This is a genomic window from Krasilnikovia sp. M28-CT-15, assembly GCF_047159595.1.
Classification (GTDB): Bacteria; Actinomycetota; Actinomycetes; order Mycobacteriales; family Micromonosporaceae; genus Actinoplanes.
On record NZ_BAAGAK010000001.1, the window covers coordinates 913,488 to 1,027,177 of the forward strand.

Here is a 113,690-nt window from a genome sequence, read left to right on the forward strand (position 1 = left end):
ACGTGACGCCGACGGTAACCCAGCAAACGGCGGAACGCAACCGTAGCGTCCTTGCGCTATATTGCCTCCGTGGCGACCGGGAAACGAGCACCTGCCGGAGCGGCGGTCCTGCGCGGAGACATCACCGTGGCGATCCGCAACGCGGTGATGAAAGAGCTGGCCGAGGTCGGTTACGGCCGCCTCTCCATCGAGGCGGTCGCGCGCCGGGCCGGGGTCGGTAAGACCGCGATCTACCGCCGGTGGAGCAACAAACTCGAGATGGTACTCGAGATCGTCTCGGATGTGGCCGAGCGAGCCGTGCCGCTTCCCGACACCGGCACCTTCGCCGGTGACCTCCGGCTGCTCCTCATGATCGCGAGCAAGGCGCTGCAGCACCGGATGGCCTCCCAGATCATCCCCGACCTGATGGCCGAGGCCGCCCGCAACCCGCAGATCGCCGAGACGCTCCAGCGGGCCCTGCACACCCACCAGCACGCGGTCGGCGACAAGCTGGTCGGCCAGGCGATCGCCCGCGGGGAACTGCCCGCCGACGCCGACCCCGACGTGGCCGTGGACCTGATCCTCGGCCCGCTCTACTGGCGCGTCGCGGTGGCCCGTACCCCGATCGACGACGACTACCTGGAGAAGCTGGCCGTCGCGGTCACCCATGCGCTGCGGGGCGGTCGCTCGGCGGGCTGAGCCGGTCATCCTGGCGGTGTCCTCTCGGGGTGCCGACGTCCCGCAGATCGGTCCACCCGCCGGTCTGCTGAGCCCTTACCCCGGTGGTGCTGCGCGCAACCCGGTGCCGCGGGCGATCCGGTGACGTCGCCAAACCCACCGGAGGTCCGCCCTCAGCGCAGCCGCGTCACGGCCGATCAGTGCGTTGATCAGGCCGCGGTGACGGAGGAGCGTGCATGCGGGGAAAGCAGCTGGTGGCATTGCTCGTGCCGCTCACCCTCGGCGGATGCGGGGTGATCGGACTCACCGCCGCGACGCCCTCGCCCGGCACCACGACCCCCGCGCCGGGTTCCACCGGCAGCTGGATCGTCGTGACCAGCGGCTCGGCGACCCCCAGCGCGGGCGTGACCTATCCCTCCCGCGCGACGACGCTGCCCCCGGTGTCGTTCCCCGCCAGCGCCGGAAGTTCCTGCCCGCCCGCGCCGAACGGCCAGGTCGTCATCCCGGTCACGGTGACACCGGGCGTCCGGTCCCTCACCGTGACCTGGCCCCGCCGCAGCGCCACCGGCTACCGGGTCACCGCGGTGCCGCAGCGGCTCGTCACGGGCGCGCAGCCGGGCTACACCTGGACGAGCGTGCCGGCCACCGGCGCGGGATGCAGCGTCTCCACCAGGATCACCGGGCTCATTTCGGGCGAGCCGTACGTCGTGTGGCTGGACGCGCAGGGCACCGGGGGCCTGACCGACGGCACCCGCAACCCGTACAGCGGCGCCTCCGGAGTGGTCTACCCCAACTGAGCCGTCACGAGGCGACCGTGTTGCGGCCGCTCCACTTGGCCGCGTACAGGCGCTCGTCCGCCGCGCGGAACAGTGCGTCCCCGCCCATCCCCGGCGCCATCGCCGCCACGCCGACGCTGACCGTCAGGCGGCTGCCCGCCAGGATGTCCGCCCGGGCGACCGCGGACCGGATGCGCTCGGCGACCTCGCGGCCCGCGACCGCGTCGCCGCGCAGGAACACCACGAACTCGTCGCCCGCGTAGCGCACCGGCACGTCCTCGGCCCGGCAGTGGGCCCGCAGGATGGCCGCCACCTCGCGCAGCACGTGGTCACCGGCGATGTGCGAGTACGCGTCGTTGACCGCCTTGAAATGATCCAGGTCGATGAGCAGCAGTGCCAGCGGCGGCGCGGTCCGCCCCGCATCTATGCGGTGCAGTACGGAGTCGAAGCGCCGCCGGTTGCCCAGGCCGGTGAGCGGGTCCCGCATGATCTCCCGTTCGGCGCGTCGCCGGGCGGTCTCCAGCTCCTCGCGTTGGCGGGCCTGGCGCAGCATCGCCAGCCGGTGCAGCCGCAGCCGCCACAGCTGCAATACCTGACTCTCGACCGCCTCGAACAGGTCGCGGCCGGACTGGCAGTCGTCGATCTCCCGCGCGGTCTGCGCCATCTCGAACCGGATGATCAGCGGCTCGTCGGGGCGTGCGCCGTACGCGCACAACTCGCGGGCGGCGATGAGTTCGCGGCGGGCCTCGGCCAGCTGACCCTGGGCCCGGAGGCTGACGCCGAGGGCCAGATGGGCGACGCGGGCGTACTGGTGGTTCTCGCCCGCCCGCAACGGCATGATCGACTCGCGCGCCAGCTTCTCCGCCGGGATGACGTCGCCGAGCTTGGCCAGCGCCAGGGCCAGCATCGCCGTCGTGCCCGCGTCACCCGGCGGTCCGGCCTCCTCCAGGTGCTGCCGGGTGATCTCGGCGCTGTGCCGCAGCCGCGCGGCTCCCTCGCCGGTCCGCCCGACGTGCCCCAGCCGCAGCCCCCAGTACAGCAGTGTGCCCGCGTGCACCAGCCGGAACGCCCGCGAGGCGTCGCTGAGCTGCTCGTACGTGGTGGCGGCGGTCTCGTACATCTCCGCGGTGGTGGCGGCCTCGGCGAACGAGCAGAGCGCCGAGCGGCGCCGGTCGCCGTCGAAGGTGCTGCGGTCGAGCAGCACCCCGGCGCGGGCCAGGTGGTGCAGGCCGTCGATGTCCTGGCCGCTCAACACCTTCACGCGGGCGAGGTCGCACAGCGCCTTGGCCTCCCCGAGTGCCGAGCCGGCCCGCTGGTGGTGGCGCAACAGCCGCTCGCCGAGGGCGGTCGCCTCGGCCAGGCGGCCCATCTCCAGGTTGGCGTACATCTTGCCCTGTAGGAGGAACGGCAGCGTACGGGAGTCGCCGGTCGCGGCGGCCAGCACCGCGTACGCGTCGGCCGCGTCGATGGCCTCCCGGCACCGGCCGGTGTTCGCCATCACGTGCACGCGCACGGCCAGCAGGTGCAGCGGCCCGAACGCGGTGACGGGCACCGGCAGCCGATCGACGGCGGTGCTGTCCCTCATGCCACCCAGTATTGACCGCTTGCTGGTCAGGCCGTACTCGTGGACCGTTTCGCCGGAGTTTGCGCGTACCGGGCGAGGCCGTCGACGAGCAGATCGAGTCCGAACAGGAACCGTTCGTCGCCATCGCCGCCGGTCATGTCGCGGGCGTGCCGGTGCAGGTGCGGAAAGTGCTGCGGGGGCAGGCTTTCGTAGTAGCTGGCGAGCTGCTCGACCCAGTGGGCGAAGTACTGCTCGGGGTCCTTGCCGGTGGCCTCGATGCTCGCCTGCCGCAGCGAACTCTCGTACACCTCGGCGACCAGGTACAGGAAGATGCGGTCGACCGCCCAACCGGCGATCTTGGGTGGGATCCCGCCGGCCAGCAGGACCGCCATCGTCGCCTCGGTGATCCGCAGCGCGTTGGGTCCGATGGGGACGGTGGCCAGCGCGGCGCGGGCGAGGTCGCGGTACGCCATCAGCCGGGTGTAGCTCTCCCGCACCATCTGCTTGACCTGCTCGGGCCAGCGGACCGGGTCGGGCTCCGGGACCTCGATGCCGGCGCAGGCCCGGTCGAACATCAGGTCGAGCAGCTCGTCCCTGTTCGCCACGTGGGCGTACAGGCTGGACGGGCCCGTGCCGAACTCGGCCGCCACCCGCCGCATGCTGGCCGCCTCGACCCCTTCGGCCGCGACGATCCGCAGCCCGGCCTCGACGATCTGGTCGCGGGACAGTGGGGGTCGCGCGGCGCGGGGACGGCGGGCGGTCCCGTGGCGCCACGGCGGCGAGGGCAGGTCCGGCTCGGTCATCGCGGCCCATATTAGTTGACGCGAACGGTGTTCGTCTGTAGAACGGTGTTCGTCAACACGAACACTGTTCTTTCCATCGGGGGTAGCAAATGCAGGCGGTACTGGAAGAGGCCAGGACGCCGTACAGATGGCGGTGGGTCGCGCTCTTCGTGATCCTGGCGGTCGAGGTCATGGACCTGCTGGACTCGCTCGTCACGACGATCGCCGGCCCGGTCATCCGCGCGGAGCTGGGCGGCTCACTGAGCCTCATCCAGTGGCTCGGCGCGGCGTACACGCTGGCCATGGCGATCGGCCTGCTGACCGGCGGACGGCTCGGCGACATCTACGGCCGCCGCCGGATGTTCCTGGTCGGTGCGGCCGGCTTCACCGTGGCCTCGCTGCTGTGCGCCATGGCCTGGAGTCCGGGGGTGCTCATCGGCGCGCGGGCGGTGCAAGGGCTGTTCGGGGCGGTGATGCTGCCGCAGGGCCTCGGCATGATCAAGCAGATGTTCTCCGACAAGGAGCAGGCCAAGGCGTTCGGCGCGTTCGGGCCCGTCATGGGACTGTCCGCGGTCGGTGGCCCCATCCTGGCGGGCTGGCTCGTCGACGCCGACTACTTCGGCGCGGGCTGGCGCATGATCTTCTTCATCAACCTGCCGCTCGGGCTGTTCGCGATCGCCGGAGCGCTGCGCTTCCTGCCCGAGTACCGCGCCGAGCGCACCCCGCGGCTCGACGTGGCCGGGGTGCTGCTGGCCGCGGTCGGCGCGTTCCTGGTGCTCTACCCGCTCGTGCAGGGGCGCGAGCTGGACTGGCCCGCATGGGTGTTCGTCATGCTCGCGGCGGGCATCGTCCTGTTCGTGGCGTTCGGCCGCTACGAGGCCGCCCGCGAGCGGCGCGGACGCGATCCGCTGGTGACGCCGAGCCTGTTCCGCAAGCGTGCGTTCACCGGCGGGCTGGCGCTGGGCCTGTTCTTCTTCGCCGTACTGATCGGCACCGGCCTGGTGTTCACGCTCTACCTGCAGGTCGGGCTCGGGTACTCGCCGCTGAAGGCGGGCCTGACCACGCTGCCGCAGGCGCTGGGCACGGTCTTCGGATTCGTGGCCGCGGGCGCCGGGCTCAGCGAGCGGCTCGGCCGCCGGTTGCTGCTGATCGGCACGGTCGTGATGGGGGCGGGCATGATCGGTGTCGGCCTCACCGTCCGGGGGGCGGGCGCGGACATCAGCCCGTACCAGCTGAGCCCGGCCCTGCTGGTGATGGGCGCGGGCATGGGGCTCGCGATGGCGCCGTTCTTCGCCATCGTGCTGGCCGGCGTCGACGACGCCGAGACCGGCTCGGCGTCCGGGGCGCTGACCTCGGTGCAGCAGCTCGGTGGCGCGTTCGGCATCGCCGTACTCGGGACGATCTTCTTCGGGTTGCTGCCCGGCGCGGTGACGCACCACGTCGACACGTCGGCGGGCGACCTGCGCGCCCAGCTCACCGCTGCCGCCGTGCCGCCCGCGGCGCAGCCCGCGATCATCGCGGGGATCCGCGCCTGCCTCGCCGACCGCGTCGCCGAGGACGACCCGGAGGTGCAACCGGCGTCCTGCCGGGCCGCCGCCGCGTCCGGCGCGTCGGCCCCGGGGGGCGCCGAAATCGCCGGGTACGCCGAGCGCGCGGTGCGCGACGGCTTCCGGGACGTGACCGTGCGCACGCTCGGGGTGGCGCTCGGCCTGCTCGTCGCGGCGTTCGCGTTGGCCTTCCTGCTGCCCCGCCGGGCCCGGCCCGAAGCCGCGGGGCACTGACCGGTCCTTCGGTCCCCGGGCGCGGCGCTCCCCCGCCCGGGGGCGGTCGGCCGGGCCCGATGGGCGGGGTCGCGGCGGCCTCGCCAATCGGCTACTTCGGACAGTCAGCGCATTTCTCCCGCCGCCCCGGCCCGTGGCGGATTCCTGGCTCCAGGGCCCGATTCACGCGGGACCCGAAAGAGCCTCGAGCCACTTTGCCTCTTTCGTGGCAGTAGGGAGTTGAGCGCAGAGCGACGATGTGGACACTCGACGTGGTCACATCCGCCTCAGGCATCACCAGATCGGTCCGCAGCCTCAGCCGTTAAGGCGGAAAAGCAGCTCAGCGGGGGCGGACGCGATCGAGGACGTTATATCGTCGGCTCCGCCGCCGAGAACCGGTGCCGGAGGTATCCCCTCGCCCACCGCCTCCGGATCCCCCCGATGAACGAGGACGGACAAGTGTCGATCTCCCGCCGCGGCGTTATCGCCGCCGGCTTAGCCGTGGTCACCGTTGGATCGATGAGCGTCGTCTGGACGCTCAACGCCAGCGCGGCCGAGAGTCCCGACGACGTGACCGCGGTGGCGTCCGCGAGCGCGGAACCGTCCGGTGCCGCCACGGAGCCGTCCAGCGGCGGTGCCGATCCGTCCACCTCCACCGCCGGTTCGGATGCCCCCGGCGCGGACCCGAGCGGGAGCCCGGATCCGTCCGCCGTCGCCGCCGAGGATGTGAGCAGCCCACCGGCCCGGCTCCCGTGGGGCGGCCGCCCGGTCGCCGTCACCCGGGCCGAGCCCGGCGCCAACAGCGCCAAGGTCGCCGCCGAGGGCGCGGACATCGCCGCCGCCGACAAGTCCGGCTCCACCGAGGCCGCGCCGGAGTTCTCCCCCAAGGGCAGCAACTCCCGGTGGGGCTCCATCCGGTCCGCGCGCACCTCGGTCGTCGCGCCGGTCCCGCCGCCGCTGGCCGAGCCGGTGCCCGGTGTGGGCTCGCAGGTCAACTTCCTGTACGGGGTCGGGTCCCAGAACGCCGAGACCGACGGCACGTACGCGAACTTCTCCATCGCCAAGCCGAAGCTGGCCACCGGCGACTACCACACCCTGGCCGAACTCAGCGTGCAGTCCGCCGACGGGGCGCAGATCGCCGAGGTGGGCTGGACCGTGGACCGCACGGTCAACGGCGACAGCGACCCACACCTCTTCGTCTACCACTGGGTGAACCGCAAGGAGACCTGCTACAACGCCTGCGGTTTCGTCCAGTACAGCCAGACCGTCAAGCCGGGCGACACCCTGCCGGATAACGCGAACAAGAAGTTCGGCATCCAGCACTTCAACGACGCCTGGTGGGTGGCGTACGACACGGAGTGGCTGGGGTACTTCCCGGACAGCCTGTGGAACGGGCAGTTCTCCCGTACCGGGCAGGTGCAGTACTTCGGGGAGGTGGCCTCGCCCAGCACTCAGCCGTGCAGCCACATGGGTAACGGCAAGGGCGCGGACAACGCCAGCGCGGCCCGGGTCGGCAGCGTGGCGTACATCAACGGGCCCGACGTCGACCTCAACGTCCGCGCCGTCGGCGGCGTCTACAGCGTGAGCAAGGCCAGTGCCCGGACCTTCCGGTACGGCGGCCCGGGGGCCTGCTGACCGGTCCCCGACGCCACGATGCCCGGCCCCGTCAAGGGCCGGGCATCACTGCATCGGGGGAGTGCACCGAGCGTGGCGAGGGCGGGAAGCGCATGCCGGGCGTCACCGTGTCGGCTACCGGTCGAACCAGATCGCCTGCGAGGGTGTACAACGTGGTGGCCGAGCAGCGCCGACGAGGGGAATCAGCGGCATGAGACGACGGGTCAGTCCCGACGAGGAGCTGATGACCGCGCTCTACACGGAGCACTACGCGGTCCTGCTCAGCTTCATCTCGCGGTACGTGCACGACCGCCACAAGGCCGAGGACCTGGTGCAGGAGACGCTGCTGCGGGCCTGGCGGCACATCGACCACCTGGAAGTGGACAGCACCGGGCGTACCCGCTCATACCTGTTGACCATCGCCCGTAACGTGGTGACCAACGCGTGGCGCGCCGAGCAACGCCGCCCCCGGCTGGTCGCGGACGACACCGCGGTGGAGTCGGTGCCGTCGGCCGACAGCGTCGACCAGCTCGTCGAGGGCTGGCTGGTGGCCGAGGCGCTGGAGCGGCTCTCCGCCGAGCACCAGGCCGTGGTGAAGGCCATGTACTACGAGGGTCAGAGCGTCGCGGACGCGGCGCGCCGGCTGTCCGTGCCGGAGGGCACGGTCAAGTCGCGCGCCTACTACGCGGTCCGCGCCCTGCGCACCGTGTTCGAGGAGATGGGGGTGATCCGATGACCCCGGATGTGTCCGACGAGCACGACCAGCTGCGCCTGCTGCTCGGCGGCTACCTGCTGGGCGGCCTGGACGAGGGCGACACCGACCGGCTCGACGCGCATCTGCACGGCTGCGACCAGTGCCGCGGCGAGCTGGACCGGCTCGCGCCGATTCCCGAGCTGCTGCAACGCCTGCCGGAGGCGGCCCGCGAACCCGAGCGGGGCGGCACCCTGGTCTCCATGTCCGCGCGGCCCAGCCCGGAGCGGGTCGAGGAGCTGCTGTCCCGGATGCGCGCGGAGCGTACCCGGGGCCGCCGGATGGCCCAGGTCCGGTGGCTGGCGGCGGCCGCGGTCGTGCTGATCGCGGCGCTGATCGGCTTCGGTGTGGTCACCGCGGACCGGCGCAATCCGCCCACGGACGCGCTGCCGAGTCCTCAGCTGGTGACCGCCCGGTTCGAGCCGGCGACCGGCAGCGGCCTGACCGGTCAGGCGACCGTCACGCCGAAGGCGTGGGGCGTCGCGATCTCCCTCGACATGTCCCGGCTGGCGGGCAAGGGGCCGTTCGTCTGCCAGGTGCGGGACTCGGCGGGTCATGTCGAGCAGGCCGCCGCCTGGGGGACCACGCCCACCGGCGAGGTCAAGGTGACCGGGGCCAGCTCCGTCCAGCTGGGCGACGTCCGTGCGATCTCGATCGCCGACCGGGACGGCCACGTGCTCGGGACGGCCAGCCTGTCCTGAGCGCGCCCCGGCCGGGGTGGCTCAGGACGGCGGGCGCAGCGCGTCGCGCTGGGCCTGGGGCAGGGAGCAGGCCGCGGTCCCGCCGGGCAGCATGTGCCGGTGCTCCGCGATCCACCGGTACGCGGGCCACGCGGCGAACCGCACCGGCCCGGCCTGCAGCGCGCGGCCGGGCACGGTCCACAGCCGTCCCGCGTCGCGCAGCAGCAGCGCGATGGCGTCCGGCCCGGCGGCGGTCGTCCCGTCCGTGCCGACCCACTGGACCGCCTCCTCGGCCTCGTCCCGGGTGAGGCCGAGCGCTGCCAGGTCGGTGAACTGCCACGGCACGACCGAGGCGCGGGTCGGGATGCGCCGCTGGATGAAGTCGGCGCAGGTGCTGCAGAACGAACAGTCGCCGTCGAAGACGAAGGTGGGCCGGTCTGCGCTCATGCGATCATCTTGGCACTCCGGGACCACGGCGGCGACGTGGGTCAGGTCACCCGGCGTAGCCGGTTCAAATACGTCTGGGCGACCACCACCGCGGCCAGGAAGACGCCGCTGACCACCTGCTGCCAGTTGCTGTTGAGCGTGCCGACCTGGTTGATGAGGTTCTGTACGACCGCCAGCAGCAGCACCCCGGCGACCGTCCCCCCGACCGATCCGGCGCCGCCGGTGAGCAGGGTGCCGCCGATCACCACGGCGGCGATGGCGTCCAGCTCCATGCCGGTGCCCAGCACGGTGACCCCGGAGCCCAGCTTCGCCGTGTTGATCGTGCCGGCGAGCCCGGCCAGCACGGCGGAGAGGACGTACACCGTCACCCGGGTGCGGCGCACCGCAACACCCATCAGGCTGGCCGCGTCCGCGCTGCCGCCGACCGCGAACACCGCGTTGCCGAACCGGGTCCGCGCCAGCACCAGCGTCCCGGCCAGCACGAGCGCGGCGGCCAGCCACACGGGGTAGCCGAGGCCGAGCAGCGAGCCGTTGCCGAAGGCGTGGAACGCGTCGTTGCGCACCAGGTACGTGGTGGAGCCCTCGTCGGTGACCGCCCGCATGAGCCCGCGCGCGCCGAGCAGGGCGGCCAGGGTGACGATGAACGGCGCCATCCGCGCGTACGCGACGAGCGCGCCGTTGACCACCCCGATCGCGCCGCACAGCAGCAGCGGGACGGCGAACGCGGCGGGTAGTCCCCACTGGGACGCGTACGCGGCCACCACACCGCCGAGGACGTACAGCGAGCCGACGGAGAGGTCGATGCCGCCAGTGATGATCACGAATGTCATGCCGAGCGCGATGAGCATCGGTGGTGCCGCGGTGACCAGGATGGTGGCGGCGTTGGCGTAGGTGCGGAACTCCGGGAAGGCCAGCGCCCCGGCGAGCACGACCACCGCGAGGACGGCCGCGGCGCCCTGCCGCTGGATGAGGCCGGCGATCCGGTCGGTGCGGTCGGCCCGGCGCGGATCCGCGGCGCCGGACGTCGTGGGGACCGGCGGGTGCGACACGACGCCCTGGGTCACCTGGTCTTCCTCCCTCTGTCCACCGTGGGCCGTTCCGGAGCCGCCGGTGCCGGGTCGCCGGGCGGCCGGTGCGGGCCCCGGCCGGTCACCGGTTCCTGCTTTCCCGGGCCACCGCGACGGCCACGAGGATGATGGCGGCCTGCACCATCTCGGCGGTCGAGGCTGGCAGGTTGTGTTTGATCATGGTTGCCACGACGAGCTGCATGAGCACCGCGCCGGCCACCGTGCCGAGCACCCGGACCCGGCCGCCGGTCAGCGGGGTCCCGCCGACCACCACCGCGGTGATCGCGTTCAGCTCGATCAGCAGGCCCACCGCGGACGCGTCGCTGGACTGGATGCGCGCGACCGCCAGGATCCCGGCGACCGCGGCCAGCCCGGAGCAGATGACGTACACCGTGGTCAGGACGCGTGTCACCGGCACCCCGGCGAGCTCGGCGGCGGGACGGTTGCCGCCGATCGCCAGCAACCGGCGGCCGAACACCGTGCGCCGGACCGTGAACGCGATCACGAGCACGAGCAGCGCCGCGGTCCAGACCAGCACCGGCACACCGAACACCTCGCCCGAGCCGAGGTAGCGCAGGTCGGGGTTGCGGATGTCCTTGAGCTGACCGCCGGAGATCACCACGGCGAGGCCCCGCCCGCCGACGAACAGGGCGAGCGTGGCGACGATCGGCTGCAACCCGACCCGGGCCACCAGGGTGCCGTTGATCAGGCCCACCGCGACGCCGGCCAGCAGCGAGACCGCGATCGCGCCGAGCACGCCGTAGCCGAGGTAGAGCGGGATGAGCGCGGCGGCCAGCGCCATCACGGAGCCGACGGACAGGTCGATGCCCTCGGTGCCGATGACCAGTGCCATGCCCAGCGCGACGATCACCACCGGCGCCACCTGGATCAGCTGGATGCGCAGGTTGCTCCAGGCCAGGAACGACGGGGTGAAGAGCACATTGGCCAGCACGAGCGCCGCGATCGCGGCGTACACGCCGTAGCGGGGGAGCCAGGACCGGATCCGGGCGGGGTCGAGCAAGGGCCGCGCGGTGACCGCCTCAGTCGTCATCGTCGCCTCCCGCGGCCGCGATCGTGGCCAGCAGATCCTGGGTGGTCACCCGGTCGCCGTCGAGGACGCCGACGATCCCGCCGTCGCGTAGCACCACGACCCGGTCGGCACCCTCGACCAGTTCCTCCGCGTCGGAGGAGACCAGCACCACCCCGAGGCCCTCGGCGGCCAGCTCGTCGATCAGCGCCTGCACCTCGGCCTTGGCCCCGACGTCGATGCCCCGGGTCGGCTCGTCCAGCAGCAGGACCTTGGGTTCGGTGGCCAGCAGGCGGGCCAGCAGCACCTTCTGCTGGTTGCCGCCGGAGAGGTCGCCGACGCGCTGATCCGGGCCGGACGCCTTGATCCGCAGCCGGGTCATGAACGCTTCGACGATCGCGTCGATGCGCCGCTCGGAGACCACGCCGAGGCGGCTCAGCCGCGGCAGGACCGCCAGCGCGATGTTCTCGCGTACGGACAGGTCGGCGACGATGCCCTCGGCCTTGCGGTCCTCCGGCTGCACCGCGATGCCCGCCCGCAGCGCCGCGACCGTGGTGGGCCGGTGCAGGCCCGTGCCGTCGACCGTGATCTCGCCACGGTCGATCGGGTACGCGCCGCCGATCGCCTTGATCGTCTCGCTGCGTCCGGCGCCGAGCAGCCCGCCGAGGCCGACCACCTCTCCCGGCCGTACGTCGAAGCTGATGTCGTGCAGCCGGTGGCGGCTGGTCAGGCCGCGGACCCGCAGCACCGGGGGCGCGTTCGGATCCGCGGTGTCCGCGCCGGAGAAGCCGGTGAAGCCGTCGCGCCGCACTTCGGTGGTGTCGCGGCCGAGCATGAGCGCGACCAGCTGGAGCCGGTCCAGCTCGGCCAGCCGGCCGGTGTGCACCACGCGGCCGTCGCGCAGGATGGTGACCGCGTCGCAGATCCGGTACAGCTCGTCGAGGCGGTGGCTGACGTAGACGATGCCGATGCCGCGGGCGTGCAGGTTGCGGATGACCCCGAACAGTGTCTCCACCTCGCGGGGCTCCAATGAGGAGGTGGGTTCGTCCATCACCACCACCTTGGCGTCGATCATGACGGCGCGGGCCAGCGCGACCATCTGCTGTGCGCCCAGCGGCAGCGTGCCCAGCTGGCGGCGGACGTTGGCGGTGACGCCGTAACCCGCCAGGATCTCGGCGGTCTCCCGGTGCATCCGGTCTAGGTCGAGCAGGCCGGTGCGGTGGTACGGCTCGCGGCCGAGGAACAGGTTCTGCGCGACGCTCATCAGCGGGATGAGGTTGACCTCCTGGTAGATCGTGGAGATCCCGGCGCGCTGGGCGTCCAGCGGGGTGTCGAAGCGGACCGGCTCGCCCTGGTAGCGGATCTCGCCGTGGTCCGGCTGGTACACCCCCGTCAGCACTTTGATCAGGGTCGACTTGCCCGCGCCGTTCTCGCCGACCAGGGCGTGGACCTCCCCGGGCCGCAGCGTGAACGAGACGTCGTCGAGCGCCCTTACGCCGGGGAACGACTTGCGGATATCGACGACCTCTAGCAGCGTCATGACCCAAATTCCCTCACGTCTCAACACATTCCGTCAAGACCATCGATATAAAGCTCACGTCCGAACATGGGAATCGGACGTCCCCAGGGTGAAACACATACCGACGCGATCGCACGGGCGGCCCGCCCGGCGTGACCGGAGCGGGCCGCCCGGCGGCGTGGCGGCGCCCCCGGGTCGCCCCGGGTCCGCCCGGCGCCGCCACGCCGGTTCGTTGCGCGTCCGTCAGTACGCGCTGGACAGATCGGTCTTGGCGTTGCTCGCGTCGTACTGGCGGTCCTGGATGACGACGTCCGCGGGGACGGGCTGGCCCGCGAAGAACGTCGTGGCGGTCCGGAAGGCCAGCGGGCCGAACCTGGGGTTCGACTCGATCACCGCGTTGATCCAGCCGTCCACGATGCCCTGGACCGCGCCCTTCGTGCCGTCGATCGAGACGACCTTGACGTCGCCCGCCTTCTTTCCCGCGCCCTTGAGGGCGACGACCGCGCCGAGCGCCATCTCGTCGTTCTCGGCGTAGATGCCGTTGATGTCTGATTTGGACTGCAGCAACTGCTCCGTGACCTTCTGGCCCTCCTCGCGGGAGAACTGGCCGGTCTGCTCGAACACGATCTTGATATCCGGCGCGACCTTCGCGATCTCGTCCTTGAAACCGCTGGTCCGCAGCGTGGTGACGTTGTTGCCGGGTGCGCCCAGCAGGATCGCGACCGTGCCCTTGTTGCCCAGCGCCCTGGCCATCTCGTCCGCGGCACGCTTGCCCTGCTCGGCGAAGTCCGAGCCGATGAACGTCAGGTAGTCCTTGCACGCCGCGGCGTTGATCTTGCGATCGATCGTGACGATCGGAACCTTCTTGGCCGTCGCCTTCGCGAAGACCGAGTCCCAGCCGTCGGAGTTCAGCGGCGCCACGATCAGCAGTTGCACACCGGAGTCGAGCATCTGCTCGACATCGCTGATCTGCTTGTTGAACTGTGAGTTCGCGTTCGTCGTCGTGAGGTTCGTGATGCCCAGCTCGGCGGCCTCGTCCTTGATGGACTGCGTCTCGGCGATGCGGAACGGGTTGGCCTCCTTCTCCGACTGGGAGAAGCCCACCTTCGCCGTCTTGAGGTCGATCTTCGTGCCGCCGTACTGATCCAGGGTGCAGGTGGCGCCACCTGGCGCGGCGGACGCGACGACCTGGGCGCCGGCCGCGGAAGCGCCGCCGTTCGCCGTCGTGTCGCCGTCCTCGGACTTCGCGCAGGCGCTGAGGAACAGCAGGGCCGCACCGAGGGTGGCGGCCGCCGGCCGCCACCGGCGGGGGGTAGCGCTCATGACGGTCTCCTAACGAGCGGGGGGAAGCGATCGATGAAGGTGACTCGCTGGAAACACATTCACTCACTATCGAACTTTTCCTGTCAAGGTCAGTCGCCTTCGCCCACGACCGGGGTCCGATCTGCCGGAATCCGCTTGCCCGGTGGGCTTGGATGAAGACCCGGTGGGCTTGGATGAAGACATGCGCCCCACGTTCCGTACGCCGCCGAAGCTGTCCCCGGGCGACCGTGTCGCGATCGTCTCCCCGTCCTTCGCCGCCCCCGCCGAATTCCCCGACCTGCACGAGCAGGCCATGCGGCGGCTGCGCGACGAGTTCGGGCTCGAGCCGGTCGAGTACCCCACCACCCGCCGGCTCGGCGCCGCTCCCGCGGAGCGGGCGCGCGACCTCATGGCCGCGTACGCGGATCCGCGCATCCGGGCCGTGCTGGCCACGATCGGCGGCGACGACCAGATCACCGTGCTGCCGCACCTGGACCCGGCGCCGTTCGTCGCCGACCCGAAACCGTTCTTCGGCTACTCCGACAACACGAACCTGCTGATCTGGCTGTGGAACCACGGCGTGGCCGCGTACCACGGCGGGTCGACCATGGTGCACCTCGCGCTCGGGGGTGGGCTGCACCCGGTTTCCGCCGGATCGCTGCGCGCCGCGCTGTTCACCCCGGGCGACCTGGAGATCACGCCGGTCGAGCGGTTCACCGACGAGGAGCTGAACTGGCGTGACCCCGCCTCGCTGACCGGTTCGGCGCCGCACGTGCCGAGTCCGGGCTGGGTGTGGCACCAGCCCGAGCGGGTGGTCACCGCTCCGACCTGGGGCGGGAACCTGGAAATCCTGCACTGGCAGCTCGCCGCCGACCGGTGGATCCGCCCCGTCGCGGACTACACCGGATGTGTGCTGCTGCTGGAGACCTCCGAGGACATGCCGTCAGCCACCGAGGTGTTCCGGATGCTGCGCAACGCGGGAGAACGCGGGCTGCTGGCGCAGTTCCCGGCGATCCTGGTGGCCACTGCGAAGGCCACGTCGTTCTCCTCGCCGCGTCCTCCCGAGCAGCGCGCCGAATACCGTGACGCGCAGCGCGAGGCGGTGCTGCGCGCGCTGCGGGACTACCACCCCGAGGCGATGGTCGTCTTCGGCGTCGACTTCGGACACACCAACCCGCAGTGGATCCTGCCGTACGGCGGCACCGTCACCGTGGACGGCCCGGCCCGCCGGATCACCGCCCACCTCTGACCCCTCAGCGGCGGCCCTCAGACGCGTTCCGGCTGGGGGTGCCGCGGCGGCGCGGCCGGATCGCAGAAGCTCTGCACCGGGCTCCGCGGCGTACCCGCCGCCTCCGGCGTGGCCGGGTGCAGGCGGCGGGGCACGAAGACGGCCGCCACCACGGCGCCCACGACCATGAGCGCCGCGGAGATCAGCAGGGCGGTCCGGTACGTCGGATGCAGCGCCGCCGGATCCGTCAGGCTGCCACTGCCGATGCCCGCCGCCAACGGCAGCACCGCGACGGACAGCAGGCCCGCCGCCCGCGCGACCGCATTGTTGACACCGCTGGCGATGCCCGCGCGGGCATCGCCCAGCGCACCCAGCGCGGTCGCGGTCAGCGGCGCCACCAGCATCGCCAGGCCCAGACCGAACAGCATCACCGGCGGCAGCACATCCACCCAGTACGACGCGCCCGGCCCGATGCCCGACAGCCAGGCCAGCGCCGCCGCGCACACCAACGGTCCGACCGTCATCGGGATCCGCGGCCCGATCCGCTGGGCCAGCATCCCGGCCCGGGCGGACAACAGCAGCATCAGTACGGTGATCGGCAGCATCGCGATCCCGGCCGCCAGCGGCGGGAACCCGGCGACCACCTGAAGGTTCAGCACGACGAGGAAGAAGACGCCGCCGTTGGCCGCGTACACCAGGAAGGTCACGATGTTCGCGGCGCTGAACGCCCGGGACGCGAAGACGTCCAGCGGCAGCATCGGATGCGCGACCCGGCGCTCGACCAGCACGAACGCGATGAGCCCGGCGACACCGACGGCCAGTGAGACGAGGACCGCCGGGCTGCCCGGCCCGCGCACCGGCCACGCGGTGAACCCGTACGTGAGCCCGCCGAGCCCGGCCGCCCCGGTCAGCACCCCGGCGAGGTCGACACCGCGACCCTCGACCGTGGTGTCCCGCGACTCCGGCACGTGCCGGGCCGTGACCGCCAGGACCAGCAGGGCCAGGGGCACGTTGATGAGGAAGATCAGCCGCCAGTCCGCGACCTGGACGAGCCAGCCGCCGAGGAACGGCCCGAGCGCCCCGCCGATGCCGGCCAGGCCGGACCACGCGCCGATCGCCCGGGACCGGTCCTCCCGGACGAACGACGCCTCCAGGATGGCCAGTGCGCCGGGGGTGAGCAGCGCACCGCCCATGCCCTGCAGCACCCGGGCCGCGATCAGCAGCTCGGTCGTCGGGGCGAGCCCGCACAGCAGTGAGGAGGCGGCGAACCAGGCCACCCCGAGCTGGAAGATCCGGCGGCGGCCGTAGCGGTCACCGAGCGCGCCGCCGAGCAGGACCAGGGCGGCCAGGCTGAGGCCGTACCCGTTCACGGTCCACTGCAGTCCGGCCGCGTCCGCGCCGAGACTGTCGCCGATCTTGGGCAGCGCGATGTTGACCACGGTCGCGTCGATGAAGGCGAGGCTGGAGCCGAGCACGGTGGCCAGCAGCACCCAGCGGCCGGTCGCGGTGCCGTACCGCACGAGAGCCATTCCCGGACCCTAGCCCGCCGGGGTGTCCGTGTTGTGCACGCGAGCCCGGTCATGCCAACTCGGGACAGCGGCTTCGTCAAGTCGCGCCGTGGTCGCGGGCATCGGGTGCAAGGCTGATGCCCGGAGGGTGGTGACCGCGATGAGCGAAGCCCGCAGGTTGCTGACCGGCCGGGGGCTGGTCGAGTCGCCGCGCTGGCACGCGGACCGGCTGTACTTCTCGGACTGGTCCGCGGGCGAGGTGATCTCCGCGGGGCTGGACGGCTCCAGCGAGGTGGTCGCCCGGGTGGCGTCGCTGCCCTTGTGCACCGCGTGGCTGCCCGGCGACCGGCTGGTGATCGTGTCGTCGGCGGACGGCCGCCTGGTGTGCCCCGAACCGGACGGGACACTGACCACCTACGCCGAACTCGGCCGCCCCGGATGGAACGACGTCGTGGCGGACGGCCGCGGCAACGTCTACGTCAACGGGGCCGGGTTCGACCCGACGTCGGGAGAGGCGTTCCGGCCCGGCGCCGTCGTCCTGGTCACGCCGGAGGGCTCGGTGCGGCAGGTGGCCGAGGACATCGCGTTCCCGAACGGCATGGCGGTGACCCCCGACAACGCGACGCTGATCGTCGCCGACTCGTACCGGCACAGCCTGGTGGGTTTCGACATCGACGCGCACGGCGAGCTGTCCGGACGGCGGGTCTGGGCCGATGTCGGCGCCGGTGTCCCCGACGGCATCTGCCTCGACGCGGACAACGCCGTCTGGTACGCCGACGTGCCGAACCAGCGGTGCGTGCGGGTCGCCGAGGGTGGCGCCGTGCTGCGTACCGTGAGTCTCGATCGGGGCGCCTTCGCGTGTGCGCTGGGTGGTCCGGGCGGGACGACCCTGTTCGTCACAGCCGCTCAATGGCAGGGCATGACCGAGGCTGAGATGGTGACGCCGGGCAGCGGCGAGGTGCTGACCGTTCAGGTCGACGTGCCGGGCGCCGGGTGGCCGTGAGCGGGAATCTCCACGGCCAACCCCTGTGTGCGCATGCGTTTCAGGCGCGGACTCGACGCCGTTCCTTCACAAGGCCGATCGTCGGGCCAGCGGTGGTCAGCTACCCACGGGAGGGGGACCAGGCCCGAGGCGGCCAGCACGTGCCCGTGATGCTGGATGGCGGTGCCAGAGAAGGTGCCATCGGAGACGCCGACGCGGCCACACGTTGGTGCGGCCCGCAGGAATGTGCGGGGTGTCGATGGCTCCAGAGTTTCTGATTGACCATCGGCACCACGACGGTAGGCACACCACTGCCTACGGCCTCACAGAGGAGGCCGAGGGCGTAGTTGTCCGCGAGGCCAAGTGCGACCTTGTTCACCGTGTTGAACGTCGCGGGGCGGACGACCATCGCGTCGGGTGTTGGAGCCCGCCTGCCCGCGGCCGGGTCCCGGAAGGCCGTCCGAATTTCGAGAGCCTTGATCAGGCCATCGTCGAGCCATGCGAGGGAAGCCGGAGTGCCGACCACTTGGATCGTCCAGCCGCGTCTCGTGAGCGTCTGGTGAACATCATCCAGACGTCGGGTGAGGGGAGCGCCGCAGACCACAAGCACCAGAGAAGGCATCGTCTCAAATTTCAGCCAAGAACACCGGCACGAGCCGCGAGCCAAGATTCAGAACGACCGACCAGACCAGCGAGTGCGGCCTGGCTCAGTCCGCGACGTCGTCGAAATGCCGCGATGCGCTCGCCGACCGGTCCCGACCCCATGCGCTGATGCTCCCACAGCCCTGGGCCGGGTTAGAAGGCATTGGCGCGGGTCACGATCGGCGCGGCGAAGGGCTGTGGCGAGGCAGCCGGGCGGTCGCGGGTCGGGGACGCAGGCGGACGTACGCGGTCAGTCCAGGCGGGAGGATCAGCCAGAAGGAGATGAGCCGGTACGCCAGCACGACGGCGGCGGCGCCCGCCTCCGGGATGCCGCCCGCGACCAGGGCGGTGAGCAGGCTGGCCTCGATGAGTCCGATCCCTCCGGGGGTGAGCGGGATCTGCCGGGCGATCTGCACGGCCAGGTAGGCGGTGGCGAGATGCCGCCAGGGCACGCTGACATGCATGGCGCGCGCCGCCGCGACCAGACAGGCCAGGTCGAGCAGCCAGTTGACGGCGGCGTACGCAATGGTGGCGGCCCAGTCCCGCAGGCCGACGGAGCGCACGTCCCGGGCGGCCTGCCGTGCCTGCCCGACGACCCGGGCCACGACCGGCCACCGCGCGACGGTGCGGCCGACGGTGCGGCGCCACCGGGTGTGCCGGTGCGCCATGCCCGCGACGAGGCCGACGGCGGCGACCGCCGCCACTGCGGCGATCAGCCGGCCGGGGTGTTGCGTGGCGGTCCGGATCAGCCAGGCGGCGACCTGGGAGGCGAAGGCGGCCGTCGCCAGCAGGGCGAGCCCGGCTGCGGAGGCCAGCCCGGAGAGGACGGTCACGGCGGTCGCGGTGGCGGTCGCGGCGCCGTGGCGCCGGTACTGGCGAATCGCGAACGCGGCGGACATCGCGCTCCCGGCGGGCAGCACCATGCTGATCGCGGAACGGCTGTACGTGATCGCCACCGCCTGCCGCACGGACATGCGGACCGCGACTCCCGCCAGCAGGCGGCGCTGTTGCAGCGCGAAGGCGACCTGGGATGCGAATTGCAGCAGGATGGCGACGGCGATCCAGCGCAGGTCCGCGTCGGCCAGCATCGCGGCGACGTCGCCCGGCGCCGGGAAGCGTCCGCGCAGCGTGAGCCAGCCGACGATGGCGGCGGCGGCCAGCACCGCCAGGCGTAGCCCCCACGTCACCCGGCGGCGGCGCCGGGACGCGGGTGGCGCGGCCGGGGAAGGCTCGCTCAGCTCCACGGGTTGCCCGCCCTGGTCGGGTATCCAGTTGCCCGCCGCCACCGTCACCTGATCCCCTCCCGCCAGCGTGTCCGGTCAGCGGGAAGCCGGGACGGTGTCGACGCTGATGTCGTCGAACGCGGGAGCGCCGTCGAACGCGTCGGCGGCCACGGCGGCCGACCGGGCGGTGTCCTTCAGGTCGAGGCTGCTGCGCAGCGTGATCGGTGGCAGCAGCAGTGCGGCGAGGACGCCGACCGCGGCGATGCCGGCGGAGATCAGGAAGATGTGGCCGGTCGCGTCGCCGTACGCGGCGCGGATGATGTGCCGGATCGGTTCGGGCAGCGCGCCGAGGTTGAGGCTGCCGCCGCCGGAGTCGCCGGTCGGATGGATACCGATGGCGGCGAGGTCGTGGGTGACCCGGTCGGTGACGCGGTGGGCGAGGATCGCGCCGAGCACGGAGACACCCATGGTGCCGCCCAGCGACCGGAAGAACGCCACCGTGGCGCTCGCCGCGCCGATGTCCTTGAGGGCGACGGTGTTCTGCACGGCCAGCACCAGGTTCTGCATGGTCATGCCGACACCGACGCCGACGACGAACATGGCGGCACCCACCAGCGTCAGCGAGGTTTCGTGGTCGATCGTGCCGAGGGCGGCGAAACCGGCGACCAGGATGATCGAGCCGGCCACGATGTAGGGCCTGACCCGTCCGCTGCGGGTGATGAGCCGTCCCGCGATGACGGACGACAGGACGACTCCGGCCATCATCGGGATGGTCAGCAGACCCGCCTCGGTGGGGCTGTAGCCGCGGCCGATCTGGAAATACTGTCCGAGGAAGACGGCGCCGCCGAACATGGCCATGCCGACGGCGAGGCTGCCGATGATCGCCAGGGCGGTGGTGCGTTCGCGGACGATGCCCAGCGGGACGACCGGTTCGGCCGCGCGGGACTCGACCCAGGTGGCCAGCGCGAGCAACGCGACGGATGCACCCACCATGGCCCCGGTCTGCCACGAGACCCAGGCGAAGGAGTCGTCGACGAAGGAGATCCAGATCATCAGTACGCTGACCCCGGCCGCGATGAGGCTCGCCCCGAGGTAGTCGATCTTCACCTGGTCCCGCGTGACGGTGGGCAGGTGCAGCGTGACCTGCAGCAGGATGAACGCGATGACGGCGAACGGCACGCCGACGTAGAAGCACCAGCGCCAGCCCAGCCAGGACGTGTCCGCGATGACGCCGCCCAGCAGCGGGCCGCCGACCGTGGCCAGCGCCATGACACCGCCGAGGTAGCCGTTGTACCGGCCGCGCTCGCGGGGCGCGATCATCGCGGCGATCGCGACCTGCACGAGGGCCTGGAGTCCACCGACGCCGAGTCCCTGGAACGCGCGCGCGGCGATGAGCTGTTCTGCGTTCTGCGCCAGACCCGCGATCACCGATCCCACCACGAAGATCACGATGGCGATCTGGATCAGCACCTTCTTGTTGAACAGGTCGGCGAGCTTGCCCCAGATCGGGGTTGCCGCGGTGGCGGTCAGCAGGGTCGCGGTGACCACCCAGGTGTACTGGATCTGCGAGCCGTTCAACGCGCCCATGATCGTCGGCAGGGCCACCGACACGACGGTGCTGGACAGCATCGCGACGAACAGCACCATCAGCAGACCGCTGAGCGCTTCCAGGGTCTGCCGGTGGGTCATCGGCTCCGCGTCGAGCGCGGCGGTGGTGCGAGCGCTCATCGCGCGGCCTCCAGGGGTGTCCGGAGATGGTTGGTGAGTACAAGCATCTACCGAATCTTGCCCATCATGCAACTTTGCCTTGTGAGAAGTGATTCACGTCAAGTAGCCTCAGGTTCGTGACTCAGGCGATCGGACTGCGCGAACGCAAGAAGGCCGCCACGCGACTGGCGCTGCACGAAGCGGCGTTGCGTCTGGCCGCCGAGCACGGCTTCGACCAGCTGACGGTCGAGGCGATCGCGGACGCGGCCAACGTCTCACGCCGGACGTTCTTCAACTACTTCTCCGGCAAGGACGAGGCCATCGCGTACGGCGACGCCGTCCGGGTGGCCTGCCTGGTCCGGCTCGTCCGCGCCCAGCCCGCCGACGAGGTGCCGTGGGTGGCGCTCACCAAGGTCGCCGACCAGATGGTCACGGAGTGCTACGCCGACCTGGACCCCGCCTGGCTGGCCCAACGCCGTCGGCTACGTGCCCACCCGGCCCTGGCCGCGCAACAGATCGCCGCGTACGCGACGGTCGAGCGGGAGCTGGCCGCCGAACTCGCCACCCGGCTCATCGGCCCGGATGCGGAGCTGCGTTCGCGCGTGCTCGCGGCCACCTACCTCACCACGTTGCGCGTCGCGATCCAGTACTGGACCGATCACCCGGACAGCTCGATCCGCGACATGCTGCGCACGGCGCTCGCCGCCGCGGCCCCCGCTCGATGACCGGGCCCCGACCCGCTGGCTGATCAGCTGCGGGGAGGTACGCCCTGAGCCTGCTCCAGCAACCGTTCGATGCGGGTCAGTTGTGCCCTGATGTCCGCGATTTCGGCGGCGACCGGGTCCGCCTCGGCGTGCCGCTGTTCGTCGGCACGCGCCGCGCGCTCGCGTTGCGCGCGTTCCACAAAGCTCGACGTGATGGCGGCGGTCACGATCGCCACAAACGCGATCGCCTCCAGCATGAACAGGGCACCCACGACCCGGCCGACCGCCCGCTGCGGGGCCACGTCGCCGTAGCCGACCGTGGTGACCGTCTGCAGGGCCCACCACAGCCCGGTGCCGATGTCGGGAAACTCCTGCGGGTCGACGACGCGGATGAGGACACCGCCGGCGAGGACGCTGACCAGCGTCGCGGAGACGATCACGGCCATGGCCTTGCGTACCGACAGCGGCGTGCGCATGAAGTCCGCGAACTTGCGTTCCACGAAGCTGAGCTTGAACATCTCCGGCTCCTCGCTGCCCTGGACTCGTCGTGGCACCAGTTAACGGCGCCGAACCATGCAGGGAAAGCCGAACCGGCGACCCGTCAACCTTCTCAGGTGCGTCCGACGGTGCGGTCGAGGAACTCGGCCACCGCACGGCGTACCCGGGGATCCGGGACGCCGGCGGGCAGCTCCAGCAGCGCAGCCTCGGCCACCAGGGCGATGAACAGGCGGGCGCAGGTGCGCGGCTCGCGCCAGCCCATCGCCGCGAAATGTGGCTCGGTCAGCACCGCGGTCATCTCGTTGCGCGCCGCGATCTCGGCCTGGATCAGCGGTTCGATCCGTGCCTCCAGCAGCAGCGACTTGACCGCACGTTCGTTGAGGCAGCCGTCGAGATACGCCAGCGCACCCGCCAGCAGCGCCGAGCGGCCCGGGGGCTGGTCCCCGACGGCCTCCCCCATGCCGCTGATGATGCGTTCGTGGAACAGCTGGTGCAGGGCGAGCAGATACTCGGCCCGCCCGGCGAAATGCACGTAGAACGTACCTTTGGCCACGCCGGCTTCGGCGGTGATGGTGCTGATGCTCCACCCCTGTAGGCCCTGGCCGGCCAGGCGCAGACCGGCCGCCAGCAGCGCCGCCCGCTTGCCTTCGGGGTCGCGGACCCGGGCCATCAGCTCACCTACCCAAGGGAACGGTCGACCCCGATGGAACGGTCGACGCCGTCGAGGAACGGCAGGACCTCGGCGAGAAATGCCCGCGGATCCTCGGCGAACGGTACATGCCCGGTGTCGAACGTGACCGTTCTGGCGTCCGGTAGCCGCCGGGCGACCTCCGCACGGGCCCGGCGGCCGAAGACCGGGTCGTGCCGGCCCCAGGCGACCAGCGTCGGCGCGGTGATCTGCGCGGCGCGCGGGCCGAGGTCGAAGTCAGGCTTCAGGAAGCTGCGCCAGATCGCGGCGTCGACGTCCGCGCGCGGGTCGCCGCGGTGGTAGGTCGCGCGTTCGATGATCTCGCGGGTCAGCGGCGTACGCCGATGCAGGTAGGACGCCGCGAAGCGCCGGTTGATCAGCCGGGTCACACCGGGGCGGCCTTTCAGCCGGATGACCAGCCGGTCGGCGGCATTCAGCGCGGGGAAACCGCCGACGCTGACGAGGACGAGCGAACGGACCCGGTGTGGTGCCTCGATGGCCAGGCGGGCGGCGGTGTATGCGCCGAGGGAGTTGCCGATCAGGTGCGCCGCGGGCAGGTCGAGCCGTTCGACGAGGGCGGCCAGGTCGGCGGCGAACGCCCCGGCGCTGGCGCTGCCCGGCGGCTGCGGTGCGGGGGTGCGCCCGAAGCCCGGCCAGTCGACGGTGATCACCCGGTAGCGGTTGCTCAGCTCCGGGAGCACGTCCGCGAAGTCGCGGCTGTCGTGCCCGTTGGCCGGCAGCAGCACAACCGGCGCGCCGGAACCCTGGTCAATGACATGCATGGATGCCATAATGACTGACCGGTCGGTCATTAGCAAGGGTGCTGATGGGCCGTCGCGTGAGCGACGGCGTCGATGCGCCTCTCGATGCGGCCCAATTGATCAACTTCTTCGCGTGCCCAGGGCGGCGCGCGGCTACCCTGGAGAGACTTCATGCCTGTTTTGCAGCATTGGCTCGGCGCTGCCCGAAGTGCGCTCGGCGCTGCCGCCGCGGTCGTCGCCGTGACCGCGGCGGCAGCGCTCGGCGGTGCGACGCCCGCCGCCGCGGCTCCGTCCACCACGGTGTGGACGGTTGCCGACGGCAGCCCGGTCGAGGTGACCGGCAGGGACGTCGACATCAAGTTCCAGGCCACCGCCGGCGACCACGTGATCATCGAGTGCCTCGGTAAGCCGCGCCAATCCTCTCCCTTCATGAGCCTGTATGCGCCGGGAGGGGACAGCCTGAGGACGAAGTACGTCTGCCCGTCGGAGCCGAACGTGTGGGGCGTCGTGGCAGAGGCCGCCGCGCTGCCCGAAACGGGGGTCTACACCTTCAACGCACGCGTCTACAGTTCGCTCACCGAGACGTTCCGGGTCACCACCATCACGGACACCGTCGTGTCCCTGCCCGACGACAGCGAGCAGCGGGCGCACCCGGCGCTGCCGCGAGGCAACGTGCTGGCCCTGTTCGACGGCGTCGCGGGCGAGCACGTCCACATCGGCTGCTTCACGTACGCCATCGAATCACGGTCGTACGGTTCCGTTTCGCAGGTCGAGCTGATCCTGCTGGGACCTGACAACAAGGTGATCCCGGCAACAGATCAGGACGCCCGCCGGTGCTACGGCGTGGACCTGCGCCGGCCCCGCATCGACGGCACCGCGGCCGACCTGGACCTCCCGGCCACGGGAGAATACCGGTTGGTGCTGGACTACTCACGGGCGACCATTCCCACCAGGGACACCCTGTTGACCCTGCACCGGACCCCGGCAGCGGTCACCGGAACGCCCGCCCTCGGCGGCTGACCCGACCCGGCTGCCGCTGATCCCGCCGCCGGCACCGTCGCGAACCAACGACGATGCCGGCGGCCGGGGAGCTTCGGCTCAGATGGCCGCTGCCATCACCGAGCACCTCAGTTGGCGGTCAGCTTCACCGAGTTGATCGGCGTGAAGTTGGTGTCCGAGTAGGAGCCGGCGGGCTGGTACACGGGGCAGTTGGTGCCGTTCCAGCCGTTGCACAGCCACGCCTTGGCCCCGCCGGTCTGGTTGTTGTAGATCCGGTGGATGCCGTACTGATTGCTGAGGTTGTAGGACCCGTAGTAGTACCACTTGTACGACGGGTGACCGCCGTTCCACCCGGCGTTCTCGGGGTAGAGGCAGACATATCCGTCGGGGCAGCCCTGGTAGGTGGCGGCCTGGGCGGCGGTGGCGGTGGTGCCGAGCAGCAGTGCGGCGCTGGCCGCGCTGCCCACGATGGCGGTGGCGATCCTCTTCGTGCTGCGCATGTCCGGTGTCCTCCGGTCGATGACGAGTGGCCGATTCACGGGGTCCGGTGCGCGCTCCCGGTTCCCACGGCTTGCCTTGCGTCGACGTCGATCCGTACACGATCCGGAGCGGCCTGCGGTATGACAGCCGGACGGAGAATTCTCAGCGGGGCACGGCGTCCCGCGGGCAGAGCCTGACCTCGAGGGTGTTGCGGGTGCGCACCGCGGGCAGGAATCCCACCGCGCCGTGCGGAGTGCGGATCTTGTACCACCGGGTGGAGGAGACGCCCTGCTCGTCGGTGATCCGTCTGCCGTCGATCACCACGCAATCCACCACGATCGGGTCGCCGTGCCACACCCGGACCACCGGAAGCTCGTCGGTCGGCACGCTGTACGGGCTGCGGCGCACCCCGAGACCGCACTCGATGGTGCGCAACGGCTGGCAGGCGGCCTCGGCGTTGAAGACGGTCATCGACATGCCGCCGCTGCCCGACGGCGGGCCCTGCTGCCGGCGCTGCCAACCGGCGCCCACGACCACCCCGACCAGGAGACACACCACCGCTCCGGCCGCCACCGCGACCATCGACCAGCGCCGCCGGCCGGTGGTGCGATACCGCCGACGGTAGGGCGCCTCCGGCGCGGTCACCCGCTCGACCAGGCCCGGCGGAGGCACGACCGACTCCTCGACAGCGCCGACCCGGGCGCGCAGCTCGGCCGCGGTGTCGTGCGGCGTCCGGTGCTCGGGCATCCCGCCTCCACGGCGACTGGTGCCGCACACGACCTTGCAGGCAGTGGCGGACCGCGACATCCGCCCGATCGTATCGCCACAGAGGACGGTCGGGAGGCGAAGACTGTGACTGATCGTGGTCACATGCCGGGCTGTGGGACTTCACAGTGAGAGAGTTCAATGGACGGGTTCGCGCGCGGGCGCCGCCGACGACCGGTGGCAGCGGGTGCCTGATCGCTCGGCCATGGGGAGGTCCGGCGTGGGGGACCGCGGCATCGAAGTGTTCGGCTCGCGGCGCAAGGAGTTCGACGATCTCTTCTGTGAGTTGCTGCCCCGGCTGTACCGCCGGGCCGTCGTGGTCAGCGGAGACCCGGAAGCGGCGCAGGACGCGCTGCACGAGACGTACCTGAAACTGGCGCGGCGTCCGCAGCGGCTGGTGGACCATCCGGAGCCGTTCGCGTACGCCATGGTGGCGGTGATCAACGTGCTGCGCGACGAGTGGCGCCGGCGGCGGCGCTACCTGTTGCGCGCGGAGCCGCCGGAGCATGGCGACGATGGCGGGCTCGGCTGGTCGGACGCGCACCGCGAGACCGTACGGATGCTGGCCATGCTGACTCCGCGGCAGGCGACGGTGGTGCTGCTGGTCGACGTCGACGGCCACACCATCGACCAGGCCGCCGCCGTGCTGGGAGTGCACCGTGGCACGGTGGCCCGGCTGCGCCGTCGCGCCCTGGACAAGCTGCGCGTGGCACTTGATCGCGGAAACTACGGTGCCACCGGGTGACCCTGCCCGCGTTGCCCGTCGATCGATGATCGACTAACCTGCTCCGGACCTACCGAAACGGGGAATCTCCACATGTCGATGTTGCTCCGGCGTGCTCGCCGGTCGCTGTCCGCTGTGCTGGTCGGCACGTTCGCCACGATGCCGGTCGCCGCTGCTGCCCACGCCGCGCCGGAGCGCCCGGTCACCTCCGGGGACGTGTCGGTGACGCTGATCGGAGACAAGCCCGCAACCGCGACCTTCACGGTACGGAACAACAGCGCTGCACCGGTGCAGGGCTTCGGCATCCGCCTCCGGGCGCTTCCCGTCCCGGTCACGGTGGACGGCGACTTCGTGAACTGCTACGGCACGCGCGACGATCGCCCCCATGCTCTTCCCGTCACGTGCCTGTTCCCGGTGACCCTCGCGGCGGGCACGGAGTACCGGGTCGACCTGCCGGTGCGCGGTGCCGACGCCGCCTGGCCGGGCCAGTCGGTCTACGAGGAATACGACGTCGACTCCTGGAGCGACGCGGCGACGGCGTCGTGGCGGCAGCTGGCGAAGAGGACCGGGCCGACGCTCGGCGTTCAGCCGGCCGCGGAACCCATGCCGGCGGCTGCCTTCGAGGACCGCGGCCAGTCGACCAGCTACGGCCAGCATTTCTTCCGGGTCCGTCAGGAAGCCGGCAAGCGCCCAGACCTCGCCGCGGTGGCCGAGAATGTGACCGCACGCCCGGGCGAGACCGTCCGTCCCGGGGCGGGCGTGCGCAACGCGGGCGCGGTCGCGCTTCGCCCCAACGCTGAAATCGTCGAGGACGGTCAGTCGCGGGCGAAGAAGCCCGTCTTCAAGATCACGGTGCCGGACGGCGTCACCGTCGTCGATGTGGCCGAGGACTGCCACCGCTACCCGGACGGCTCCGAGCCGACGTCGGACCCGTTCGCGAACAAGAAGGAGTTCCTCTGCTACGGCGTCCCGTGGCGGACGAGCCCCTTCAAGCCCGGCGAGCGTTACGTTCCCGCCTTCGGGCTGCGCCTGGACCGGGAGGTCCGGGACGCGGTCGGCACGGTCACGGTGGTCCTGGACGGCGATGACAACCCGGCGAACAACACCGCCCAGTACGTGATCAACCCGACCTCGCCGACCAGCACGTCGCCGGCCACGCCCGGCGCGGCCCCGGCGACCACGGTGGCGGATTCCGCCGGCGGCGGGGCCGGCGACGGTGGTGGACTGCCGGTCACCGGCCCGTCCCTGATCGGTTTCCTGACCGGTGGCATTGCCGTCCTGCTCACCGGTGTCGCGCTGCTTGTCGCGACGCGGCGCCGCGCACCACGCGCAAAGGCCTGAACGCCGCGCTCCCCCCGGCCAGATGCCCTGGCCGGGGGGACCGTGCAAGTAGGCACATCCCGGAACCGGCCACGAGGTTGTGCCCCGCGTTGCCCGTCGATCGATGATCGATTAGCCTGGCCGGACTTTTGATCGGAACGGGGAATCTCTACATGTCGATGTTGTTCCGGCGCGCTCGTCGGTCGCTGTCCGCTGTCCTGCTCGGCGCGCTGGCCTCGATGCCGATCGCCGCCACCGCCCACGCCGCGCCGGAACATGCGGCGTCGGTCGCGCCGGATCCCGGCAAGCTGACCGTCGGCGAGGTTTACGTGGGCGTGCCCGGGGACGGGTCGGCCGTGGCGACGTTCACGGTGCGCAACACCGGCACGGTCCCGGTCCAGGGCTTCAGCCTTTCCATCGGCAGGGTCCTTCCCGCGTTCAAGGTGGATGCCGACTTCGCGAACTGCGACGACTGGGCGGCGAACGGCCTCCACGACTGGAAGATCTTCGCCAGGTGCCTGTTTCCGGTGACCCTGGCTGCGGGCGCGACCTACACCGTTGAACTGCCCGTTCGCGGTGCCGATGCCTGGCCGTCCTACAACGACAGGACCGACTTCTCGATCAATTCCTGGAGCGACGAAGCGACGGAGACCTGGCGAGCCCTGGAGAAGAAGACGGGTCCGACGCTCGCGCTCCGGCCAGCCGCGCCAGCCATGCCCGCCGCCGCCTTCGAGGACCGCGGTAAGGCCATCGAGTACGAAGAGTCCCAGTTTCGCATCTCTCAGGGAGCGAGCACGCAGCCGGACCTCGCCGCATTCGCCAAGCCCGTGACCGCGCATCGGGGGGACGTCATCCACCCGGAAGTCGGAGTACGAAACGACGGCCGCATCGGTGTTCAGAACCTGGTGAACACAGCCCACGGCGGTGCGCCGCAGTGGAGGTGGGAGATTTTCAAGATCACTGTCCCGAAGGGCGTCACCGTCGTGGACGTGGATCGTGACTGCCACCGCTCGTCGGACGGATCCGAGTGGGACTCGGGACCGTTCGCGAACGAGAAGGAGTTCACCTGTTTCGGCACCCCGTGGGTGGAGCATCCGCTGATGCCTCGGGAGCGTTACATTCCCCGCCTCGGGCTGCGTTTGGATCAGGACGTTCATGACGCGGTCGGCACCGTCACGGTGCTGATGTATGGAGACAACAACCCGGCGAACAACACCGCCCGGTACGTGATCAACCCGACGGCGCCGTCGAGCACGTCGCCCGCCACGCCCGGCGCAACCACGGCGCCCGCGGCGGCGGCGGACACGTCCGGCGGCGGGGCCGGGACGGGTGGTCTGCCCATCACCGGCCCGTCCCTGGCCGGTTTTCTGGCTGCCGGGGCAGGCATTCTGGTCACCGGTATCGCGCTGCTGGTCGTGACGCGGCGCCGCACGCCACGCGCCAAGAGCTGAACTGCCGCGCCCGCCCCGACCATCTGCATGGCTGGGGCGGGCATCACCAGCGGCAGGCGAGCCGAGTCCTCATGAATCGGTGATATTCGATCGACGGTCGGATTTGCCTGGCCGGACTTTGAATGAAAGGGGACTCTCTCCATGTCGATGCCGTTCCGGCGTGCTCGTCGGTCGCTGGCTGCTGTCCTGCTCGGCACCCTGGCCCCGGTGCCGGTCGCCGCCACCGCCCACGCCGCAACGGAATATGGAAAGCTGAGCACCCGGACGGTGATGGTGGATCTGCACGGGGACGAGCAGGCCATAGCGACGTTCACGGTGCACAACGAGGACACCGTCCCGGTCCAGGGATTCAGCATTTCCGTCAGCGGACTTGCCTCCCCGCTCAAGGTGGATGCCGACTTCGCCAACTGCGGTCAGACGCCGGGAGACCGCGAGGACGCCCATAGATACCTTGTCAGGTGCCTGTTCCCGGTCACCCTGGCGCCAGGCACGACCTATGCCTTTGAGCTGCCGGTGCGTGGCGCCGACGTCTTTCCGGACTATTCTGACGACGGCGACTTCACGATCGATTCATGGAGCGACGGAGACACGCAGACCTGGCGGAAGCTGGAGAAGGAGACGGCTCCAGCACTCGCACTTCGACCAGCCGCCGCACCCATGCCCGCCGCCGCCTTCGAAGACCGCGGTCGGTCGAGGGAGTACGGCGGTTCGACGTTCCGTACCTCCCAGCTGCCGAGCACGCGTCCGGACCTCGCGGCGGTCGCTGAGTCGTTGACCGCGCATCGGGGCGACGTCGTCCACCCGCAAGCCGGTGTCCGGAACGACGGCCACATCGCCGTGATCAACAATCCGAACTTCTACCACGAGAACGATGTGGAGCCCCTGAAGCCGGCGTTCAAGATCACCGTTCCGACGGGTGTCACCGTCGTCGAGGCGAATTTTGACTGCCACCGCTTGCCGGACGGTTCCGAGTCGGCCTCGGGACCGTTCGCGAATCGGAAGGAGTTCACCTGCTACGGCGTTGGGTGGGAGTCCCACCCCTTGAAGCCGACCGAGCGTTACCTTCCGCCGTTCGGGCTGCGCTTGGATCAGGATGTGCGCGATGCGGTCGGCACCGTGACGGTGTTGTTTGATGGCGACAGCAACCCGGCGAACAACACCGCCCGGTACGTGATCAACCCGACGAAGCCGTCGAGCACGTCGCCCGCCGCTCCCGGCGCAACTACGGCGCCCACGGCGCCCACGGCGGCAGCGGCGGACACGTCCGGTGGCGGGGCGGGGACGGGTGGTCTGCCCATCACCGGTCCGTCCCTGGTCGGGTACCTGGCTGCCGGGGCGGGCATTGTGCTCACCGGTATCGCGCTGCTGGTCGCCACGCGGCGCCGCACGCCACGCGCCAAGGGCTGAACCGCCGCGCCTGTCCCGGCCAGTTGCATGGCCGGGGCGGGCGTCGCCGACGGCAGGAGATGCGTATACGCACAGCTGGTGATTCCCCCAACCGGAAGCATTCACCAGGAGTCGATGGCGTTGTCGTCCGCGAAGTCATGCACCGGAATGCCTGCGGTCTTCAGGAACGATCTGAGGGTGTCGGCCAACGCCTCCACCTTGTCGTCCTCGACGAAGGCGTAGCCGCGCTCCGAGAAACAGAACGCGACCTGCTCGGCGATGTCGATCAGCGGATCGCAACTCGGTGCATTCATGTCCTGTCCAATCTCAGCCGGGACGGTCCGTTCGGGAGCCTGCCCAGCCGCACTGGTGCCTGGGCACACGGCGCTGACGAATCAGATGTGGCCATCCACAGTCGAGGCTCGGACCTGCGGCTTGGCTCCCAAGATTGTCTGGGGACTATCTGTGCGTTTAGTCTGGGGACAATCTTGGCGGCTGTCAACGCCTGTCTTGGGACAATCGCGGAAGTAGAGGTGTCATCGTGCCCGTGCACTCGCGCTACCAGGACATTGCCTCCGAGATTCGGGGACGCATCGAGGCTGGGGAGTGGGCGCCCGGCACCCGCCTCCCTCGTTTGGATGACTTCGCATCGGAGTATGCCGCCAACCGGGACACGATCGGCAGGGCTGTCGCTGTGCTGGAGAGTGAGGGCTACGTCTGGGCGGTCCAAGGAAGAGGCATCACCGTCCGCTATGGCACGGTGCGCCCGCGCCGTCCGCGCGGCGACCTGGTGAAACGTAACGAGCATGCCAACGGCTATTCGTTTCCCTCGGCGAGTGGCCAGGAGGTCTGGGTTCGTCACGGGGACGCCGTCAACGCCCCGGCGCCACTCGACGATCCACGGATCGCCAAGCTGCTCGGCGTCACACCCGGCACTTCGGTGCTGCGCAGGTTCCGGGTGACCGGACCTGCGTCCGAGGCACCGTTTCAGATCAACACGTCCTGGATCCATCCCCGCGTGGCCGATCTCGTCGCCGACGTCGACGCGGAACCCGCGGCGGGTGAGTGGCTGTACCGCATCGAGCAGTCCGGACACTGGCCGATCAGTTGGATGGAGATCCACCGGGCGCGCATGCCCACCAAGGACGAGGCCGCTCTCCTCGACATCCCCACGAGCCTGCCCGTGCTGGAGATCGTGCGGGTCGGCACGTCCGGAACTGACAACCAACCGGTTGAGGTCACCGAGTACGTCATCGCCAGCGACCGTGTCGAGACGGTTCACGTCCTGCATCGCGACGAGAGCGCCAAGGAGCCATGGCCCGACTCCGACGCTGCGGGAGGCCGGTCGTGACCACCGTTCTGGACGCTGTGGCTGCGTGCCGGACGGACGTGGGTAAGGTTCGGCGCCGCAACGAGGACTCGTTCTACCAGGGGAAGTGGCTGTTCGCGGTTGCTGACGGACTCGGCGGCCACGTCGCAGGTGACGTCGCCAGCACCACGGCTATCGAGGCGCTGAAGGCGTACGACCGTGCCGTCGCGACCGACGACCTGGCCGATGTGCTCGGCCAGGGGATCGCCGCCGCCAACGAGGCGCTGCGGAGGCGGATCCGTGCGGAGCCCGACCTGGCTGGCATGGGCACCACGATGGTTGCCGTCCTGCGCTCAGAGAGTGCTGCCGTGGTGGCGAACGTCGGGGACTCCCGCGCATATCTGATGCGGGATTTCCGGGCCGGCGACAGCCACCTGCATCGGGTCAGCGAGGACCACACCTACCGGCATCTCGTCTCCGATGCAGACGCTGTGCCGGGACTCGCCGAGAAGTTGGCGCGCTTCCTCGACGGCCGTCATGACGGTCGCTCGGCGGACCTGGCAGTCCTACAGCTCTGCCCTGGCGACCGCGTGCTGCTGTGCTCGGACGGGTTGAGTTCGTACGTGTCGCCCGAGGTCATCCGGGACGTGCTGAAGTCCAGCGCCACTCCGCATCTGGCAGTGGATGCCCTCGTTGCCGGTGCCCTCGATGAGGGTGGGCAGGACAACGTCACCGTCATGGTCATCGACATCGCAGCAGGGTCGTAGTCAGCGCTCGAAGATTGCCGCCGTCGCTTCACACGGCGGGTGCTCTGCCGGCGGCGTGCATCTCCTGCCAGCCGTCGTAGTCCCACCCATGGGCTACCGCCGCATGGCGATCAAGCGCCGCGACGCGTCGATGTCGGGCGGCGGAACGGATCGCGGCCAGCAGCGCATTGGCGATCCGCTCGGGGCCGCGCCCGTCCACCGCGGCCCACGCGCGGGCGCCCAGCGCTGCCCGCGCGACCGGGTCGGTGAGCAGATCGCGCAGCACCCGCACGGCCGTGTCCGCCTCGACTCCAGGCGCGCGCAGGGCGGGCAGGTGCCCGAGCCCCGCCGCGAGCCCGCGCGCGATCGTGCGCTCGTACCCGAGGATCTGGTTGTCCACGACCCGGACCAGTGCGGCCGGTAGGCCCAGGCAGAGCAGTTCCCACGTGGAGGTGCCGCTGGCGCTGACCGCCAGGTCGGCGTCCGCCAGCAGGCCGGGCAGGTCGTCCGTCGGGGCGATCACCCGCAGCCGCTGACCTTCGAGGGTGGCCACGGCCAGCAGCTCGTCGCGCAGACCGCCGTCGGCGGCCACGACGGTCGCGTCGAAGGCCGCCCCGGTCGCGACCAGCAGGCGCCCGATCACGGGGGCGGCACGGAACGCGTCGGTCCCGCCGAAGAACGCCACCACCTTCGGGGTACGGCCCACCGCGGCGTCCCGTGGCGCGGCGGGGCGGCGTTCGCGCACCGCCGTCCGCAGCAGCGCATAGTCCAGCCCGGCCAGCCGGACCGCACCCGGCGGCAGCTCCGGCGCGACCAGCTCGGCGTCGAGGTTCTGGTCGATGTACACGTCGGCCGACTGGCCCAGCAGATTACCGTCCACAATGGTCAGCACGGTGCGCCCGGTCGCCCGGACGGCCGCCGCCTGCCCCGGCGGCAGCTCGTACGAATCCGTCACCAGCGCGTCCAGGCCGAGCCGCGCGGCGGCCGCGACGAGGCCGGCCTGGTCGAACGGCGCGGGATGCCACGGCAGGCCGCGCTGCGCCAGCTGGGCCTGCGCCCAGGTGACGCCGCCCAGATCGCTGAGGAAATGCACCGCCACGCCCCGGGCCACCAACTCCTCCGCCAGCGCCACGCAGCGCACGAGGTGCCCCACCCCGGTACGCGGCCCGGCGTCACAACGAAACCCGACGGCGATCACGCCTGCTGCAGCTCCTTCTGGCGGACATGGGCGTTGAGTACGGTCAGTTCCGGGCGGTCCGCCAGCCAGTCGGCGAGCACGCGGACCTCGACCGGTTCGTCACCGAAATGCTCCACGATCGCCTCGATGAGCCGCCAGTCGTCCTCGGTGTCCAGGGTGAGCCGCAGGTCCGACAGGTCCGGCTGCAGGGTCAGGCCGAGCACCGCGAAGTCGCGCGGATGGGCGTACACGTAGGAGGTGACATGGGTGCGGTGGTGCGCGGTGGCCAGCGGGTCGATGGCCCGCAGCACGTCCGCGCGGACCACCTCGACGTCCAGGCCACGCGGCAGGGTCCGGGCGATCGACGTGCTCAGGTAGTCCAGGCCGGGCGCCGCGGCGAACACCGTGGCGGCCAGCCGCACGAGGCGCGGGTCGAGCAGGGGACAGTCGGCGGTGAAGCGCAGCACCGCGTCCGTCGGGTGCCCGTCCAGGACCCCCAGGAACCGGGTCAGCACGTCGTCGGTGGGGCCTCGGTGGCAGGCCACGCCGATCCGGGCGCACTCGACCTCGACGGCATCGTCCCGGGTCTCGGTCGTGGTGGCCACGACGAGGGCGTCCAGCACCTCGGCGGCCTGCGCGGCGCGCACGACCCGTTCCAGCACGGTACGGCCGCCGAGCCGCCGCAACACCTTGCCGGGCAGCCGGGACGACCCCGTCCGGGCCTGGACGATACCGAGGGTGCTACGCATGGGGTTCCTTGTCTGATGAGGGGATGGCGGGTCAGGGCCGGGATCGGCGCAGGATGTGGCGGGCCCGGCGGGCGACGCTGAGGCCGAGCCGGGCCAGCCGGTGCCCGAGACTGCCGCTGAACACGGCGATCTGCAGGTGTGCCCGGCGCAGCTCGGCGTCGCGCAGTGCCAGCTCCTGCGCGTACCAGTCGGTGCGGGCGGTCGCGTCGGCGAGTTGGTCGCGCAGGGCACGCAGCTGTTCCTCGTGCTCGCGCAGCGAGTCGGGTCCGACCGGTCCGGTGGGGACCGGCATGGTGGTCAGCTCCGGGCCGACGTCCAGGCCCGCCGCCCCGGCCAGCACCAAGGTGAGGGCGTCCTGGTCGGTGGCGGCCGGCCACGGGTGGGCGTAGCCGCCGGAGAGCAGGGTGCGGGCGAGCCGGCGCAGCGCCGCCACGGCGGCCGTGGGAGCGCCCGGCGGGTCCGGGTCACGCGGGCTGGGGTCCAGCAACGCGTACGTGTCGCCGTCGAGCAGCACGTTGTCGGCGGTCGCGTACGCCCGCTGCCCGTCCAGGGTCGCCAGCCACGCCGACCAGCCGGTGAGCAGCCGCCGCAGCCGGGGCAGGTCGTGCCGCAGGCACGCGCTGAGCAGGAGTTCCTCGAGGAGCTGCCCGGCGGGCATCGGCCCGTCCAGTGCGGTGGGATCGCGGTGCGGCGTCGCCTCCACGGTGCCGCCGACCACCCGCCGCACCCAGCCGCCGCCGCGGTCCCGGTCCCGGCCGAGCTCGAGCACCGTCGCGCCGGGGAGCGGGCCCGTGCTCAGCAGGGCGGAGGGCGGAGGGCCGACGAGTCTTGGGCGTGGAGCCCGGTGGGCGAGCACGATCCACGCGGCGGCGAACTCCGCGCCGAGCCCGCCGCGCACGGCCGCCGCGGCCAGGCGGCGGGGGTCGCTGAGCACGGGCTGCCGGGCGTACGCGGCGCCGACCGCGCCCGCGGCGGCCCCGGCGACCGCGCCCGACGGGCCCTCCTGCAGTGCGTTCGGGGTGGCGACCAGCGTCGGTGACGCGGGCAGCGGCCAGGCCGCCCCGAGCCAGGAGACCGCGAGCCCTTCGGCGGCCAAGCGCGCGGCCAGCCGGGTCGGGGCTCCGGGTTTGGACCCGTCGAACTCGCCGAGCGGCCGCCATGCGCCGTCGGTGCGCGCGGCCGTGACCGCGCTGCGATCGACCAGCCGGTGCACACCCAGCTCGTTCTCCACGGCGAGCAGCAGGGTGCCGCCGGAACGCAGCGTGCGGCGCAGCACCTGCAGCGCCTCGGCCCAGTCGTACTGGGGGCCCTCCACGGAACACAGCCGGTCGAGGCCGTCGAGTGCGACCACGACGTCGTACCGGTCGGTGTCGGTGAGCTTGGCCAGGGTGCCACACAGGACGGTGACGCCACGTCCGGCCAGCCGGTCCGCGTCGGGCCGGCCCCGCAGCAGGCAGGTGACGTCGGTGTACGCGGCCAGCCCGGCCACGATCGTGTCGTCGTGCGGCCCGGCGATCAGGGCCCGGCCCCCGGTGGGCAGCAGGGCGGCCAGCCGGTCGAGCAGGTGGGCGAGGACGGGACCCCCGGCGGGCGGCCGCTCGCCGGGCCGCCGGTCGGACCAGGCGGGCATCTCCCCGCCGATCAGCCGCACGCTCTGCTCCGTCACGCGACGCCCTCCACGACCGGCTGGTGCGCGGTGCGGCGGCCGCCCGCGGCGAGCCGGGTGTGCCAGCCGAGGACGGCGCGCAGCTCGGCGGGAGACGCGAGGCTGTCCGCGCCGAGCTCGGCGGCGGCGCTGGCCGCGGCCACCACCGGGTCGGGGTGTACGCCGTGCAGCTCGGGCCATTGGCGGCGGATGCGCTCGGCGGTCGCGGAGTCCTCACCGGACAGGCGCATCGGGTCGCCGTACACGGCGGGGGCGCAGCCGGCCGCGGCCCCGTACAGGATCGCGCTGCCGAGACGGTTCGACGCGACCCGCCGGTGCCTGCGCAGCTCGGACAGTTGCCGGGGCAGGAACTCCGGGTCGGTGTCGCGCCAGCGCTGACCGCGGTAGCCGTGGCAGATGACCCGCCCGGCCGCCTCGTACACCGCCCGGATGCGCTCGTCGCGGTACTCGTGCCAGTACAGGCAGAAGGTGACCGGGCCCGGTTCGGTGGCCGTGATCTCGTCGATGAGCCGCCGGTGGTCGCCGTGCACGCGCTGGTTCTCCCAGCCGTGGAACGGATACCACAGGGTCCCTTCGCGCGGCCGCGGGTGCGCCTCGGGACGCATTGCCATGAGATAGAGGAACGGCGCCCCGGTGACGGTCGCCTGCCGCCGCCCCATCGACCACGCCCGCCGCCGGGTCTGCTCGGACCACACGAAGATCGGCCGCCCGGACACGTACGGCGTCCCCGCGCCCAGGCCGTCCAGCACGTTCCAGCCGTGCTGCAGGTACCCCTCGATGCGGGGCGGGTCGCCCGGGTCCAGCCCGCAGTACGCGGCCAGCACGTGGGCGTGACCGTAGAAATGGTTGGCGTGGTGCACCGGCCTCAGCTCCCCAGCACGGTCCGCAGGGTGTCGACGACGCGGTCCTGGTCGGCGGCGGTCAGGTCCGCGAACAGCGGCAACGACAGCTGCTCGGCGTAGAACGCCTCGGCGACCGGGCACATCCCGCGCCGGTACCCGAGGTCCTCGAAGACCGGATGCCAATACGCGGGCAGGTAGTTGACCTGCACCCCGATGCCCGCGGCACGCATCCGGTCGTACACCTCGCGGCGCCGCCCGCCGAGGACCCGTACGGGATAGAGGTGGCGCATCGGGTCGGTCCACGCCCGGCGCCCGGGCAGCCGCAGCCCGGGCACGTCCGCCAGCAACTCGTCGTAGCGCGCGCACAGCCGGGCCCGGCTGGCCTTGAAGTCGGCCAGGCGCCGCAGCTGGGCACTGCCGAGGGCGCACAGCACGTCGGGCAGCCGGTAGTTGAGGCCGAACTCGTGCACCTCCTGGTGCCAGCCGCCCTCGTCGGGGTGGCGCAGCCGGGCCGGGTCGCGCACCAGCCCGACGGTGCGGAACGTACGGGCCCGTTCCAGCAGCGCCGGATCGGTCGACGCGACCGCGCCGCCCTCGCCGGTGGTGAGGTTCTTGGTGGGGAAGAAGGAGAACGTGGTGAGGTCGGCGAGGGCGCCGACCGGCCGCCCCCGGTACGCGGACCCGACCGCGTGCGCGGCGTCCGAGATCAGCACCGCCCCGGCGCTGTCGGCCACCTTGCGGAGCTGGTCGTACTCGGCGGGGTGGCCCGCGTAGTCGACCGCGGTGACCGCCCGGGTCCGCGAGGTCACCGCGGCCTCGGCGGCGGCCGGGTCCAGGTTCGCGGTGTCGTCCTCCACGTCGGCGAAGACCACGGTCGCGCCGAGCATGGCGGCGGTGGCCGCGGTGGCCACGAACGTCATGGGCGTGGTGACGACCTCGTCGCCGGGGCCGATCCCGGCGGCCGCGTACGCGGTGTGCAGGGCCGCCGTGCCGTTGCTGACCGTCACGCACGGCGCCCCGGCGACCGCCTCGAGGTCCCGCTCGAAACGGGTGACCCGGGGTCCGGTGGTGAGCCAGTCGCTGCGCAGCGCGTCGACCACCGCGGCCACGTCGGACTCGTCGACGGACTGCCGCCCGTACGGCAGCATCACGGCACCCGCAGCAGGTCGCGCATCTCGCCGACCTCCAGCCACAGGTCGTTGTTGTCGGAGCGGTAGTTGAAGCCGTCCGGCACCGGCTCGCCGCCCGCCGGGGTCTGGTAGCCCCAGCTCGCCACGACCGGCTGGACCACGTACCGGTCGGGGAAGCGCAGGGTGCGGCGGCTGTCGTCGGCGGAGATCATCTCCTCGTGCAGCTTCTCGCCGGGGCGCATGCCGACCTCGTGCGTGGGCGCGTCCGGGGCCACGGCCTCGACCAGGTCGAGGATGCGCATGCTGGGGATGCGCGGCACGAACAGCTCCCCGCCCTGCATCCGGTCGAAGGAGTCCACGACGAACTTCACGGCCTGCTCCAGGGTGATCCAGAAGCGGGTCATCCGCTTGTCCGTGACGGGCAGGCTGCGTCCCTCGGCGTTGAGCCGGCGGAACAGCGGGACCACCGAGCCGCGGCTGCCCATCACGTTGCCGTAGCGCACCACCGCGAACCGGGTGGGGTGGTGGGCGGCGTAGTGGTTGCCCGCGATGAACAGCTTGTCCGCGACCAGCTTGGTGGCGCCGTACAGGTTGATCGGGCTGGACGCCTTGTCCGTGGACAGCGCCACCACCCGCTGCACGCCCGCGGTGATGGCGGCGTCGATGACGTTCTGCGAGCCGTCGATGTTGGTGGCGACGAACTCCGACGGGTTGTACTCGGCGGTGTCGACCTGCTTGAGCGCGGCGGCGTGCACCACGTGGTCGATGCCGTGCATGGCGCGGATGAGGCGGTCGCGGTCGCGGATGTCGCCGATGAAGAACCGCAGCCGCGGGTCGTCGCCGAACTTCTGCCGCAGCTCGTACTGCTTGAGCTCGTCGCGGGAGAACACGACGATGCGCTGCGGGTCCAGGTCGGCCAGTGCGTACCGCAGGAACGCCTTGCCGAACGAGCCGGTGGCTCCGGTCACGAGGATCGACGATCCGGTAATGGTCACGAATACTCCAGGGGATGGTTGTCGAAGCTCGACTCGAGCCGGAAGCCTAGCTGCGCGTCCGGCCAATTCCAGGGGGTGCGGGAAACGCCAACATCAATTCACGTTCTGTTCAGCAACCAGTGGTCGCCGCGACAGCGGTGGTGGTGGGGTAGGGTGCTTTCATTCACTGTCGACCCATGGAGTAAATCGTGATTGAGCTGCAGAGACTGCGCGATGTTTTCCGTACGGCGCTGGACCTTCCCGCCGGCGCCGTCGTCGATGAGCTGCACTATCAGGACAATGAGAAGTGGGACTCGCTGGCCCACATGTCGCTGATCGCGGCGCTGGAAGATGAATTCTCGGTAATGATTGACACGGAGGATGTCATCAATATGTCCAGCTTCGCCGAGGCGATGCGAATTCTCGGTAAATACGGAGTGGACTTCCATGAGTGATCGGGTCACGCTCGTCACCGGGGCGTCCCGCGGCATCGGCCTGGCCACGGCCCATTGCCTCGCCGACCAGGGGCACGACCTCGTCCTGCACGGCCACCACGCCGCACCGGTGGCCGAGGTGGCCGCGGCCCTCGCGGACAAGTACGGCATCACCGCTGTCTCCGCCGCCGGGGACATCGCGGACCCGGCGACCAGCAAAGCGTTGATGCGGCTGGCGTTCGAGACGTTCCGGCGCCTGGACGGCCTCGTGGTCAACGCGGGCACCCATGCCGCCGGGATGCTCGGCATGACCGACGACGCCACGGTGCAGCGGCTGTTCGCGGTGAACGCGGTCGGTGCCGCGTACACATTGCAGGGTGCGGTCCGGCTGCTCGGCCGCGGCAGTGAGCCCGCGGCCGTGCTGGTCGCGTCGATCACCGGCGAGGTCGGCGCGGCCGGTCAGTCCGTGTACGCCGCGTCCAAGGCGGCCGTGAGCGGCCTGGCCCGCTCCGCCGCCAAGGAGCTCGGGCCGCGCGGCATCCGGGTCAACGCCGTGGCCCCCGGCTTCATCGCCACCGACATGCTGGACACCCTCGACGACGCGGGACGCGCCCAGCGGATCGCCGACACCCCGCTGGGGCGGCTCGGCGAGGCCGCCGAGGTCGCCGACGTGATCGCGTTCCTGCTGTCGCGGCAGGCCCGCTTCGTCACCGGCCAGGTGCTCGGCGTCGACGGAGGACTGACGCTGTGAACCTGCTGCACCCGGACGCCCGCGTTCTCGACGCGGCGACCGGCGCCGCCCTGGATCACGGTCAGGTCGACGCCGCCGCCGCCGACTTCGCCCGGCACGCCCCCGGGGTCGCGTTCGCGCTCACGCCGACCGAGCTGCCCGCCGTCGCCCGCTACCTCGGGGCGCTGCGCGCCGGTCGCCCGATCGCGCTGCTCGACCCCGAGCTGACCGGGCCCGTGCTGCACGACCTGATCGGACGCTTCGCGCCCGCGCTGGTCACCGGCGTCACCGGTGCCCCGCCGGACGGCTACCGGGCCGAGGGGGACACCTGGGTCCGGCAGAGCCTGGCCGCCCCGGTGCATCCCGACCTGGCCCTGCTGCTCACCACCAGCGGCTCCACGGGCAACCCGAAACTGGTGCGGCTCTCCGGCACGGCGGTGCGGTCCAACGCGGAAGCCATCGCCGAGAGCCTCGGTATCACCGGCGCCGAGACCGCGCCCACCACGCTGCCGCTGTTCTACACGTACGGGTTGTCCGTGCTGCACAGCCACCTGCTGCGCGGCGCGACCGTGGTGCTGGAACGCACCGGCGTGCTGCACCGCGACTTCTGGGCGGCGGTGCAGACCCACCGGGTCACATCGCTGGCCGCCGTGCCGTACCAGTACGAGATGCTGCGGCGGCTGCGCTTCGACCCGGCCCGCTACCCGAGCCTGCGTACCCTCACCCAGGCGGGCGGGCGGCTGCGCAAGGAACTGGTCGCGGACTTCGGCGACCGGATGGCCGCCGCCGGCGGGCGCCTGTTCGTCATGTACGGCCAGACCGAGGCGACCGCCCGGATGACCGTGCTGCCGCCCGACCGGCTGACCGACAAGCTCGGCTCCGCCGGGCTGCCGATCCCCGGCGGCGCGCTCGCCACCCGCGACGGCGAGATCGTCTACACCGGACCCAACGTCATGATGGGGTACGCCGAGACGGCGCAGGACCTGGTCCGCGGCGACGACCTGGGCGGGGTGCTGCGCACCGGCGACCTGGGCCACCTCGACGACGAGGGGTTCCTGTTCCTCACCGGGCGGCTCAAGCGGATCGGCAAGGTGTTCGGGATCCGGGTCAACCTCGACGACGTGGAACGCAGCCTCGCGGTGCACGGCGCGGTCGCGGCCGTCGCGGGTGAGGACCGGATCCACGTCTTCGTCGAGGGGGCGGACGCGGAGCACGCCCGGGCGGTCCGCGGCGAGCTGGCCGGATGGCTCGACACCCACTTCTCCGGGCTCGACGTGCGCGGGGTCGACGCCCTGCCACTGCTGCCCACCGGCAAAGTCGACTACCGCAGGCTGGAAGCGTCGCTGTGAGTGTGTTCACCCGTACCCAGAAAGAACGTGAGCCGGCGCTGCTGGCCGAGCTGTCCGCGCTGGTGGCACATCACCGCGCCCACTGCACCCCGTACGACCGGATCCTCGCGGCCGAGGGTTTCACCACCGCGAGTACCGTCGCGGAGCTGCCCTGGCTGCCGGTCCGGCTCTTCAAGCACATGGCGCTGAAGAGCATCCCGGACGACGCGGTGTTCAAGGTGCTCACCTCCAGCGGCACCACCGGCGAGGTGAGCCGGATCTACCTGGACAAGCAGGCCGCCGCCACCCAGACCCGCCAGCTCGGGGCGACGCTGCGGACCGTGCTCGGCGACAAGCGGCTGCCGATGCTGCTGGTCGACTCCCGCGGCATCCTCACCGACCGCCGCTCCTTCAGCGCCCGCGGCGCCGGGGTGCTCGGCATGGCCACGTTCGGCCGCGACCACGTGTGGGCCCTCGACCCCGAGGGGCGGCCCGACCTCGAGGCGGTGCGCGGCTTCCTCGCCCGGCACGGTGACGCCCCGTTCCTCATCTTCGGCTTCACCTACCTGGTCTGGCTGCACCTGTACGAGGTGGCCCGCGACGCCGGGCTGGACCTGAGCAACGGCCTCCTGATCCACTCCGGCGGCTGGAAGAAGCTCGTCGACCGGGCCGTGCCGCCCGGGGAGTTCCGGCGGCGCCTCGCCGCCGACGTGGGCCTGACCCGGGTGCACAACTTCTACGGCATGGTCGAGCAGATCGGCACGATCTTCCTGGAGGGGCCGTCCGGCGGGTCCCTGTACTGCCCCGACTTCGCGGACGTCGTGATCCGTGATCCGCACACCTGGGACGAGCAGCCGATCGGCGAGCCCGGACTCATCGAGGTGGTGAGCACCCTGCCCACGTCGTATCCCGGGCACGTGCTGCTCACGGAGGACCTCGGCGTGGTGCACGGCGTCGACGACGGCGAGTGGCCGGGCAAGCGGTTCTCCGTGCTGGGGCGGCTGCCCCGGGCCGAGGCGCGCGGCTGTTCCGACACCTATTCATCGGGGAGGGCGGCGTGAGCGAGGGTCGCGAGCGCACGCGAAAGGCAGGCACCGCGTGAGGGTTCGATTCGGTGAGCCGGGGGATGCGACCGAGCCGTCGCACGAGCGGCTGGCGGTCGGCGACGAGCGGGTCGTGGACTTCCTGGCCCGCTTCGCCCGCCGCCTGCTGGCCCCGGCGGTCGCCCGGCAGCACCCGGAACTGGGCTCCCTCGGCTACTTCCTGCGCCCCACCGAGCTGGCCCGGCTCGTGGCCCGGATGCGCCACGACGACGCGCTGGTCTTCCCCCGGGGCAACGTCTTCCACGTCCCACCGGCCAATGTGGACACCATCTTTGTGTACTCGTGGGCACTGTCCGCCCTGGCCGGAAACCACAACGTCGTGCGCATCTCGGAGCGCTCCGCCGCCGCGGCCGACGTCGTGCTGGAAGCCCTGCATGCCACGGACGCCGACCCGGTCATCGGGCGCACCCAGCGGATGATCACGTACGGCCGGGACGACGCCGTCACCGCGGCGCTCAGCGCGTGGTGTGACCTGCGGGTCATCTGGGGCGGCGACACCGCCGTCGACACCATCCGGGCGCACCCGCTGCGCCCGTCCGCGCGCGACCTCACCTTCCCCGACCGTACGAGCTGGGCGGTGCTGTCGGCGCCCGGATGGCGGGCTGCCGACCCGGCCGCCCGGCGCGCCGCCGTGCTCGGCTTCGCCAACGACGCGTACTGGTTCGACCAGGCCGCCTGCTCGTCACCGCGCACGGTGTTCCTGGTCGGGCCGCATCCCGATGGGATCGCCGACGAGTTCCTGACCCTGCTGCACGAGACGGTCGGCGAGCGCGGCTGGAGCGTGGACGCAGCGATGGCGGTGGAGAAGCGGGTCCACGCGTACGGGCTGGCCGCCACGGGCGCGGCCACCGGGCTGCGGCACGCGGGTAACGCGGTCACCGGGCTCACCCTCAGCGGGGTCTCCGCCGCACCCCGGCGCTGGATCGGGGCGGGAGCCTTCCCGTTCGCCACCGTGGACTCCCTGACCGACCTGGTCCCGGCCATGACCCGGCAGGACCAGACCGTCAGCCACTTCGGCTTCACCCCCGACGAACTGGGCGGCTTCGCCGCGGCGCTGGGCGGGCGCGGAGTGGACCGGATCGTGCCGTTCGGTTCCGCGCTGACCTTCAGCGCGATCTGGGACGGCTACGACCTGCCCAGAGAATTCACCCGCCTCACCACCCTGCGAACCTAGGACTCCGGCATGAGCGAGTGCACCGAGGGCGGGACGCCTGTGCTCTCCGTCGTCGTTCCGATGTTCAACGAGGAGGCGGTGATCCCGGCGTTCGCCGCCCGGCTGCGGCCGGTGCTCGACGGCCTGGACCTGCCGTACGAGGTCGTCGCGGTCGACGACGGCAGCGCGGATGACACCGCCCGGCTGCTCGACCAGCACGCGCGGGACTGGCCCGAGCTGCGGCTGGTGCGGCTGCGCCGCAACAGCGGCCATCAGGCCGCGCTCACCGCGGGGCTGCACCGCGCGTACGGCGACTGGGTGGTCAGCATCGACGCCGACCTGCAGGACCCGCCCGAGACGATCCCGAGGATGCTGCGGCTGGCCCGCGACCGGGGCCTCGACGTCGTGTACGGGGTCCGCGCCGACCGCAGCACCGATACGACGTTCAAACGGCACACCGCCGGGATCTACTACCGGGTGATGCGCCGGCTCGTCGGGGCCGAGGTGCCCGCCCAGGCCGGGGATTTCCGGCTGCTCAGCCGCGAGGTGGTGGAGGTGCTGCGCGGCCTGCCCGAGCGGGCCCCGGTGTACCGGTTGCTGGTGCCCTCGCTCGGCTTCGCCTCCGGCGAGGTGACCTACGCCCGGGCGCCCCGCGCGGCCGGGACGACGAAGTACCCGCTGCGCAAGATGGTCGCGCTGGCGTGGGACAGCGCCGCCAACTTCTCCGCCGCGCCGCTGCGGCTGGCCACCTGGCTGGGAGCGGCGGCCTTCGTGCTGTGCCTGGCGATGATCGTGTTCGGCGTGGTGGTCTGGGCCAACGGTGCGGTGATCCCCGGCTGGACGTCGCTGTTCCTCGCCGTGCTGCTGCTGTCGGCGGTGCAGCTGATCTGCCTCGGCCTGCTCGGCGAGTACGTCAGCCGGATCTACCGTACGGTGCAGAACCGGCCCACGTTCCACATCGGATACGACTCCGCGGGCGAGGCCGGGCGGGCCACGGTGATCCCCGTCCAGCGCGGCGCGGATCGCTCCCCGGTCACCGTGCCGCCGTCGGCCGACGGCTCCGAGGCGTCCGCCCCGCATCCGCCCGGGCGGTCCCCGGCCGCCGCCCGGTGACCGTCGTGCCGCTGCTGGGCGTGGCGGACCGGGCCACGCCCGCGCCGCCCCTCGCACCATCCGGCCCGGCCGAGCGAGGGCGCTGGCGTCGTCGGCGTCTCATCGCCGTGGCGCCATGGCCGGTGGTCGCCGCGGTCGGCGGTTACACGCTGCACGCCACCGGCACGCCCGCCACCGCCGTCGCCGCGTACGCGTCGTACTGGGCGTTGTGCATCGTGCTGCCCGGCACCCTGGTGTACCGGGCGCTGCGCGGCAGCCGCGGCAACCTGCCCGAGGACCTCGGCCTCGGCGCGGCCACCGGCCTGGTGCTGGAGCTGGCCGCGTGGGCGGTGTCCGCGGCGGCCGGATGGCAGGCCGCGCTGCGCTGGTGGCCCGGACCCGTGATCGCCGCGTTTCTGGCGGTGCCGCGGCTGCGGCGGCACCGGCGGATCCGTGACCCGCGCCCCCTGCCGGTCGCCTGGTCGTGGCTCATGGCCACGGTCGTGCTGCTGATCGTCGGCTGGGCGGGATATCCGATGCTCGGCAACCCGCTGCCGCCCGCCAGCGCGGTCTACTACCAGGACCTGATGTATCACCTGGCGCTCGTACGCGAGTTGACCCGCACGATGCCGTTCGAGGTGCCGCAGCTGGCCGGGGAGGCGCTGCGCTACCACTACCTGTCGGACGCGCACATGGCCGCCGCCAGCATGATCACCGGCGTTCCGGCCAGCACGGTGCTGCTGCGGCTGTGGGTCGTGCCGATCCTGGCCACGGCTGCGTTCGTGGTCGCCGTGCTGGGCCGTGACCTGGCCGGCCGCTGGTGGACCGGCCCGGCGGCGGCCGCCGCGGCGTTCGTCGGCCTGCCGGTGACGCTGGGCGCCCCGGGCGGGTTCCTCGTGGGCGGCCCGGCCGTTTTCGCCAGCCCCTCCCAGGTGTACGCGCTGCCGCTGGCCGCACTGCTCGTCGTGCTGGCCGCGGACGTGCTGCGCGGGCGGCCCCTGCGCTGGGCCTGGATTCTGGTGCCCGCCCTGGCGTTCGCCTGTGCCGGGGCGAAGTCGAGCGCCCTGCCACCCCTGATCGTGGGGGCCGGCCTGGGCGCGATGGTCGCCTGGTGGCGGGCCCGGGCGGTCCCGTGGCCTGCGCTGGGGCTGGTGGCTGCGCTGGTGGGCACGATGGCTCTCGGGTTTCGCGCCTTTGCGGGTGGGGGCGCGGGCACCCTCGCGGTGCAGGCGCTGGCCGCGCTCGACTGGACGACGCCGTACCAGCGCACGCTCGGCCTGCGCGACGGGCCCGGCCATGACGGGCTGGTGCTGCCGAGCGTGGCGGCGGCCACCGGCGCGCAACGGTGGTTCATCGTCTGGGTCGTCGGGTGGTGGGTGCTCACCCAGACACCGCGGCTGCTCGGCCTCGCCACGCTGGGGATCCGGCCGACCCGCGGCGACCCGGCGGCCTGGCTGCTGGCCGGTGCCACCGTCGCGGGGGTCGGCGGCACCTGGCTGCTGTGGCACCCGTCGTCCAGCCAGCTGTACTTCTACACCGGTGTGGTGCCGTTCGGTGCGGTGCTCACGGTGTGGTTGCTGGCGACTCTGGTCCCGCCGGACGGCGGGCGGTGGCGGCGGGTCGCGGCGCTGGCCGCGGCGGGGGTGGGCGCCCTGTGGGGCGCCTGCGCGCCCCGGGTGGCCGCACCGGAGGTCTCCACGGTGGACGGCTGGAGCCGGGCCCTTGCCGTACCGGCGTGGCGCGCGGCGGCCGGGCTGGCCGCCCTGCTGGCCGTCATCGCCGCGACCGGCCTCGTGGTGCGCCGGAGCCGGGTTGGCAGGGCCTCGCGACCGCCGGGCGCTGAACCGGTCGGAGGCGTACTCGCCGCGGCGGCGGTCGCCGCGGTCCTGGGCTGTGGGGTCGGCACCGGGGCCGCCGCCATCGTGGACAATCTGCGCAAGGCGCCGGGCGGTCCGGTGTCGAACCGGCTCGTCACGGCGGCGGAGATGCGGGCCGCCCGGTGGCTCGACGCGCACGCGGACGCCGACGACGTGGTCGTCACGAACGTGCACTGCCAGCCGGTACGCACCCGGCCCGGGTGCGATGCGCGGGCGTTCTGGGTGGCCGCGCTGGGCGGGCGCCGGACCCTCGTGGAGAGCTGGGGATACTCCGACGCGACGGTCGCCGCGAACGGCGTCGGCGACCGCAGGTACATGTTCCAGCCGCCCCCGGACCCGGCGGTGTACGCCCTGAACGAGCGGGCATTCACCACACCGACCACGGTGGATCTGGGCGAGCTGAAGGTGCGCCGGGTCCGCTGGCTGTTCGCGGACCGGCGGGCGGGACCGGTGGCGCCGCAGCTGGCGGAACTGGCCACGGTGCGGCTGACCGACGGCCCGGTGACGGTCTACGAGCTGCGCTGAGCGGCGCACCGGTGCACAGACGCGCCGCCCGAGGTCAGCGGCGGCGCCAGTGCACCGGAGTCTCGCCGTCCGGGCCGAGTGTCCCGGTGGCCGCGAGGTGGTGCAGGTGGGCGACGGTCTCGGCCAGCGCCAGCCGTCGCGTGAGCCCCTGCAAGGCGGCCCATCCCCGCGACCACGTCAGCTCGGCCGCGATGTCCCACGCGGTCGGCGCGCCCAACGTGTCCACCACGGTCAGGATCTCGGCGGATCGGTCCCGGTGGTGGGCGATCAGGTCCGCGGCCCGGGCGGGCACCCGCCGGAAGCGGTACTCGTGCGCGGGCAACGCCTCGTCCGCGCCGAACTCGGCCACCTTCGCCAACGACTCCAGGTACGCGGACAGCGGGTCCGCGTTCCGGCCCCGGTGCACCCCGATCGTCGGGCTGATCCGGGGCAGCAGGTGATCGCCGGTGAGCAGCACCCCCGCGGCGGCGTCGCGCAGGCACAGATGCCCCGGCGTGTGCCCGGGGGTCCACACCGCCCGGACCTCCCGTCCGGCGACCGGCACGAGGTCGCCGTCCTCGATGAGGCGGTCCGGTTCCGCCAGCGCCATCAGGTCCGCGATCCCGGTCTCGGCGAGGAACAGGCCCTCGACCGCATCCTCCGGTACGCCGTGCCCGCGCAGCCAGGTCGCGTCGTTGGGGGTGCGCGCGTCCCGCCAGGCCCGCGCGGGCAGGCTGCGCGCCTCGGCCGGATGCATCGCCACCCAGGCGCCCGCGGTTTCCCGCAGCCACCCACTGAGGCCGTGATGGTCCGGGTGGATGTGGGTGGCCACGATCCCGGTGACGTCGGTGGGGGCGGCCCCCGCGGCGGCCAGCCCGTCGGTCAGCGCCGCCCGTCCCTGCGGGGTGTCCCACCCGGGATCGACGACGACCACTCCGGCGTCGGTGACGAACGCGTACGACAGCGTGTAGCGCAGCGGATTGTGCGGGATCGGCACGGGCACCGACCACAGCCCGGGACGTACCTGTTCGACCGGGGGTAGCACCCGGCGCTGCCATGCGTCCCGCTGCGCCACACCGGTGACCGCCACGCCCGCTGCCGTTTCCATTAACGAACGTTAACCGCAGCTCTGCCGAGGTTGACCGTCGCTGTGACGATCTCCTCAGTGCCCGACGTGGGCCACCGCCGCGTGGATCATCGCGGCGAGGCCCTCCATCGGCTCACCGTCGTCCACTCCCAGATAGTTCTTCAGGCAGGCCACGGCCAGCCCGAACGCCGGGTAGAAGCCGCCCAGGCTGCCGCCCATCCCGCTCCAGCCGAAGCGGGTGCCGCCGATCTCGGCCGCGTACCCGAGGGTCTTGGGCCCGTCGCCGCCGTACGCCCAGTCCGGGCCCTGGGTGACCACCGTGGTCACCTCCTTGAGTCGCTCCGGCGAGATCAGCCGGACCCCGTTGACCTTGCCCATCAGGGACGCGTACATGCGGGCGAGGCCACGGGCGGTGACCGTGCCGACGGCGGGCAGGTCGGCGTTCAGGATGTCGCGCCGGTTGGCGAGGGCCACGTCGGGGCGTACCCCGGGCGGTGCGATCTTGTCGAAGTTCTCCAGGTGGGTGCTGGCCAGCGCCACCGCGGCGGACCAGTTGCGGTCCTCGAGCCGGGCCAGCCGCGGCATCTGGGACGCGGGCACCCCGATGTACAGCTCGCGCTCGGCATCCAGGGGCCGGGCCACGTCCTCGGTGAGCACCCGGGACAGGGAACGGCCGGTGGCCCGCTGCACGGTCTCGCCGAGCAGCCAGCCCCACGTCCACGCGTGGTAGCCGTGCCGGGTGCCGGGCTCCCACAGCGGTGAGGAGGAGGCGATCGTCCGGCACATCCGGTCCCAGTCGAGCAGGTCCTCCGGCATCGTGTACGACGGCAGCGCCGGCACCCCGGCCGAGTGGGAGAGCACGTGCCCGAGCGTGGTGGCGCCCTTGCCGTGTCGCCCGTACTCCGGCCAGACGTCGGCCAGCCGCAGGTCGTAGTCGAGGTCGCCGCGTTCGACCAGCACGTGCACCGCCGTGGCGGCCAGCCCCTTGCCCGTCGAGTAGCTGAAGAACGGGGTGTCCGGGGTGACCACCTGGCCGGTGAGCGGGTTCGCCATGCCCGACACCGCGTTCACGATCAACTTGCCGTCGAGGTACGCGGCCACCTGCACGCCGCGCTCACGGCCGGACGCGACGAGCCCGTCGATCGCCTTCTTCGCCCGGGTCTGCAGGGCGCTCCAGTTCTGCGTCATCAGCACCTTCCGGGACCACTTTCTCACCTGCGGACGAGGTGATGCGGCGGGTCAGCCGACCGCGCCCGCGATGAGCAGACCGACATACGCCGCGCCCAGGCCCGCCAGCAGGCTGCCCGCCACGTTCGCCACCGCCAGCAGCCGGGCGCCGTCGCGCGCCAGCTTCAGCGTCTCGAAGCTGAACGTCGAGTACGTCGTGAGCGCCCCGCAGAAGCCCGTGCCGAGCAGCGCGGACCAGGCGGGCCCCACGGGCAGACCGGTGAGCAGCCCGAGCAGCAGCGAGCCGGAGACGTTCACCGCGAACGTGCCCCACGGGAACAACGAGTCGTGGCGGGCCTGGACCGCCCGGTCCGCGAGATACCGCAGCGGCGCACCCACCGCCGCGCCCAGCACGATGAGCACGAGCGTCACCGCGCCTCCCCGGTGTCGGCGGCGGCCCGGCGTCCGACCAGCGCCTCGGTCGCGGCGGTGCCCGCCCACACGGCCAGCAGTGCGCCGAGCAGCGTGGCGAACAGGTACACCAGGGCGGTGCCGGCGGCGCCGTGCGTGGCGGCCTGCTGGACATCGACGATCGACGTGGAGAACGTCGTGTAGCCGCCCAGCACTCCGACGCCGAAGAAGGGCCGGACCAGCCGACGGCCGGGGAACACCTCGGCGATCAACACCATGAGTACGCCGATGAGCAGCGACCCGGTCACGTTGACCAGCCAGATCGACCACGCGAACCCTCCGGGCGGGTGTGGCCAGGCCAGGGTCACGCCGTACCGGGCGAGGGCGCCGAGGGCGCCGCCCGCCGCGATCGCGCCGAGCAGGGGCGCGGGGTGCGGGCGCAGTTCCGCCCGCTCGGCAGGCACGTGCAGGTCGACATCGGGGTCGATAGGGAACAGGGGACCGTGCACCACGCCTCCTACCAGCGTCTGCCTGGCAGGGACCGTTGGCGACCGTTCGTCGCGGTGCACCCCGCTCCGGCGGGATCGGCGGGCCCCACCGCCGTGGAGCACCTGCCGACCTTGGCGACCCCAGCCAACCAATGCGCACGCGCTCCGCTTGCCCAGGCTATCCCGGCACCGCCCCCGCCCCGGCTCGGCCCCGCCCCCGGCTCCGGTCCCGTGCGCCCGGGATCTTGGGGACTTCCGACCCCCGGAGGGGCCACTGCGTTCCAAGATCTACGCGACTCAGCCGGGCTGCCCGTGCGCGCGGACCACGGCCGCACGGGAGGTGGTGAGGCGGGGCCGGGGTGAGATGCGGTGAGGCGGCGGGGCGGGGTGATGCCGTGGGGGCCGGGGCGGGCGTGGCGGCGCCCACCCCGGCCGTTCCGGGGCCGCAGGCGGGCCGGTGGCCGCGTGCAGGTGCGCCCGGGTGGACGTGGGTGACGCGGCGGGCCGTGCGGCGGATGGTCCTGCTGGCCGTCCACTGTAGGCGACGCTGCTGAACGTTGTCCCGCACCGGCTTCACGCGCGGGCGTCGAGCGCGCAACAGTCGTCCGCGGCCGAGTCGACGCTGATGTCGCGCAGCTGAACCCCGGCCGCGCGTTCCACCACGATCGGCGACCACGAGTCGGCCCCGCCGACCCCGGCGAGGCGGCAGTCGCGGATCACGGTGTCGGTGTACCGGAGCAGGCTCACCACGCCGTCCACCTCGCTGCGGCCCCACCCGGCGATCCGTACGGCGTACCGGGGGCCGTGCCAGCGCACGCACACGTCGGCGATCTCGATCCGGGCACCGATGTCGGGCACCGCGACGAACCGGTCCGTGTTGTCGCCGGGCAGTAGCCGGAAACCCATCTCGACGTCGCGCAGGCAGGCCCCGGTCACCCGTACGTCGTGCACCGAACTGAGGTAGAAGCCCTCCACCGCGTCGCGCACCCGTAGGTCGGTGACGGTGAGCCGGTGCGGGTGGTAGGTGGGCCCGGCGATCGTGGACACATCGGTGCCGACGGCACCCCAGTGCACCGCGAGGCCGGTGGAGCCGCCGCGCACCGTGATGTCGTGCAGGGTGACGTCGCGGACCGCCCCCATGACGGCGATGCAGTTGGCGTGGCGTTCCGTCGGCCGGGACACGTGCACCCGGCGTACATCGACGCGGGCCAGCCAGCTCGGCGGTGCGGCGTACAGATACTCGCCGATGGTGATCGCGGTGCCGCGGTCGCCGCCGTGTTCGCCGGGGTCGGCCGGGGGTGGGCGCAACCCGAGGTCGCTGATCGACACGTCCGAGCCGAGGACGTGCAGCACGGGACGCCCCGTGGTGCCCGTGGAGGCCAGCCAGCTCGCGGGGGCGCCGCCGTTCGCGCCGGTGGTCTCGCCGCCCCGGATCGTCCATCCGGTGGGCACGCGCAGGCCGTCGTCGATCGGGTGGATTCCGGGCGGCAGCTCCAGCTTGCCGCCCGGTGCGGTGTCCAGTGCCTCCTGCAGGACGCGGCGGTTGCGGGCCGCGTCAGCGGACAGAACGGGCCGGTGGATCATCGCGACAGCGCACCGCGATCGGATTGCGCACCGGCATCGGGTTGCGCCCCGGCATCCGGCGGCTGGGCGCCGGGTGCTGGTCGCAGGCGTAGCGACAGGCCGGGGGCAGGGTCGGTCAGGCCGAGTAGGACCGGGCCGGTGGCCGGCGTGCGGAGGCGCAGGTCCAGGCCGCCGGGGTGACGCGCGACGACCTCGAGCTCGATCGCGGCGCCGGTGCTCAGGTCGGTGGCGGACACGTCGGGGCGGCCGGGGACGCGCGCGGGCAGCGCCTGGGCGTGGGCGCGCAGCGCGACCCGGCGGGCCAGCCGCAGCGCCTTGAAACCCGCGCGAGCCGGTTTGCGGCGGGTCCACCGGTTCGACGGCGACCGGGGCACCGGCGGGGCCGGCGGCACCGGTGCCACGCCTAGGCGGTACACCCCGGAGGCGCCGGGCGGCAGCACGGCCAGGTCGCACCCCGAGGCCGCTCCGGTCGCGAGCGAGGCGGCGTCTGCGGCCGGGACAGACCCCCGGGCCGCCCAGGTCGCGGGGGCGGTGGTGGCTGCGGTCGGGGCGGGGGCCGGCCGTACCGTGATGCGGTCGATCCGCAGGCCCACCGCGGACCGGGCGGAGAACCGGCCGCCCGCCCACGACGGACGCGGGGGTTCGGCGACCTCCAGCACGAGCAGGCCGTCGCCGTCCAGCTCGCCCGCCGCCAGGTCGAACGAGACCTGGACAACCGCGCCGACGGCCCCGCGCCAGCCCTGGCGCCGGGCCAGCAGCGCCGCGGCGCGGATCCGGCCCTGCGCGCGGACCAGTACCAGCCGAGGGCGTTCGGGGTCGGTGCGCGGGGGCCGGACCCGATCGGACCACCAGCGGGTGCCCAGCTCGTCGAGCCGCAGCTCCAGCGTTACCCGGACGGGCTCGGCCGGGCCGTGGACCTTCAGGGCGACCGCGCCGAAGTCGCCGGTCACCCGGCCCACGATGCCGGTGCCGCGGACCACCTGGTCGACGATGCACAGGCCGGGGGAGCGGCCGCTGGCGACCTCGGCGGGCAGGTCGAGGACCGGCGCGGGGACGTCGAAGTCGGTGCGGAACCAGGTGCCGATCATGCCGACCAGTCCGTCCGGGTCAGCATCGGCTCCTGCCGGGTCCACATCCGCCGCACCGCGTCGAACAGCGGGTCCGCGTCCGCCTCGATGTGCCGGTATGCGGCCCGCATCGTCTTGAGCAGGGTGTCGGCGGGCCACACCTCCCACTGCGGGACCAGCGGGGTCACCACGTCGGTGCCGCTGCGGTAGAGCCACAGCCACAGCCGGGCCCGGCGGACCTGCTCCTCGGTCACCAGCTCGGCGCGGTCGCGGATCGCGGCGATGCTGCCCTCCAGGGTCTTCCAGTACGCGTCGGTGTCGTCGACGACCGTGGACAGGCCGCACGAACTCCACTCCGACCACCCGGCCTGGATCACCGGGATGCCGTACGCGGGCAGCTCGTTGCTGACGCTGCCGCGGACCGTGACCCCGAGGTCGGTGAGGCTCCACAGGGCGTTCCTGCTGAGCGTGGCGCTGGGCCGGAACACCATGTGCCGGGCCGCGCGGTGGCGCTTGGCGACCGAGTCGAAGAAGCCGGTCGAGTCGTACAGGGCCTGGCTGGGGTGGTCGAGGAACAGCCACTGGGCGTCGGTGTTCCGCGCGGCGTGGGCGGCCGTGTCGGCGAACCAGTCGGCCAGGCTGGGAAACAGCTCGCGGTTGGTGCCCAGCGCGTCGGAGACGGCGTGGTGGAAGACGGTCACGACGGGGCGGTCGGCGGACAGGCCCAGCCGGGACACCACGCTCTGGCGCAGGCGGCGCCGGTCGGCCGGGTTGTTCAGGTCCACCGAGGCGGTCACCCCGCCGCGCCACCAGCTCGGCCGGCCCAGGTTGACCTTGGCTCGCCAGGCCACCAGCTCGGCGGCGGGGCGCAGCTCGTCGCGCCGGGGCCACACCTGGGTCTCGAACGCGTCGCCGATCTGCCGGGTCAGCTCCTCCCGGAACGTGCCGGTGTGCGTGTCCCGCCCGGGGAACAGCCCGTACGCCTTGAGGCAGCCGGTCTGCTGGGTGTGGATGATCGGCACCCCGCGCCGCCGGGCCACCTCGGCGGCCAGCCCCCACTGGTCGTAGTCGACGTGGCTGGTGACCAGCGCGACCACGTCACCGGTCAGGGCGCGCTCGTAGCCGACGGCGAGGCCGCGGGCGTACCGGTGGCGCAGCTGGTAGTCCGGCCGGGTGGCGTGGTCGGCGGGCAGCCGGGGCACCTTGGCCAGGCGGCAGTACGTCGCATCGGTGTACGCGGTCACGGTGGCGTCGTCCAGCTCCGGCGGCCCGGTCTGCTGCCGCGCCGCCGCCCACACGTCCACGACGTCGTCCGCCCCGTACGCGAGCGCTAGCCGCCGCACCTTGTCGACGTCGAAGTCGTTCCACAGGGTCCGGTGCCACTGTTCCTCGACGCCGGTGAAGACGACGAGCCGGGCCGGGCGCAGCCGCCGGATCGCGTTGGCGACCGCCAGGTTGCGCAGGCTCACCCGGATGTCCTGGTGGAACATCTCGACCGCGATGATCGCGTCGTTGTCCGGGCGGGGGAGGTTCTTCTCCCAGTAGACCGCCGCGGCTTCCAGGAACCACTGCAGTTCGCGGCTGTTCGCGGTGAGCCACATCAGATGAGCTCCCAGGTGAGCGGCGTGCCCTTCGCCGCGTCGCGCCGGAAGGTGCGTCCGAGCACGGTGCCGATCGCGTCGGGGGCCAGCCCGCCGGTGGGCCGGATCGAGCGGACGTTCGCCTCGGTCAGGGCGTCGCCCGCGCGCACGTCGGCGACGACGTACAGGGAACGGCGGAAGCGCAGGCTCTCCCGTTCCGCCTCGGTGGGGCCGATCCGGGTGGTGCCGAGCGCCTGCCAGGCCCGTTCCGATTCGGTCACCAGCGCGGCGACCTCGAGCGGTTCCAGGGAGAACGCGGAGTCGACCCCGCCGTCGCCGCGGTCCAGCGTCACATGCTTCTCGATCAGGCAGGCGCCGAGGGCCACGGACGCGACCGGTACGCCGATGCCGAGGGTGTGGTCGCTGAGCCCGACCGGTACGCCGAACGTCTCGGCCAGCACCGGGATGCGGCGCAGGTTGGTCTCCTGCGGCGGGGCGGGGTAGGAGGCGGTGCAGGACAGTACGACCAGCTCGGTGCAGCCCGCCCCGCGCGCCGCGTCCACCGCCGCGCCGATCTCCGCCACGCCGGCCATTCCGGTGGAGATGATCACCGGTTTGCCCGTGCCGGCGACCAGGCGGATCAGCGGCAGGTCGGTGATCTCCGACGAGGCGATCTTGTACAGCGGCGCGTCCAGCTTCTCCAGCAGCTCGACCGCGGTCGCGTCGAACGGGCTGGAGAACGCCGTGAGCCCGTGCCCCCGGGCCCGTTCGAAGATCGCCTCGTGCCACTCCCACGGCGTGTGCGCCCGCTGGAACAGCTGGTAGAGGTACTCCCCGGACCACAGGTCGTGCCCGGTCGAGACGCGGAACCGCTCGTCCGGCACGTCGACGGTCATGGTGTCCGCGGTGTACGTCTGCAGCTTGATCGCGTGCGCGCCCGCGTCCGCGACCGCGTCCACCAGCTGGAGCGCGGTGTCCAGGGATCCGTTGTGGTTGCCGGACATCTCGGCCACGACGTACGGCCGGTGCCCCGGGCCGATCTCCACGCCGTTGACGATCATGATCTGCCTCTCTCGGTCCACACCACGGTCTGCGCCGTGCCGTCGACCTCTCGTTCGTATCTGCGGGTCTCGCGAAAGCCGAAGCGCCGGTGCAGCGCCAGGACTCCGGTGTTCCAGGCCAGGGTCTCGCCGCCGAGCCGGTCGAGGCCCAGGTCGCCGAACGCGTACCGGACCGCCTCGTCCTCCAGGCGCAGCCAGGCGGGCAGCAGCGCGCCGCCCAGCCCCGCGACATCCAGGTAGAAGGACCAGGTCGGCGGGTCCGGTCGCAGGTCGAAGATCACTACCCCGGCGGGGACGCCGTCGTCCTCGTAGACCAGCACCCGGCGGCCCGGATCGGTCGTCGCGGCCCGCCACCAGGCCGCGTGCTCGGCGTCGCCGATGACCTGGGTGGTCAGGCTGACCCGGCGGACCTCGGGATGGTTGCGCCAGGACAGCACGGTGTCGCGGTCGGCGTCGACGGCAGGACGGAGCACGCGGGGCGGCACCTTTCTGGGGTAAGGGATCGGAGCGCGTCACCGTATGGGTGCGGGCTTGACCTCTTGTGGCGCCGGGGCGAGGTGGGGGGAAACCGCGGGTGTCGAATCGGCGTCGGCGCGCCCCCGGCCCGCCGCCCGGTACGCCTGCCGCAGGGCGGCGTACAACACGTAGCTGTTCAAGCCGACCAGCCGGTGCTTGAGGCCGGCCGTCCCGGCGGGCGGCAGGTATCCGGCGGGCCGGTACCGGCGGTAGTGGGCGGCGAGGCGGCGGAAGAACGCGCGGCGCCGGTTCGGCCGCAACCGGCTGTCGTTGCCGGCCACCACGAGCAAATGATTGATCATCAAGGTGAACATGGCGCGGCGCAGCCAGGGCTCGACGGCGTGCTCGTCCAGCCACTCGTGCAGCCGGTCGTACTGGCCGAACGCCTCGAAATGGCGGTCGCTGCGGGTCGTGGTGATCGCCCCGATCCGGCCGACCCGGTAGTGGTAGCACACCCGGTCGAGCACGGCGAGCCGGACGGCCGCGATCAGCACCGGGTTGGTGAACGGCACGTCCTCGTACCACCCGGGCAGGAACCGCAGGCTCAGGCGGCGCAGCAGCCCCACCCGTACGATCCGGTTCCACGCGGTGTGCTGCACGCCGAGCAGGTCCCGCCGGTCGGACAGGGTGACCACGTCCGGCACGCCGCGCAGCAGGTGGCTGCTGGCGTCCATCTCCAGCCGGCCGTTCTCGTGCACCCGCAGATGGTCGACGAGCAGCACGTCCGGCCGGGTGTCGCGCAGCTTCTCCAGCACGGCGCGCACCGCCCCGGCGGGCAGCCAGTCGTCGCTGTCGACGAACCAGACGTACGCGCCGCGGGCCCGTTCCAGCCCGGCGTTGCGGGCGCCACCGAGGCCCACGTTTTGTTCCAGGTGCACGACCCGCAGGTCGCCGTGGCGCTGTGCGTACGCGTCCAGCATGGTCCCGCAGGTGTCCGGGGAGGCGTCGTCCACCGCGATCACCTCGACGCCGGCCGACTCGGCGGGGCTCAGCCCGGCCCGGATCGACTCCAGGCACTGGTACAGGTAGCCCTCAACCGCGTACACGGGAACGACGATTGAGAGCAGTACGTTCTCCACCGGGCTCACGTTCGCGGTTGCGGGTGAAGACGCGTGAAACCCCGGTTGTCTGACGAATGGCCCTTGCGTGCCGCCCATCGATCGCCGGTCATCCCGCGGACCGTCGCCGGGCAGGTCGTGGCGCGCGCCGCGGCGAAGGTCGGGGGGAAATCCTTCACCCGGGGTCCCCCCGGTCGATCTGTCCCGGCGAGAACCGTCGGGAAGGGGCAGCTTATGGGCGCGTCGGAGGTGCTTCATGCGCCCGGGGCCGGGCCGACCGTGCAATCGGGCGGGATGAGCCGGCTGCTGCGGCTCTCCGGTCTGCTGCTGACGCTGTCAGCGGTCTGGTTCACGGTCAACCTGCTGCATCCCGTGGGTCCCGCCGTGCTGCTCTGGCTCACCACGCCGGCCGCGGTGGCGGTCTCCGTCGCCGTCTGCGTGCGCACCGTACGCACGCCCAGCCTGCCCGAGCCGACCCGCCAGTTCTGGCGGTCGGTCGCCATCGCCCTGGGGTTCACCGGGGTGGCGCAGCTGGCGCAGGCGTTCGACGCGTTGACCAACCCGCACGGCACCCAGACCGGCCCGGTGATGCTGGCCGCGGGCGCCGCCGCCGTGCTCGTCGTCGGGCACGCGCTCTACCGGCTCCCGCTCGGCAAGCATTCGGTCGGCGCGCTGCTGCGCATCGTCCTGGACGCGGCCTCGGTCATCCTGGCGGCCACGGTCTTCCTGTGGCACTTCGTCACGCGTCAGCAGCTCGGCTCGGGCCACGACGGCCTGCTGATGGCCTCGCTGGTCCTGACCGTGCTGGGGCTGGTCGCCGTGTTCACGGTCGTGAAGGTGCTGCTCGCGGGCTGCGCGTTCGTCGACGGTCAGGGCCTGCGGCTGGTCGCGGCCGGCCTGTTCGTGGGCGCGGTCGCTCCGGTGCTGCAGCCCTTCCTGAACGCCTACGACGTCCGGCTGTCGCCGATGCAGGTCAGCGTCCCGGCGGTGTTCTTCCTCGCCGCGTGGGCGGCCGAGCGGCAGCGGTACGCCCAGTTCGGCCCGCGCCGCGGTGCCGTGGCGCAGCGCCGCCGGGTGTACAGCGTGCTGCCGTACGCCGCGGTCGCGGCGGTCGACGGCCTGCTGCTGTTCGTCTTCCGGTCGCACGACCGGGCCGACGTGGCGGTCGTGGTCGGTGCGGCCGTGGCGCTCACCACGCTGGTGGTGCTGCGGCAGATGACCGCGTTCCGCGACAACGCGCGGTTGCTGCGCCAGCTCGACCACGGCGCCAACCACGACGCGCTGACCGGGCTGCCCAACCGGATCCTGTTCCACAAGCGACTGAACAAGGCGCTGACCACCCCGGGCGGGCGGAACGTCAGCGTGGCGCTGATCGACCTCGACGACTTCAAGGTGGTCAACGACTCGCTCGGGCACGAGGTCGGCGACCTGCTGCTGATCGCGGTGGCCCAGCGGCTGGCGGGCTGTATCCGCGCCGAGGACACCGTGGCCCGGCTGGGCGGCGACGAGTTCGTGGTGGTGCTGGACGGCGCCGACCCGGCCGCCGCCGACCTCGCGGCGGACCGCATGGTCGCCGCGCTGCGCGAGCCGGTGGTGGCGGACGGGCACGAGCTGCCGATCCGGGCGAGCATCGGCATCGCCGACGGCAACGCCGGCGACGAGGCCAGCCTGCTGCTGCGGCACGCCGACATCGCGATGTACGCCGCGAAGAACGTGGTCGGCACCGCGTACCTGCACTACCACCCGAGCATGGCGACCGGTACGGATCACGCCAACATCGGCGCGGAGCTGCGCGAGGCGATCGACCGCGAGGAGCTGTTCCTGCTCTACCAGCCGATCGTGTCGCTGGACGACGGCAAGCTGATGGGTGCCGAGGCGCTGGTGCGGTGGGCCCACCCGACGCGCGGCACGCTGGGCCCGGACGCGTTCATCCCGGTCGCCGAGCGCACCGGTCTGGTGGTGCTGCTGGGCCGCTGGGTCATGAAGACGGCGTTCCGCCAGTTCCACGACTGGATCAAGGAGCACGGCGACGCGGCCCCCCAGGTGATGAACGTGAACGTGTCGGCCCGTGACCTGCGCGAGGCGGGCTTCGCCGAGTTCGTGGGCGGCCTGCTGAAGGAGTACGCGCTGCCGGCGCACCGGATCACCCTGGAGATCACGGAGACGATGGCGCTGGAGCCGGGGCAGTCGATCACCAACCTGCACGACCTGCGGGAGCTGGGTCTGCGGGTGTCGCTGGACGACTTCGGCACCGGCCACTCGACGCTGACGATGCTGCACGACTGCCCGATCGACGAGATCAAGCTGGACCGATCGTTCACCCAGGCCAACATCGACGGCCGGGTCCCGATGGCCGCCGCGGTGATCCACCTGGCTCAGGTGCTGGGCCTGCACGCGGTGGCCGAGGGGGTGGAGACCTCGGAGCAGGCGGAGCTGCTGCTGTCGCTGGGCTACATCGCCGCCCAGGGGTACCACTTCTCCCGCCCGATGTCGCCGGAGCAGTTCACCAAGCTGCTGGTGGCTCCCCGGGTCCGTACCTCGCCGGCGGCGTGGCAGATGTCGGCCTGACCAGGTCGTCCACCAGGAAACTTTCGTAGTCCGCCTCGGCGTGGACAATCCGGATGAACGTCCCCACACCGGACGATGTGTGCTGAAACACATACGAAAGGGTGGGAATGAAGAGACTTCTGGCGGCCGCTGCCGTCCTCGGGCTCGTGGCCGGCGCCGTCGTGGCAACCGGCGCCCAGGCCGACCCCGTTCGAGGCGAGGACGGCTACGCGCCAGCCCCGATCGCCTGGGGCGCCTGCGACAACCCGGCCCTCAAGTCGCGCGGCGCACAGTGCGGCCAGCTCACCGTGCCGCTCGACTACGCGAACCCGTCCGGCGACAAGATCAAGCTGGCGGTGTCCCGGATCCTGCACAAGGTCCCGGCCGACAAGTATCAGGGCGTCACGCTGGTCAACCCGGGTGGCCCCGGCGGCTCCGGGCTGGTGCTGTCCGTGCTCGGCGAGTTCGTGCCGAACCACGCGGGTGACGCGTACGACTGGATCGGCTTCGACCCGCGCGGGGTGGGCGACAGCCAGCCGGCGCTGAGCTGTGACGGCAACTACTTCTCGTACAACCGGCCGGACTACGTGCCGACCACTCGCAAGATCGAGAAGACCTGGCTGGCCCGGGCGGCCAAGTACGCCAAGGCGTGCGGCGCCGCGGGCGGCAAGCTGCTCAACCACCTGCGCACCACGGACACCGTGCAGGACATGGACAGCCTCCGCAAGGCGCTGGGCGCCGAAAAGATCAACTTCTACGGCTTCTCGTACGGCACGTACCTCGGCCAGGTCTACGCCACGCTGCACCCCACCCGGGTCCGCCGGATGGTGCTCGACGGCAACGTCGACCCGCGCCGCGTCTGGTACGCCGCGAACCTCGACCAGGACATCGCGTTCAACCGCAACATCGGCGTCTACTTCCGGTGGGTCGCCAAGTACGACGACGTCTACCACCTCGGCAAGACCGGCCGGGCCGTGGAGAAGCTGTTCTACGCCCAGCGGGCGAAGCTGCTGCGCGATCCCGCCGGGGGCATCATCGGCGGCGACGAACTGACCGACGTCTTCCTGTCGGCCGGGTACTACGTCTTCGGCTGGGAAGCGGTCGCCCAGGCCTTCGCCGCATGGGTGCACGACCACGACTTCAGTGGCCTCAAGACGCTGTACGACTCCGGCCAGCCGCAAGGCCCCGGCGCCGACAACGGGTACGCCATCTACCTGGCCGTGCAGTGCACCGACGTGCAGTGGCCGAAGAAGTTCTCGATCTGGCGCAAGGACAACGACCGGGTGCACAAGATCGCCCCGTTCGAGACCTGGGCCAACGCCTGGTTCAACGCGCCGTGCCTGACCTGGCCCGCCAAGGCGGGCACCCCGGTCCAGGTGGACGGGGACCAGGCTCCGCCGATCCTGCTGATCAGCGAGACCTTCGACGCGGCCACCCCGTTCGCGGGCAGCCTGGAGGTTCGTAGGCGGTTCCCCCGCGCGGTCCTGGTGGAGGGCGTCGGGGGCACCACGCACGCGGGATCGCTGTTCGGCGACGCCTGTGTCGACGACACCGTCGCCGCGTACCTGGCCACCGGCGCGCTGCCCAAGCGGGTCGCCGGGAACCGCTCCGACAAGCGGTGCCCGCCGCTGCCGCAGCCCGTTCCGTCCACGACCACCGGCAAGCACGCGTCGGTGGCCGGTGCGGCGCGGACGGACGTGCTGCGGTTCGTCCGGGCAAGCTGAACCCGGGATCATCCATCGGACGCCGGGTGGCCGTCAGGCCGCCCGGCGTCACCGTTGTCGGCAGGCTCACAGGCTGCGGCCCTGGGCGGTCGCCCTTGTCGGGCCGGTATCGTCGAGGCAGCGAAGGGGAGTAGCTCCCAACGTCGTGGTCGACATACTGGTGCGTTCGCGCTCCCGGCCCGGCGGCCTCGCACTCCGAGGCGAGCAAGACCTTCGACTCTGGCTGCACACGCGGCCGGGTCGAGGTCGCCCGAGCGCCCAGGCCCGGCCTGAGACCGGGAAGGCACCATGGACGGATTCCTCTCCGCGCTGGCGATCAGCTTCGCCGTCATCTTCGTCGCCGAGCTGGGCGACAAGTCCCAGCTCATGGCGCTCACCTTCGCCACCCGCTTCCGCCCGTGGACGGTGCTGGCCGCCATCACCGCGGCCACCGCGGTGGTGCACGCCGTGTCCGTGGGCATCGGGTACGGCCTCGGCGCCGCCCTGCCCACCGCCTGGATCTCGCTGCTGGCCGGGGTCGCGTTCCTCGCGTTCGGCGCGTGGACCCTGCGCGGCGACACCCTCACGGAGGACGAGCAGGGCAAGGCCGAACGGGCCTCCGGCTCGGCGATGCTCGCGGTGGGCGGGGCGTTCTTCCTCGCCGAGCTGGGCGACAAGACCATGCTGGCGACGATCACCCTGGCCACCCAGCACGGCTGGTTCGGCACCTGGCTCGGCTCCACCGTCGGCATGGTCGCCGCGGACGCCCTGGCGATCATGGTGGGCCGCCTGCTCGGCCGCCACCTGCCGGAAAAGGCGATCAAGTACGGCGCCGCCGCCCTCTTCGCTATCTTCGGCATCTGGCTCATCGCGGACGCGGTGGCCGAACTGACCTGAGGAGACACTGTGCTGCAGCACCGGGCCGAGTTCGACGCCACGGTCACCTTCCGCAACGGCGGCGCCCTGCAGACCCAGGGCTTCCGGGTGGACGTGCCGCACGCCGACGTCACCCACGCCGACATCAGCGCGCTGTTCGTCGCGTCGCTGAGCCTGCTCATGGTCGACCGGGTCGAGCTGGACCGGGTTCGCGTCTTCGCCGAGCCACACAAGGGCACCCGGGGCGGCCCCGCGGACACCACCGCGCTGCCGCGCCCCGGCGCCCGCGAACGGCTGGTCGAGCTGAGCCACGTCATCACCGACGGGATGATCACGTATCCGGGGCTGCCCGCCCCGGAGATCCGCCCGTACCTGACCCACGAGCAGTCCCGGGACCGGTACGCGCCGGGCACGGAGTTCCTCATCGGCAGCATCACCATGGTCGGCAACACCGGCACCTATCTGGACAGCCCGATCCACCGGTACGCCGACGGCACCGACCTCGCCGGGCTGCCCCTGGACCGACTGGCCGACCTGCCCGCCGTGGTGGTGCGGACACTGGGCGGCGCCGAGCGCGGGATCGACGTGGGCGCGCTGGCCGCGTACGACGTCGCCGGGCGGGCGGTGCTGCTGCACACCGGCGGCGACGCCCACTGGGGCACCCCCGAGTACGCGGTCGACGCGCCGTACCTCACCCGGGACGGGGCGGCGTGGCTGGTCGAGCACGGTGCCGCGCTGGTCGGGATCGACGCGGTCAACATCGACGACATCGCCGGGGAGGGCCCCGGCGAGCGGCCCGCGCACACGCTTCTGCTGGCCGCCGGGATTCCGATCGTGGAACATCTGACCGGGCTGGCCGAGCTGCCCCCGACCGGGGCCCGGTTCACCGCCGCCCCGCCCCGGGTGACGGGTTTCGGCACCTTCCCGGTGCGGGCGTACGCCGCCGTCCCGGCCACCGAGCCGCACGATCACCACCGCTCGGCCGGATGGCTGCCCACCGGGTGACCCGGCCGGGGGCTTTCCGCCGAATCGGCTCAGAAAATCTGCACCACTGCCGATGATGACCTAGTGAGCCGTACTCTTCCGCAGGCCGGAGCGACCCGATGACCGATCTCGCGCAGGCCCCGAGCCAGACTCACGCAGGATCGACCAACCCCACCGAGCTGGGTGTCGCGCGCGCCGCGGCGCTGTTCGAACGGGTGGATCCCGCCTCGGCCGCCAGCCACCTCGAACTGGTGCTCACCCAGGATGCACGTTCGGCTCCCGGGTGGATTCTCATGGCCCGGATCCGGCTCAGCCTGGGCCAGGCGGAGCACGCCCTGGTCGCCGCGACCCGGGCGATCGAGCTGGTCCCGGAGGACCCGCGCCCGATGGCGTCGGCCAGTCGCGCGCTCACCCTGCTCGGACGGCACGAGGAGGCGGTGACGATGGCGTACCGGGCGGTGATCGCGGAGCCGAAGAACCCGCTCTGGCACGACCGGGTCGCCTGGGCGCTGCTGGCCGCCGACCGCCAGCTGGGGGACGCCGAGCAGGCCGCCCGTACCTCGATCGGGCTCGATCCGCACGAGGCGCACTACTACTTCACGCACGGCGTGACGCTGGACGCGCTCGGCCACACCGACCAGGCCCGGCAGGCGTTCCTCACCTCGCTGCGGCTGGAGCCGGAGAACCCGGTCGCGCAGCACCGCCTCGCGGTGCTCAACGGCGAGGCCACCCGGGCGCCGGAGAAGAAGCGCCGGGGCTTCCGGCTGTTCGGCAAGCGGGGCGCCGACCAGTCGAACGACATCCTTCCGTAGCGGGGGTCGAGCGCGGGGTGGTTTGTCGCTAGCGTGGGCGGGGCAGGCATCGGAGGTCCCCCGGCGCCCCGGCGCCCGTCCACGGAAGGACGCCCCATGGCTCGCCCCCGGATCGTGATCGTCGGAGCCGGCTTTGCCGGCTTCCAGGCCGCCCGTACGTTGTCGAAGCTGTCGCGGGGCGGCGCCGAGATCGTCGTGGTCAACCCGACCGACTACTTCCTCTACCTCCCACTGCTGCCCGAGGTCGCCGCGGGGATCCTCGAACCTCGCCGGGTGTCGGTCTCGCTGGCCGCCACGCTGCCCGGGGTCCGGCTGGTCCTCGGCGAGGCGGACGGATTCGACCTGGACGCCCGTACGGTCAGCTACGTCGACCCGGACGGCGTCAAGGGCACGCTCGACTACCACCGGCTGGTCATCGCGGCCGGCAGCGTCAACAAGCTGCTGCCGGTGCCCGGGGTCACCGAGCACGCGCACGGCTTCCGCGGCATCCCCGAGGCGCTGTACCTGCGCGACCACGTCACCCGGCAGATCGAGATGGCGGGCAGCGCCGCCGACGCGGCCGAACGCGCCGCCCGGTCGACGTTCGTGGTGGTCGGCGCCGGGTACACCGGCACGGAGGTGGCCGCCCAGGGGGTGCTGTTCACCGAGGAGCTGACCCGGCACCGGGAGGCGTTGCGGGGCCTGCCCCGCTGGCTGCTGGTGGACATCGAGGACCGGGTGCTGCCGACGCTCGACGAGCGGCTGTCCGCTGCCGCCGACCGGGTGCTGCGCGCCCGCGGTGTCGAACTGCGACTCGGCACGGGCGTCGCGGAGGCCACCGGGCAGGGGGTGCGGCTCGGCGACGGCGAGTTCGTGCCCACCCGCTCGCTGATCTGGTGTGTGGGGGTGCGGCCGGACCCGCTGGTGGCCACGCTCGGGCTGCCGATGACGCAGGGCCGGTTGGTGGTGGACGAGTTCCTCACGGTGCCCGGCCACCCCGACGTGTACGCGTGCGGCGACGCGGCCGCGGTGCCGGATCTGACCCGTCCGGGGGAGATCACCGGGATGACCGCGCAGCACGCGACCCGCCAGGGGGCCATGGTGGCGCACAACATCGCCGCCTCCTACGGCCAGGGGCGGCGGCGGGCGTACCGGCACCACGACCTCGGCTTCGTGGTGGATCTCGGCGGGCTGGACGCGGCCGCGAACCCGCTGGGAGTGCCGCTGTCCGGCCTGGCCGCGAAGGTGGTGACGCGGGGCTACCACCTGCTGTCCATGCCCGGCAACCGGGTGCGGGTGGCGGCGGACTGGCTGCTCGACACGGTGCTGCCGCGCCAGGGGGTCCAGCTCGGCCTGGTGACCGCGGGGGCCGTGCCGCTGGACAGTGCGTACCCGGAGGTCCCTCCGGCAGCACGCTGAAAGGTCTTCTTTGTCTCGTTATGGGGTATTTGTAGACTTCTAGGCAGATTGGCCCAATCGGACCGCTACGATCGACCGTTCCGGTAGTCCGTTTGATAACGCCGAAACATTCTAAAAAGCCATAATTCCGTCATGCGTTACCATTCGTACACACTGGCGACTGCCACGATGGTCAGCTTGATCGCGCCCGTCCTGGTCGCCGCCCCGGCCCATGCTCAACTCCCGATGCCTGTCAGCGAAGCCGGCCCCGCCCCGCTCGCGACGGACGCACCGCTTCAGGCGGGGGCGCGGGACACCGTCGAGACCGGGGCGCTGGTCGCCCGGTACGGCTTCGAGGACGACCCGGAGATCGACGACTCCGGCCACGGGCACACCCTCCGGATCGTCGCCCGCCACCGCGGCACCGTACGCGCCACCCCCCACGACACCGGCCGGGCGATGGCGTTTCCCGCCAAGTGCCGCGGCGGCCGATGCCCCCAGGTCGTGCTCCAGACGCGCAGCGCGGAGGCGTTGAACCCGGGTTCGTTGCCGCTCGCGTTCGGCGCCACGGTGCTGCTCACCCCCACCCAGACCAGCAAGGGCCAGAACATCGTGCAGAAGGGCTACTCCCGGACGAGCAGCCAGTACAAGCTGCAGATCGACGGCGCCGCGGGGCGTCCGAGCTGTGTGCTGGTCGACGTCCTGCGGCCCCGTATCCGCATGGTCCGCAGCCGGATGAGCGTCGCCGACGGTCAGTGGCACACCCTGGAATGCCAGCGTCGTGGCCGCTGGCTGCAGATCATCGTGGACGGTGTGGTGCAGGGCCGGCGGCACGTACCGGCGACGCTGGCGATCGCCAACTGGTGCCCATTGAGCATCGGCGGCAAGGGCGCCTACAACGACAACGACCAGTTCCACGGCAGCGTCGACGACGTCTGGGTCCGGATCGGCTGACGAGGTCACTCCACTGTGTAACCCGAGGGCTCGTCGTCCAGCGCGGCGCGGGACGGGTCCGGATGCCTCACCGGGTGCCCGTTCCACCGGGTCCGACCCGGTCGCCACCTCGGCCGCGCCCGCTCGCCAGGCCGTCGCCGCCTCCGCCGCCAGCCGGCCGAGCGTCGGCACCAGCTCGGCGAGGCGCCGCTTCAGCGCCTCGCGCGCCGACGGCGGGACAGCGGATCTTGGGCAGGTCGCACGGAACCTCTCCCTCAGCGGACGCCGGTGACGGTGACGCGTATGACGGGCCCGCGCCACCCGCCGGGTGACCCGGCCGGGCGCCACCACGGGGCCGCCGGCCGGGTGGCGTTGGTGACGACCGGGACCGTTGCCCGCCCGGCTGTGCGATCGTTGCCGAGTGGCCGTTGGTGCGCCGAGCCCGCGCGACCCCGTGCCCGTCCCGGCGACCCGGGGCTGGGTTGGGGAGCTGCGCGCGCTGCTGGCCTGGCGGCGGGTCAGCCATCGGCTGCGCCGGGCGCTGCGCAGCGCGCTCGTCACGTTCGTCGTGCTCTCCCTGACGCTCTGGCTCATGCCGGGGGTACGCAGCACGGACGTCTTCGACACCCTCGGCCTGGTCGTCCTGGTCGCCGTGGTCGGTGCGGTGCTGCGGCCCCTGCTGCTGGCCGGAGTGGTCGCGATCGGCGGATGGGGCGCCATGCTGCTCGGGGTCGTCGCCCAGGTGACGATCATCGCGGTGGCCCTCGAACTCGACCCGGCCGAACGGGTCAGCGGCTTTCCCGGCGTGGTCCTGGCCGCCATCGTCGCCGTGATCTTCGCGGCGATCCTGGACTGGATGGCGGACAGCGGCAGCGACGCCACGTTCGTCCAGGAGGCCCGGCGGCTGATGCGCGGAGTCCGCCGCCGCCAGTCCGGACGCCGCCCCTTCACCCTGCGCCAGACCTACCCCGGCACCGAGCCCGGCATGCTCGTGGTGCAGCTCGACGGCGTGGCCGAGCCCGTGTTGCGCTGGGCCGTACGCGCGGGCAACCTGCCGACCATCGGGAGCTGGCTGCGTACGGGCAGCCACACGATGCGCGGCTGGCACACCGGCCTGCCCTCCACCACCCCGGCCGCCCAGGCGGGCATCCTGCACGGCGCCTCCCAGCAGATCCCGGCGTTCCGCTGGTACGAGAAGGACATCGGGCGGCTCATGGTCGCCAACCGGCCCCGCGACGCGGCCGTCGTGGAGCAACGGCTCAGCGACGGCCGCGGCCTGCTGGCCGACGGTGGAGTCAGCATCGGCAACGCGTTCTCCGGCGACGCGACGACCAACCTGCTGACGGTCAGCCACGCCGCGCTGCCCGGCCGTTCGGCGCGCGGCTGGGCGGCGTTCATGGCCAGCCCGTACGGCTTCACCCGCGCCCTCGTGCTCGGGGTGGCCGAGGTCATCACCGAATTGCACCAGGCCCGGCTGCAGCGCCGCCGCAACCTGCTGCCCCGGGTGAGCCGCTCCGGCGCGTTCCTCGCGCTGCGGCCCGCGTCGATGCTGCTGCGCGACGTGAACGTGTCGCTGGTCGCGGAGCAGATGGCCCGGGGCGCCCCGGTGATCTACTGCGACCTGGTCGACTACGACGAGGTGGCGCACCACGCGGGCCCCGCCCGGCCGGAGTCGATGCGCCAGCTGGAGAACCTCGACCGGATGCTCGGCGCTCTGGAGCGCCTGGCCCCGGAGGCGGCCCGCCGGTATCACCTCGTCGTGCTCTCTGATCACGGGCAGAGCCAGGGCGCGACGTTCCGCCAGCGCTACGGCGAGACCCTGTCGCGGGTCGTGGACCGGCTGGCCGCCACGCCGGTGGACGAGCCCGCGTCGCCCGCCGAGCTGGAGGTGACGCAGGAGCCCGAGTTCCCGAAGGGCCCGGTCGCGCCGCTGCTGGTCGTGTCGTCCGGCAACCTGGCCCTGCTGTACGTCACGGGAGAACCGCAGCGGCTGGGCCGGGAGGAGGTCGAGCAGGCGTACCCGCGGCTGATCGCCGGGCTGGCCGCGCATCCCGGCATCGGGCTGGTCGTGGTCGCGGACACCGACGGGCCGGTGGCGGTCGGCGAGGGCGGCAGCCACCACCTGCGCGACGGGCGGGTCGAGGGGACGGATCCGCTGCTGGCGTACGGGCCCCGCGCCCGGGCGGACCTGCTGCGGCATCAGGAGTCGGCGCACCTGGGCGACCTCGTGCTGATCAGCGCGGTGGATCCGGTGACCCAGGAGGTCGCGGCGTTCGAGGAACTGGTCGGCTCGCATGGTGGCCTCGGCGGCTGGCAGACCGACGCGGTCCTGGTGCACCCGGCGGACTGGCCCGTGCGCCCCGACGCGCTGGCCGGACCGAACGGCGTGCACCGCCAGCTCGTCGCGTGGCTCGAGATGCTGGGCCTGCGGGCGGACGGCGGCTCTCCGGCCCGGGCGCCCGACGCGGTCGCGCCCGATGAGGCCCCCGCGGCCGGGGCCCCGGCGCCCGACGAGGTGGTGGTGCCGGCGGCGGGCGGGGATTCCCTGGCGGAGCCGGCCTCCGAGGACGCCGCGGTGGCGGGCCACGGCGCCGGGGCACAGGCCGACGAGGGCGCCGCGGCGCGGGCGGGTGGTGAGCATGCCGCGGTGCGCAGCGGCGACAGCGCCGCGGCGCGTTCGGGGAATTCGCCCGCGACGGTCCGGCCCGGCACGCCGACGCGTTCTCCCGGGGGAAATCCCCTGCCGCAAGCCGCAACGGATCGAGACGGCGCGCCGACGAGACTTTCCCGCAGCCGCCAGGCTTAATGAAATGTGCGATTCTTCTGTTTTGCCCGTCGCGTCGCGCATGTTCCCCGGCTGCGTCGCGCCATCGTCGCCGGGGTCGCGGTCGCTGTGGCCGCAGGAGGCACACCAGCCGTGGCCACCCCCACGGCGGCAGGAGGCCCGGCGCAGCCCCGGGCACCCATCGCGGAAACCCCCCGCGCACCAGCGGGCCCGGCCCACCGGGCAGTACCCCCGGGCGTGCCCGCCGGGCGCCTGGGCAGGCTCGTGGTCGGGGTTCCACCGCTGGTCACACCGCTGTTCAACGGCTCCGTGTACGCGCTGGCCTTCCGCGGCAGCACGGTCTACGTCGGCGGGTCGTTCACCCGGGCGACCTCCGGCGGCCGGACATTCGTCCGGCAACGGCTGGCCGCCTTCAACGCCACCACCGGCGCGCTGCTGAGCTGGGCCCCGACCGCCGACGCGACCGTACGAGCGCTGGCCGTCGACGGCGGCTCCGTGTACGCGGGCGGCGACTTCGGCACGGTCTCGGGGCGGCGCCGCGACGCGCTGGCCCGCCTCGACGCCGTCACCGGGGCGCTCGGCACGTTCGCGCACCGGGTCACCGGCGCGCCGTACGCCCTCGCGATCGGCCACGGGCGCCTCTACGTCGGCGGCAGCTTCCGTGCCGTGGACGGCGTACCTCGGGCGAGCCTGGCCGCGTTCTCGCTCGCCACCGGGGCGCTGGACGCGGGCTGGCGGCCGACCACCGACGACGCGGTGCACGCCGTCACGGTCGCCGGTGTCCGGATCTACGTGGGCGGCGCCTTCCACCAGATCAACGGCGCGCCGGGCACCCTGCGGATCGCGGTGCTGACCGCCACGGGAGTGGTCTTCACCGGCTTCCGGCCCACGAGGGCCCCCGCCGAGGTCAACGGGCTCGCGGTGGACGCCGCCGGGGTGTACGCGGCCACCGGTGGCCAGGGCGGCCGGGCGGTCGCGTATTCGACTGCGGGCGAGATCCGTTGGCAGCGGGTCTTCGACGGCGACGTGGTGGCTGTCGCGGCGCTGGACGGCGTCACGTATGTCGGAGGCCACTTCGACACCGCCTGCCTCACGATGCGCAACGGGCCGCACGGCACCTGCATCGACGGTTCCGTGTCGAGGGTGAAGCTGGCCGCGGTGACCGGCACGGGGGACCTGTCCGACTGGGCGCCGCAGGGCAACGGCGTCGTCGGGGTGCGCGTCCTCGCGGCGGAGTCCGGCACGGGCACGCTCGCGGCGGGCGGCGACTTCACCGTCATCAACGGCCAGACCCGCCGTCGCGTGGCCACCTTCCGCTGACGTCCGCCCTGGCGACCGTCAGTGGACGCCCCGGGCTCCCGCGGCGCGGCCGGCGACATTCCAGTACCGGGCGGGCATGAGCCGGGCCAGCAGATCGGCGGCCTTCGCCGCCCGGGTGATGACCAGCCTCGGCTTGCGGGCCTGGATGGCCGCGACGATCAACCGGGCGGCCTCCTCGGGCGGCATCCGCAGCGCCACCTCCGCGAAGGCTCGCGCCCGGGCGACCTGTTCCCCGCCCGGATCCGGGCCGCTGATCCGCGCGTTCGCGGCGATGCTGGTCCGGACACCGCCGGGATGCACGACCGTCACCCCGACCTCGCGCCCGGCCAGCTCGTGCCGCAGCGCCTCGGAGAAGCCGCGCACGCCGAACTTGCTGGTCACGTACGCGACCTGGGACGGCGGGGCGATCAGGCCGAACAGGCTGGAGAGGGTGACCACGTGGGATCCCGGGCGGCTCAGCAACTGGGGCAGGAACGCCTTGGTCGTGCGAATCACGGCGTGCAGGTTGATCTCCAGCAGCCAGTCGAAGTCCGCCATGCTGACCTGCTCGAAGGTGCCGCTCAGGGCCACCCCGGCGTTGTTGACCAGCAGGTCCACGCCGCCGTGCCGGGCGGCCACCTCGGCGGCCAGGTCCAGCCGGTCACCGCCGTCCGCGAGATCCACCACGTACGTGCTGACGTCGGCCGCGCCGAGTTCCCGGGCCAGGTGCGCCACCCGGGCGAGCCCGTCGGCGTCGCGGTCCAGCAGCGCCAGCACGGCCCGTCGCTTCGCCAGGTCGAGGGCCAGGGCCGCGCCGATCCCGCTGGCCGCCCCGGTGATCAGGCAGGTGCGCCCCGCGAACGCGAACCGCCGCACCTCAGACCCCCGCCCGGGGCCGGGTCGGGGCCGTGGCGGGGGCACCGGTCACAGTGCGGCCCGCGCCGCCCGGGACGGGGACGTCGACATACGCGCTCATCGGTCGATTATCGAGGCGGGCCGGTCATCCTCGCGCGGGCGGCACGGGCAGACGTGCGGCAGCGGTGAAAACTCAGGCCGTCGGGTCGGCGGCCTGGCGCGGCGAGCTGGCGCCCGCCCGGCTGGCGGGCCGGCGCGCCGCACTCCGGCGCGTGGTCGCCGGGCCCGAGGCGGCCTGCTTCGCGGGCGCCGCCTTCGTAGCGGAAGCGGACTGCGGTGTGGACGCGGGCTGCGTTGTGGATGCGGGCTGCGGTGTGGATGCGGGCTGCGTTGTGGACGCGGGCTGCGTTGTGGACGCGGGCTGGGCGGCCGACGTCGGCTGGGCCGCGGGCACGGGCTGCGCGGGGGCCGGTGCCACGGGCGTGGACTGCGCGGAAGCCCGGGTGGATCGCGCCGCGTTCGGTGCGGACCCCGCGCGGGCGGCGGTCGCGACGACCCGGCCGTTGCCGCGGGCCCGGTCGAGTTCCTTCTCCCGGCGCACGAGATCGGCCAGCACGACCTTCTCGTACTTCGCCTCGGCGGTCTTGACCTTGGCCTTTGCCTTGGCCGACTTGGCGACGGCCTTCTTGCGGGCGGCGGTGAGCCGCTCACGGTCCTTGGTGGCGGTCTTGAGTGCGCGCTTGAGGCGGCTCACCTCGGCCTCGGCGTTGCGTAGCGCCTGGGTGTGCTGGCGGGTCAGCTGCGTGATCGTGCCGAGCCGGCGATCCAGGTCGGTGACGCCTGCCTCCGCCTTCTCGGCGGCGACCGTGGCAGCTTCGGCCTTGGCGCGGCGACTGTCCAGCGACGAGGGGCGGACAGTGGACTCCTCCGTGGTCGGGGGAGCTGATGCAGTCACGGAAATCACTCCTTCCGATGTCATCAGCGACCCTACCCGAGTTCACGGTGCGGAAACCGTCCAGTTACCCGACGCGAGACTCCTCGCGCTCGACCGCGGCCCGGGCCCGGCGGCTGCGGATGTGACGCATGTGCAGCCCAGCGTACGCGGCGACGGCGATTCCGACGGCCGCGATCGCCAACCACTTGTACCGGTGCATGTGGTCGACGACCTCGACGATGCGCGTACCGAGCAGGTAGGACACCGTCGTCCACCAGCCGCACCACAGCGCCGCGCCGATCGCGTTGTAGAGCATGAACTTGCGCCACGGCATGTTGGTGAGACCGGCGATGACGCCGTTGAGCTGCCGCAGGCCCTCGACGAACCGGGCGACGACCACCACCTTGCTGCCGCGCTTGGCGAAGAACTGCTCCGCCTTCTCCAGCCGCTTCGGGGTGATCAGGATGTACTTGCCGAAGCGGTTCACGGCCTTGCGGCCGCCCCGCTTTCCGATCCAGTAGCCGATGTTGTCGCCGAGCACCGCGGCCGCGAACGCGATCACGCCGACGGCGAACACGTTGAGCCGGCCCGTCCCCGCGTACACGGCGGCGGCCATCATGATCGTCTGGCCGGGCGCGGGAACACCGAAGCTCTCCACGCCGATGACGGCCCCCACGGCGAGGTATCCCCATCGGTCGAGGATGGGTGCTACCCCGTGCAGGAAGCCCGGCAGGTCGTCCATCGGCACTGGCATGACCCGCAACGTTAGCGGCCCCAAGCTCGCATTGCCGGACCCGTTCGGTCGCGAACCGGGTGCGGCCGCCACCGTTCAGTTCTGCGGCGGCGCGTCCCCCGGTCCGCTGCCCCAGGTCAGGCTGGGTGTCGTCGACAGGGTGTAGATCAGGCGGCCACCGGTGGTGATCATCGATGCGGGCAGCCACGATCGGGTGGTGTGGTGGCCGTCGACGCTCAGCCGCTGGATGTAGATCGCGTCGGCGGTGTCGCGGGGTGCGTCGATGGCCAGGGTCTTCCCGCCGTCGAGGCGCAGCACCGCCCGGGGGAAGACCGGGGTGGTCAGGGCCAGCTCGGCGCGGGTCGGGACGACCGGGTACAGCCCGAGTGCGGAGAAGACGTACCAGGCGCTCATCGTGCCCGCGTCGTCGTTGCCCGGGATGCCGCCGGTACCGTCGGTCCACAACCTCGTGGTGATCGCGTGCACGGTCTCCTGCGTCCTGGCCGCCGCCCCCAGGTACGCGTACAGATACGGGGTCTGGATGTCCGGCTCGTTGGTGGCGTCGAAGCGGGTCGCCTTGGTCGCGCTGAGGTCGAAGCTGCCGTCGGGGTTGCGGAAGAACGCGTCGAGGCGCCGGGCGGCCACCTCCGGCCCGCCCATCGCGGCGGCGAGGCCGACCACGTCGGAGTAGACCATCCAGGTGTACTGCGCGCTGCTGCCCTCGACGAAGCCGGTGCCGGTGGAGGGGCTGAAGCCGCCGGCCCAGTGCCCGTCGGCGTACCGGTCGCGCATCCAGCCGGCGAACGGCCCGTCCGCCGGTGCCGGCGTGGGCACGGCCGGATCGGCCAGCTCCAGCTCGGCGAGCTGAACGATGTCGGCGCCGGAGTTCGCGGTCACCTCCAGCCGGTAGTACCGGTACGGCTTCGGCTCGGCGACCGTGAACTCGCGGGTCTGCCCCCGCTCGGTGAACCGCTGCCCGGTACGCGCGTCGACCGGCGACCACGTCTCGCCGTCGGCGGAGCCCAGCAGCAGCCAGTCCTTCGGGTCCCGGCCGGGCTCGTCGTTGGCGGAGGTGAGGGCGTAGTTCGTCACGGTCAGCGGGGCCGTGAGCCGGGCCTGCAACCAGCCGGTCGTCGCGAAGGTGAGCCACTTCGTGCCCTTGTCCCCGTCGAACGCCTGCGCCCTGCCCTCGTACGGGGCGTTCTCGCCGCTGGCGGTGATCGCGTCGATCTCTTCCCGGATGTTGTGCGCCAGTCCCGGGTCGGCCTGGGCCGCGGGGTCGTACACGTGGCGCCAGTTGTGCGAGCGCTCCAGGAATCGCTGCTGCCCGTCGGTGTCGCCGAGCGCGCCGGCGAGCTGGGACAGGCCGTAGTCGGCGGCCGCGTCCTCCAGGGTCTCGGCCGCCCCGCCCCAGCAGTGGCAGTCGTCGGCGGGGACGTACCCGAGCGTGAGGTACTTGTCGAGCGCCGGGCGCTGGCCGACGCACTCGACCGGGCATCCGGCGTCGCTGCCGTCGTTCGCGGTCGGCACGGTGGCGGCGCGCACCAGCGACTCGTACGCGCCCCGGACGTCGAAGTCGCGGGCGCCGAACGCGTACATCCCGGCGATCGCGGCGGCCGACGGGTCGCCGGACATGACGCTGGTCTTGCCGTGCTGCAGCAGCCAGCGGTCCCACTCGCCGTCGCGCTGGCCCGCGTAGTTGTCCAGCGACTGGGCGAAGTCGCTGGCCATCCGGGTGTCCAGCAGCGCCAGCAGCTGCACCTGGGCGCGGTAGACGTCCCAGCCGGAGAACGTGCCGTACTGCGCCTGCTGGGGTGCCCGGACGGCGTGCACCGCGCCGTCCGCGCCCAGGTACCGGCCGTCGGCGTCGCTGGTGAGCGTGGGTTCGAGCTGGGCGTGGTACAGCGCGGTGTAGAACGTGGTCTGCTGCGCCACCGTGCCGCCGCCGATCTCGATCTGCCGCAGCCGCTTGGTCCACGCCGCCCGGGCGTCGGCCGCCATCGTCTCGAACGGCAGCGTGGCCGGGCTCTCCGTGGCCAGGTTGGCCTGCGCTCCGCCCGGGCTCACGTACGAGATCGCGACCCGGACCCCGACGCTGGTGGTGCCCGGCGCGAACGTGACGTACCCGCCCGAGCCCTTGCCCGCGACGGGGCGGCCCGACCCGTTGTATCCGCTGCCACCCCGGGCGTCGGTGCCGCCCTGCGCCAGGGTCGCGTCGGTCCACGTGCCGGTCTCCGCGAACGGCTGGTCGAGGGTGGCCACGAAGTGCAGCGTGTAGTACGCCTTGCGGTTGTTGGCGCTCTGTGGCCCGCAGAAGTTGCCCGCGGTGACCGAGCCGCTGACCGTCCGGGTGGACGGGTCGATGTGGACGGTGGCGTCCGTGCTGCCGGTCTCCGACATCGAGGTACGGAACAGCAGGCTGGCCGGTTTGTCCGCGGGGAAGGTGAACCGCCCGTGGCCGGTGCGCGGGGTGACGGTGAGTTCCGCGCCCGCCCCGCTGTCCAGGCCGACCCGGTAGTAGCCCGGGCTGGCGGCCTCGTTGGCGTGGGAGAACGTGCTGGCGTAGACCGCGTCGGCGCTGTCCGCGGTGGGCGAGCTCGTGACCGCGCCGACCTGGGGCATGATCGGGATGTCGCCGTTGCCGCCCGAGCAGCCGACCCCGCTGAGGTGGGTGAGGCTGAAGCCGCGGATGCGGGTGGCGGTGTACTGGTAGCCGCCCGGTGCCGGCGTGGCGACCTGGTTGCCCCGCGAGGTCTGCGGGCTGAACGCCAGCATCCCGAACGGCGTGACCGCCCCCGGGTAGGTGTTGCCCGAGTTGGTGGTGCCGATGAACGGGTCGACGTAGGCGGCCGGGTCGGTGATCAGGCGGGCCGGGGCGGCGCCCGCGGCGGCGGCGCCGATCGGCACGGTCAGGACCACCCCGGCGAGCACGGCGACGGTACGGAATCCGAACACGTGATCTCCCACTGACATCGATGTCATATCGACTACAGTGGTCAGCTTCCATCGACTGTCACCAATGTGTCAACCGACCGCGCAAGGGCATCCGGCTCCGCGAGGAGAGGGCACGAGGAGAGGGCGCGGGGAGAGGGTGAGCCGACGCCACCGGCCGCGTGCGAGCGCGGCCCGGCCGGGTCAGACGGGCTCTGCCGGGTCAGACGGGCTCGGCCGGGATCAGACGGGCTCTGCCGGGATGCCCGCGTACGCCGCGCGCAGCGACTCGATGATCGGATGCCGGGGGCGGAACGCGATGCCGTCGATCCGGGAGATCTCCCGGACGCCGATCGCGGCGTTCGTCGCGAAGGCGGCTTCAATGGTGGGCAGGTCCGCCACGCTCACCGGAGCCGTCCGGTGCTCATGTGCCTGCCGCAGCAGTCCCATGGTCACCCCGGCCAGGCATGCAGCGTCGGGCCAGATGACGTCGGTGCCGTCGAACAGTCCGACGTTCCAGGTGCCTCCCTCCGAGACGTGCCGCGCGTCGTCGACGAACAGCGCGTCGTCGAACCCGTCGAGTCGGGCGCGGCGGCGGCGGTGCAGCGACCCGAACAGTCCGACGCTCTTGACCTGTGGCGCGTCGCGCACGTACGTGGTGGTCTGGGCGGTGAAAGCGGGTGACGCGGAGGCGTCCGCCGCGCGCTGGGTCACCAGGATGTGCGGGTCGCGGGCCAGCTCCGGGCGGCTCAGCTCGAGGTCCGGGTCGAAGACCGTGACCCGGACGGTCGCGATCCCGGTCATCGGGGCGGCGTCGTGGATGAACTCCCGCAGCCGGTCGGCGCCCGGGTCGACGCCGAACAGCACTGCGCAGTCCCGGATCAGCCGGTCGATGTGCCGGCCGAGCCCGCGCACGTGCCCGTCCTCGACGCGGAACGTGGTGAAGTGGCCGTAGTTCGTGAGGGCCAGCTGCTGCAGCTCCTCGAGGGCGACCGGCCGCCCGTTCAACCGCGCCATGGCTCCAGCATCGCAGCCGGCACGATCGTCCCCCCGTGCGGCGGAGCGCAACGGGGGGACGGCGGACCGTCAGAGGTTGTCGGCGGCCAGTTGATTGCGCAGCTTGGCCAGGGCCTTGGTGAGCAGGCGGGACACGTGCATCTGGGAGATGCCGACCTGCGCGGCGATCTGGGACTGGGTGAGGTTGCCGTAGAACCGCAGCGTGAGGATCTTCTGCTCGCGCGCGTCGAGGGTGGCCAGGGCGGGGCCGAGCGCCACCCGGGTCTCCGCAATCTCGTACTCGTGGTCCTCGATGCCGAGGGTGTCGCCGAGTGAGGTGGTGCCGTCGGCGTTGATCGGGGTGGACAGGCTGGTCGCGGTGTACGCGCGGGCGCCCTCCAGCCCTTCCAGGACGTCCTCTTCGGTCAGGTCGAGGTGGGCGGCGATGTCGGCGACCGTCGGGGAGCGGCCGAGGGTGTGGGTGAGGTGCGCGTTGGCCTCGGTGATGGACAGGCGCATCTCCTGTAGGCGGCGCGGCACCCGCACCGACCACGTACGGTCACGGAAGTGGCGCTTGAGCTCGCCGATGATGGTGGGGATCGCGTATCCGGTGAAGTCGACGCCGCGCTCGGGGTCGAACCGGTCGATGGCCTTGATGAGCCCGATGGTGGCGGTCTGGATCAGGTCGTCGGTGGGCTCGCCGCGTCCGCTGTAGCGGTGTGCGAGGTGCCGGGCGAGAGGCAGCCACGCCTCGATCGTCCGTTCCCGCAGCCGGGCCCGGTCCGCGGCGGGGGCCGTGGCCAGCGCGTCGAGCAGTGCGGCGGCGTTGTCCGTCGGGGTATCGGGCCGGATCGCGGCGGGCGCCTCGGCGGTCAGAGTCGCGGTAGCGGTCATGTCAGTCGTCCTCCCTGGCACCTGCCCGCGGCACCGGTTCAGGGGGAACTGCCGGCCGGGCCAGGTGTATCTATCTGCGCGGATCGATGGCTCTGGAGCAACCAGCGGCGGCCCGCACGTTCTAGGCCGTTCGGATAAGAACAACTTAGCTGATAGGTCGAACGATGACTAGCCGAAAGTATGAGTCACGTTGTGTAGTTGATCCGCTACGCTGGATGGCCACTCGAAAGGGTGAAGCGATCTCTCCGCCGCCCGCCGGTGGGCTTGACCCCGGGGAAAGGGTTGACGGGCTCCCGGCGTGGGGATGGGCGGCGGAGAGCGCTTCTCGTGAGTTTCATCGACGCTTGTATTAACAAGCAAGCAATCTGAGTTCCGGAACTCCGATCCCGGTGGGGCGGGCTTGTATGCTGTGCGGCGGGCCGTGACTGGCGCGTTCGGATGGGAAAACCATCGGGGAGCGGTCCCGTCTCCTGACGTATGCCGTGCGCCTGGGCCTCTTCACCTGTGATAGGGAGGTCCGATGCCTGCACTCAACGCCGAATCGACCGCTTTCCGCGCCGCGCTGGACGCCGTCCGCGCCGTCGAGCCCCGCATCGCCGACGCGATCGCCAAGGAGCTGCACGACCAGCGCGAATCCCTCAAGCTCATCGCCAGCGAGAACTACGCCTCCCCGGCCGTGCTGCTGGCCATGGGCAACTGGTTGTCCGACAAATACGCCGAGGGCACCATCGGCCGCCGCTTCTACGCCGGCTGCCAGAACATCGACACGGTCGAGTCGGTCGCGGTCGAACACGCCAAGGCGCTGTTCGGCGCCCCGTACGCATACGTCCAGCCGCACTCCGGCATCGACGCCAACCTGGTCGCGTACTGGGCGGTGCTGGCCGACCGGATCGAGGCCCCGGCCCTGGCCAAGGTCGGCAAGCGCAACGTCAACGACATGACCGACGCCGAGTGGGCCGAGCTGCGCGCCGCGTTCGGCAACCAGCGGATGCTCGGCATGTCGCTGGACGCGGGCGGCCACCTTACCCACGGCTTCCGCCCCAACATCAGCGGCAAGATGTTCGACCAGCGCAGCTACGGCGTCGACCCGGCCACCGGCCAGATCGACTACGCGGCCCTGCGGGAGACCGCCCGCGAGTTCAAGCCGCTGATCATCGTGGGTGGCTACTCGGCGTACCCCCGGAAGGTGAACTTCCGCATCATGCGCGAGATCGCCGACGAGGTCGGCGCGACCTTCATGGTCGACATGGCGCATTTCGCGGGCCTGGTCGCGGGCAAGGTCTTCACCGGCGACTTCGACCCGGTACCGCACACACACATCGTCACCACCACCACCCACAAGTCGCTGCGCGGCCCGCGCGGCGGCGCGGTGCTGTGCCGGCCCGAGCTGGCCGACCAGGTCGACCGGGGCTGCCCGATGGTGCTGGGCGGCCCGCTCGGCCACGTCATGGCCGCCAAGGCGATCGCGTTCGCGGAGGCCCGGCAGCCCGAGTTCGCCGACTACGCGCAGCGCATCGTGGACAACTCGCAGGCGCTCGCCGAGGGCCTGGTCAAGCGCGGCGCCACCGTGGTCAGCGGCGGCACGGACAACCACCTCGTCCTGATCGACGTCGACAAGTACGGCCTCACCGGCCGCCAGGCCGAGCAGGCCCTGCTCGACTCCGGCATCGTCACCAACCGCAACGCGATCCCCCAGGACCCCAACGGCGCCTGGTACACCTCCGGCGTCCGGATCGGCACCCCCGCCCTGACCACGCGGGGCCTGGGCACGGCCGAGATGGACCAGATCGCGGAGCTGATGCACACCGTGCTCAGCCAGACCAGGGCGGGCGCGTCGAAGGCCAAGTTCGACCTCGATCCGGCGCTCGCCGACCGGGTCTCCAAGCAGGCCACCGAGCTGCTTTCCGCCTTCCCCCTCTACCCCCAGGTTGACCTGGGCTGATCTTTGCGGCGCGGGATCGGGCAATCTTGAAGAGTTCGGGTCAGCTCCTGACCCGAACTCTTCAACTTCTGAACCCGACCTTGGGTCGCACGTTCGTCGTGCGCCAGACCGCTGCTCCCGCCGAGACCGGGTGCGGGGATCCATTCGCCTGACGGCTCATGGGCGGATCCCCGCACCCTGCCAGGTCCGTGCGTCCACAAGCGAAGGATCCGCGTCGGGCGGGTCTCCGTCGCTCCTTGCGGCAGCCCAGTCGGCCAGGTCTGGCTCGGCTGCCCGCCTGCCGCGGGTCGGGTTGATGGTCCGGGTGTCCTGTGCGCGGTCGGTTGCCGTCGCTTCCTGTCCGGGCCCGGTGGTGCGTTCCTGCTCGGGTTCGGGGGTGCGGGCGGCGGCGATGCCGCGGGTCAGGGCTGCGCGTAGGCGGGGGGCGAAGGGGCGTTCCACGAGGCGGTACACCAGCCACGCGGGTATCAGCATCAGTGCCATCGTGGCGGCGACGAGCAGGCCGACCGGTAGGTGGGTGGCCTCGTAGGCGTGCCGGATGATGACGTAGCCGATGCGTTGGTGCAGGAGGTAGTAGGGGTAGGTCAGGGCGCCTGCGACGGTGAGCCAGCGCCAGGTGATGCGGTCCGTGTAGCCCAGGGCGATCAGCAGGAGTAGCGCGTACACCGCTGTCATGATCAGTACGGCGGGCCAGAGTGGGACCTTCCAGCCCGGATTCAGGGTCACGCGTTCGCCCAGGCTGTAGAGGCCGATCAGCCAGGAGAAGCCGACGATGCCCCACAGCAGCGGGGTGGGGCCGAAGCGGTGCATCAGATACATCGCGATCCCGGCGATGAAATACGGGGCGTAGTGCCGGGCTGTGATCATCGTGAATACCGGATTGTCGATGACCGGGGCGACCACCGCGGCGGTCATCCACACCACGCAGAACAGCACCGCCCGCCGGTACGTGAGTCCCCGCCCCACCACCAATGCGAACAGCAGATAGAAGCGCAGCTCCGTCCACAGAGTCCAGTAGACGTTGTCCACCGGGTGCACGCCGAGGGGTTCCTGCAACATGGTGAGGTTGACGCCGATGTCGGCCAGGGAGAAGTGCGAATAGACCGGGACGTACCCGCCGATCGGCAGCAGGGTGGTCACGGTCAAGGTGATGAGGATGGCCGCCCAGTAGGCCGGATACAGCCGCGCGGCGCGGGACACGAAGAAGTCACCCAGGCTGCGGCCCCACGCGCTCAGACAGATCGCGAAGCCGCTGATCATGAAGAACGTCTCGACGCCCAGGAAGCCGTAGATCGTCACGCGGGTGGCGTGCGGGAGGAAGTACGCCGGGGTGTGTACCGCGTCGACTGTCCAGAATGCCGTGTAGTGGTAGAGCGCCACGGCCAGCGCGGCGACCAGGCGCAGACCGTCGAGGGCCGCCAAGCGAGGGCGCCTGACGGACCGTGACTGCTCGATTCTGTACGGCTTCTGCCCTGCCGACACGAAAGCCTCCCCGAGCCGCGTTCCCACGGCATAGCTGACCAGTGCGGAGGCAATCCTGGACAACGGGCCGTACGGTCGGCGTCAGCAGATCACTGACGGAATCCTTATCCACCGTCGGTGACACGGGCCGGTGACGGGAGCGGGCGGATGCGGGTACTCGTGGCGGACGACGAGCGGTTGCTGGCAGACACCGTGGCCGAAGGGCTGCGCCGCCTGTCGATGGCCGTGGACGTCTGCTACGACGGCGACGCCGCGCACGAACGGATGAGCGTCGTCCGGTACGACGTGGCCGTGCTCGACCGCGACATGCCCGGCCGTACCGGCGACGACCTGTGCCGGTGGACCGCCACGGAGAACGGCGCGACCCGGGTGCTGCTGCTGACCGCCGCCGCCGGACTGCGCGACCGGGTGGAGGGACTGGGCCTGGGCGCCGACGACTATCTGGCCAAACCGTTCGCGTTCGCCGAGCTGGCGGCCCGGATCCAGGCGCTGGGCCGGCGTGCCGTACCCGCGGTCCCGCCGATCCTGGAGCATCGAGGCGTGGTGCTGGACGAGGCCCGGCACGTCGTCACCCGCGACGGGTCCGTGGTGGCGTTGACGCCGAAGGAGTTCGCGGTGCTGCAGGTGCTGATGCGGGCCCGCGGCCAGGTGGTGAGCGCCGAGGAACTGCTGGAACGGGCGTGGGACGAGCACGTGGACCCGTTCACCAACGTGGTGCGGGTGGTGATGATGACCCTGCGCCGCAAACTCGGCGACCCACCGGTCATCGAGACCCTGCCGCGCGTCGGCTACCGGCTCTGCGGATGAGCGTGCGGGCCCGTACCGTCCGGCGGCGCCTGGTGATCGTCTGCCTCGTGGTCGCGCTGCTGGTCATGGTGTTCGACCGGTACGCGTTATCGTTGCCGTACTGGGTGACCTTCGCCCAGGTCTGTTCCCTCTGGGAAGCACATCCCCGGCCGTACGAGACATGCGACATGGTCAATGAGTATCTGCCGGTGCAGTCGCCGCTGGCCCTCGCTGTGCTGGCCGTCGTGCTGACGCTGGGATCCCGGTGGGTCACCCGGTGGGTGCTGGGACCCGCGCGCGACCTCGTCCCGGCGATCACCCAGATCGGGCCGCAGAACCTGGGCTACCGCATCGGCGCGACCCGCCCGCGGCACGACGAGTTCGCCCCGGTCGTGCGGGCGCTGGACGACATGATGGCGCGGATCGCCGCGGGATACGAGGCCCAGCGCCGCTTCTCCGCCAACGCCTCGCACGAACTTCGTACGCCGCTGGCGGTGCAGCGCGCGCTCATCGAGGTCGGCCTCGCGCAGGACCCCACCGCCGACCAGCTGTCGCTGCTCAGCAGGCAGATGCTGCAAGCCAACGAGCGCAACGAACGGCTCATCGAAGGACTGCTCGTGCTGAGCGAGGCGGACCAGGGACTCGCCGCCCGGCTGCCGCAACGCCTCGATGCCATCGCCCATCAGGTCGTCGAGGCGCAGCGGGAGGCGGCCGGTGCGGTCCCCGTGTCGCTGACGTGCGACCTGGCCCCGCGCGGCGTGGACGGCGAACGGGTGCTGCTCGAACGGCTGGTCACCAACCTCGTGCAGAACGCGGTCAAATACAACCGTCCCGGCGGGACCGTGCAGGTGACGGTCGGCGCCGACCCCGCGCTGACCGTCGTCAACACCGGGCCACCGGTGCCCGCGGACGCGGTGGCCCGGCTGTTCGAGCCGTTCCAGCGTCTGGCCGACCGCATCGACCACAGTGGCGGCAGCGGGCTGGGGCTGACCATCGCCCGTTCCATCACCCGGGCGCACGGCGGCACGATCGTGGCCGAGCCCGCGGGGCCGCCGGACCACGGCGGCCTGCGCGTGACCGTACGCATGCCCGCCCAGAAGGCGCACGACGGCGCGGCGGCACCCGCGGAGAGCCCGACCGCAAGAGCGCGCTGACCGCGGTGGTGGTCGCGCTCGGCGGGCTCGCTCGGGTCGTCGACCGGCACGCCTGACGCCGGGTCAGGCGCGCATGACGGTGGCGATGGGGATCCGGGCCGCGCGGATGGCCGGGATGAAACCGCCGAGGACCCCGGCGATGATGCCCGCGATGATGCCCGCCACCCCCGCCTCCCAGGGGAACTGCACGTTGTGCAGCAACGGCTCGGAATCCCCGACCAGCGTGGTGACCACCTTCAGCGCGGCGATGCTCGTACCGATCGCGGCGGCCGCGGTGAGCAGTCCGGTCAGCAACGTCTCCGCCAGGACGATGCCCGCCAGCAGCGTGCGGGGGGTGCCGACCGCGCGGCGCAGCGCGAACTCCTCGACCCGCTCGCCCACCGTGGCGAGGCCGACGTTGAGGATGCCCGCGACGCCGATCAGCAGGACCAGACCGGCCATCGAGAAGAACACCAGCCGGATCAGCTTCAGCTCGTTCTCCCGCTGCTTGCGCGAGTCGATGGTCTCCGCGTACGTGTCCGCCCCGGCGCCCTTGAGCCGCGAGGTCAGCACCTGCTCGACCGGGGTCGGGGGAGCCAGCATGACGCGCAGCTCGCCGTTGGCCAGGCCCGCGGCGGGCAGCCAGTTGGTCAGCTCGTCGAACCGGGCGTAGGCGTGCGGTTGCGTGTCCCCGTCGTCGATCACACCGACGAACTGCGGGGTGAGATTGGCGGGGGCACCGGCGACGCGCATCTCGGCGGGCACGTGGTGCCGTGCGAAGCCCTTCGCCGCCTCCTTGTTGAGCACCAGCCGCGGCGCCAGAGCCGGCACGGTGGTGAAGTCGAGCCAGCGCCCCGACTGCGGCCGGAACGGCCGGAACGTACGGATGTCGCCGGTCAGCGCGGTGAGCCGGACCTCGACGGCCTCGCCCATCGGCCCCGACGGCGCCTCGCAGTGGCCGTCCGGGAAGCAGGTCTCGCCGCCGCCCCAGCTCGCGTCGAGCGGCGACGCACCCTCGTTGACCGGCCGGACGCCGGGCTCGCCGATGATGCCGGAGACCGTCAGCGACGCCACCGCGTCGGACCGGCCGTGCACGGTCTTGAGGACGATGTCGGCCGCCTTCGGGTTCGCCATCACGTCGATCGTGCGGGTGCCGTCGATGCCGGCGGTGAGTTCCAGGTCGGCCAGCATCGCGCGGTCCGCGATGCTGGCGCCCGCCTGCACGACCACCACCGCGAGAACGCCGAGGAACAGGCTCACCATGGACAGCAACGTCCGCAGCTTGCGCGCCCGGATGCCCTGCAGGCCGATGATCAGTGACGACCGGTACCGCCCCGAGAACCGCCTCATGCCGTGATGACCCGCTCCGTGAGGACCCCGTCGACGAGGTCGTGGGTCCGGCCCATCCGGGCCGCGTGGTCCCGGTCGTGCGTGACCAGGATGAGGCCGCAGCCGCGCGTGGTCGCGGCGCTCAACGCGTCGATCACGACGGTGCCGGTCTCGGTGTCCAGGGCGCCGGTCGGCTCATCGGCCAGCAGGACCCGCGGCCGGCGGACCAGCGCCCGGGCGATCGCCACCCGCTGCTGCTCGCCACCGGACATCCGGGGCGGGCGGTTCTTCGCGAGGTGGGCGATGCCGACCTGCTCGAGGGCCTCGAGCACCCGGGCGCGGCGTTCCCGGCGGGGCAGCCAGCCCTGGCCGTTGACCAGGGCCATGGCCACGTTCTGCGCTGCGGTCAGGTGTTTGAGCAGGAAGAACCGCTGGAACACGAAGCCGAAGTGCGAGCTGCGCAGCTTCGCGGCCTGGCGTTCCGAGATCCGGCTGATGTCGCGTCCCTCGAGCAGGTATTCACCCGCGTCGGGCCGGTCGAACAGGCCGATCAGGCTGAGCAGCGTGCTCTTGCCGGACCCGGAGCGGCCGACGATCGCCACGCTCTCCCCGGCCCGTACGGTGAGGTCCGCCCCGGCCAGGATGGTGCGGGGCTCCGCCTGTCCCTTGAGGACCTTCGTGATGCCGGTCAGCTCGATCAGGGGCTGGGTCATCTGGGGGCTCCGGACGGCCCGCCCTCGGGGTTCTCGCCGCCGGGCGGTGCCGCGGGCAGGTCCGGCCCGGGGACGGCGACGGTCTCGTCGCCCCGCAGCCCCGACTTGATCTGCACGACCTTGCCGTCGGTGAGCCCGAGGACCACATCCACGGTCCTGCGGGTCCGGTCCGCGCCGACCACGTCGACCTTTCCCCGGCCCTGTACCCCGGCGACCGCCTCGACCGGCAGCACCATGGCGTTGCCGGCCTTCGCGGTGACCACCTGCAGCGTGACCGCCGCACCGTTGATCAGCTTGACGGTGTCCGGGGCGGCGCAGACCAGTCGCATGCCGGTGGGCTCGGAGCCCCCGCTCTCGGGGGCCTCGGGCGCCTCGGGCGCCTCCGTGGCGGCGGGCTGGCCGGACTGCTGCGGCGCCGGTGTCTTGGGCGGGGGCGGCGCGGGGATGGTCCCGGCGGGCAGGGCGGCGATGGTGCCCAGCGTCGTGCACGTGAACGGGCCCGGCCCGTTCTTGATCTGTCCCTTGACGGACTTGACCGCGCCCGCGATCCGGTACGCCTGTTCACTGTCGACGTCGGCCACGATGCCGTATCCGGCGTGCTGGGCGGAGATGACCGGCATGCCCTTCGTGACGTCGGCGTGGTCGTCCATCAGCCGCCCGGCCAGCAGGGAGTCCTTCGGGATCTCGACACGGCGCGGCTCGCCGCCGCGCCACACCGTGGCGACCCACATCGGCCGGGTGGCGGGGGTCTGCGACGGCTGCCGGTCGACGTAGCGCAGCTCGCCGTCGGTGGGTGCGACGATCCCGAACACCGGGTTGATGGTCACCTTCCCGGCCAGGCTGATCTGGTTGGAAAGGTCCTGCCGGGTCGGCTTCACGGTGGTGAGGACCGTCCCGCGTGCTTCGAGCCCGGGCGTCTGGGGCTGCTCCTTGGATCCGGTGCATCCGGAAAGGAGGGCGAGCGCCAGCACCGTCGCGCCGGCGCAGGCGAGTCTGCGTCTGTCCACCGATTCTCCTTCGCCTGGCGGTCCGGACACTCCGGGCGATCATCACGAACGTGGATGAAGCCCGGCGAGGAGGCTACAGGGATCATGCAAGTCGGCGGCATGCGCTGTTCGTCAGGCGCCCGCCCCGGTGCGGCGGCCGACTGGCGGGATCGCGCTCTCTTGGTAGTGTCAGGTTTCCGTCGAGAAGCCATCGAAGCTGGTGGAGTGTGGGCTGTGGTGTCGACCGGACCCTTCGCCGGATTGCCTGACCCGGGCCAGGCATCGACGCTGGACGAATTGTCCGACTGCCTGCGCGCCCTGAAGGTGTGGGCGGGTAACCGGTCGTACGAGGCGATCACCGCGGGGGTGAACGCGGGGCGGCTGGAGTCGGAGTTCGTCGGCAAGACGACGGTGGTGGACTGCTTCCGGGCGGGTCGCCGCCGGGTGGACAGCGATCTCGTGGTCGCCGTGGTCCACGTGCTGAACCCCGATCCCGGCTACGTCCATCAATGGCGGCAGGCGTTGCGGGTGGTGACCGGTCAGGCCAAGGCCGCCACCCAGGTCCGGGTCCAGGACCTGTTGCCGCGGGATCTGCCGCAGTTCGCCGGTCGGGCACCCGAGGTCGCCGCGGTCCGGCGGATCGTGCACGACAGCCGGTAGGCGGGCGCCACGGTGGTGATCTCCGCGTTGGAGGGCATGGCCGGGGTGGGCAAGACCCAGCTGGCCATCCACGTGGCGCACCTGCTGGCCGAGGAGCACCGGTTCGACCGGGTGATGGCCGCGCGGTGTCAGCAGGCGGCGGTGGTGGCGGCCGCGACGGCGCGGGTCGACCAGGCCATCGCGTCCATGCACTTGGTGGTCAGGTCGGGGGAGACCGGGACCTCGGTGGGGCCGGGCAGGTCGCCGTGCTCGTACGCCTGCACGGTGCGCAGCACACAGCCCAGCTGCCCGGAGCCGTTGACCAGCGCCTCGGTCACCTCGGCGGCCAGCGGGAGCTGACGGGCGATGACGGCCGGGGTCACGTTCAGCAGCTCGGCCACGCCGACGATCAGCCCGGCCATGAACGCCGCCTCCGGCGCCACCGCGGCGTCCCCGGCCACGTTCTCGCAGAGCCGGGCCCGGGTCAGCGCGCTGATCAGCTGGTCTTCGGTCGCCTCGGCCACATCGTCGATGACCATGAGCATCGCCCACTGCCGGATGTGCGACAAGCCGATCATGACGACGGCCTGCCGTACGGACGAGATGCGGGTGGTGCTGGCCGCCGCCGCAGAGTTGCTGGCCCGCAGCACCCGCAGCGACAGGGCCGGGTCCGTCGCGATGATGTTGTGCACCCGTTCCAGGTCGGCGTCCGCGGCGGACAGCGCGCTGAGCAGTTCGAGGCGGCGGATCCGCGACGGGGACAGGGTGCGGGCGGTGAGCACCTGGGGGCGGCTCAGCGCGTACCCCTGGCGCAGCTCGAGACCGAACCGGTCGGCCAGCTCGACCTGCTCGGCGCTCTCCAGCCGCTCGGCCACGATCTGCAGGCCGGGCCGGCGGCGGCAGGCCGCCACGATCTCCTCCAGCCGGGACAGGTCACCGTCGAGCAGGTCGAGTTTCACGTACGAGGCGAGGTCGAGCAGGCGTTCGTGCCCCGAGCCCCAGACGAAGTCGTCCAGGGCGATCCGGTACCCGGCGGCGACCAGCGCGGTGATGCCCGCGACGACGGCGTCGTCGACCTCGACCGTCTCCAGCACTTCCAGCACCACCTGCTCAGGGCCGAACGGCAGGGTCAGCTCGCCGGTGAGGAACTCCTGGGTCACGTTGATGAAGCACAGCCGGTCACCCACGACCTCGCGGATGCCGAACTCGGTGAACGCGTTCACGATGACCTTGCTCGTCGCGTACGTGTCGCGGTGGCCCGCGTCGACGGCGTCGACGCTGCCCCGGAACAGCAGCTCATAGGCGACGACGCCGCCGAGCCGGTCGAAGATCGGCTGACGGCCGACATGGACGGGCTGGGTGCCGGACAACGCGCGGGCCACCGAGGGATTCACGGCGCCACCCATCGGCGGCGTTGAGGAGTAGTTGACCTTTTGCTGAGGAATTTTTGCTCTCTTTCTGCACCCGGGCTTTCTGCACCCGGGTCGAGGGCGCCTGGTCGATGGCCTGTCGCGTCGACGAGATCGGCCGAAAGTCGCATTCGGGCGGCTGGGGAAGTCCCGCTGGGAGCCGATGCGCCGGCCCGGTGGCGCCCGGGAGGCTGCAAGCGGCATCGAACGAGCAGAGGGGCACAGGGCCATGACGGTCGACGACAACCCGCCCGCGCGTCAGCGGGTGACCCTGACCGGGATCAGCTCACGGGCGTGGGAGCACCCGGCCGACCGGGGCGCGCTCACCGCGCTGCGCGAGCTGCGCGGCTTCGACGACGTGGTCCGTGGCTTCTTCGGGATGTGGAACGAGCGCGGCTTCCGCCTGTCGTACCTGGCCGGGGCGATCCGGGTCGACCACCGGCAGTATCCGCGGGTGCACCGGATCTTCGCCGAGGCCGCGGCGGCCCTGGACGTGACGACGCTGCCCGAGTTGTACGTCCGCCAGGAGCCGGTCATCCAGGGTGAGGCGATCGGCATGGACCGCGCGTTCGTCGTCGTCACCACGGCGGCGGTCGAGCGGCTCGACGACGACGAGCTGCGCGCGCTGCTCGGGCACGAGCTGGGACACGTCCGCAGCGGCCACGCCGTCTACAAGACGATCATGACGATCCTGACCCGGTGGGTCAGCAACGTCAGCTGGCTGCCCATCGGCGCGATCGCGCTGCGCGCCATCATCGCCGGAATGTACGAGTGGTGGCGCAAGGCGGAGCTGTCCGCGGACCGGGCGGGGTTGCTGGCCGGTCAGGATCCGGCGGCGTCGCTGCGGCTGCTGATGAAGCTTGCCGGGGGTGGGGACCTGTCGCAGATCGACACGGCGGCGTTCCTGGAGCAGGCGGGGGAGTACGCGGGTGGCGGGGATCTGCGCGACAGCATCCACAAGATCGGTCTGACCGCGTGGAGCACCCATCCGGTGCCCGTGGCGCGGGCCGCGGAGCTGAACCGGTGGATCGACACCGGGGAGTACACCCGGATCCTGGCCGGGGAGTACCCGCGCCGCGACGACGACCGCGACACCTCGGTCACCGCGGAGGTCAAGGCTGCCGCCGCCCACTACTCCGAGGCGTTCCAGGTCTCCCCGGACCCGTTGGTCACCCTGGTCCGGCGCATGGGCGGCGGGGCGGCCGACCTCGGCGACTGGGCGGGCACCCAGGCGGGCCGGGCCTGGGGCTGGGCGGGGACCGCCACGGACGCGGCCGCGCGGGCCGCCCGCCGCGCCTCCTCCAGCCAGCCCAACGGTGGCACCAACGGCACCAACGGCGGCGACGGCGGCTCGGACCCCACCGCGAACTAGGATGAGGCGGTGCAGACCCGATCCGGCACCCCACGGCCCATCACCCGGTACGGCAACCCGGTCCTGCACCGCAGGTGCGCCGACGTCACGGTCTTCGACGACGACCTGCGCCAGCTCGTGGCGGACATGTTCGCCAGCATGGCGGCGGCCAACGGGGTCGGTCTGGCCGCCAACCAGATCGGCGTGGACGCCCGCGTCTTCGTCGTCGACTGCCCCGACGCGACCGGCAGGAACGTGGTGGCGCACGTGGTCAACCCGGTTCTGCACCTGCCGGAGAGCCGCGAGCTCGACGTCGACGGCGAAGGCTGCCTGTCCGTGCCCGGCCCGCAGACCGACGTCGGACGCCCCGCGGAAGCGTACGTGACCGGGGTCGACATGCGCGGTGAGCCGGTGCGCATCGACGGCACCGGCCGTCTCGCCCGCTGCCTGCAGCACGAGACCGACCACCTCGACGGCCTGCTCTACGTCGACCGCCTCCCGGCGAAGCAGCGCAAGCGCCTGCTGGCCGAGAGCGCCCGCCACCCGGGCGTCGGGGCGGGCGTGCCCACCGCCTGAGGTCTACTCCTGACGTTGGTAGACGTCCGGCACGCCATCGGCGTCCGTGTCGAGGTCCTCCTCGGCGCAGAGCCGGCGGTAGTGCCGGTTGCGTGCCCGCAGCACGACCGTCGCCAAGCCCGCCGCCAGCAGCGAACCGACCAGGACACCCAATTTCACGTACTGTTCGCGGTGGGTGCCCACCCCGAACGCCAGCTCCCCGATGAGCAGCGAGACCGTGAAGCCGACCCCGCCGAGCATCGCCAGGCCGAGCACGTCCCACCAGCTCAGCCCTTCGGCGAGCCGGGCCCTGGTGAAGCGTTGCACCAGCCAGGTCGCCCCGAGGATGCCGACCGTCTTGCCCACCACGAGCCCCACCACGATGCCGAGCGTGATCGTGTCCAGCAGGCTCGCGCCGAGCGCACCGGTCAACGTGACGCCCGCGGCGAAGAACGCGAACACCGGCACGGCGACACCGGCAGACACCGGGCGCCACCGGTGTTCGAAATGCTCGGCCAGGCACGGCTCCGGATCGTTCTCCGGGCGGGCGACCGGCACGGTGAACGCCAGCAGCACTGCGGCCACCGTGGCATGCACCCCGGACGCGTGCACCAGCGCCCAGGTCGTGAACGCCAGCGGCAGCAGCAGCCACCACGCGCGCACCTGCCGCTGCGCCAGTACCCCGAACACGGCCAGCGGCAGCACCGCCAGCATCAGCGGCACGGGGTGCAGCGCCGCGGTGTAGAACACCGCGATGACGACGATCGCCAGCAGGTCGTCCACGACCGCCAGGGTCAGCAGGAAGGTACGCATCGCCGTCGGCAGATGGGTGCTGATCAGTCCGAGTACGGCCAGCGCGAACGCGATGTCCGTGGCGGTGGGGATGGCCCAGCCGCGCAGCGCCCCGTCCGGCGCGTGCAGGTTGATCGCCACGAAGCACAGCGCCGGAAGGATCATCCCGCCGACCGCGGCGGCGACCGGCAGCGCCGCCCGCCGGGGGTCGCGCAGGTCCCCGGCGAGGAACTCCCGCTTGACCTCCAGGCCCGCGACGAAGAAGAAGATCGCCAGCAGGCCGTCCGAGGCCCAGGCGCTCAGGGTGAGGTCCAGATGCAACGCCTCCGGTCCGACCCGGACGTCGGCGAGCCGGTGGTACGCGTCCGCCCATCGCGAATTCGCCCAGAGCAGCGCGGTCAGGGCGGTGCACATGAGCAGGACACCGCCGACCGTCTCGCGACGCAGGATGTCGCCGATGCGACGCGCCTCGGGCCAGCTCCCATGCCCGAACAGTCGCGGTGCGGCCATGCCCGTGCCTCCCGGAATGGCTCAGACCAGGCGCAGCCTGACGCGTCGGTTCTGCCGGCCCTTGCTCTCCACCTTGACGATCTGCACCCGGCCGACCTGAGCGGTCGACGCCACATGCGTGCCACCGTCAGCCTGCACGTCGAGTCCGACGATGTCCACGACCCGGATCTCGGGCATGTCCAGCGGCGGCAGCGCGTCCTGGGTGCGCACGAGATCCGGGATGGCCAGTGCCTCACCGCGGGGCAGGACCCGTGCCACGATCTTGCGGTCGGCGGTGATCTCCGCGTTGACCGCGTCTTCGAGCGACTGCTTGAACCCGGCGGGCACCTCGGGCAGGTTGAAGTCCATGCGCGCCTCGCCGGGCTGCATGTTGCCGCCGGTCACCAGCGCGCCGAAGTCGCGGAACACCGTGCCGCACAGGATGTGCAGCCCGGAATGGGTCCGCATCAGGCTGCTGCGCCGCTCGTCGTCGAGGGCCCCGCGCACGGCCGTCCCGGCCGGTGGCACCGGGTCACCCGGGGCGGGGATCAGGTACAGGTCGTCACCCTTGCGGGTGTCCACGATCCGGGTCTGCACCCCCTGCCAGAGGAGTACGCCGTGGTCCGGTGGCTGACCCCCGCCGCCCGGGTAGAAGGCCGAGCGGTCCAGCACGATGCCGGCCTCGGGATCGGCCGGGTCGGCGGCCACGACGGTGCAGTCCCACTCGCGGATCGTCGGATCGACCCAGTCCAGCCGGTGCGTGTGTCCGTGCTGCTCGAACGCCATCCGGGAAGTCTAGAACCGGAACGCCGGTGTGGATGTCGTTCCGCGCTACCCGGTGCGGTGCCGGAAAGCCAAGTCAGCGTTCGGTCAGCCGTTCCTGCCGGATCCGGCAGTTCTGCGACCGTACACACCGGACCTAGCCTCGGGCCGTCATGGACTTCCGTCTGCTGGGTGAGTTCGAAGCCGTCCACGAGTCGCGGCCCGTCGGGGTGGGGCGGCGACAGGAGCGGCAGGCGCTGGCCGCCCTGCTGATCGTCCCCCCGGGGCAGGCGGTCAGCACGGACCGGCTGGTCGACGCGGTGTGGCCGGAAAACCCGCCCCGCACGGCCCGCGCCACCCTGCACACGTACGTGGCGCGGCTGCGGCAGGCGCTGGAACCGTACGGGGTGCGGATCGTGCACGTGGGCGACGGGTACCGGATCGATCCGGGCCCGGCCACGGTGGACGCCTACCGGTTCCGGGACCTCGCGGCCGCCGCCGAGGCCGCCACCGACCCGGCGCAGCGGGCCCGGCTGGCCGCCGCGGCGCTGGCGCTGTGGCACGGTGATCTGCCCGCCGACGAGGAGTTGACGTCGCTGCGGCTGACCCTCGCGGAACGGTACGCGCGGCAGCGGCTGGACGCCGGAGATCCGGCCGCCGACCTGCTCCCGCTGGCCCGGGCGTACCCGGTCCGGGAGCGGCTGGCCGCGCTGGTGATGACCGCGCTGCACCGCGAAGGCCGCCGCGCGGACGCGCTGGCGCTGTTCAGCCGGGTCGCCGGGGCACTCGCCGAGCTGGGCGGCGAGCCGGGCCCCGAACTCGGGCAGCTGCGCGACCGGGTGGCGCGGGCCGATCCGGTGCTGGACCGGCCGCCCGCGCCCGGATACGCCGTCCGGGTCGGCGACGAGTGGCTGCCGTGGCTCACCGGCGGCCACCCGGCGCTGGAGTTCTGCAACACGTATGCCGGGTGGGGCGCGCAGCGGCGGCCGCGCCGTGCCCCCTTCGGCGGCTTCCGGTCGGAATGGCTGCGTTCATACCGCACCCTGGCCGTCTGGGCGGGCCACGTCGATCTGGCCGACGGCTGGGTGGTGACCCGGCTGCTGACCGCGGCGCGGCGCGACCCCGTCGCTGCGGCGGACGTCCTGGCCGAGGCGCGGGAGCTGCGCGCCCAGATGTACGCCTGCCTCACCGATGACCGGGACGCGGCCGCGTTCAAGGCGGTGGCGGACGCGGCCGAGTCGGCCGGGCGGTCGGCGACGTTCGCCCGCGGGAGCGACGGCCTCGGCTGCTGGCGGATCTCGCCGAGCGCCGGCCTGCGCCTTCCGGTGCGGGCCGCCGCGCTGGCCGCGGCGCAGCTGCTGGCCGATCCGCGGCGTTTCACGGTGCGTGCCTGCCCCGGGGAGCAGTGCGGATGGCTCTTCCTCGACGAGCAGGGCCGGCGCCGCTGGTGCAGTGTCGGCACCTGCGGGCGGCCCTGAAGCCCGGCTGGACATCCCCCAGGGAGGGGTCACGGGCGGCGGGGTGAGCGGAACCCGTCGGTGGTCGGTCGCCAGTCGGCGCCGTCGCGGCTGTCGGTGGTCCGGCCGAATGCCGCCGCAACCGTGATGAGCAGGAAGAACACGAGAATGCTGAGTGCCATGATGACGTACCCCTGTCCGGCGTGATGGCCGGTGCGCACCGGGTGTGTTGCTTTCAGCCTGCCCTGGTGCTGGGGCCTCCGACAGTGGCAGAGATGCCATGCATCCACAAAATCCTGCCAGTTCGGGGGTAGGCTGGCCGCATGCTGGAACGCGTCGCCGTCATCGCACTGCCCGAGACCGCCGTCTTCGAACTGGGCGTTCTCTGCGAACTCTTCGGGTACGACCGCACGGCCGAGGGCCTGCCCGGATACGACTTCGCGGTGTGCAGCCCCGGGGGTCGGCCCGTCCGCTCACACGCGGGCTTCTCGATCACCACCAGTCACGACCTGACCCCGGTCGAGTCGGCCGACCTGGTGGCCGTCGCCCCGTACGGATATCACCAGGAGCCGCCGGCCGAGGTACTGGCCGCGCTGCGCCGGGCGTACGACCGCGGCGCCTGGCTGATGAGCCTGTGCACCGCCGCGTTCGCGCTGGGCGCGGCCGGGCTGCTCGACGGGCGCCGCTGCACCACCCACTGGCGGCACACCGAGGCGCTGGCCGCCCGCTTCCCCGCTGCGAAGGTCGACCCCGACGTTCTCTACGTGGCCGACGACCGCGTGCTCACCAGCGCCGGCACGGCGGCCAGCATCGACCTAGGTCTGCATCTGGTCCGCGAGGAGCACGGCTCGGCGGTGGCCACCATGATGGCGCGCCGGATGGTGGTCCCGCCGCACCGCGACGGCGGGCAGGCGCAGTTCATCGAGACCCCGGTGCCGGCCCTGGGCCACTGCGACACACTCCAGCCCGTGTTGACTCGGGTGCTGGCGGAGCTCGACCGGGAGCACACGGTGGAGACGATGGCGGCGCAGGCGCACATGGCACCGCGTACGTTCGCGCGGCGCTTCCGGGCGGAGACCGGTGTGACCCCGCACGACTGGCTCACCGGCCAGCGGGTGCTGCTCGCCCGGCGCCTGCTGGAGGACTCCGGACTGGGTGTCGACGCGATCGCGGTCCGGGCCGGATTCGGCTCGGCGGCCACGCTGCGGCACCACTTCACCCGGCGGCTCAGCACGACCCCGCAGGCGTACCGGGCGACGTTCCAGCACCGCGCCGCCTGATCCCTATGCGGCGGAGCGCGAGTAGGGCGCGACTCGTTCGGGGGCCTGTTCGACGAGTTCGCCGAGCAGCCTGGTGACCTCCAGGACCATGCGGACGACCGGGCCGGGGTTGCGCAGGCGCAACTCCAGGCCCCGTGCGTCCGCGGCCCGCTTCGCGGCGACGAACACCCCGATGCCGGAGGAGTCCAGGAACGTCACGTCGCTGAGATCCACCACGATCCGGCCGCCGGTGCGGGACGCCACGACCTCCCGCAGCACCTCCCGTACGGCGGCGGAGGTGTGGATGTCGACGTCTCCCTCCGGGGAGACGATCACCGTGTCGTCGGCCAGTTGCAGGGTGCAGTCGAAGGGCATGACGGTCCCGCCTCTCCGTGGGTCGTCGGGCTCAGTGGCACAGGGGCAGATGGGTGCGTACGGTGCGGGGCACGTCCTGGTCGCAGGTGCGATCCGTGCCGGCGGCGATCGGATGCCAGGCGCCCCCGGCGTACCGGAAGACGACCGTCGCCCGGTCGGCTTCCTTGGGGTTGGTGAGGCCGACCGCGTAGCCCTGGTAGCACGCGACGTCGCTGAGCGTCGCGGTCTTCGCGAGGCGGTTCTTGATGTCCGAGGGGTCGGCGTAGAGCGCGGTCACCAGTTTCGCTCCGGTGACGGGACAGTCACCGCCCGTCGCGGTGACGACGGTCTTGCTGGGACTCGGCTTGTGGGTGCCGTTCGGGGCGGGCTTGGTCGGCGTGGTGCCCGTCGCCGCAGGTGGGGTGGTGGTCGCGGGCGGGGTCGGCGGGTCGGTTTTCGTCGTTGTGCCGGTGCATCCCGTGCCCACGGCCAGGACCGCCGCCACGCCGGCCAGTCCCCACCACTTCCGTCCCCGCATGTGTCGCTCCCCGGTGTGTCTGCCGATCTGGTGCGCACACTGTGCCCTGGTCAGCGGTGCGGGTGCCGGTCCGGTGACCGCCTTGGCACGAACGTGGGAGCACGGGTCCGGAAGAGAGATATCCCTCTTAACCTATGGGATATGGTCATGCATTCGGGTGTTGCCCGGTAGGGTGCAGCCCATGGAGCGGGACGTTCACCTGACTCGGCGCCGTGTCGTCGACTTCCGCCTGGTGGCCAGCGGCGCCTGTTGAGTGCCCGCGCGGCGAGGATCGATCCCCGCGTAGCCGCTGTCGGGCGTGGGTGACGGCTCCGGAGACCTCGATGTCGCCTGCCGCCGCGCTGCTTGGCCGGATCGGCAAGCGCGTCCCGTGGTTCCCGTTCTATCCGTCCCGCGTGCCGCCGTGCGCCATCGCGCTAAACCTACTAAACACATAGGCATTATAAGTATTGGAGGTCGTCATGACACACGTCGGAACAGTTATCGATCACCTGGCCGTCGCCCGCGGCTACGCCGACGACCCGGTCGCCTGGCCGGTCGCACCAAGGTTCAGCGCGACCGGCCGGTGGTTTGCGAAGCTCGCGGAGCATCGGGACTATGAGGTGTGGCTGCTCACCTGGCTGCCCGGTCAGGGGACAGACCTGCACGACCACGGCGGGTCGGCGGGCGCGCTGCACGTGGTGAGCGGCTCGCTCGTCGAGGACGTGGTCGCGCCGGTCGCGGACGGAGGATTCCGGATGAACGTACGGCACCTCGATGCGGGCATCGGGCACGCCTTCGGCCCCCGGTACGTGCACCGCATCGTCAACCGGTCCCGCCGCCCGGCCGTCAGCGTGCACGTGTACGGTCCCGCGCTGACCAGCATGACCCGCTACCGGCTGAGCGCCGTCGGGCTGGAGGTCGCGGAGGTCGAGCGGGCCGGGGTGCAGTGGTGACCGCCGCCCCGCCCGGCTCGTACGGGATCGACGAACTGCTCGCGCGGGCCCGCGCCCGCCTCGACCGGCTGTCCCCCCAGGCGGCGTACGCGGCGCAGCGGGACGGCGCCGTGCTGGTGGACATCCGCCCCGCGGCCCAGCGGGCCGAGCACGGCGAGATCCCGGGGGCGCTGGTGGTCGAACGCAACGTCCTGGAGTGGCGGTTCGACCCGCGCAGCGACGCCCGGCTGCCCATCGCCGACCGCTACGACCTGCCGGTGATCGTGGTCTGCCAGGAGGGGTACACGTCGTCGCTGGCGGCTGCCGCCCTGCAGACCATCGGCCTGCACCGGGCCACGGACCTGGCGGGCGGATTCGCCGCGTGGCAGGCCGCCGCGCTGCCCACCACCCCCGGCGGCGTCGGCGCGGGTGATGTGCGGCAGGCGGCCTCAGGAGGCGGTGAGTCCCCAGCGGCGGCGTAGCGCGTTGTCGGCGGCGTTGAAGAGGATGTCGATGAGGATGCCGAGGATCAGCACCACGATGATGTAGGCGACCACCAGCGGCGCGTTCACGAGGTCGCGGGCGCCCTGCATCCGGGCGCCGATGGACAGCGCGCCCGGCACGATGACCAGCAGCTCGCCGGCCATGAGGCTGCGCCAGGAGAAGGCCCAGCCCTGCTTGAGCCCGGAGATGAACGAGGGCAGCGAGGCGGGCAGGATCAGGTGCCGGTACTTGGCGAACCCGCGCATGCCGAGGACCTGCCCCACCCGTAGCCAGGTGCGGGGCACGTAGTCGATGCCGCTGATCAGGCCGTTCGCCACCGACGGCGTGGCACCGATCACGACGACGAACATGATGGCGCTCTCGCTGATCTGGAACAGCAGGATGGCCAGCGGGAACCACATGATCGACGGCATGGTCTGCAGCCCGGTGATCAGCGAGCCGATGGCCGCGCGCAGCGGGCTGAACCGGGCCACCGCGGCGCCGATCACCGTGCCGAGCAGCACGGCCAGCGCGAACCCGGTGATCGCCCGGGTCATGGTGAGCTGGATCGACTTCCAGAACTCGCCCGTGCTGAGCAGGGAACCCAGCTCGCTGAAGACCTCACCGGGCGAGGGCAGCGCATACGGCGGCCTCAGCTCGGCCCAGTAGACCGCCTGCCACAGCGCTATGGCGATGCCGATCGCCAGCAGCTTGGGCCAGGCCGAACGCCACACGGTCACGCCGAGGCGGCCCAGCGTGCGCTTCTCGACCTGGCGGCCGCCCAGTTCGAGCGCGTCGAGCCCGGTGACCCGGTCGGCGGCCGAGGTGTCCCGGTCCGCCGCCCTGGTGGGTGCGTCAGTGGGCATGGCGGGAGACCTCCGCGCGGAGTCGGTCGGTGATGGTCGCAGCGAGCCCGGCGACCTCGGGGGAGTCGATGCGCCGGGGCCGCTCGTGTGCCACCGGGAAGTCCTCGATGACCCGCCCGGGACGGCTGCTCAGCAGCACCACCCGGTCACCGAGCCGCACCGCCTCGCGCACGTTGTGCGTGACGAACAGGACCGTGAGTTCCTGCTCGCGCCAGATCCGCTCCAGCTCGTCGTGCAGGATGTCGCGGGTCATCGCGTCCAGGGCGCCGAACGGCTCGTCCATGAGCAGCACGTCGGCCTCCTGGGCGAGCGCGCGGGCCAATGCGACCCGCTGCCGCATGCCGCCGGACAGCTCGTGCGGGCGTTTGTCGCCGAAACCCTTGAGACGTACGGTCTCCAGCAACTGGGCGGCCCGTTCGCGGCGTTCGGCGCGGCCGATCCCACGCAGGCGCAGGGCGATCTCCACGTTGCCCGCGACCGACAGCCACGGGAACAGCGCGGCCTCCTGGAACATCAGGGCGACCCGGCGGCCGCCGGTGTCCAGGACCCCGCCGCTGATCTGATCGAGCCCGGCGACCAGCGACAACAGTGTGCTCTTGCCGCAGCCGGAGGCGCCGAGCAGGCAGACGAACTCGCCCGGGTACACGTCGAGGGAGACGCGGTCGAGGGCGAGCAGTGCGCCGGCGCCACGACCGTACTGTTTCGACACGCCGTCCAGGCGGACGACCGCGCTGGTGCGCTGGCCGCCCGCCTGCCGGGTGTCCTGAGCGGTGAGGCTCATGGACTTCTGCCTTTCCTGCTTAGGCCGCGCTGTCGTTGACCGCGGGCTTGCCCGAGGCGGACAACAGTGCGTTGAGCGGGCCGAGGTCGTAGATGCCCTTGAGGTCCACGGGCTCCAGCAGGCCGACCTCCTCGGCGTGCTTGGCGCTGCCGTACAGCGAGGGCGCGATCGGGTCGACCGTGAAGGTGAGGTTGGCGAACGCCGCCTGCAGGACGGGGTCCTTGAGGGGCTTGCCGGTGAGTGCGGCGAGCTGGTCGTTGGTCGCCTTCTCGGCGGCAGCCTTGTCGGTGTTCAGGTAGTTTACTGCCGCGATGTGGCCCTGCAGCAGCTTCTTGACGGTCGCCGGGTACTTCTCCAGGAACTTCTGCGACACGATGAGATGGGTGGTGACGAACTGACCACCGGGCCAGAGGGTCTTCTCGTCGACGAGCACCTTGCCCTTGGACTCGGTCACCAGCTTCGCCACGTTCGGCTCCGGCACCCAGGCGCCGTCGATGGAGCCCTGGGCGAACGCCTGCACCGCGGTCGCGTTGTCCTGCGGCAGGATGGAGACGTCGCCGCCGCCCTGCTGGTCGGCGTTGAGGCCCTGGCTCTTGAGCCAGTGGCGCAGCGCGACGTCCTGCGTGTTGCCCAGCTGCGGGGTGGCGATCTTCTTGCCCTTGAGGTCGGCCGCGGAGTTGATGCCCTGCTTCACGACCAGCGCGGCGCCGCCCGAGGTGCTGCCCGCGATGATTTTCAGCGCGGTGCCCTTGGACTTGGCCCAGCCGTTGATCGCGGGGTTGGGCCCGATGTACGTGGCGTCGATGGCGCCCGAGAACAGCGCCTCGATCGCGGCGGGGCCGGCGCTGAAGGTCTTCGGTTCCAGCTTGGTGCTGCCCAGCGCCTTGCCGATGAGGCCGTTCTGCCCGTCCTTCACGCCGACCAGGGCGGGGGCGTGGGTGATGTTCGGGAAGTAGCCGAGGCGCAGCGTCGTCGCCTCGCCGCCGGCGTCCGCGGTGGATTTGTCGTCGTCACCGCAGGCGCTCAATGCGGTCGCGGCGACCAGGGCGGCCGCCGCGATGGCGAAAGCGCGGGTTATGCGGGAGCTCATGTGCACTCCTAGGTGGTTTGTACTGTGCTGGTGGCCGACAGGTCGGCCAGAGTGGTGGTGTCCAGAACGCCCTCGATGGCGTCCCGGACGGCGAGCCACACGTCGCGCAGACCGGCGGCCGCCCCGTGGTATCGGGCGACCTCCGTGGGTTGTCCGCGAACGGAACTCAGTGCACCGCCAGTTGCCCGAACCACGTCCCCGATCGCGATCTCGGTCGGGGGGCGGGTCAAGGCGTACCCCCCGTCCATCCCGCGGTGGCTGTGCAGCAGCCCGGCGCGACGCAGGTCGAGCAGGATGCCGTGCAGGAAGCTGAGCGGGATGTCCTGGGTCGCCGCGAGTTCTGCGGCCTTCACCAGCCGCGGGTGAGCGGCGGTGATGGCCAGCATGGCCCGGACGGCGTAGTCGGTGCGCGCTGAGACGTACACGGTGGTGACGTCCTCTCCCCGACGGTGTGGATCTTATCTTCGGAATCTCGATCTGGTTGGTGGGAATACTCGATGATGCAGGGTATGGCTGTCAAGCGAGGATCTTCACCCGATCGGGTTGCATTCCACCAAACCTACGTGTTCAGTAGAGATTCCCCCGCGGAGGAGGCACCATGCCATTGCCCGACTTCCTCATCGCCGGAGTGCCGAAGGCCGGCACGACAGCACTGCATGCCGCACTGGAGCGGCACCCGCAGCTGTACCTGTCCCGTCCCAAGGAGCCGAAGTTCTTCCTCACCGACGGGCCGCCGCCGCGCATCGGGGGCCCCGGAGACAAGCAGACGTACCAGGAGCACATCTGGCGCCAGAAGGACTACGAGCGGCTGTTCGTCCCCGCACCGCGCGGCAGCCTGCGCGGCGAGGCCACCCCGTTCTATCTGTACGACCCGGCCACCCATCTGCGGATCCACGCCCTGGTCCCGGACGTACGGATCATCCTCATGCTGCGTGACCCGGTGGACCGGGCGCACTCCAACTGGACCCACCTGTGGATCGCGGGCCTGGAGCCGGAGGCGGACTTCGTCACCGCCTGCCGCCTGGAGGAGCAGCGCCGCGCCGCCGGCTGGGCCGACTTCTGGCACTACATCGGGCTGGGCAAATACGGCGAGCAGGTCCGCCACCTGTTCGAGGTCTTCGACCGTGACCAGGTGCTCCTGCTGCGCTACCGGGACCTGCGCGAGCAGCCCGCCGCCACCCTTGACCAGGTTTGCGCGTTTCTCGGGGTGAGGACCGGCCTGCTCACGGAGGTGCCGCGGGAGAACGTGAATCGGCACGTGGTCGAGCACACCCGGTTCAACGCCGCCCTGCGTGGCCTGCTGCGCTTCGGCGGGAACGTCGGGCACGCCTTCCCGCTGGGAGTCCGCAAGACCTTCCGCGGCCCCCTGCTCACGGTGCTGCACCGCCGCAAGGGACGCCGGCCCCGGCCCACCCGGGAGGAGCGGGCCGCGCTGCTGCCCTACTTCGCCGACGACCTGGCGCTGTTGCAGGACGTCACCGGCCGGTCGTACGCGGACTGGCTCTCGCTCGACCCGGCCCAATCCCAGGCCGGAAGTTCCCGACCCTGAACGGAGCGCTTGTGACGATCATCAGTCCCGCCATCCCGCTGCCCCGCTGGACCGACGCGGCGGTGGTGGTCGAGCCGCCCGGCGTCGAGGCCGGTGCCTGGTCCGGTGCGCCGAGTGCCCTGCTGGCCGACGACGGGATCTACCTTGCGTACCGGCTGCGGCTGCCGGTGGACCAGGGCCGGGGGTACGCCAACGTCGTCGCCCACTCGGCCGACGGCGTGACGTTCCGCACGATCGCCACGGTGACCAAGGAGCGGTTCGGCGGGGAGTCGCTGGAACGGCCCGCGCTCGCCCGGACGGCGGACGGCCGGTGGCGCCTGTACGTCAGCGTGGCCACCCCGGGCACCAAGCACTGGCGGGTGGACCTGCTGGAGGCCGACACCCCCGCCGAGCTGGCCGGGGCGGTCCCGCGCACGGTGCTGCCGGGCGACGAGCACGTCGGGGTCAAGGACCCCGTGCTGCTGGCCGCCGACGACGGCTGGCACCTGTGGGCGTCCTGTCACCCGCTGGAAACCTGGGCCCACGCCGACCGCATGACCACCGAGTACGCCACCAGCCCGGACGGCGTGCACTGGACGTGGCGGGGCACCGCGCTGCGCGGCCGTCCCGGCCAGTGGGACGCCCGCGGGGTCCGGGTCTCCGCGGTGCTCCGGGCCGGCGACGAGCTGCTGGCCGCGTACGACGGGCGGGCCAGCGCCGAGGAGAACTGGGAGGAGCGCACCGGGACGGCGCGCGGGCGCCGGGCGGCCGACGGGACGTTCGGGCCGCTCACGGCCGAGGCGGAGCCGCCGCTGGGGTCGCCGTACCCGCCGCACGGGCTGCGCTACCTGAGCCTCGTGGCGCTGCCCGACGGGCGGCACCGGATGTACTACGAGGCCACCCGCGCCGACGGGGCTCATGAACTGCGTACCGAACTGGTCAACTAGTCCGGCATCCGGCAATTCATCGTCTGCAATGGATTTCTGCCATTACAGTTTGTTCCATGCTGGACGGTGTGAGCGTGCGGGACGGCGCCGACGCACATCTGCAGGCGCTGCGGGCGCTCAACGCCGTCAGCAAGCGCGTACACAGCAGTCTTGATCTGACCGAGACCCTCGATGCCGTGGCCGAGGGGGTGGTGGAGGCGGCCGGGTTCGGCCTCGCCGCGGTCAACCTGGCCGAGCCCAACGGCGACTTCACGGTCGTCTCCGCCGCAGGCAGCGAAGAGCTGCGCTGCACCATGGTGGGCACCCGGGGCGGCGCGGAGCACTGGCACGAGCTGTTGCGGCGCGCCGAACGCTGGGGGGCGCTGTACTTCGTCGACCACCGCAAGGGGGTCCCGGAGGATCTCCAGACCTGGATTCCGGACATCCCCGAGCCGGACGACCCGGACGGCTGGCACCCGCACGACTGCCTGTTCGCGCCGCTGATGGCGCCCTCCGGCGAGTGGGTCGGGGTGCTCAGCGTCGACCTGCCGGTCGGCGGGCGGCGGCCCGGACCGCAGCAGCTCGAGGTGCTGTCGCTGTTCGCGGAGCACGCGGCGATCGCCATCCTGCATGCCCGCATGCACGCGTCGTTGGAGCGCAGCAAGGCCCGCCTCCAGTACGCCGCGACCCACGACCCGCTGACCGGCCTGCCCAACCGCGCCTGGCTGCGGTCCCGGGTGGACGCGCTGCTGCGCCAGCCCGCCCGGCAGGTCGGGGTCATGGTGGTCGACCTGGACGGCTTCAAGCGGGTCAACGACGCGGCGGGCCACGAGGCCGGTGACGAGGTGCTGATGGTGGTGGCCCGGCGGATGCAGCGGCACCTGCGGGAGGGGGACCTGCTGGCCCGGATGGGCGGCGACGAATTCGTGGCGGTGCTGACCGGCGACGACGTCACCCGGGCGGTGCAGGAGACGGCCGCCCGGTTCCAGGCGGTGGTCGCCGAGCCGGTCGTGGGGCGCACCGGCACCCACCAGGTCACCGCCAGCGTGGGCTGGGCGGTCGGCACGGTGGCGGACGGGTTCTCCCGGCTGCTCCGGGCCGCGGACACGGAGATGTACCGCGCCAAGCGGCGCCTCGACCCGGAGCCCACCCACTGACCCCCGTCAGCTCAGCCGGAAGTAGTCGAGGTTGAACCCGCCGCTCTCGCAGTAGAGCGTGACGTCCTGCGCGCCCGCGGCGAGGGTGACCCGCGCGTGCACCGACCGGTACGCGGCCCAGCCGCCGGTGTCCGGCACGGAGACGGTCGCCAGCCCCTGCCCGGCGGCGTCGCGCACCGACAGGGCGTCGGGCGCAGCCGCTCCGCTCCCGTTCGCGACGCGCAGCTCCAGGTCGTACGTGCCGGGGGTGGCCACGTCGAGGCGGTACCGCAGCCAGTTGCCCGGTGCCGTCCAGCCGACGTTGCGTCCGCCGCTGGCCGACGGGGTGTTCTCGATGAAGTTCGCGCCGCCCTCGGTCCAGCCGTGCTGCGCCACGTACGCCTCGGCCTCGACCCGCTCGCCGATCGGCGCGCCGTGCGGCGCGACCGTGAGGCGCACGGTCAGGTCGGCGCCGGCCCGCCCGTCGGTGACGGTGAAGCGCAGGTCGCGTTCGCCGGGCACGGTGGGGTGCAGCGTCACGACTCCCGTGGCGGCGTCGACGCTCACCCCGTCGGGCAGGTCGGTGGCGTAGAACGCCAGCCGGTCGCCGTCGGCGTCCGTGGCCGCCAGCGGCACCCGTACGGTGCTGTACTGGTCGGCGGTGACGGCCGGGGCGGCGCCTGGCACGGGCGGATGGTTGCGCCGGTGTGGCAGGGGGAGCCGCCAGCGCAGGGTGGCGTACGCGTGGGCGGGCACCGTGGTCACGAACGACTGCCCCGCGAGGACGAACCGGACTTTCCGGTCCGTGCCGGTGGTGTTGCCGAGGATCGCGGTGTAGCCGTCGCGTCCGTCGCGGAACACGACGTTGCCGATCCCGCCCGACGGCGCGCTGGAGGCCACCCGGACATCGTCGCCGTCGAGGTGGCGGGCGAACTGGCCCAGCTGGTACAGCTCGTCGCGGACCCGGAAGTCCCCGGTGGCGGTATCCACTGTGACCAGCCGGTCCGGCCACGCCGTGGTCCGGGCCACCTCGTCCCAGTCGAGGTTGTTGTCCCGGGCGGGTGTCCAGTGCAGGGTGCCGCCGTTCTGGTCGGTCGCCGGGGCCCACAGCACGTACGAGGAGGCGTCGAGCCGGAGGTCGGCGAGCACCGTGGCCGGGGACACGTCGCTGGTCTCGGTAAGGTGCACCGGCTTGCGGTACTGCTCGTACGCGTCGCGCATGACCGCCGGATCCCCCCAGTACGGGTGGAACGCGATGCCGTCGGCGGCCCGCTCGGCGCGGGGATCGTCGAAGATCCGGTAGTAGTTCTTCGACGCGGTGCTGTTCGGGTCGCGCCAGTCCCAGAAGTTGAAGTCGTGCACGTAGAGGCCGGTGTCCAGGCGGGCGGCGGCGAGTTCGGTGTCGATGGCGACCGCCAGCCGCTGCTGCTGCGCGACGCTGATGTCCATCGCGGGGTACACGACGTCCATGCCGGGCTCGTTGAGCAGGGTCAGCGCGTCGATGTGGATGCCGTGCCGCGCGTACGCCTGGACGAACTCGACGTAGTACCGGGCGAGCACGTCGATGCAGTCGTCGCGCAGCTTGCCCACCTGGTGGTAGTCGGTGCTGCTGCCCGGGTTGAGCGCCACCTCGCCGAGGAACCGGTTGTTCGTCTTCATCCACGCCGGTGCGCTCCACGCGGAGGCGAAGAACGTCGCCCGCGGGTTGTGCCGCTGGATCAGTTTGATGGTGTCGATGATGTGCAGGTCGAGGTCGCGCTGGATGGAGAAGTACCGCAGCGCGAAGTCCTCGGTGACCCCGGCGGGCAGCTCGTCCTCCGACCAGAACGGCAGGTGCTCGATCAGGTCGGGGCTGCCGATGGTGATCCGGAACCGGTCCAGGCCCGCGCCGGTGCGCGGGTCGGCCAGCAGCCGGATCGCCGCGTCGCGCCGGTCCGGGCTCAGTTTCCACAAATTGGACACGCTGGTCTCGTCGAGTGAGAAGCCGATGCCGGTGTAGCGCTGCCGGGTCCGGCTGGGATCGACGACCACGGTGGCGTCCACGGGCCCGCCGGAGTCGCCACCGAACCGCACGGGCGGTAGCGGCTGCCAGGCCTTGCCGGCGCCGGTCGAGAACGTACCGGTGACCAGCGGACGGCGGTCGTCCGGGCGGGTGGCCGCGGCGGGCGGGGCCATCAATGCGGAGACGATGGTGGATGCGGCGATCAGCGCCACAGCCCGGGAACGCCGCACGGCGCCTCCTCGAAGTGTGAACGGAACTGTCCTCACTGGACGGAGTCTGCGCCGCGGGCTCGACTTAAGTCAAGGCAGAACATTAGTCCGGCGCGGGTCGCGCGGTTACTCGGCGAGGGGATCGGCGGCGATCATCGCTTCCACGGGCATGATCGCTGAGCCCAGCGCCACCCCGTCGGCGCCGAAGGTGGAAGGGTGCAGCTCGAACTGCGCACCCGGCCGGGACAGGCTGTGCGCGCGGATCGCCCGCTCCAGCGGCTCGGCGAGGCGTTCCATCAACCGCAGCCCCACCCAGCCGCCGACGATGACCCGCTGCGGGTTGGCCAGATTCACCATGTTCGCCAGGCCCAGGCCCACGGTGTCGACGACCTCGTCGCGCAGCGCCGCCGTGGCGGGATCGGACTCGGCGGCGTCGAGGAACGCGCCGATCGCCTGCCAGCCCGTACCGTCGAAGTCCCCACCGGCGCGCCGCCACGCGTCCAGGATGGCGTCGGAACCGATGTACGCCTCCAGGCAGCCGTGGCCACCGCACCGGCAGGGCAGGCCGCCGCGCTGCACCTTCGTGTGACCCCACTCGGCCGCGCTGGAGGCGTACCCGTGGGTCAGGTGGCCTTCGTTGATGACGCCGAGGCCGACGCCGCGGCCCAGCAGCGCGACCAGGCAGTGCTCCACGTCGCGGGCCGCGCCGAACCACAGCTCCGCCTTGGCCTGGGTCTTGGCGCCGTTCTCCGCGAAGACCGGGACGTCCGCCGACAGCAGCCGCTCGACCGGGACCGGCGGCCACGGCAGGGTGGGCGCGTAGAGGATCTGCCGGTCGTCGGCGTCCGTCTCCACCAGACCCGGCAGACCCAGCCCGATGCCGAGCAGGCGAGGCCACGCGTACGGGTTGCGCTCGCGCAGGGCGGCGAGGGCGTCCGCGAGATCCTGGGCGATGGTCTCGGCGGACTCCTCGTGGCGGCCGCCGCGGAACTCGCGGTCCACCCGGTTCATGGTCAGGTCGAACAGCTCGACCGTGACGCCGCTCTCGCCGACGTCGGCGCCCACCGAGTAGGCGGCCTCCGGGCGCGGGCCGATCAGCGCGATCGGCCGCCCACCCCGGGAGGAGACCGAGCCGTTCTCCTGCACCAGGCCCTCGCCGATCAGCTCGGCGACGAGCTTGGTGACCGACGCCGGGGAGAGGTCGCAGACCTGGCCGAGCTTGGCCCGGGTGGTCTCCCGGGACAGGATGATGTGCCGCAGCACCAGCGAGCGGTTGCGCTGCCGCAGCGACGTCACCGTGGATGCCTCCGGGACGGCGAATCGCGCTCGCCCCGAGGTGTAACTGACGCCCATGTCCCTCCGACAGCCGCTACCTGCGGACATGTCTACACCGCGGCGGGCGCTCAGTCTATCGGGGTGACGTAAGGGGTGCCCGGTCCGGCGGGCCCGGGCACCCCTGCCGCGGCTCAGTGGCCGCGGCCCCACGGCCCGGTGATCGCGAAGACCAGCCCGGGGTTCTGGAAGTTGGCGAACAGGATCTCCGCGTTCTGGCTGAACGTCGGCCCGGTGAACTCGCTGTCGTTCAGCTCGTTGCGGGCCATCGCGTACGCCTCGCCGCGCTCGGTCAGTCCGACCAGGTGGCTCAGGCCCTCGCCGTCCTCGGCCATCATCAGCCCGCCCAGCGGCGACACCGTGATGTTGTCCGGGCCGTCGAAGGTGCCCTCCTGCGCCGGGTCCTGGTTGACCCCGAAGATGGTCTTGAGGGTGATCGTGGCGTGCTTCGGGTGGTAGAACCACACCTGGCCGTCGTGCTCGTTGCGGCTGCCGTCGTCCTTGCGGGCGTACGAGGCGACGAAGTAGATGCCGCCGTCACCCTGCCACTGGCCCTCCAGCTTGCGGCTGCGGGTGATCTGGTCGTCGGTGAACTGCTTGCGTACCGACACCGTCTTCGCGAGCCGGTCCGGCACCTCGACCCAGGTGACGTCGAAGCGGGTGCCGGGCTCGGTGGCCTCGGACAGGTCGGCCACGTGTGCGCCGCGGTGGGTGCAGCGCATCGCCTCCAGGACGCCCGCGGCGTCGCCGCCGGGGCTCAGCGCCAGCTCTCGCAGCGCGCCCTTGCCGCCGCGGAACCGGCGCGGCGGGGTCCACCGGAAGTACAGGCCGAGCGGCGTGTTGGCGTCCTCGGTCAGGAAGATCTGATGGGTACGCGGATCCACCGCGACCGCCTCGTGGGCGTACCGGCCGAGGAAGGCCAGCGGCACCGGGTCCCGGTTCGCCTCCCGGTGGACCGGGTCGACCTCGAACACGTACCCGTGGTCCTTCTGGAACACCCCGCCCGCCCGCTGCTCGGACTCCTCGCAGGTCAGCCACGTGTTCCACGGGGTGATGCCGCCCGCGCAGTTGTTGTGCGTGCCCGCCAGGCTGACGTACTCGCGCAGGCGGGTGCCGTGCCGGTCCACCTCGATGGTGGTGGTGCCGCCCGCGGCGCCGGGGTCATAGGTGAGGCCGGGCAGGGCGGGCACGCCGTACGGTTCGGTGCCGCCGATCTCGTGGTTGTTGACGAGGACCCAGCCGGTGCGGGAGCGGAAGCAGGCCGTGCCGTCGGCGTCGCTCGGGGTGGGCTGGCCGGTTTCGAGCAGCGTCTCACCGGCGTGCGCGACGACCTGGTAGCGGAAGCCGCGGGGCAGCGCGAGCAGGCCCTTGGGGTCCGGGACGAGCGGGCCGTAGCCGGCCGCGGGACGGCAGGCCGCCCGGGCCTCGGCGGGGCCGGCGATCGCCTCGAGGCTGCCGCCGATGGCGATGCCGAGACCACCGGCCATGCCGGCGCGCAGCACACTGCGTCGAGGGAGGGCGCTGGACATGTTTCCTCCATGGAGTACGGGGTGGACGGTGCCTCGTAGGCAAACGAACCGGGACAGCTGTCCCTCCCTCAGCCCGGCATCCGTCCGGTGAACACTGCATGAAGCATCAATGGTCCGGTCTCGTCACGTGAGAGTCCACTATTTCGGGTATGACGGACTCCGTGGGCTACCGCCAGCGCAGGGGAAGATCCTCGGGTCCCACCGGATGATGCCGCGGTTCAGCACCGATCCCGAGGTGGCTCGCTGCCCGTCGTGTACCCGACAAACCCTGCCCTTTGGCAGTGAGTTTGGTCTGTTGACCTGGAAGATTATCGATGTCTAGGCTTCCGGGTATCCGCCCGGGGGGAAGCGATATTTCCATGCATCGTTGTCTGCTGCGTCGTGCCCACCGTCCGTCTCGCACCAGCAGATCATGGGTGTGTTCCGCCCTGATTGGCCTGCTCGCTCTCTTGATCACTGCCGCGCCGGCCGTACCCACCCTCATGGTGGCGCAACCTGCGCACGCCGCCGAGGCTGCGTGTGCGGCGGAGGCGGGTTCTGAGGCCGCTGCCGAGAGCATGGCGCAGCGGTGTGATCAAAGCGTCGAGGTGGTCGATGCGCGGACGGAGTTGACGCGGACGTTCGTGGAGGCCAGCGGCGCGCGGAAGCTTGAGGCGGCGGTGACGCCGCAGCGGGTCCACCGGGCTGACGGGTCGTGGGTTCCGGTGTCGACGATGCTGACCCCGCACGGCGATGGTTTCGCTGCGACAGCGTCAACGGCGGACATCACGTTCTCCGGTGGTGGGACGGCGCCGTTGGTGACGTGGCGCTCGGGTGGTTCGACGTTCACCCTGTCGTGGCTCGGCCCAGAGGCGGGCGCGACGCCGGGAACCGGCCGCCCGGATCCGTCGGGACTGCCGGCGCCGCGTCTGGACAAGGACTCGGCGGTGTACGACGAGGTCCTGCCGGGGGTGGCCCTGTATGTGACGGCGACCGCGGACGGGTTCCGGCATGCGCTGGAGGTGAAGTCCGCGGCCGCGGCGGCAAACCCGGCGTTGAGGTCGATCCGGTACGCGGTCGGTGGCACGGCGACGCGCCGTACCAACGCTGATGGCGTGTTCGAGGTGGTCGACGCGGCCGGTGAGGTGTTCGCGACCGGTGGCGGCGCGGCGATGTGGGACTCGACGACACCCGCGGCTGCGTCGTCGGTGGCGCCGATGTCGGAGGCGGGTCGAAGTCGTGTGACCGCGATGCGCGCGCAGGCTGCGGCGGACCCGGATGGTGATCTGCAGTCGACGGCGGCGCGACCGGGCGCGGCGGCGGTGACCCACACGGCCGGCGTGACGGTGTCGGACGACCGGCTGACGGTGGTGCCGGACGCGGCGATGCTGACCAGTCCGGCAACGGTGTTCCCGGTGTTCATCGATCCCCCGATGAACGGTAAGCGGACGAAGTGGGCGTGGGCGAACAGCGGGAACTTCGACACGGATGTGGAGAACCGGGCCCGGGTGGGCCGGAACCCCTACGACGACGTCCGGTACCGGTCGTACTTCAACTTCGACATTGAGAAGCTGAATGACAGCCGGATCCTGGACGCCAAGATCACCATGGTGCTGGATCACTCGTGGTCGTGTGACCCGACCTGGGTGTGGCTGTACCGCACGGGCGCGATCACGGTGGACTCCGGCAAGCGGATGAACTGGTCGACCCGTCCGCTGCCGGGTTACACGCTCGGGAGCAGAGCCGCGAACGCGAACGAGGCGGGCGGGTGCGGAACGATCCAGCCCGATGCGAACGTCGAGTTCGACACCGAGGCGCTGCGCGCGGATCTGGAGTACGCCGCCAGCCCCCAACATCATTGGGGCATCTACGTCGCCGCATTGTGTGCCTGCAACGACTCGGGGGAGTACGAGACGTCGCAGGATCGGTGGAAGAAGTTCTACACCGACAAGACGTACCTGATCGTCAAGTACGACAAGCCGCCGAACGCGCCGGTCCCGCAGCCGTTCAACCCGACGACGGAGTGCTACAAGGCGTGCTCCGGGACCGCGACCGTGCGCACGTCGACGCCGACCCTGGTCGCTAGGGCGTCCGACCCGTTCGACGGCAATCTCAAGACCACGTTCGAGGTCCGCACCGCTGCGTCGGCCTCGGCGTCGCTGGTCGCCTCGAACGCGTCGGCGCCGTTCGTGGGAGCGGCGGACAGTAACGCGAAGTGGCCGGTGTCCGCGAGTCTGGCCGACGGCACCTACTACTGGCGGGCCCAGTCGAAGGACGAGAACAATCTGGTCGGGGCGTGGAGCGGTTGGCAGACGCTGAAGGTCGACAGGACCGCACCGGCCACACCGACGATCTCCTCGGCGCAGTTCCCGTTCAAGCAGTGGGGCGCGCAGCTCGGGCAGCAGGGCACGTTCACCTTCGACTCCGGCGGTGACGCTGCCGAGTACACCTGGGCGGTGGACGGCGGTTCCACCACCACGACCACGTCCGCGTCGGCCAGCTACAGGCCGGTGACGGACATGGTGCACACGATGCAGGTCTACGCCACCGACGTCGCGGGCAACAAGTCGACGGTACAGGCGCAGAACGGCTACCAGTTCTGGGTGACGCCCTTGCCGAACCGGTGCTGGAACTGGCGCCTGGACGAGACCTCGGGCAGCACGGCGGCGGACAAGGGCAACACCGACTCCAATGACTCCGTGTGCGCCCCCCTCGAGAACCCGCCCGCCGGGGTGAGCGCCCAAGCCCAACCCGGCACGTTGTCAGGCGGGGTGACATGGGGCTCGGGTTACGTGGGAAATGCCGCCACCTTCTCCGGGTCCGGACAGATCACCACGGCGGGCCCGGTGCTGGACACGTCGAAGAGCTTCACCGTGATGGCCTGGGTTCGACCCACGAGTCTGGGTTCGGCGCAGGAGCAGACCGTGCTCAGCCAGGACGGCAACACGACCAGCCGATTCGCGTTGATGTTCCGCAGGCAGGCCAACAACGGTGCGGGCGGCTGGTGTTTCGGCCTGCGCGACGCCGACGCGGCGGGCACCGGCCCGACGGTGGTCTGCGCCACCGGCCAGATAGGTGACAACACCCGCCCAGCGGACAACCAATGGGTGCACCTCGGCGGGGTGTACAACGCCGAGACCTCGACGCTGCAACTGCACGTCATGGGCAACCAGGACAGCTGTAACGGCGAGATGGCCAGCGCAGCTGCGACCGGCACCGGGTGGGCGGGAGCGGGGTCGCTGGTCATCGGCCGCGGCAAGGCTGACGGCGGCCCGGCGAGCTACTGGCGGGGCAGCGTCGACCAGGTCTACGCCCACCAGCGGGCCCTCAAGCCGTACGAGATCTGCCAGCAGGCCGGACAGTGAACCGCCGCACCACCACCTCCCGCAGCGTCGGCACATCACGGGAAAGAGGCACCGTGCACACGCCCCACCGGAGCTTGTCGGCTTCCACGCACCTGAGCACCCTGGCCCGCCGGGGCCGGTGGCTCGCGTTCCCGCTGACCATGCTGCTGGCCACCACCCTGACCACACAAACCACGGCCAGGGCAGCCCCGGAAGGGTGGAAGCCACCCAAGCCCAAGGACGTCGCGGGCGTGCCCGTCCACGCCGTGAAACCCACCACGCGCAAGCCTCTGGCCCCACCGGCATCAACGGGCGGCCCGCAGAAGGTCGCGTGGCCGGCGGCCGGGTCAGCGCAAGTGGACCTGACCGCGGCCAAGGCTCCGCAGAGCCTGCGCACCGCCGCCACTGCGGCTCCGTCCGCCGCGGCCCAGGCGGGGAGCCTGCCCGTCCGGGTCGCACCGGCCCCCGCCGACACCAAGATCAGCGGTCGGGCGCTCACCGCCGCGGACCGGCCGGGTCGGGTGTCCGTGACGATGCACGACAGGGCAGCCGCCGACCGCGCCGGGGTCAACGGTGTCCTGCTCAGCCTCAGCCGCCCCGGCCCCGCCCCACAGACGGCCGCGGCTCCGCCGGCCACCGCGGCGACCGCGCCGCCGTCTGCGGTGTCGCTGAGCGTGGACTATTCCGGCTTCAGCAAGGCATACGGTGGGGACTGGGCGTCCCGGCTGCGCCTGGTGCAGCTGCCCGCCTGCGCCCTGTCCACGCCCGGTGTCGCTGGTTGCACGACGGCGACCCCAATGGCCTCGGTGAACAACCCGAGGGCGCAGACCCTGACCGCGACCGCACCGCTGGCCGCCGCGAGTTCGGTGTTGGCCGCGACCAGCGGGGCGTCGGGTGACAACGGCGATTACAGCGCCACCGACCTGTCGTCGTCGGCGACGTGGAACGTGGGGCACCAGACCGGGGACTTCACCTGGTCGGTGCCGGTCAAGGTCCCGGACGCCTCCGGTGCGGTCGGCCCGTCGCTGGGGCTGGGGTATTCCTCCGGCAGTGTGGACGGGCTGACCGGTGCCACGAACACGCAGGGCGGC

General features: G+C 72.0%; 104 protein-coding genes and 1 riboswitch (1 of these 105 only partly in view). Of the genes, 47 read left to right on the forward strand and 57 right to left on the reverse strand.

What is annotated here, in order from left to right; translation table 11 throughout:
* Positions 1-69 precede the first annotated feature (69 nt).
* Together ACMCNO_RS04425 and ACMCNO_RS04430 are read left to right on the forward strand one after the other, a co-directional pair.
* Complete coding sequence (locus tag ACMCNO_RS04425) at positions 70-678, forward strand: TetR/AcrR family transcriptional regulator (protein WP_412748137.1); 609 nt, start codon at positions 70-72, stop codon at positions 676-678.
* Positions 679-893: 215 nt separating this feature from the next.
* Positions 894-1,454, forward strand: coding sequence for a hypothetical protein (locus tag ACMCNO_RS04430; protein ID WP_412748138.1), 561 nt, complete (start codon positions 894-896; stop codon positions 1,452-1,454).
* A 4-nt stretch (positions 1,455-1,458) separates the two neighbouring features.
* Here the strand turns inward: ACMCNO_RS04430 and ACMCNO_RS04435 are convergent, their stop codons facing one another.
* Together ACMCNO_RS04435 and ACMCNO_RS04440 are read right to left on the reverse strand one after the other, a co-directional pair.
* On the reverse strand, positions 1,459-3,018 hold the full coding sequence (locus ACMCNO_RS04435; protein WP_412748139.1) for a GGDEF domain-containing protein: 1,560 nt from the start codon (positions 3,016-3,018) through the stop codon (positions 1,459-1,461).
* Positions 3,019-3,044: 26 nt separating this feature from the next.
* Positions 3,045-3,800 carry a TetR/AcrR family transcriptional regulator C-terminal domain-containing protein gene (locus ACMCNO_RS04440; RefSeq protein WP_412748140.1) on the reverse strand — a complete coding sequence of 252 codons (756 nt, stop codon included), beginning with the start codon at positions 3,798-3,800 and terminating at the stop codon, positions 3,045-3,047.
* 89 nt (positions 3,801-3,889) lie between these two features.
* Between ACMCNO_RS04440 and ACMCNO_RS04445 the strand changes: the two genes are divergently transcribed.
* The 4 genes from ACMCNO_RS04445 (at position 3,890) to ACMCNO_RS04460 (ending at position 8,605) form a co-directional block, all read left to right on the forward strand.
* Positions 3,890-5,560, forward strand: coding sequence for an MFS transporter (locus ACMCNO_RS04445; protein ID WP_412748141.1), 1,671 nt, complete (start codon positions 3,890-3,892; stop codon positions 5,558-5,560).
* Between the two features lie 498 nt (positions 5,561-6,058).
* On the forward strand, positions 6,059-7,174 hold the full coding sequence (locus ACMCNO_RS04450; RefSeq protein ID WP_412748142.1) for a neprosin family prolyl endopeptidase: 1,116 nt from the start codon (positions 6,059-6,061) through the stop codon (positions 7,172-7,174).
* Positions 7,175-7,364: 190 nt separating this feature from the next.
* Positions 7,365-7,889 (forward strand): sigma-70 family RNA polymerase sigma factor, encoded by a 525-nt coding sequence (locus ACMCNO_RS04455; protein ID WP_412748143.1) that lies wholly within the window; start codon positions 7,365-7,367, stop codon positions 7,887-7,889.
* Positions 7,886-8,605, forward strand: a complete 720-nt coding sequence (locus ACMCNO_RS04460) for a zf-HC2 domain-containing protein (RefSeq protein WP_412748144.1) — start codon at positions 7,886-7,888, stop codon at positions 8,603-8,605. The genes ACMCNO_RS04455 and ACMCNO_RS04460 overlap by 4 nt, the downstream gene beginning before the upstream one ends.
* A 21-nt stretch (positions 8,606-8,626) precedes the next feature.
* Here ACMCNO_RS04460 and ACMCNO_RS04465 read toward each other — a convergent pair whose 3' ends face one another.
* The 5 genes from ACMCNO_RS04465 to ACMCNO_RS04485 all read right to left on the reverse strand — a co-directional run bounded on the left by ACMCNO_RS04465 (position 8,627) and on the right by ACMCNO_RS04485 (position 13,967).
* Complete coding sequence (locus ACMCNO_RS04465) at positions 8,627-9,031, reverse strand: thiol-disulfide oxidoreductase DCC family protein (protein WP_412748145.1); 405 nt, start codon at positions 9,029-9,031, stop codon at positions 8,627-8,629.
* Positions 9,032-9,072: 41 nt separating this feature from the next.
* A complete protein-coding gene (locus ACMCNO_RS04470; protein ID WP_412748146.1) occupies positions 9,073-10,095 on the reverse strand; it encodes an ABC transporter permease in 1,023 nt (340 codons plus the stop codon).
* A gap of 85 nt (positions 10,096-10,180) precedes the next feature.
* A complete protein-coding gene (locus tag ACMCNO_RS04475; RefSeq protein ID WP_412748147.1) occupies positions 10,181-11,149 on the reverse strand; it encodes an ABC transporter permease in 969 nt (322 codons plus the stop codon).
* Positions 11,139-12,665, reverse strand: a complete 1,527-nt coding sequence (locus ACMCNO_RS04480; protein ID WP_412748148.1) for a sugar ABC transporter ATP-binding protein — start codon at positions 12,663-12,665, stop codon at positions 11,139-11,141. Before ACMCNO_RS04480 ends, ACMCNO_RS04475 begins: the two co-directional genes overlap by 11 nt.
* Positions 12,666-12,887: 222 nt before the next feature.
* Entirely contained in the window at positions 12,888-13,967 is a 1,080-nt protein-coding gene (locus ACMCNO_RS04485) for an ABC transporter substrate-binding protein (RefSeq protein WP_412748149.1), read from the reverse strand.
* A gap of 181 nt (positions 13,968-14,148) precedes the next feature.
* Here ACMCNO_RS04485 and ACMCNO_RS04490 point away from each other — a divergent pair, with 181 nt between their 5' ends.
* Positions 14,149-15,195, forward strand: a complete 1,047-nt coding sequence (locus tag ACMCNO_RS04490) for a S66 peptidase family protein (RefSeq protein WP_412748150.1) — start codon at positions 14,149-14,151, stop codon at positions 15,193-15,195.
* A gap of 17 nt (positions 15,196-15,212) precedes the next feature.
* Here the strand turns inward: ACMCNO_RS04490 and ACMCNO_RS04495 are convergent, their stop codons facing one another.
* Positions 15,213-16,703 carry an MFS transporter gene (locus ACMCNO_RS04495; RefSeq protein ID WP_412748151.1) on the reverse strand — a complete coding sequence of 497 codons (1,491 nt, stop codon included), beginning with the start codon at positions 16,701-16,703 and terminating at the stop codon, positions 15,213-15,215.
* A gap of 139 nt (positions 16,704-16,842) precedes the next feature.
* Between ACMCNO_RS04495 and ACMCNO_RS04500 the strand changes: the two genes are divergently transcribed.
* Positions 16,843-17,685: an SMP-30/gluconolactonase/LRE family protein gene (locus ACMCNO_RS04500; RefSeq protein WP_412748152.1), complete on the forward strand. Its 843-nt coding sequence runs from the start codon at positions 16,843-16,845 to the stop codon at positions 17,683-17,685.
* Positions 17,686-17,785: 100 nt separating this feature from the next.
* Here ACMCNO_RS04500 and ACMCNO_RS04505 read toward each other — a convergent pair whose 3' ends face one another.
* The 4 genes from ACMCNO_RS04505 to ACMCNO_RS04520 are packed head-to-tail and all read right to left on the reverse strand — an operon-like array spanning position 17,786 to position 21,257.
* Positions 17,786-18,286, reverse strand: a complete 501-nt coding sequence (locus ACMCNO_RS04505; RefSeq protein ID WP_412748153.1) for a flavoprotein — start codon at positions 18,284-18,286, stop codon at positions 17,786-17,788.
* A gap of 11 nt (positions 18,287-18,297) precedes the next feature.
* Complete coding sequence (locus tag ACMCNO_RS04510) at positions 18,298-18,429, reverse strand: helix-turn-helix domain-containing protein (protein ID WP_412748154.1); 132 nt, start codon at positions 18,427-18,429, stop codon at positions 18,298-18,300.
* Positions 18,430-18,479: 50 nt separating this feature from the next.
* Positions 18,480-19,598 carry a lysylphosphatidylglycerol synthase transmembrane domain-containing protein gene (locus ACMCNO_RS04515; RefSeq protein ID WP_412748155.1) on the reverse strand — a complete coding sequence of 373 codons (1,119 nt, stop codon included), beginning with the start codon at positions 19,596-19,598 and terminating at the stop codon, positions 18,480-18,482.
* Between the two features lie 27 nt (positions 19,599-19,625).
* The gene (locus tag ACMCNO_RS04520) at positions 19,626-21,257 is read right to left on the reverse strand and encodes an MDR family MFS transporter (protein ID WP_412748156.1); all 1,632 of its coding nucleotides are present in this window, start codon (positions 21,255-21,257) and stop codon (positions 19,626-19,628) included.
* A gap of 116 nt (positions 21,258-21,373) precedes the next feature.
* On the opposite strand from ACMCNO_RS04520, the gene ACMCNO_RS04525 reads away from it, so the two are divergent.
* Positions 21,374-21,961 (forward strand): TetR family transcriptional regulator, encoded by a 588-nt coding sequence (locus tag ACMCNO_RS04525; protein ID WP_412748157.1) that lies wholly within the window; start codon positions 21,374-21,376, stop codon positions 21,959-21,961.
* Between the two features lie 23 nt (positions 21,962-21,984).
* Here the strand turns inward: ACMCNO_RS04525 and ACMCNO_RS04530 are convergent, their stop codons facing one another.
* The 3 genes from ACMCNO_RS04530 to ACMCNO_RS04540 are packed head-to-tail and all read right to left on the reverse strand — an operon-like array spanning position 21,985 to position 23,908.
* Positions 21,985-22,494 carry a potassium channel family protein gene (locus ACMCNO_RS04530; RefSeq protein ID WP_412748158.1) on the reverse strand — a complete coding sequence of 170 codons (510 nt, stop codon included), beginning with the start codon at positions 22,492-22,494 and terminating at the stop codon, positions 21,985-21,987.
* 56 nt (positions 22,495-22,550) lie between these two features.
* Positions 22,551-23,108, reverse strand: a complete 558-nt coding sequence (locus tag ACMCNO_RS04535) for a TetR/AcrR family transcriptional regulator (RefSeq protein WP_412748159.1) — start codon at positions 23,106-23,108, stop codon at positions 22,551-22,553.
* Positions 23,109-23,116: 8 nt separating this feature from the next.
* Positions 23,117-23,908 carry an alpha/beta fold hydrolase gene (locus ACMCNO_RS04540; RefSeq protein ID WP_412748160.1) on the reverse strand — a complete coding sequence of 264 codons (792 nt, stop codon included), beginning with the start codon at positions 23,906-23,908 and terminating at the stop codon, positions 23,117-23,119.
* A gap of 150 nt (positions 23,909-24,058) precedes the next feature.
* On the opposite strand from ACMCNO_RS04540, the gene ACMCNO_RS04545 reads away from it, so the two are divergent.
* Positions 24,059-24,907 (forward strand): hypothetical protein, encoded by an 849-nt coding sequence (locus tag ACMCNO_RS04545; protein WP_412748161.1) that lies wholly within the window; start codon positions 24,059-24,061, stop codon positions 24,905-24,907.
* Between the two features lie 107 nt (positions 24,908-25,014).
* Here the strand turns inward: ACMCNO_RS04545 and ACMCNO_RS04550 are convergent, their stop codons facing one another.
* Positions 25,015-25,386, reverse strand: a complete 372-nt coding sequence (locus tag ACMCNO_RS04550; protein WP_412748162.1) for a hypothetical protein — start codon at positions 25,384-25,386, stop codon at positions 25,015-25,017.
* 142 nt (positions 25,387-25,528) lie between these two features.
* A complete protein-coding gene (locus ACMCNO_RS04555; RefSeq protein ID WP_412748163.1) occupies positions 25,529-26,113 on the reverse strand; it encodes a hypothetical protein in 585 nt (194 codons plus the stop codon).
* 238 nt (positions 26,114-26,351) lie between these two features.
* Here ACMCNO_RS04555 and ACMCNO_RS04560 point away from each other — a divergent pair, with 238 nt between their 5' ends.
* From ACMCNO_RS04560 to ACMCNO_RS04575, 4 genes are all read left to right on the forward strand, one after another.
* On the forward strand, positions 26,352-26,876 hold the full coding sequence (locus tag ACMCNO_RS04560; RefSeq protein WP_412748164.1) for an RNA polymerase sigma factor: 525 nt from the start codon (positions 26,352-26,354) through the stop codon (positions 26,874-26,876).
* A gap of 72 nt (positions 26,877-26,948) precedes the next feature.
* Positions 26,949-28,196: a hypothetical protein gene (locus ACMCNO_RS04565; RefSeq protein ID WP_412748165.1), complete on the forward strand. Its 1,248-nt coding sequence runs from the start codon at positions 26,949-26,951 to the stop codon at positions 28,194-28,196.
* A gap of 152 nt (positions 28,197-28,348) precedes the next feature.
* The gene (locus ACMCNO_RS04570; RefSeq protein WP_412748166.1) at positions 28,349-29,626 is read left to right on the forward strand and encodes a hypothetical protein; all 1,278 of its coding nucleotides are present in this window, start codon (positions 28,349-28,351) and stop codon (positions 29,624-29,626) included.
* Positions 29,627-29,767: 141 nt separating this feature from the next.
* The gene (locus tag ACMCNO_RS04575) at positions 29,768-31,033 is read left to right on the forward strand and encodes a hypothetical protein (RefSeq protein WP_412748167.1); all 1,266 of its coding nucleotides are present in this window, start codon (positions 29,768-29,770) and stop codon (positions 31,031-31,033) included.
* A 101-nt stretch (positions 31,034-31,134) separates the two neighbouring features.
* Here ACMCNO_RS04575 and ACMCNO_RS04580 read toward each other — a convergent pair whose 3' ends face one another.
* A complete protein-coding gene (locus ACMCNO_RS04580) occupies positions 31,135-31,326 on the reverse strand; it encodes a hypothetical protein (protein WP_412748168.1) in 192 nt (63 codons plus the stop codon).
* Positions 31,327-31,559: 233 nt separating this feature from the next.
* Here ACMCNO_RS04580 and ACMCNO_RS04585 point away from each other — a divergent pair, with 233 nt between their 5' ends.
* Entirely contained in the window at positions 31,560-32,363 is an 804-nt protein-coding gene (locus ACMCNO_RS04585) for a GntR family transcriptional regulator (RefSeq protein ID WP_412753614.1), read from the forward strand.
* Between the two features lie 38 nt (positions 32,364-32,401).
* The gene (locus ACMCNO_RS04590; protein WP_412753615.1) at positions 32,402-33,088 is read left to right on the forward strand and encodes a protein phosphatase 2C domain-containing protein; all 687 of its coding nucleotides are present in this window, start codon (positions 32,402-32,404) and stop codon (positions 33,086-33,088) included.
* A 28-nt stretch (positions 33,089-33,116) separates the two neighbouring features.
* On the opposite strand, the gene ACMCNO_RS04595 is transcribed toward ACMCNO_RS04590, so the two are convergent.
* Genes ACMCNO_RS04595 through pseB form a run of 6 tightly spaced genes read right to left on the reverse strand, consistent with a single transcriptional unit; the run spans position 33,117 to position 39,626 of the window.
* Complete coding sequence (locus ACMCNO_RS04595; protein WP_412748169.1) at positions 33,117-34,265, reverse strand: PseG/SpsG family protein; 1,149 nt, start codon at positions 34,263-34,265, stop codon at positions 33,117-33,119.
* Entirely contained in the window at positions 34,262-34,993 is a 732-nt protein-coding gene (locus ACMCNO_RS04600; RefSeq protein ID WP_412748170.1) for a cytidylyltransferase domain-containing protein, read from the reverse strand. Before ACMCNO_RS04600 ends, ACMCNO_RS04595 begins: the two co-directional genes overlap by 4 nt.
* Positions 34,994-35,024: 31 nt before the next feature.
* On the reverse strand, positions 35,025-36,659 hold the full coding sequence (locus ACMCNO_RS04605; protein WP_412748171.1) for a hypothetical protein: 1,635 nt from the start codon (positions 36,657-36,659) through the stop codon (positions 35,025-35,027).
* Complete coding sequence (locus ACMCNO_RS04610; protein ID WP_412748172.1) at positions 36,656-37,519, reverse strand: hypothetical protein; 864 nt, start codon at positions 37,517-37,519, stop codon at positions 36,656-36,658. The genes ACMCNO_RS04605 and ACMCNO_RS04610 overlap by 4 nt, the downstream gene beginning before the upstream one ends.
* A gap of 5 nt (positions 37,520-37,524) precedes the next feature.
* A complete protein-coding gene (locus ACMCNO_RS04615; protein ID WP_412748173.1) occupies positions 37,525-38,649 on the reverse strand; it encodes a DegT/DnrJ/EryC1/StrS family aminotransferase in 1,125 nt (374 codons plus the stop codon).
* Positions 38,649-39,626, reverse strand: coding sequence for a UDP-N-acetylglucosamine 4,6-dehydratase (inverting) (gene pseB / locus ACMCNO_RS04620; protein ID WP_412748174.1), 978 nt, complete (start codon positions 39,624-39,626; stop codon positions 38,649-38,651). Before pseB ends, ACMCNO_RS04615 begins: the two co-directional genes overlap by 1 nt.
* 188 nt (positions 39,627-39,814) lie before the next feature.
* Here pseB and ACMCNO_RS04625 point away from each other — a divergent pair, with 188 nt between their 5' ends.
* Genes ACMCNO_RS04625 through ACMCNO_RS04655 form a run of 7 tightly spaced genes read left to right on the forward strand, consistent with a single transcriptional unit; the run spans position 39,815 to position 47,847 of the window.
* Positions 39,815-40,060 (forward strand): acyl carrier protein, encoded by a 246-nt coding sequence (locus tag ACMCNO_RS04625; RefSeq protein ID WP_412748175.1) that lies wholly within the window; start codon positions 39,815-39,817, stop codon positions 40,058-40,060.
* The gene (locus ACMCNO_RS04630; protein WP_412748176.1) at positions 40,053-40,790 is read left to right on the forward strand and encodes an SDR family NAD(P)-dependent oxidoreductase; all 738 of its coding nucleotides are present in this window, start codon (positions 40,053-40,055) and stop codon (positions 40,788-40,790) included. Before ACMCNO_RS04625 ends, ACMCNO_RS04630 begins: the two co-directional genes overlap by 8 nt.
* On the forward strand, positions 40,787-42,118 hold the full coding sequence (locus ACMCNO_RS04635; protein ID WP_412748177.1) for an AMP-binding protein: 1,332 nt from the start codon (positions 40,787-40,789) through the stop codon (positions 42,116-42,118). The genes ACMCNO_RS04630 and ACMCNO_RS04635 overlap by 4 nt, the downstream gene beginning before the upstream one ends.
* Positions 42,115-43,158, forward strand: coding sequence for an acyl-protein synthetase (locus ACMCNO_RS04640; protein WP_412748178.1), 1,044 nt, complete (start codon positions 42,115-42,117; stop codon positions 43,156-43,158). Before ACMCNO_RS04635 ends, ACMCNO_RS04640 begins: the two co-directional genes overlap by 4 nt.
* Before the next feature lie 37 nt (positions 43,159-43,195).
* Entirely contained in the window at positions 43,196-44,374 is a 1,179-nt protein-coding gene (locus tag ACMCNO_RS04645; protein ID WP_412748179.1) for an acyl-CoA reductase, read from the forward strand.
* A gap of 9 nt (positions 44,375-44,383) precedes the next feature.
* Positions 44,384-45,466: a glycosyltransferase family 2 protein gene (locus tag ACMCNO_RS04650; protein ID WP_412748180.1), complete on the forward strand. Its 1,083-nt coding sequence runs from the start codon at positions 44,384-44,386 to the stop codon at positions 45,464-45,466.
* The gene (locus tag ACMCNO_RS04655) at positions 45,463-47,847 is read left to right on the forward strand and encodes a hypothetical protein (protein ID WP_412748181.1); all 2,385 of its coding nucleotides are present in this window, start codon (positions 45,463-45,465) and stop codon (positions 47,845-47,847) included. The genes ACMCNO_RS04650 and ACMCNO_RS04655 overlap by 4 nt, the downstream gene beginning before the upstream one ends.
* Positions 47,848-47,881: 34 nt before the next feature.
* On the opposite strand, the gene ACMCNO_RS04660 is transcribed toward ACMCNO_RS04655, so the two are convergent.
* From ACMCNO_RS04660 to ACMCNO_RS04705, 10 genes are all read right to left on the reverse strand, one after another.
* A complete protein-coding gene (locus ACMCNO_RS04660) occupies positions 47,882-48,934 on the reverse strand; it encodes an MBL fold metallo-hydrolase (RefSeq protein WP_412748182.1) in 1,053 nt (350 codons plus the stop codon).
* Between the two features lie 54 nt (positions 48,935-48,988).
* Positions 48,989-50,101 (reverse strand): serine hydrolase domain-containing protein, encoded by a 1,113-nt coding sequence (locus tag ACMCNO_RS04665; protein WP_412748183.1) that lies wholly within the window; start codon positions 50,099-50,101, stop codon positions 48,989-48,991.
* 51 nt (positions 50,102-50,152) lie between these two features.
* Positions 50,153-50,512: a fluoride efflux transporter CrcB gene (gene crcB, locus ACMCNO_RS04670; RefSeq protein ID WP_412748184.1), complete on the reverse strand. Its 360-nt coding sequence runs from the start codon at positions 50,510-50,512 to the stop codon at positions 50,153-50,155.
* Complete coding sequence (locus ACMCNO_RS04675; protein ID WP_412748185.1) at positions 50,509-51,000, reverse strand: fluoride efflux transporter FluC; 492 nt, start codon at positions 50,998-51,000, stop codon at positions 50,509-50,511. The genes crcB and ACMCNO_RS04675 overlap by 4 nt, the downstream gene beginning before the upstream one ends.
* Positions 51,001-51,552: 552 nt before the next feature.
* Positions 51,553-52,563, reverse strand: a complete 1,011-nt coding sequence (locus tag ACMCNO_RS04680) for a hypothetical protein (protein WP_412748186.1) — start codon at positions 52,561-52,563, stop codon at positions 51,553-51,555.
* The gene (locus ACMCNO_RS04685; protein WP_412748187.1) at positions 52,560-53,651 is read right to left on the reverse strand and encodes a hypothetical protein; all 1,092 of its coding nucleotides are present in this window, start codon (positions 53,649-53,651) and stop codon (positions 52,560-52,562) included. Before ACMCNO_RS04685 ends, ACMCNO_RS04680 begins: the two co-directional genes overlap by 4 nt.
* Positions 53,648-55,231 carry a hypothetical protein gene (locus tag ACMCNO_RS04690; protein ID WP_412748188.1) on the reverse strand — a complete coding sequence of 528 codons (1,584 nt, stop codon included), beginning with the start codon at positions 55,229-55,231 and terminating at the stop codon, positions 53,648-53,650. The genes ACMCNO_RS04685 and ACMCNO_RS04690 overlap by 4 nt, the downstream gene beginning before the upstream one ends.
* Positions 55,231-56,271, reverse strand: a complete 1,041-nt coding sequence (gene pseI, locus ACMCNO_RS04695) for a pseudaminic acid synthase (RefSeq protein ID WP_412748189.1) — start codon at positions 56,269-56,271, stop codon at positions 55,231-55,233. The genes ACMCNO_RS04690 and pseI overlap by 1 nt, the downstream gene beginning before the upstream one ends.
* Positions 56,268-56,744: a GNAT family N-acetyltransferase gene (locus ACMCNO_RS04700; RefSeq protein WP_412748190.1), complete on the reverse strand. Its 477-nt coding sequence runs from the start codon at positions 56,742-56,744 to the stop codon at positions 56,268-56,270. The genes pseI and ACMCNO_RS04700 overlap by 4 nt, the downstream gene beginning before the upstream one ends.
* Positions 56,745-56,783: 39 nt before the next feature.
* Positions 56,784-57,875: a glycosyltransferase family 2 protein gene (locus tag ACMCNO_RS04705; protein ID WP_412748191.1), complete on the reverse strand. Its 1,092-nt coding sequence runs from the start codon at positions 57,873-57,875 to the stop codon at positions 56,784-56,786.
* A 264-nt stretch (positions 57,876-58,139) separates the two neighbouring features.
* On the opposite strand from ACMCNO_RS04705, the gene ACMCNO_RS04710 reads away from it, so the two are divergent.
* The 9 genes from ACMCNO_RS04710 to ACMCNO_RS04750 all read left to right on the forward strand — a co-directional run bounded on the left by ACMCNO_RS04710 (position 58,140) and on the right by ACMCNO_RS04750 (position 71,182).
* Positions 58,140-60,413 carry a putative bifunctional diguanylate cyclase/phosphodiesterase gene (locus tag ACMCNO_RS04710; RefSeq protein ID WP_412748192.1) on the forward strand — a complete coding sequence of 758 codons (2,274 nt, stop codon included), beginning with the start codon at positions 58,140-58,142 and terminating at the stop codon, positions 60,411-60,413.
* 107 nt (positions 60,414-60,520) lie between these two features.
* A complete protein-coding gene (locus ACMCNO_RS04715; protein WP_412748193.1) occupies positions 60,521-62,116 on the forward strand; it encodes an alpha/beta hydrolase in 1,596 nt (531 codons plus the stop codon).
* A 288-nt stretch (positions 62,117-62,404) separates the two neighbouring features.
* A complete protein-coding gene (locus ACMCNO_RS04720; protein WP_412748194.1) occupies positions 62,405-62,992 on the forward strand; it encodes a TMEM165/GDT1 family protein in 588 nt (195 codons plus the stop codon).
* Positions 62,993-63,001: 9 nt separating this feature from the next.
* Positions 63,002-63,976: a cyclase family protein gene (locus ACMCNO_RS04725; protein ID WP_412748195.1), complete on the forward strand. Its 975-nt coding sequence runs from the start codon at positions 63,002-63,004 to the stop codon at positions 63,974-63,976.
* A gap of 98 nt (positions 63,977-64,074) precedes the next feature.
* The gene (locus tag ACMCNO_RS04730; RefSeq protein ID WP_412748196.1) at positions 64,075-64,767 is read left to right on the forward strand and encodes a hypothetical protein; all 693 of its coding nucleotides are present in this window, start codon (positions 64,075-64,077) and stop codon (positions 64,765-64,767) included.
* Positions 64,768-64,863: 96 nt separating this feature from the next.
* On the forward strand, positions 64,864-66,165 hold the full coding sequence (locus ACMCNO_RS04735; protein WP_412748197.1) for an NAD(P)/FAD-dependent oxidoreductase: 1,302 nt from the start codon (positions 64,864-64,866) through the stop codon (positions 66,163-66,165).
* A 225-nt stretch (positions 66,166-66,390) separates the two neighbouring features.
* A complete protein-coding gene (locus tag ACMCNO_RS04740; RefSeq protein ID WP_412748198.1) occupies positions 66,391-67,098 on the forward strand; it encodes a LamG-like jellyroll fold domain-containing protein in 708 nt (235 codons plus the stop codon).
* A 400-nt stretch (positions 67,099-67,498) separates the two neighbouring features.
* Entirely contained in the window at positions 67,499-69,883 is a 2,385-nt protein-coding gene (locus ACMCNO_RS04745; protein ID WP_412748199.1) for an alkaline phosphatase family protein, read from the forward strand.
* 111 nt (positions 69,884-69,994) lie between these two features.
* Positions 69,995-71,182, forward strand: a complete 1,188-nt coding sequence (locus ACMCNO_RS04750; RefSeq protein ID WP_412748200.1) for a hypothetical protein — start codon at positions 69,995-69,997, stop codon at positions 71,180-71,182.
* Between the two features lie 18 nt (positions 71,183-71,200).
* On the opposite strand, the gene ACMCNO_RS04755 is transcribed toward ACMCNO_RS04750, so the two are convergent.
* The 6 genes from ACMCNO_RS04755 to ACMCNO_RS04780 all read right to left on the reverse strand — a co-directional run bounded on the left by ACMCNO_RS04755 (position 71,201) and on the right by ACMCNO_RS04780 (position 78,504).
* Positions 71,201-72,037: an SDR family NAD(P)-dependent oxidoreductase gene (locus ACMCNO_RS04755; RefSeq protein WP_412748201.1), complete on the reverse strand. Its 837-nt coding sequence runs from the start codon at positions 72,035-72,037 to the stop codon at positions 71,201-71,203.
* Between the two features lie 172 nt (positions 72,038-72,209).
* Positions 72,210-72,971: a hypothetical protein gene (locus tag ACMCNO_RS04760; RefSeq protein WP_412748202.1), complete on the reverse strand. Its 762-nt coding sequence runs from the start codon at positions 72,969-72,971 to the stop codon at positions 72,210-72,212.
* A 64-nt stretch (positions 72,972-73,035) separates the two neighbouring features.
* The gene (locus ACMCNO_RS04765) at positions 73,036-73,704 is read right to left on the reverse strand and encodes a DedA family protein (RefSeq protein ID WP_412748203.1); all 669 of its coding nucleotides are present in this window, start codon (positions 73,702-73,704) and stop codon (positions 73,036-73,038) included.
* Positions 73,705-73,779: 75 nt separating this feature from the next.
* Positions 73,780-76,638, reverse strand: a complete 2,859-nt coding sequence (locus ACMCNO_RS04770) for a GH92 family glycosyl hydrolase (protein ID WP_412748204.1) — start codon at positions 76,636-76,638, stop codon at positions 73,780-73,782.
* A 219-nt stretch (positions 76,639-76,857) separates the two neighbouring features.
* Positions 76,858-77,631: an aminotransferase class IV gene (locus ACMCNO_RS04775; RefSeq protein WP_412748205.1), complete on the reverse strand. Its 774-nt coding sequence runs from the start codon at positions 77,629-77,631 to the stop codon at positions 76,858-76,860.
* A 69-nt stretch (positions 77,632-77,700) separates the two neighbouring features.
* A complete protein-coding gene (locus tag ACMCNO_RS04780; protein WP_412748206.1) occupies positions 77,701-78,504 on the reverse strand; it encodes an RNA polymerase sigma factor SigF in 804 nt (267 codons plus the stop codon).
* A 411-nt stretch (positions 78,505-78,915) separates the two neighbouring features.
* Positions 78,916-79,005: riboswitch (ZMP/ZTP riboswitch) on the forward strand.
* Positions 79,006-79,024: 19 nt separating this feature from the next.
* Here ACMCNO_RS04780 and ACMCNO_RS04785 point away from each other — a divergent pair.
* A complete protein-coding gene (locus ACMCNO_RS04785; protein WP_412748207.1) occupies positions 79,025-80,446 on the forward strand; it encodes a glycine hydroxymethyltransferase in 1,422 nt (473 codons plus the stop codon).
* A 156-nt stretch (positions 80,447-80,602) separates the two neighbouring features.
* Here the strand turns inward: ACMCNO_RS04785 and ACMCNO_RS04790 are convergent, their stop codons facing one another.
* Positions 80,603-81,868, reverse strand: coding sequence for an acyltransferase family protein (locus ACMCNO_RS04790; RefSeq protein WP_412748208.1), 1,266 nt, complete (start codon positions 81,866-81,868; stop codon positions 80,603-80,605).
* A 207-nt stretch (positions 81,869-82,075) separates the two neighbouring features.
* Between ACMCNO_RS04790 and ACMCNO_RS04795 the strand changes: the two genes are divergently transcribed.
* Together ACMCNO_RS04795 and ACMCNO_RS04800 are read left to right on the forward strand one after the other, a co-directional pair.
* On the forward strand, positions 82,076-82,735 hold the full coding sequence (locus ACMCNO_RS04795) for a response regulator transcription factor (RefSeq protein ID WP_412748209.1): 660 nt from the start codon (positions 82,076-82,078) through the stop codon (positions 82,733-82,735).
* Positions 82,732-83,868 (forward strand): sensor histidine kinase, encoded by a 1,137-nt coding sequence (locus ACMCNO_RS04800; RefSeq protein WP_412748210.1) that lies wholly within the window; start codon positions 82,732-82,734, stop codon positions 83,866-83,868. Before ACMCNO_RS04795 ends, ACMCNO_RS04800 begins: the two co-directional genes overlap by 4 nt.
* 63 nt (positions 83,869-83,931) lie before the next feature.
* On the opposite strand, the gene ACMCNO_RS04805 is transcribed toward ACMCNO_RS04800, so the two are convergent.
* From ACMCNO_RS04805 to ACMCNO_RS04815, 3 genes are read right to left on the reverse strand one after another with little or no spacing between them, the layout of a single operon-like run.
* Positions 83,932-85,197: an FtsX-like permease family protein gene (locus tag ACMCNO_RS04805; RefSeq protein ID WP_412748211.1), complete on the reverse strand. Its 1,266-nt coding sequence runs from the start codon at positions 85,195-85,197 to the stop codon at positions 83,932-83,934.
* Positions 85,194-85,889, reverse strand: a complete 696-nt coding sequence (locus tag ACMCNO_RS04810) for an ABC transporter ATP-binding protein (protein WP_412748212.1) — start codon at positions 85,887-85,889, stop codon at positions 85,194-85,196. Before ACMCNO_RS04810 ends, ACMCNO_RS04805 begins: the two co-directional genes overlap by 4 nt.
* Complete coding sequence (locus ACMCNO_RS04815; protein ID WP_412748213.1) at positions 85,886-86,896, reverse strand: efflux RND transporter periplasmic adaptor subunit; 1,011 nt, start codon at positions 86,894-86,896, stop codon at positions 85,886-85,888. Before ACMCNO_RS04815 ends, ACMCNO_RS04810 begins: the two co-directional genes overlap by 4 nt.
* Positions 86,897-87,112: 216 nt before the next feature.
* Here ACMCNO_RS04815 and ACMCNO_RS04820 point away from each other — a divergent pair, with 216 nt between their 5' ends.
* Positions 87,113-87,535: a hypothetical protein gene (locus ACMCNO_RS04820; protein WP_412748214.1), complete on the forward strand. Its 423-nt coding sequence runs from the start codon at positions 87,113-87,115 to the stop codon at positions 87,533-87,535.
* Positions 87,536-87,663: 128 nt separating this feature from the next.
* Here ACMCNO_RS04820 and ACMCNO_RS04825 read toward each other — a convergent pair whose 3' ends face one another.
* Entirely contained in the window at positions 87,664-88,908 is a 1,245-nt protein-coding gene (locus tag ACMCNO_RS04825) for an EAL and HDOD domain-containing protein (protein ID WP_412748215.1), read from the reverse strand.
* A 244-nt stretch (positions 88,909-89,152) separates the two neighbouring features.
* Between ACMCNO_RS04825 and ACMCNO_RS04830 the strand changes: the two genes are divergently transcribed.
* Together ACMCNO_RS04830 and def are read left to right on the forward strand one after the other, a co-directional pair.
* Positions 89,153-90,295 carry a M48 family metallopeptidase gene (locus ACMCNO_RS04830; RefSeq protein WP_412748216.1) on the forward strand — a complete coding sequence of 381 codons (1,143 nt, stop codon included), beginning with the start codon at positions 89,153-89,155 and terminating at the stop codon, positions 90,293-90,295.
* Positions 90,296-90,304: 9 nt separating this feature from the next.
* Positions 90,305-90,850, forward strand: coding sequence for a peptide deformylase (def, locus tag ACMCNO_RS04835; RefSeq protein WP_412748217.1), 546 nt, complete (start codon positions 90,305-90,307; stop codon positions 90,848-90,850).
* A 3-nt stretch (positions 90,851-90,853) separates the two neighbouring features.
* On the opposite strand, the gene nhaA is transcribed toward def, so the two are convergent.
* Together nhaA and ACMCNO_RS04845 are read right to left on the reverse strand one after the other, a co-directional pair.
* Positions 90,854-92,131 (reverse strand): Na+/H+ antiporter NhaA, encoded by a 1,278-nt coding sequence (gene nhaA / locus ACMCNO_RS04840; RefSeq protein WP_412748218.1) that lies wholly within the window; start codon positions 92,129-92,131, stop codon positions 90,854-90,856.
* A gap of 21 nt (positions 92,132-92,152) precedes the next feature.
* Positions 92,153-92,896 carry an alanyl-tRNA editing protein gene (locus ACMCNO_RS04845; RefSeq protein WP_412748219.1) on the reverse strand — a complete coding sequence of 248 codons (744 nt, stop codon included), beginning with the start codon at positions 92,894-92,896 and terminating at the stop codon, positions 92,153-92,155.
* A 149-nt stretch (positions 92,897-93,045) separates the two neighbouring features.
* Here ACMCNO_RS04845 and ACMCNO_RS04850 point away from each other — a divergent pair, with 149 nt between their 5' ends.
* A complete protein-coding gene (locus ACMCNO_RS04850) occupies positions 93,046-94,350 on the forward strand; it encodes a BTAD domain-containing putative transcriptional regulator (protein ID WP_412748220.1) in 1,305 nt (434 codons plus the stop codon).
* A 29-nt stretch (positions 94,351-94,379) separates the two neighbouring features.
* On the opposite strand, the gene ACMCNO_RS04855 is transcribed toward ACMCNO_RS04850, so the two are convergent.
* Positions 94,380-94,511, reverse strand: coding sequence for a hypothetical protein (locus ACMCNO_RS04855; protein ID WP_412748221.1), 132 nt, complete (start codon positions 94,509-94,511; stop codon positions 94,380-94,382).
* Between the two features lie 141 nt (positions 94,512-94,652).
* Here ACMCNO_RS04855 and ACMCNO_RS04860 point away from each other — a divergent pair, with 141 nt between their 5' ends.
* Positions 94,653-95,609: a GlxA family transcriptional regulator gene (locus ACMCNO_RS04860; RefSeq protein WP_412748222.1), complete on the forward strand. Its 957-nt coding sequence runs from the start codon at positions 94,653-94,655 to the stop codon at positions 95,607-95,609.
* Between the two features lie 3 nt (positions 95,610-95,612).
* On the opposite strand, the gene ACMCNO_RS04865 is transcribed toward ACMCNO_RS04860, so the two are convergent.
* Together ACMCNO_RS04865 and ACMCNO_RS04870 are read right to left on the reverse strand one after the other, a co-directional pair.
* Entirely contained in the window at positions 95,613-95,963 is a 351-nt protein-coding gene (locus tag ACMCNO_RS04865; protein ID WP_412748223.1) for an STAS domain-containing protein, read from the reverse strand.
* 31 nt (positions 95,964-95,994) lie between these two features.
* Complete coding sequence (locus ACMCNO_RS04870; RefSeq protein ID WP_412748224.1) at positions 95,995-96,480, reverse strand: hypothetical protein; 486 nt, start codon at positions 96,478-96,480, stop codon at positions 95,995-95,997.
* Between the two features lie 461 nt (positions 96,481-96,941).
* On the opposite strand from ACMCNO_RS04870, the gene ACMCNO_RS04875 reads away from it, so the two are divergent.
* Entirely contained in the window at positions 96,942-97,415 is a 474-nt protein-coding gene (locus ACMCNO_RS04875) for a cysteine dioxygenase (RefSeq protein ID WP_412748225.1), read from the forward strand.
* Complete coding sequence (locus ACMCNO_RS04880) at positions 97,412-97,876, forward strand: rhodanese-like domain-containing protein (RefSeq protein WP_412748226.1); 465 nt, start codon at positions 97,412-97,414, stop codon at positions 97,874-97,876. The genes ACMCNO_RS04875 and ACMCNO_RS04880 overlap by 4 nt, the downstream gene beginning before the upstream one ends.
* Here the strand turns inward: ACMCNO_RS04880 and ACMCNO_RS04885 are convergent.
* Genes ACMCNO_RS04885 through ACMCNO_RS04900 form a run of 4 tightly spaced genes read right to left on the reverse strand, consistent with a single transcriptional unit; the run spans position 97,844 to position 101,039 of the window.
* Positions 97,844-98,743 carry an ABC transporter permease gene (locus tag ACMCNO_RS04885; RefSeq protein ID WP_412748227.1) on the reverse strand — a complete coding sequence of 300 codons (900 nt, stop codon included), beginning with the start codon at positions 98,741-98,743 and terminating at the stop codon, positions 97,844-97,846. The two genes, ACMCNO_RS04880 and ACMCNO_RS04885, sit on opposite strands and share 33 nt — an antisense overlap.
* Positions 98,733-99,524, reverse strand: a complete 792-nt coding sequence (locus tag ACMCNO_RS04890) for an ABC transporter ATP-binding protein (protein ID WP_412748228.1) — start codon at positions 99,522-99,524, stop codon at positions 98,733-98,735. The genes ACMCNO_RS04885 and ACMCNO_RS04890 overlap by 11 nt, the downstream gene beginning before the upstream one ends.
* A gap of 19 nt (positions 99,525-99,543) precedes the next feature.
* Positions 99,544-100,614 carry an ABC transporter substrate-binding protein gene (locus ACMCNO_RS04895; RefSeq protein ID WP_412748229.1) on the reverse strand — a complete coding sequence of 357 codons (1,071 nt, stop codon included), beginning with the start codon at positions 100,612-100,614 and terminating at the stop codon, positions 99,544-99,546.
* 8 nt (positions 100,615-100,622) lie between these two features.
* Positions 100,623-101,039 carry an RrF2 family transcriptional regulator gene (locus tag ACMCNO_RS04900; protein ID WP_130510520.1) on the reverse strand — a complete coding sequence of 139 codons (417 nt, stop codon included), beginning with the start codon at positions 101,037-101,039 and terminating at the stop codon, positions 100,623-100,625.
* Positions 101,040-101,212: 173 nt separating this feature from the next.
* Between ACMCNO_RS04900 and ACMCNO_RS04905 the strand changes: the two genes are divergently transcribed.
* The 3 genes from ACMCNO_RS04905 to ACMCNO_RS04915 are packed head-to-tail and all read left to right on the forward strand — an operon-like array spanning position 101,213 to position 104,225.
* Positions 101,213-102,163 (forward strand): sulfotransferase domain-containing protein, encoded by a 951-nt coding sequence (locus ACMCNO_RS04905; RefSeq protein ID WP_412748230.1) that lies wholly within the window; start codon positions 101,213-101,215, stop codon positions 102,161-102,163.
* Between the two features lie 11 nt (positions 102,164-102,174).
* Positions 102,175-103,089 (forward strand): hypothetical protein, encoded by a 915-nt coding sequence (locus ACMCNO_RS04910; RefSeq protein WP_412748231.1) that lies wholly within the window; start codon positions 102,175-102,177, stop codon positions 103,087-103,089.
* Between the two features lie 56 nt (positions 103,090-103,145).
* Complete coding sequence (locus ACMCNO_RS04915) at positions 103,146-104,225, forward strand: diguanylate cyclase domain-containing protein (RefSeq protein WP_412748232.1); 1,080 nt, start codon at positions 103,146-103,148, stop codon at positions 104,223-104,225.
* A gap of 6 nt (positions 104,226-104,231) precedes the next feature.
* Here the strand turns inward: ACMCNO_RS04915 and ACMCNO_RS04920 are convergent, their stop codons facing one another.
* The 3 genes from ACMCNO_RS04920 to ACMCNO_RS04930 form a co-directional block, all read right to left on the reverse strand.
* A complete protein-coding gene (locus ACMCNO_RS04920) occupies positions 104,232-106,436 on the reverse strand; it encodes a carbohydrate-binding protein (protein WP_412748233.1) in 2,205 nt (734 codons plus the stop codon).
* Positions 106,437-106,541: 105 nt separating this feature from the next.
* Positions 106,542-107,768: an ROK family protein gene (locus ACMCNO_RS04925; RefSeq protein WP_412748234.1), complete on the reverse strand. Its 1,227-nt coding sequence runs from the start codon at positions 107,766-107,768 to the stop codon at positions 106,542-106,544.
* A 113-nt stretch (positions 107,769-107,881) separates the two neighbouring features.
* On the reverse strand, positions 107,882-109,276 hold the full coding sequence (locus tag ACMCNO_RS04930; RefSeq protein WP_412748235.1) for an alkaline phosphatase PhoX: 1,395 nt from the start codon (positions 109,274-109,276) through the stop codon (positions 107,882-107,884).
* 449 nt (positions 109,277-109,725) lie between these two features.
* Here ACMCNO_RS04930 and ACMCNO_RS04935 point away from each other — a divergent pair, with 449 nt between their 5' ends.
* Complete coding sequence (locus ACMCNO_RS04935; RefSeq protein ID WP_412748236.1) at positions 109,726-112,620, forward strand: LamG-like jellyroll fold domain-containing protein; 2,895 nt, start codon at positions 109,726-109,728, stop codon at positions 112,618-112,620.
* Between the two features lie 53 nt (positions 112,621-112,673).
* On the forward strand, positions 112,674-113,690 hold the 5' portion of the coding sequence (locus ACMCNO_RS04940) for a polymorphic toxin-type HINT domain-containing protein (protein WP_412748237.1). The gene runs 5,814 nt beyond the window's last position; 1,017 of the gene's 6,831 nt are visible here — the first part of the coding sequence; it begins with the start codon at positions 112,674-112,676; the stop codon falls past the right edge of the window.

Coding starts and splice junctions, on each gene's coding strand:
- ACMCNO_RS04730 (WP_412748196.1), top strand. CDS start 64,075: ATGACCGATCTCGCGCAGGCCCCGAGCCAGACTCACGCAGGATCGACC.
- ACMCNO_RS04865 (WP_412748223.1), bottom strand. CDS start 95,963: ATGCCCTTCGACTGCACCCTGCAACTGGCCGACGACACGGTGATCGTC.
- ACMCNO_RS04615 (WP_412748173.1), bottom strand. CDS start 38,649: ATGCTGCCGTACGGGCGGCAGTCCGTCGACGAGTCCGACGTGGCCGCG.
- ACMCNO_RS04680 (WP_412748186.1), bottom strand. CDS start 52,563: ATGATCCACCGGCCCGTTCTGTCCGCTGACGCGGCCCGCAACCGCCGC.
- ACMCNO_RS04545 (WP_412748161.1), top strand. CDS start 24,059: ATGCCTGTTTTGCAGCATTGGCTCGGCGCTGCCCGAAGTGCGCTCGGC.
- ACMCNO_RS04435 (WP_412748139.1), bottom strand. CDS start 3,018: ATGAGGGACAGCACCGCCGTCGATCGGCTGCCGGTGCCCGTCACCGCG.
- ACMCNO_RS04925 (WP_412748234.1), bottom strand. CDS start 107,768: ATGGGCGTCAGTTACACCTCGGGGCGAGCGCGATTCGCCGTCCCGGAG.
- ACMCNO_RS04800 (WP_412748210.1), top strand. CDS start 82,732: ATGAGCGTGCGGGCCCGTACCGTCCGGCGGCGCCTGGTGATCGTCTGC.
- ACMCNO_RS04805 (WP_412748211.1), bottom strand. CDS start 85,197: ATGAGGCGGTTCTCGGGGCGGTACCGGTCGTCACTGATCATCGGCCTG.
- ACMCNO_RS04850 (WP_412748220.1), top strand. CDS start 93,046: ATGGACTTCCGTCTGCTGGGTGAGTTCGAAGCCGTCCACGAGTCGCGG.
- ACMCNO_RS04475 (WP_412748147.1), bottom strand. CDS start 11,149: ATGACGACTGAGGCGGTCACCGCGCGGCCCTTGCTCGACCCCGCCCGG.
- ACMCNO_RS04450 (WP_412748142.1), top strand. CDS start 6,059: ATGAGCGTCGTCTGGACGCTCAACGCCAGCGCGGCCGAGAGTCCCGAC.
- ACMCNO_RS04740 (WP_412748198.1), top strand. CDS start 66,391: ATGCCTGTCAGCGAAGCCGGCCCCGCCCCGCTCGCGACGGACGCACCG.
- ACMCNO_RS04430 (WP_412748138.1), top strand. CDS start 894: ATGCGGGGAAAGCAGCTGGTGGCATTGCTCGTGCCGCTCACCCTCGGC.
- ACMCNO_RS04795 (WP_412748209.1), top strand. CDS start 82,076: ATGCGGGTACTCGTGGCGGACGACGAGCGGTTGCTGGCAGACACCGTG.
- ACMCNO_RS04540 (WP_412748160.1), bottom strand. CDS start 23,908: ATGCATGTCATTGACCAGGGTTCCGGCGCGCCGGTTGTGCTGCTGCCG.
- ACMCNO_RS04895 (WP_412748229.1), bottom strand. CDS start 100,614: ATGAGCTCCCGCATAACCCGCGCTTTCGCCATCGCGGCGGCCGCCCTG.
- ACMCNO_RS04890 (WP_412748228.1), bottom strand. CDS start 99,524: ATGAGCCTCACCGCTCAGGACACCCGGCAGGCGGGCGGCCAGCGCACC.
- ACMCNO_RS04665 (WP_412748183.1), bottom strand. CDS start 50,101: ATGACGCAGAACTGGAGCGCCCTGCAGACCCGGGCGAAGAAGGCGATC.
- ACMCNO_RS04775 (WP_412748205.1), bottom strand. CDS start 77,631: ATGGCGCGGTTGAACGGGCGGCCGGTCGCCCTCGAGGAGCTGCAGCAG.
- ACMCNO_RS04455 (WP_412748143.1), top strand. CDS start 7,365: ATGAGACGACGGGTCAGTCCCGACGAGGAGCTGATGACCGCGCTCTAC.
- ACMCNO_RS04690 (WP_412748188.1), bottom strand. CDS start 55,231: ATGTGGCTCACCGCGAACAGCCGCGAACTGCAGTGGTTCCTGGAAGCC.
- ACMCNO_RS04520 (WP_412748156.1), bottom strand. CDS start 21,257: ATGAGCGCTCGCACCACCGCCGCGCTCGACGCGGAGCCGATGACCCAC.
- pseI (WP_412748189.1), bottom strand. CDS start 56,271: ATGATCGTCAACGGCGTGGAGATCGGCCCGGGGCACCGGCCGTACGTC.
- ACMCNO_RS04480 (WP_412748148.1), bottom strand. CDS start 12,665: ATGACGCTGCTAGAGGTCGTCGATATCCGCAAGTCGTTCCCCGGCGTA.
- ACMCNO_RS04765 (WP_412748203.1), bottom strand. CDS start 73,704: ATGCCAGTGCCGATGGACGACCTGCCGGGCTTCCTGCACGGGGTAGCA.
- ACMCNO_RS04660 (WP_412748182.1), bottom strand. CDS start 48,934: ATGGAAACGGCAGCGGGCGTGGCGGTCACCGGTGTGGCGCAGCGGGAC.
- ACMCNO_RS04780 (WP_412748206.1), bottom strand. CDS start 78,504: ATGACCGCTACCGCGACTCTGACCGCCGAGGCGCCCGCCGCGATCCGG.
- ACMCNO_RS04905 (WP_412748230.1), top strand. CDS start 101,213: ATGCCATTGCCCGACTTCCTCATCGCCGGAGTGCCGAAGGCCGGCACG.
- ACMCNO_RS04445 (WP_412748141.1), top strand. CDS start 3,890: ATGCAGGCGGTACTGGAAGAGGCCAGGACGCCGTACAGATGGCGGTGG.
- ACMCNO_RS04845 (WP_412748219.1), bottom strand. CDS start 92,896: ATGGCGTTCGAGCAGCACGGACACACGCACCGGCTGGACTGGGTCGAT.
- ACMCNO_RS04650 (WP_412748180.1), top strand. CDS start 44,384: ATGAGCGAGTGCACCGAGGGCGGGACGCCTGTGCTCTCCGTCGTCGTT.
- ACMCNO_RS04550 (WP_412748162.1), bottom strand. CDS start 25,386: ATGCGCAGCACGAAGAGGATCGCCACCGCCATCGTGGGCAGCGCGGCC.
- ACMCNO_RS04875 (WP_412748225.1), top strand. CDS start 96,942: ATGACACACGTCGGAACAGTTATCGATCACCTGGCCGTCGCCCGCGGC.
- ACMCNO_RS04630 (WP_412748176.1), top strand. CDS start 40,053: ATGAGTGATCGGGTCACGCTCGTCACCGGGGCGTCCCGCGGCATCGGC.
- ACMCNO_RS04500 (WP_412748152.1), top strand. CDS start 16,843: ATGAGCGAAGCCCGCAGGTTGCTGACCGGCCGGGGGCTGGTCGAGTCG.
- ACMCNO_RS04570 (WP_412748166.1), top strand. CDS start 28,349: ATGTCGATGTTGTTCCGGCGCGCTCGTCGGTCGCTGTCCGCTGTCCTG.
- ACMCNO_RS04785 (WP_412748207.1), top strand. CDS start 79,025: ATGCCTGCACTCAACGCCGAATCGACCGCTTTCCGCGCCGCGCTGGAC.
- ACMCNO_RS04885 (WP_412748227.1), bottom strand. CDS start 98,743: ATGCCCACTGACGCACCCACCAGGGCGGCGGACCGGGACACCTCGGCC.
- ACMCNO_RS04930 (WP_412748235.1), bottom strand. CDS start 109,276: ATGTCCAGCGCCCTCCCTCGACGCAGTGTGCTGCGCGCCGGCATGGCC.
- ACMCNO_RS04810 (WP_412748212.1), bottom strand. CDS start 85,889: ATGACCCAGCCCCTGATCGAGCTGACCGGCATCACGAAGGTCCTCAAG.
- ACMCNO_RS04575 (WP_412748167.1), top strand. CDS start 29,768: ATGTCGATGCCGTTCCGGCGTGCTCGTCGGTCGCTGGCTGCTGTCCTG.
- ACMCNO_RS04710 (WP_412748192.1), top strand. CDS start 58,140: ATGAGCCGGCTGCTGCGGCTCTCCGGTCTGCTGCTGACGCTGTCAGCG.
- ACMCNO_RS04460 (WP_412748144.1), top strand. CDS start 7,886: ATGACCCCGGATGTGTCCGACGAGCACGACCAGCTGCGCCTGCTGCTC.
- ACMCNO_RS04510 (WP_412748154.1), bottom strand. CDS start 18,429: ATGGGGTCGGGACCGGTCGGCGAGCGCATCGCGGCATTTCGACGACGT.
- ACMCNO_RS04485 (WP_412748149.1), bottom strand. CDS start 13,967: ATGAGCGCTACCCCCCGCCGGTGGCGGCCGGCGGCCGCCACCCTCGGT.
- ACMCNO_RS04580 (WP_412748168.1), bottom strand. CDS start 31,326: ATGAATGCACCGAGTTGCGATCCGCTGATCGACATCGCCGAGCAGGTC.
- ACMCNO_RS04855 (WP_412748221.1), bottom strand. CDS start 94,511: ATGGCACTCAGCATTCTCGTGTTCTTCCTGCTCATCACGGTTGCGGCG.
- ACMCNO_RS04505 (WP_412748153.1), bottom strand. CDS start 18,286: ATGCCTTCTCTGGTGCTTGTGGTCTGCGGCGCTCCCCTCACCCGACGT.
- ACMCNO_RS04860 (WP_412748222.1), top strand. CDS start 94,653: ATGCTGGAACGCGTCGCCGTCATCGCACTGCCCGAGACCGCCGTCTTC.
- ACMCNO_RS04915 (WP_412748232.1), top strand. CDS start 103,146: ATGCTGGACGGTGTGAGCGTGCGGGACGGCGCCGACGCACATCTGCAG.
- ACMCNO_RS04685 (WP_412748187.1), bottom strand. CDS start 53,651: ATGATCGGCACCTGGTTCCGCACCGACTTCGACGTCCCCGCGCCGGTC.
- ACMCNO_RS04495 (WP_412748151.1), bottom strand. CDS start 16,703: ATGGCTCTCGTGCGGTACGGCACCGCGACCGGCCGCTGGGTGCTGCTG.
- ACMCNO_RS04735 (WP_412748197.1), top strand. CDS start 64,864: ATGGCTCGCCCCCGGATCGTGATCGTCGGAGCCGGCTTTGCCGGCTTC.
- ACMCNO_RS04600 (WP_412748170.1), bottom strand. CDS start 34,993: ATGCGTAGCACCCTCGGTATCGTCCAGGCCCGGACGGGGTCGTCCCGG.
- ACMCNO_RS04465 (WP_412748145.1), bottom strand. CDS start 9,031: ATGAGCGCAGACCGGCCCACCTTCGTCTTCGACGGCGACTGTTCGTTC.
- ACMCNO_RS04715 (WP_412748193.1), top strand. CDS start 60,521: ATGAAGAGACTTCTGGCGGCCGCTGCCGTCCTCGGGCTCGTGGCCGGC.
- ACMCNO_RS04555 (WP_412748163.1), bottom strand. CDS start 26,113: ATGCCCGAGCACCGGACGCCGCACGACACCGCGGCCGAGCTGCGCGCC.
- ACMCNO_RS04870 (WP_412748224.1), bottom strand. CDS start 96,480: ATGCGGGGACGGAAGTGGTGGGGACTGGCCGGCGTGGCGGCGGTCCTG.
- ACMCNO_RS04565 (WP_412748165.1), top strand. CDS start 26,949: ATGTCGATGTTGCTCCGGCGTGCTCGCCGGTCGCTGTCCGCTGTGCTG.
- ACMCNO_RS04830 (WP_412748216.1), top strand. CDS start 89,153: ATGACGGTCGACGACAACCCGCCCGCGCGTCAGCGGGTGACCCTGACC.
- ACMCNO_RS04490 (WP_412748150.1), top strand. CDS start 14,149: ATGCGCCCCACGTTCCGTACGCCGCCGAAGCTGTCCCCGGGCGACCGT.
- ACMCNO_RS04720 (WP_412748194.1), top strand. CDS start 62,405: ATGGACGGATTCCTCTCCGCGCTGGCGATCAGCTTCGCCGTCATCTTC.
- ACMCNO_RS04535 (WP_412748159.1), bottom strand. CDS start 23,108: ATGGCCCGGGTCCGCGACCCCGAAGGCAAGCGGGCGGCGCTGCTGGCG.
- nhaA (WP_412748218.1), bottom strand. CDS start 92,131: ATGGCCGCACCGCGACTGTTCGGGCATGGGAGCTGGCCCGAGGCGCGT.
- ACMCNO_RS04440 (WP_412748140.1), bottom strand. CDS start 3,800: ATGACCGAGCCGGACCTGCCCTCGCCGCCGTGGCGCCACGGGACCGCC.